Genomic DNA, 114,271 nt, shown 5'->3' with positions numbered 1-114,271 from the left:
GCCCCGGGAGCCCCGGACTGCTCCGTAGACTCACCCGCATGAGCAACGACCCCGCCGTGGAGATCCGCGGACTGGTGAAGCGGTACGGCCCCAAGACGGCGGTGGACGGTCTCGACCTCACCGTGCGCCGGGGCGAGGTCACCGCCGTACTCGGCCCCAACGGCGCGGGCAAGACCACCACGATCGAGACGTGCGAGGGCTATCTGCGGCCCGACGCCGGGACGGTCCGCGTCCTCGGCCTCGACCCGGTCGCCGAGGCCTCGGCCCTGCGCCCCCGGATCGGCGTCATGCTCCAGTCCGGCGGCGTGTACTCCGGCGCCCGCGCCGTCGAGATGCTCCGCCACATGGCCCGGCTGTACGCCGACCCGCTCGACGTCCCGGCGCTCGTGGAGCGGCTGGGCCTGGAGAGCTGCGGCCGCACCCCCTACCGCCGCCTCTCGGGCGGCCAGCAGCAGCGGCTGTCGCTGGCCATGGCCGTGGTGGGCCGCCCCGAGCTGGTCTTCCTGGACGAGCCCACCGCCGGTCTGGACCCGCAGGCCCGCCGGGCGACCTGGGAGCTCGTACGGGAACTGCGCGCCGACGGGGTCGGCGTCGTCCTCACCACCCACCACATGGACGAGGCGGAGCAGCTGGCCGACGAGGTGGCGATCGTCGACGCCGGCCGGGTGATCGCCCACGGCAGCCCCGAGCAGCTGTGCCGCGGCGGCGCGGAGAACACCCTGCGCTTCACCGGCCGCCCCGCCCTCGACCTGGCCGCGCTGCTCAAGGCGCTGCCCGACGGCACCCAGGCCGCGGAGATCCTCCCCGGTGTGTACCGCGTGACCGGTGACATCGGCCCCCAGATGCTGGCGACCGTCACCTCCTGGTGCGCCCAGCACGGGGTGATGCCCGACGGCCTCTCGGTGGAGCGGCACACCCTCGAAGACGTCTTCCTCGAACTGACCGGTAAGGAGCTGCGCGCATGAGCGCCGGTACGTTCGCCCCCCGCCCGGGGGCCGCGCCCGTGTCCCGCATGGTCCTCGCGCAGACGGCGCTGGAGACGCGGATGCTGCTGCGCAACGGGGAGCAGCTCCTGCTGACCGTGGTGATCCCGGCGATGCTGCTCGTGCTGTTCTCGGCCGTCGACATCGTCTCCGTGCCGCTCGACGCGGCCCGCGGGGAGGAGGCCGTGGACTTCCTCGCGCCCGGCGTCATCGCGCTGGCGGTGATGTCGACCGCGTTCACCGGCCAGGCCATCGCCACCGGCTTCGACCGCCGCTACGGGGTGCTCAAGCGGCTCGGGGCCTCGCCGCTGCCGCGCTGGGCGCTGATGGCCGCCAAGACGCTGTGCGTGCTGGTCACCGAGGTGCTCCAGATCGCCCTGCTGACGGCGATCGCCTTCGCGCTGGGCTGGTCCCCGCAGGGCGGGGTGCTGCCGGCGGTGCTGCTGGTGCTGCTGGGCACGGCGGCGTTCTCGGGGCTGGGACTGCTGATGGCCGGCACGCTCAGGGCGGAGGCCACGCTGGCCGCCGCGAACCTGGTCTTCCTGCTCCTCCTGGTCGGCGGCGGGGTGATCGTGCCGGTCGAGAAGTTCCCCGGAGCGGTGCAGTCCGTCCTCGGGCTGCTGCCGATCACCGCGCTGTCGGAGGGGCTGCGGGAGGTGCTGCGGTACGGCGCGCCGATGCCGTGGGGCGACGCCGCCGTCCTCGCGGCGTGGGCCGCGCTGGGCCTCGGCACCGCGGCCAGGTTCTTCCGCTGGGAGTGAATCCCCCGCCCCGTACGTTGGTCCCGGGGGACGATGGGCGCCGCAGCACAGGGGTGGCGCACCACCAGGACGCCGGGGGGGCGGAAATGGGGCAGCGGGAGGCCGCACTGCGGCTGGACGAGCAGTGGGCGGGAATCAGGTCGGGGGACCGGGAGGCGGCGTACGGCGAGGCCGAGGCGCTGCTGGGGGAGCTCATCGGGGCCCTGCGCGGGCCGGCCGGGACCGATCCGGAGTGCGCGGCGCGGCTGGGGCTGCGCCTGGGCGACCTGGCGGCGCGGCGCTTCGCCGGCGGTGACCGGGCCGGGGCGCTGGCGGCCGTGGAGGAGGGGCTGGGGTACGCACGGCAGGCCGCGGGCCACTCCCCGCAGTACGCCCGCTGGTACGCCCGGCTGCTGATCAACCAGGGCGTCTGGCTGGCGTGGCCGCTGAGCGGCCCCGACCGGCTGCCGCTGCACCCGCTCGGTGCGGCCGCCGAGGACGGGCCGGGGGCGATGGAGCGGGCGGCCGGCGAGCGCGCCCTGGACCTGACGCGCACCGCGGTCGGGGTGTGGAGCGGCCTGGACCAGGAGGATCCGGTCAACCGGCGCGGCCTCGCCCAGGCCCTGGTGTTCCTCGGCGACCGGCTCGCCGAGCTGGGCCTGGCCGAGGAGGCCGCGGCACGCGCGGTGGAGGCCGAGGGCGCCTTCCGGGCACTGCTGCTGGCCGATCCCGGCTCCGCGGGCGCGGCCGACGCGGAGGAGGCCCTCGACCACATAGGCCGGCAGCTGGAGCTGCGCCTGCGCTTCCTGTCCTTCGGCTCCCTGGTGGGTCTGCGGGCCCGCGGCCTGCTGCCGGGGCGGCTGCTGCCGCAGGCCGTGGTGGCCGCCCGGATCCAGGGGGTGCCGGAGGAGGAGATGGCGGCCCGGCTGCACCTGGGCGCCGACCAGGTCCGCACCATGCTGGAGGTCACGCCGTGGCGGGCGGTGTGGCGGTTCGAGGCCCGCGGCGCCGACGGGCTCTGGGGTGGCCGGCACAGCAGCTGGCAGGGCAGCGCCGAGGTCCGCCACCGCACGGCCGAGGAGTTCGGCGCGGAGCTGGTGCGCGGCTTCCGGATCTCCCCCCACTACCCGGGGGACGGGACGCACTGGCGGCTGCGGGTGTGGTGGCACGAGGAGGGCGATCCGGCCGGCGCCCGCTTCCGGTACGTCTCCGGCCCGGAGTCCGCGGCGCGCCGCCCGGGCGACACCCCCTCGTGAAAGTTTGCACAAGGCGCCGCGTACGATAAGCGCCGTGTTGACCCCACTCGCTTACCTCGCGCGCCGCTGGACCCCGTCACCCCGGACCGTCCGGCGCGCCGCGTTCGCCGCCCTGCTCATGAGCGTGGCCATCGTCGTCACCGGCGGAGCCGTACGCCTGACCGGATCCGGCCTCGGCTGCGACACGTGGCCCAAGTGCACCGACGACAGCCTGGTGGCGACGCCGGAGCAGGGACTGCACGGGGCGATCGAGTTCGGCAACCGGATGCTGACGTACGTGCTGTCCGCTGCCGTGGGCTGGTGCATCCTCGCGGCGCGCTCGGCCAAGCCGTGGCGCCGCTCCCTCACCCGGCTCGGCTGGCTGCAGTTCGCCATCGTCCTGGCCAACGCGGTGCTCGGCGGGATCACCGTGATGACGGGCCTGAACCCGTACAGCGTCGCCGGGCACTTCCTGCTCGCCACCACGCTGATCTCGGTCACCGTGGTGACCTGGCACCGCACCGGCGAGGGCGACGCCCCGACCCGGCCGCGGGTGCCCGCCCCGGTGCGCAAGCTGTCCTGGGCGCTGCTCGCGACGACCGCCGTGCTGATCGCCGCGGGCACGGTCGTGACCGGCTCCGGCCCGCACGCCGGCGACAGCAGCGAGATCAAGCGGATGCCGCTCGACTGGGAGGCCACGGCGCACGTCCACGCGATCGCCGCCTGGCTGGTGTGCGCGCTGGCGGTCGCGATGTGGCTGGTGCTGCGCGTGGTGGACGCCCCCGAGGACACCCGGGCCCGGGCCCGCGACCTGCTGGTGGTCCTGCTCGCGCAGGGCGCCGTCGGCTACGTCCAGTTCTTCACCGACCTGCCCGAGGTGCTGGTCGCGGCGCACATGCTCGGGTCCTGCCTGGTGTGGATCGCGGTCCTGCGCGTGGCGCTGAGCCTGCGCGAGCGGCCGCACCTCCCGGCCGGCGCCCCGGCCCCGGCCGAAGCGTCGCTCTCGGCGGCCTGATGAGGCGCCTGCCGGCCCCGGGAGCCCGGGGCCGGCAGGCGTCAACGCGAAAGCCCCGCACACCAGCCCGTTCCGGGCGGGGTGCGGGGCTTTCGCGTTGACGGCGTCCGCGGGGCGGCGTCAGGCCGCCGGCCGGCTCCCGCCGAGCTGGAGGCCCGCCATGCGGTTCCACTCGTAGGGGCCGGTCTTCACGCGTGCGGCGAAGTCGCCGTCGAACTCCTCGTGGAGGGTGAGGGCGGCCTTCTCCGCGGCCAGGGCCGCGGCGGCGTGGGTCGGCGCGACGAGGTCGCCCCAGGCGCCGTCGGTGCCGACCAGCACGATCCGGGTGCCGGCCTGGCCGATGTGCGCGAGGTGCCCCTCGGCGCCGCCGTGCTCCTTGGCGAACGCCCCGATCTGCTTGGCCAGCTTCGCGGCGGCCCGCTCCTGCTTCTTGTCCGCGGCGACCGCGGGGGTGGTGTCTGCCATGGACAGCATGCTACCCGCGGGTAATCAGCGGAGGAAGGGATCCACGGCCACGGCCACGAACAGGAGCGACACGTAGGTGATGGACCAGTGGAACAGGCGCATCTCCTTCAGCTTCGCGCCGGTCACGCCCGCCTTGGCGCGCGCGTGCAGCGCGTGCGCCTCCCACAGCCACCAGCCGCCGGCCGCCAGCGCGACCGCCGTGTAGAACCAGCCGGTGTACCCCAGGGGGGTGAGCAGCAGCGAGACGGCGACCATCACCCAGCTGTAGGCGACGATCTGCCGCGCCACGGCCCGGTTGCCGGCGACGACCGGCAGCATGGGCACGCCGACGCGCGCGTAGTCGTCGGCCACCTTCATGGACAGCGGCCAGTAGTGCGGCGGGGTCCAGAAGAAGATGACGAGGAAGAGGATGACGGCGGCCCAGGAGACCTCGTTGCGGACCGAGGACCAGCCGATGAGCACCGGCATGCATCCGGCGATGCCGCCCCAGACGATGTTCTGGGTGGTGCGCCGCTTCAGCAGCATCGTGTAGACGACGACGTAGAAGAGGAGCGCGCCGAGGGCGAGCGCGGCGGACAGCCAGTTGACGAGCAGTCCGAACCACACCGTGGAGACCACACCGAGGGTGATGCCGAAGACGAGGCACTCCCGCGGGCTGACCATGCCGGTCACGAGCGGCCGCTGCGAGGTGCGGTCCATCAGCGCGTCGATGTCGCGGTCGATGTACATGTTCAGGGCGTTGGCGCCGCCCGCGGACATGTAGCCGCCGAAGCACGTGGCCAGGACCAGCCAGAGCGAGGGCACTCCCTGCTCCGCGAGGAACATCACCGGCACTGTGGTGATCAGCAGAAGTTCGATGATCCTCGGCTTGGTCAAAGCCACAAAAGCCATGGCACGGGCCCCGAACGGCCGGTGCCCGGGGCTCGTCCCGAGCACCCCCGATGGACGGGATTCGACGGCCGTCACGCACACCCCTGACAGAGAAACCAGCAAGCTCCGGGCATAGGGGCCCGTAAAGGCTTGCGCGTACCACGCCACTGTAGACGTTGCACTTGTGTCGCCCTGCGCGGGGGTCGCCTCGTGTTGGCCCGATCGGGGGCGGCGACGTTGTGACGGACTGCGGGCACTCGAATAGCTGCACGCCGTGGCGGGGGTAGGCTCGGAATCGCGCCGGTGCACCGTACGTCACCGGGAACAGACATGTGGAGAGGAGCCCTGACCCACGGTGAGCACGAAGCCGACGACCACAGAGCTCGATTGGACCGAACTGGACCAGCGCGCGGTGGACACCGCCCGCATCCTGGCCGCGGACGCGGTCCAGAAGGTCGGAAACGGCCACCCCGGCACGGCCATGAGCCTGGCCCCCGCCGCTTACACGCTCTTCCAGAAGGTGATGCGGCACGACCCGGCCGACCCCGAGTGGGTCGGCCGCGATCGTTTCGTGCTCTCCGCCGGACACTCCTCGCTGACCCTCTACACCCAGCTGTACCTGGCCGGCTTCGGCCTGGAGCTGGACGACCTCAAGTCGTTCCGCACCTGGGGCTCGAAGACCCCGGGCCACCCGGAGTACGGCCACACGGCCGGCGTCGAGACCACCACCGGCCCGCTGGGCCAGGGCGTCGCCAACGCGGTGGGCATGGCCATGGCCGCCCGCTACGAGCGCGGCCTGTTCGACCCCGAGGCCGCCCCGGGTGCCTCCCCCTTCGACCACATGGTGTACGCCATCGCCGGCGACGGCTGCCTCCAGGAGGGCATCTCCGCCGAGGCGTCCTCGCTCGCGGGCCACCAGAAGCTCGGCAACCTCGTCCTGCTGTGGGACGACAACCACATCTCCATCGAGGGCGACACGGAGACGGCCGTCTCCGAGGACACCCTCAAGCGGTACGAGGCCTACGGCTGGCACGTCCAGCGCATCGAGCAGCAGGCCAACGGCGACATCGACCCCGCCGCCCTGTACGCGGCCCTGGCCGCCGCCAAGGCCGAGACGGAGCGCCCGTCCTTCATCGCGATGCGCTCGATCATCGCCTGGCCGGCCCCGCACGCCCAGAACACCGAGGCCGCCCACGGCTCCGCCCTCGGCGACGACGAGGTCGCGGCCACCAAGCGCGTCCTCGGCTTCGACCCGGAGCAGGCCTTCGAGGTCTCCGACGAGGTCATCGCCCACACCCGCAAGGCGCTGGACCGCGGCCGCGAGGCCAAGGCCGAGTGGGAGAAGGACTTCTCCGCCTGGCGCACCGCCAACCCGGAGCGCGCCGCCGCGTTCGACCGGATCAACGCGAACGAGCTGCCCGAGGGCTGGGAGGACGCGCTCCCCGTCTTCGAGCCCGGCTCCTCCGTCGCCACCCGCGCCGCCTCCGGCAAGGTCCTGCAGGCGCTCGGCGCCGTCATCCCGGAGCTGTGGGGCGGCTCGGCCGACCTGGCCGGCTCGAACAACACCACCATCGACAAGAACTCCTCGTTCCTGCCGAAGGGCAACCCGCTGCCGGAGGCCGACCCGTACGGCCGCACCATCCACTTCGGCATCCGCGAGCACGCCATGGCCGCGGCCATGAACGGCATCGCCCTGCACGGCCACACCCGCATCTACGGCGGCACCTTCCTGGTGTTCTCCGACTACATGCGCAACGCGGTCCGCCTGTCCGCCCTGATGCACCTGCCGGTCACCTACGTGTGGACGCACGACTCGATCGGCCTCGGCGAGGACGGCCCGACCCACCAGCCGATCGAGCACCTCGCCTCGCTGCGCGCCATCCCGGGCCTCGCGCTGGTCCGCCCGGCCGACGCCAACGAGACGGCCGTCGCCTGGCGCGAGATCCTGCGCCGCCACACCAAGGTGTTCGGCAAGGGCACCCCGCACGGCCTGGCCCTCACCCGCCAGGGCGTCCCCGTGTACGAGCCGAACGAGGACGCCGCCAAGGGCGGCTACGTCCTCTTCGAGGCCGAGGGCGGCGAGCCGCAGGTCGTGCTCATCGGCACCGGCTCCGAGGTCCAGCTCGCCGTCGCAGCCCGCGAGGCGCTCCAGGCCGAGGGCATCCCGACCCGCGTGGTGTCGATGCCGTCCGTCGAGTGGTTCGAGGAGCAGGACCAGGCCTACAAGGACGGCGTGCTGCCGCCGTCCGTCAAGGCCCGTGTCGCGGTCGAGGCGGGCATCGGCCTGACCTGGCACCGCTACGTCGGGGACGCGGGCCGGATCGTCTCGCTGGAGCACTTCGGCGCCTCCGCCGACGCGAAGGTGCTGTTCCGCGAGTTCGGCTTCACCCCGGAGGCCGTGACCGCCGCTGCCAAGGAATCCCTCGAAGCCGCCGCGCGCTGACGCCGGTACAAGAACCAGTAGGAGATGCAATTCCCATGACAGACGCACTCAAGCGCCTCTCCGACGAGGGCGTGGCGATCTGGCTGGACGACCTGTCCCGCAAGCGCATCACGTCGGGCAACCTGGCCGAGCTGATCGACGAGTCGCACGTCGTCGGCGTCACCACGAACCCGTCGATCTTCCAGAAGGCGATCAGCAGCGGCGACGGCTACGAGCAGCAGCTCGCCGACCTCGCAGCCCGCAAGGTCACCGTCGACGAGGCCATCCGCATGATCACCACGGCGGACGTCCGCGACGCCGCCGACATCCTGCGGCCGGTCTTCGACCGGACCGACGGCCAGGACGGCCGCGTCTCGATCGAGGTCGACCCGCGGCTGGCCCACAACACGGCGGCGACCATCGCCGAGGCCAAGCAGCTCGCCTGGCTGGTGGACCGCCCGAACACGCTGATCAAGATCCCCGCCACCAAGGCCGGCCTGCCGGCGATCACCGAGGTCATCGGCCGGGGCATCAGCGTCAACGTCACGCTGATCTTCTCGCTGGAGCGCTACCGCGAGGTCATGGACGCCTACGTGGCGGGCCTGGAGAAGGCCCGGTCCGCGGGCCTGGACCTCTCCGAGATCCACTCGGTCGCGTCGTTCTTCGTCTCCCGCGTGGACTCCGAGATCGACAAGCGCCTGGACGGCGTCGGCACCGACGAGGCCAAGGCCCTGAAGGGCAAGTCGGCCCTCGCCAACGCCCGCCTGGCCTACGAGGCGTACGAGGAGGTCTTCTCCTCCGACCGCTGGGCCGCCCTGGAGCGCCTGGGCGCCAACAAGCAGCGCCCGCTGTGGGCCTCGACCGGCGTCAAGGACCCGGCGTACAAGGACACCCTGTACGTGGACGACCTGGTCGCCCCGAACACGGTCAACACGATGCCGGAGGCCACCCTGGAGGCGGCCGCCGACCACGGCCAGGTGACCGGCGACACCGTCCGCGGCACCTACGACGAGTCCCGCCGGGTGCTCGCCGCGGTCGCGGAGCTCGGCATCTCGTACGACGATGTGGTTCAGCTGCTGGAGGACGAGGGCGTCGAGAAGTTCGAGGCGTCCTGGAACGACCTGCTGAAGTCCACCGAGGCGGAGCTGGAGCGCCTCGCTCCCACGGAGGCCTGAACACCTTGTCTGTAAACGGAGCGAACCCGCTTCGTGACGCACAGGACCGGCGGCTCCCGCGTATCGCGGGGCCGTCCGGCCTGGTCATTTTCGGCGTTACGGGTGACCTGTCGCGCAAGAAGCTGATGCCTGCCGTCTACGACCTGGCCAACCGCGGCCTGCTCCCGCCGGGCTTCTCCCTCATCGGCTTCGCCCGCCGTGAGTGGGAGCACGAGGACTTCGCCCAGGAGGTGTACGAGGCCGTCAAGCAGCACTCGCGCACCCCCTTCCGGGAGGAGGTCTGGCAGCAGCTGGTGCAGGGCTGCCGCTTCGTCCAGGGCGACTTCGACGACGACCAGGCGTTCGAGACGCTGAAGGCGACGATCGAGGAGCTCGACAAGCAGCAGGGGACGGGCGGGAACTTCGCCTTCTACCTGTCGGTGCCGCCGAAGTGGTTCCCCAAGGTGGTCCAGCAGCTCAAGGACCACGGGCTCGCCCAGAAGGAGGGCTCCTGGCGGCGCGCCGTCATCGAGAAGCCCTTCGGGCACGACCTGAAGAGCGCCGAGGAGCTCAACAAGGTCGTCCACGAGGTGTTCCCGCGGGACGAGGTCTTCCGCATCGACCACTACCTGGGCAAGGAGACCGTCCAGAACATCCTGGCGCTCCGCTTCGCGAACACGATGTTCGAGCCGATCTGGAACCGGTCCTACGTGGACCACGTGCAGATCACCATGGCCGAGGACATCGGCATCGGCGGCCGGGCCGGGTACTACGACGGCATCGGCGCCGCCCGCGACGTCATCCAGAACCACCTGCTCCAGCTGCTCGCGCTGACGGCGATGGAGGAGCCGGGCTCCTTCCACCCCAAGGCGCTGGTGGCGGAGAAGCTGAAGGTGCTCAGCGCCGTCCAGATCCCCGAGGACCTGGGCAAGCACACCGTGCGCGGCCAGTACACCTCGGCGTGGCAGGGCGGCGAGAAGGTCGTCGGCTACCTCGAAGAGGACGGCATCGACCCGAAGTCCAAGACGGACACGTACGCGGCGATCCGCCTGGAGATCAACAACCGCCGCTGGGCGGGCGTGCCGTTCTACCTGCGGACGGGCAAGCGCCTGGGCCGCCGGGTGACGGAGATCGCGGTGGTCTTCAAGCGGGCTCCGTACCTGCCGTTCGAGTCGGGCGCGACCGAGGAGCTGGGGCAGAACGCCCTGGTCATCCGGGTCCAGCCGGACGAGGGCGTCACGGTCCGCTTCGGCTCCAAGGTCCCGGGCACCTCGATGGAGGTCCGGGACGTCACGATGGACTTCGCGTACGGCGAGTCCTTCACGGAGTCGAGCCCCGAGGCGTACGAGCGCCTCATCCTGGACGTCCTGCTGGGCGACGCGAACCTCTTCCCGCGCCACCAGGAGGTCGAGCTGTCCTGGAACATCCTCGACCCGATCGAGGAGTACTGGGACAGGCACGGCAGGCCCGCGCAGTACGCGGCGGGGACCTGGGGGCCGATCGAGGCGGACGAGATGCTCGCACGAGACGGACGGAGCTGGCGCCGGCCATGAAGATCGACCTCACGGAGACCACCTCCAGCAAGATCAACGCCGCGCTGGTGCAGGCCCGCCGCGACATCGGCACGCCGGCCATCGGCATGGTCCTCACGCTGGTGATCGTGACCGACGAGGAGAACGCGTACGACGCGCTGAAGTCGGCGAACGACGCGTCCCACGAGCACCCCTCGCGGATCATCGTCGTGATCAAGCGGGTCAGCCGCTCGGCCCGCAGCCGCCGCGACGCCCGCCTCGACGCGGAGGTCCGGGTCGGCGCGGACGCGGGCACCGGCGAGACGGTCGTGCTCCGCCTCCACGGCGAGCTCGTCCACCACGCCGACTCGGTGGTCCTCCCCCTGCTGCTGCCGGACGCGCCGGTCGTCGTCTGGTGGCCCGAGGGCGCGCCCTCGGACCTGGCGGGCAGTGCGCTGGGCGCGCTCGGGCAGCGCCGCATCAGCGACACGTACGCCTGCGAGGACCCGATAGGGGCGCTCGCGGAGCGGGCGCAGACGTACGCGCCCGGGGACACGGACCTGTCCTGGACCCGGATCACGCCGTGGCGCTCCATGCTGGCGGCGGCCCTGGACCAGCAGGCCTTCGAGTTGGTCTCGGCGACCGTCGAGGGCGAGGACGAGAACCCGTCCTGCGAGCTGCTGGCCATGTGGCTGGCGGACCGTCTGAAGGTGCCCGTCGAGCGCACGCTGTCGTCGGGCCCCGGCCTGACGGCGGTCCGCCTGGAGACGAAGGAGGGCGAGATCCTCCTGGGCCGCGCGGACGGCTCGCTGGCCACGCTGTGCATGCCGGGCCAGCCCGACCGCAGTGTGGCGCTCAAGCGCCGCGAGACGGCCGAGCTGCTGGCGGAGGAGCTGCGCCGGCTGGACCCGGACAACACGTACGAGTCCGCGCTGAAGTTCGGCGTGGCGAAGCTGCGGGCGGCGCAGGACTCCCCTGCCCCGGCCGCGCCCGCCGCGGCCGCCCAGGCGGCGGAGGGCGACGGCGCCGGGGACGGCGGCGAAGCGGCCGCCCCCGCCGGCAAGGCCGCCGCGAAGCCCGCCTCCAAGGCGGCCGCCAGGAAGGCCTCGGCCAAGCAGTGACAGCCCGCGGCCGCCGGCCGGCTCCGCCCCTTCCGGGGCGGTCCGGTCGGCGGCCGCGCCATTTCCCGACCAAGAAGGCGGCAACAACATGGGTATGACGACTCCCCAGGTCGTCGTCCACCGGGACAAGGAGCTGATGGCCCAGGCCGCGGCCGCCCGGCTCATCACGAAGATCGTGGACGCGCAGGCGGCCCGGGGCAGCGCCTCGGTGGTCCTGACCGGCGGCCGCAACGGCAACGGGCTGCTCGCCGCGCTGGCGGCGGCCCCGGCCCGGGACGCGGTCGACTGGGCCCGGATCGACCTGTGGTGGGGCGACGAGCGCTTCGTCCCGGCGGACGACCCCGAGCGCAACCACGTCCAGGCGCGCGAGGCGCTGCTGGACGCCGTGCCCGTGGACCCGGCGCGGGTGCACGCGATGCCGGCGTCGGACGGCCCGTACGGGGACGACGCGGACGCCGCGGCCGCGGCCTACGCGGAGGAGCTGCGGCAGGCCGCCGGCCCGGAGGACCACGGCCCGGTGCCCCGCTTCGACGTGCTGATGCTGGGCGTGGGCCCGGACACGCATGTGGCGTCGCTGTTCCCGGAGCACCCGGCGGCCCGGGAGACCGAGCGGACGGTCGTCGGCGTGCACGGCGCCCCGAAGCCCCCGCCGACCCGGGTCTCGCTGACCCTGCCGGCGATCCGGGCGGCCCGCGAGGTGTGGCTGCTCGCGGCGGGCGAGGACAAGGCCGGGGCCGTCGCCATCGCGCTGGGCGGCGCAGGCGGAGTACAGGCCCCGGCGGCGGCCGCGTACGGGCGCTCGCGCACCCTGTGGCTCCTCGACCGGGCGGCCGCGGCGAAGCTCCCGGCGGGCCTCTACCCGCCGGTGTGAGCCTGACGGCCCCTCACCGTGCAGCAGGCGGCCCGCCCTCCCCTCGGGGACGGCGGGCCGCGCTGTGCGCAGGGGTCAGGAGCGGCCGCGCAGCGAGCGGTAGACCGCGACGAGGTTCCGGGTCGACGCGTCGAGCCCGGGCACGTCGGCGCCCTCGGCCAGCGCCGGCTCCACCCGCTTGGCGAGCACCTTGCCGAGCTCCACGCCCCACTGGTCGAAGGAGTCGATGTTCCACACGGCGCCCTGGACGAAGACCTTGTGCTCGTACAGCGCGATCAGCTGGCCGATCACGGACGGGGTCAGCTCGGTGGCCAGGACCGTGGTCGTGGGGTGGTTGCCGCGGAAGGTCTTGTGGGGGACGAGCTCCTCGGCGACGCCCTCGGCGCGGACCTCGTCGGCGGTCTTGCCGAACGCCAGCGCCTGCGTCTGGGCGAAGAAGTTGGCCATCAGCAGGTCGTGCTGGGCCGCGAGCCGGGGCGGCAGTTCGGCGACCGGGCGGGCGAAGCCGATGAAGTCGGCCGGGATCACCTTGGTGCCCTGGTGGATCAGCTGGTAGTAGGCGTGCTGGCCGTTGGTGCCCGGCGTGCCCCAGACCACGGGGCCCGTCTGCCAGTCGACGGGTCGGCCCTCGCGGTCCACGGACTTGCCGTTGGACTCCATGTCGAGCTGCTGGAGGTAGGCGGTGAACCGCGACAGGTAGTGGCTGTAGGGCAGGACGGCGTGCGACTGGGCGTCGTGGAAGGCGCCGTACCAGATGCCGAGGAGGCCGAGGAGCAGCGGGGCGTTCTCCTCCGGGGGCGCCGTGCGGAAGTGCTCGTCCATCAGCCGGAAGCCGGAGAGGAGTTCGCGGAAGCGGTCCGGGCCGATCGCGATCATCAGCGAGAGGCCGATCGCGGAGTCGAAGGAGTAGCGGCCGCCGACCCAGTCCCAGAACTCGAACATGTTGGCCGGATCGATGCCGAAGCCCGTCACCTTCTCCGCGTTGGTGGAGAGCGCGACGAAGTGCCGGGCGACGGCGGCCTCGTCGCCGCCGAGGCCGTCCAGCAGCCAGGCGCGGGCCGATTCGGCGTTGGTGATGGTCTCGATCGTCGTGAACGTCTTGGACGCGACGATGAACAGGGTCCGCTCCGGGTCGAGGTCGCGGACGGCCTCGTGCAGGTCGGCGCCGTCGACGTTGGAGACGAACCGCACCGTCAGGCCGCGGTCGGTGAAGGGGCGCAGCGCCTCGCAGGCCATCGCCGGTCCGAGGTCGGATCCGCCGATGCCGATGTTGACGATGTTGGTGAGGGGCTGTCCGGTGAAGCCGGTCCACTCCCCGGAGCGGACCCGCTCGCTGAAGGAGGCCATCTTGTCGAGGACGGCGTGTACGCCCGGGACGACATCCTCGCCGTCGACCTCGACGACCGTGCCGGCGGGGGCGCGCAGCGCGGTGTGCAGGACCGCGCGGCCCTCGGTGGTGTTGATCTTCTCGCCGCGGAACATGGCCTCGCGCAGTTCGGCGACGCCGGTGGCGGCGGCCAGTTCGCGCAGCAGCGTGAGCGTCTCGTCGGTGACGAGGTGCTTGGAGTAGTCGATGTGGAGGTCGCCGACGCGCAGCGTGTACGCCGTGCCGCGGTCGGGATCCTCCTCGAACAGCTGCCGCAGATGCGTCTGCCCCAGCTCTTCCCGGTGCTTGCCGAGGGCAAGCCACTCGGGGGTCCGGTTGAGCCTTGCCCGGCCTTCTGCGTTCATCTCGGACATCAACCCGTTTCTTCCGTCCTGTCGTGCCCCGCCGATCACCAACTTAAAGGATGGAGGGGGCCTGTGCGGGACAGCGCTGCGGTGTGCGCGCACGGCGAAGGGCCCGGTCCGCCGGAGGGGCCTCCTGCGGGCCGGGCCCGGTGCCGCGCCGGTGCGCGGCTCTCGTCAGATCTCGCCGCGGAGCTTGGCGAGGGCCTCGGCGAGGATGGCCTCGCCGTCGGCGTCGGTGCGGCGTTCGCGCACGTACGCCAGGTGCGTCTTGTACGGCTCGGTGCGCGGCGGCGCCGGGGGGTTGTCCCGGTCCTGGCCGGCCGGGAACCCGCAGCGCGGGCAGTCCCAGGTGTCCGGCACCTGGGCGTCGCTGGCGAAGCTGGGCTGCGTCTCGTGCCCGTTCGAGCACCAGAACGAGATGCGCAGGCGGGGCGCGGACTCGCCGCGCTCGGCCTCGCCCATCGGCCCCGCCCCGACCCGGCTGCCACGGATCGCGTTGCCACTTGCCACGGTCGTAACTCCCCTGCGTGATGGTGCCGCGAAGCGTGAGAGGTTTCCGCCGCGGGCGCCCCAGTGTACGGAAGGCCCAACGGGCGTCCAGCAAATGGAGTTACTCACTCCGAGCCGTGGACGCCGCCTTCATGATAGGCGGGACGCGCGGGGCGGGACGGCCGGATCGGCGAGAACCGGCTGCCGCTCGGAGGCGTCAGCCGTTCGACTTCATCATCAGGCCGAGGGCGACGATGCACGCGAACCACAGCAGGCCGACCACGACCGTGATGCGGTCGAGGTTGCGCTCGGCGACCGAGGAGCCGCCGACGGAGGACTGCATGCCGCCGCCGAACATGTCGGAGAGGCCGCCGCCCTTGCCCTTGTGCATCAGCACGAGCAGCATCAGCAGCGCACTGAAGACGATCAGGGCGATCGAGAACCCCATAACCACGGCTGATTCCTACTTTCTGGCTTCCGAAGGCTTTCCGGCGGTGCCGGATGGGCGCGGGGGCCAGTGGCTGGTGGTACAGCCTCCTGGCCCCCGCAAGGGTACGACGGATCCGGCCCGCGGCATACTCGCTGCCGCGGGGGTGCGGACTACTGGTCCCGGAACCGGACGATCTTGACGAACTCGTCCGCGTCGAGGGCCGCGCCGCCGATCAGGGCGCCGTCGACATCGGGCTGCGCCATGATCGCCGCGATGTTGTTCGCCTTGACGGAGCCGCCGTACTGGATGCGGACCTTGTCGGCCAGCTCCTGGGAGTAGAGCTCGGCGAGGCGGCGGCGGATGGCCCCGCAGACCTCCTGCGCGTCCTCGGGGGTGGCGACCTCGCCGGTGCCGATGGCCCACACGGGCTCGTAGGCGATGACGACGGACTCGGCCTGGTCGGCCGGGATGTCCTTCAGGCCGCCGTCGACCTGGGCGAGGGTGTGGGCGACCTGGTCGCCGGCCTTGCGGACCTCCAGGCCCTCGCCGACGCACAGGATCGGGGTGAGGCCGTGCCGGTAGGCGGCCTTGACCTTGGCGTTGCAGACCTCGTCGGTCTCGCCGTGGTACTGGCGGCGCTCGCTGTGGCCGACGGCCACGAACGTGCACTTGAGCTTGGCGAGCATGGAGCCCGAGATCTCGCCGGTGTAGGCTCCGGCGTCCTGGGCCGAGAGGTCCTGGGCGCCGTACTTGATCTTCAGCTTGTCGCCGTCGACGAGCGTCTGGACGGAGCGCAGGTCGACGAAGGGCGGCAGGACCGCGACCTCGACGGCGTCGTAGTCCTTGTCGGCGAGCGCGAAGGCGAGCTTCTGGACGTGCGCGATGGCCTCGAGGTGGTTGAGGTTCATCTTCCAGTTGCCCGCCATGAGCGGGGTGCGCGTGGTCATCGGGGTCAGACCTCCAGTGCAGCGAGACCGGGGAGCGTCTTGCCCTCGAGGTATTCGAGGGAGGCGCCGCCGCCGGTAGAGATGTGGCCGAAAGCGTTCTCGTCGAAGCCGAGCGTGCGCACGGCCGCGGCGGAGTCGCCGCCGCCGACGACGGTGAAGGCGCTGCTGTCGACGAGGGCCTGCGCGATGGCGCGGGTGCCGCCGGCGTAGTCCGGGTGCTCGAAGACGCCCACGGGGCCGTTCCAGAACACCGTCTCGGCATCGGCGATCTTCGAAGCGTACAGCTCGCGGGTCTTGGGGCCGATGTCGAGGCCCTCCTTGTCGGCGGGGATCTTGTCCGCGTCGACGGTGGTGTACTCGGCCGGGGCCTTGCCCTTGAGGTCGGGGAACTCGGAGGCGGCGAGGACGTCGACCGGCAGGACGAGCTCGACGCCGTTCGCCTCGGCGCGGGCCATGTACTCCTTGACGGTCTCCACCTGGTCCTTCTGGAGCAGGGAGATGCCGACCTCGTAGCCCTTGGCGTGGAGGAAGGTGTAGGCCATGCCGCCGCCGATGAGGAGGCGGTCGGCCTTGCCGAGCAGCTCGTCGATGACGGCGAGCTTGTCGGAGACCTTGGCGCCGCCGAGGACGACGACGTAGGGGCGCTTGACGTCCGCGGTCAGCTTCTTCAGGACGCCGACCTCGGCGGCGATGAGGGAGCCGGCGGCGTGCGGCAGGCGCGCGGGCAGGTCGTAGACCGAGGCGTGCTTGCGGTGCACGGCGCCGAAGCCGTCGCCGACGTAGACGTCGGCGAGCTCGGCGAGCTGGTCGGCGAAGGCGCCGCGCTCGGCGTCGTCCTTGGCGGTCTCGCCGGGGTTGAAGCGGAGGTTCTCCAGGACGGCGACCTGGCCGTCGGAGAGCTTCGCGACGGTCTCCTTGGCGGAGGCGCCGACGGTGTCGGCGGCGAAGGCGACCTCGGCTCCGAGGAGTTCACCGAGCCGCTTCGCGGCGGGGGCGAGGGAGAACGCCGGGTCCGGGGCGCCCTTGGGACGGCCCAGGTGCGAGGCGACGACCACGCGGGCGCCGGCCTCGGCGAGGCGGGCGATGGTCGGCTGCACGGCGCGGATCCGGCCGTCGTCGGTGATCACGTCGCCGGCGAGCGGCACGTTGAGGTCCGCGCGGACGAAGACCCTCTTGCCCGAGACGCCCTCGGCGAGGAGTTCGTCGATCGTCTTCATGTGTTTCTACTCCTTGTCCCCCGGCACGGGCCGTACCGGCGCGGGGTGGGTGGGGCGGGCAGGCAACAGGGCCCGTACGGCGCTTCATCGCGCTGCGCGGACCCTGTGCTCACATCATGGGAGTTCGGCTTGTGTGTCCGACGTGCGTCAGAGCCGGCCGCCGACGTAGACGGTCAGGTCGACGAGTCGGTTGGAGTAGCCCCACTCGTTGTCGTACCAGCCGACGACCTTGACCTGCTTGCCCTGGACCATCGTCAGCGACGAGTCGAAGGTGCAGGAGGCCGGCCAGTTCACGATGTCGGAGGAGACGATCGCGTCCTCGGTGTAGTCCAGGATGCCCTTGAGCTGGCCCTCGGACGCCTTCTGGAAGGCGGCGTTGATCTCGTCCTTGGTGACCTCGCGGTCGAGTTCGAGGACGAGGTCGGTGACCGAGCCGGTCGGGACCGGGACGCGCATGGCGATGCCGTCCAGCTTGCCCTTCAGCTGCGGGAGGACCAGTGCGGTGGCCTTGGCGGCACCGGTGGAGGTCGGGATGATGTTCTCGGCGGCGGCGCGGGCGCGGCGCAGGTCCGAGTGCGGGAAGTCCAGGATGCGCTGGTCGTTGGTGTACGCGTGGACCGTCGTCATCATGCCCTTGACGATGCCGAAGTTCTCGTCGAGGACCTTGGCCATCGGCGCCACGCAGTTGGTGGTGCAGGAGGCGTTGGAGATGACGTGGTGGTTGGCCGCGTCGTACTTGTCGTGGTTGACGCCCATCACGATGGTGATGTCCTCGTCCTTGGCCGGGGCCGAGATGAGGACCTTCTTCGCGCCGGCGGCGATGTGCTTGGCGGCGTCGGCCTTCTTCGTGAAGATGCCGGTCGACTCGATGACGATGTCGGCGCCCAGCTCGCCCCAGGGGAGGTTCGCGGGGTCGCGCTCGGCGAACGTCTTGAAGGTGTTGCCGCCGACCGTGATCGTGTCCTCGGTGTGCGTGACCTCCTGGCGGAGGCGTCCGAGGATGCTGTCGTACTTGAGGAGGTGCACCAGGGTGGCGTTGTCCGTCAGGTCGTTGACACCGACGATCTCGATGTCCGCCCCCTGCTCCAGGAGAGCTCGGAAGTAGTTGCGGCCAATTCGGCCAAAACCGTTGATTCCTACGCGGATCGTCACGAACCGATCTCCTCGTTGGTGCGCCGGTCTGTGCGCCCGGCGAGCTGTAAATGGGATGTCCCCGACCGCTTACGACCCTACCTCTCCGTGAGCTTGCGAGTGACATCGTCCGGGACCTGACACACCCCGGGCCCCGCTCCGGTGGGCCTGTGCGGGGCTTGCGGGGCCTCGGTGCCGGTCACGCGGCGTGAGCAGCGGCCGGGGCGTTGATCAGCGGTTCAGCGCGCGGAGCGCCTTACCGACGAGTAGCGCGCGGTCTGCCGGTTCGCGGACGTGCTCCAGGCCGAATCCGAGCAGGACGGTGTCACGCGTGGTGACCGAGGCGTACGAGCGGAACAGCTCGCCGGAGCGCGCCCAGTCGCCGGGAACTTCGGCGCTTCCCACAGGGGCCCCGGCCGCCGTCCAGCTCCCCAGGGAGTCCTCGAACCCCTCGGTGGTCTGGTCCACTCCCCCGACGGAGAGGCGGACGTCGTCCGCGAACACGCCGCGGCCGCCCTCGCTCGCGTCCGCGATGTACGAGAGCGACACCTCGACGGTCCGGCCCGCGTACGCGCCGAGGTCGAAGGAGGCCTGCTTCCAGCCGTCGGACGATCCGGTGAGGCTGTGCCACGCGCCGCTGCTCCCCTGCGCGGTGCAGCCGCTGCCCTCCAAGGTGAGGTAGCGCCGCAGGAAGGGGTGCGCGTTCACGAAGAAGCCGGCCCCGCAGTCCGTCGGCACCTGGCTGCGGGTCAGGCCGCCCGCCTCGGGCAGCGTGGTCCAGTCGTCGCCGCCGGCCGTGCGCGCCTCCAGGACGGCGTGGTCGTAGCCCCGCTCGGTGTGCCAGTTCAGGGCGGCCTTGAGCTGCGGCGCGTCCGCGGCGGACACCGCCGTGAGGTCGATGGTGCGGGTCAGCCGCCGCCAGTCCCCGTCGGCGTGGGTCGCCGCGGCCATGCCGGTTCCGGAGTGGGGGGCGTACGGGTTCACGACGCCGGCGTACCCGCCCGCCTGCGCGCTGCGGAACTGCGGGAACCGGTCCGCGGGCAGGCTCTCGGAGGTGACGGTGAAGGCGCCGGGCGCGTCCAGCGGGTTGCCCTCGGCGCCGCCGAGCCCGCCGCGGGCCCCGGCGAGGCCCCCCGAGCCGGCGAAGCCGGTGGCCCCGCGGACGCTGCTGCGGCTGTAGGCGCCGAGCCAGTACTGGCCGAAGTCGTCGGTGAGGGCGGGCCCGACCCGGGCGTCGCCGCCGGCCGACTCGCCGGCCTCGATCAGCTTTCCGCCCTCGTTGAGGTACGAGCGCAGCGCGAGCTGGGTGTCGCCGCCGGGGGCGACGGCGCCGGTGTAGTGGACGGCGGTGCGGAAGTGGGCGAGGACGCCGAGGCGGTGCGGGGCGCCCTGGACGGCCGTGTCCCAGACGGCGGCCGCCCGGCCGTTGGCGCGGAGCGCGTCGGCGTAGCCGCGGGCGTGCCGGGCGGGGGCGCCCTCCTCGGCGATCACGAGGGCGTCGGCGCGGGGCCGCTCGGCGACCGTGTACGTGAAGCGGTCGCTGGAGACACGGCGGCCGTCCCGGTCTCGGCCGGTGAACCAGACCTCGACGCGGTCGCCGGGGCGGGCGCCGCGGACCGCGCCCCGGTACTCGTCGAACCAGTTGTTGTCCTCGCCGCCGTAGACGGAGCCGCCCTTCCAGGGCTTCACACCGCGGTCGTGGGCGCGGCCGCCGTTGACGCGCCAGTGCAGCCGCTTGTCGCCGAGCGCCTTGCGGGCGGTGACGGCGACCGGCTGGTCGCGGCCGTCGGCCGCGTAGGAGGTGGTGAAGGGGTCGAGGGTGAAGTCGGCGGCGGTCAGGCCCACGGGGGACACCGGCCGGTCGGGGCGTGCGGCGCTCTCGCCGACGGCCAGCGCGAAGGGGACGTTCTTGGCGAACTCGGCCTGGATCAGCTTCTCGTCGTCGGGGAAGTTGAAGCCGGAGCGGCAGTCCTCGGGCTTCCACCGGTCGTTCGGGTCGGCCGCGGAGGCCGTCCGGCAGGTGGTCATCTCCGGGGTGAACATCATGATGCCGTTGACGTTCGCGGCGTGGCCGTCGGCCTCGCCGTTGGTGGTGTACAGCTCGGAGGACAGCTGCGGGCGGTAGCCGGGGACCGCCGGGTTCTCGGGGGTTCCGGCGAGCACCCGGTAGGCGGTGTCGTCGGGGGTGGGCGTGGCGACCTGCCAGCCGACGCCGTAGAGGATGAGCTCGGCGGCGGAGTGGTAGTTGACGGCGTACTCGAAGCCGATCCGCTTCTGGAACCGGTCGAGGGCGGCGGTCTCGGGCTCGGAGGCCGCGGAGGGGCCGCGGTAGGTCTCGTTCGCGGGGTTGGGCGATGATCCCTCGTCGTCGTAGCCCCACTTGTAGGCGAAGTTCCGGTTCAGGTCGACGCCGTCGCCGCTGGTGATCCTGCCGTCGCCGTTGTTGTCGCGGAGGTTCTTGCGCCAGAGCCGGTTGGCCTCGGAGGCGTGGGTGTGGTCGTAGCCGTCGGGGTTGGCGGACAGCAGGAACCACAGCTCGGTGGAGTCCACCAGCTTCGTGATCCGGGGGTCCTTGCCGTAGGCGTCCAGCGTGTGGTGCATCAGGCGCCGCGTCATCTCGGGCGTGATCCACTCGCGGGCGTGCTGGTTGGACATGTACAGCACGGAGGGCTTCGCGCCGTCGCGGGTGGTGCGGGCGTTCTTCGTGACCTTCAGCGCGAGGATGTCCCGGCCCTGGACGGTCTTGCCGATGGAGACGGCCTTGGCGAGGCGGGGGTGCTCCCGCGCGGTCCGCAGAACCTCCTCCTTCAGGCCGCCCTTGCCGCTGTACGGGCGGAAGACGCCGTCGCCGGGGGCCTGCGCGCGGGCGGAGGCCCCCACCGTGCGCTCGGCGAGGGCCACGCCGCGGGCGGCGAGCCCGCGGGCCTGGCCCTCGGTGAGGAACAGCTCCACGCGGGCGGTGCCGGTCTCCGGGGCTCGCTCGGAGAGCTCGTGCCCGTCCTGGCCTGCGGCGAGGACGAGCGGGACCTGCTCCTTGGTGATGTCGGCGTCGTAGACCCGGACCTCCTCGGCGCCGGGTGCGGCGTCCGCTGCGGGGCCGGCGTGGGCCGCGGCCGGGAGGGCGGCCGCGGTGGTTGCTAAGAGGAGTGAGCTGGCGGCGAGGATCAGTCCCGCGCGGTGCCTCATGTGCCCCCCTGGGCGTCGACTGCCACGAAAGCGTTCGGACGACAGGCTCACGAGGCCTCGTGTCCATGTCAATGGGGCGTTGCGGGAACGAGCCGCCGCGCACCGGGGGCCCGTACGCGGCGCGCTGTGCGGCGTACGGGCCCCCGGTGCATGGTGCGGTGCCGGCCGGTCAGCCGGCCAGGTTGTCGGCCAGCTCCTCGCTGAGGTTCGACTCGGTGCCCGGGATGCCGAGGTCCTGGGCCCGCTTGTCGGCCATCGCCAGCAGACGGCGGATGCGGCCGGCGACGGCGTCCTTGGTCAGCGGCGGGTCGGCGAGGGCGCCCAGCTCCTCCAGGGAGGCCTGCTTGTGCTCCATGCGCAGCCGGCCCGCGGCGGCCAGGTGCTCGGGCACCTCCTCGCCGAGGATTTCCAGGGCGCGCTGGACGCGGGCCCCGGCGGCGACGGCGGCGCGCGCCGAGCGGCGCAGGTTCGCGTCGTCGAAGTTGGCCAGCCGGTTCGCGGTGGCGCGGACCTCGCGGCGCATCCGCCGCTCCTCCCAGGCCAGCACGGACTCGTGGGCGCCGAGCCGGGTCAGCAGCGCGCCGATGGCGTCGCCGTCGCGGACGACGACGCGGTCGACGCCGCGGACCTCCCGGGCCTTCGCGGCGATGGAGAGCCGCCGGGCGGCGCCCACCAGGGCCAGGGCTGCCTCGGGGCCGGGGCAGGTGACCTCCAGCGAGGAGGACCGGCCCGGCTCGGTCAGCGAGCCGTGGGCCAGGAAGGCGCCGCGCCAGGCCGCCTCGGCGTCGCAGGTGGCCCCGGAGACCACCTGCGGGGGCAGGCCCCGGATGGGGCGGCCGCGGCCGTCGACCAGTCCGGTCTGGCGGGCCAGCTGGTCGCCTCCGGCCACGACGCGGACCACGTAGCGGCTGCCGCGGCGCAGGCCGCCCGGCGCCATGACGACGAGGTCCGAGGAGTGGCCGAAAATCTCCAGGATGTCCTTGCGGAGCCGCCGCGCGGCGATCCCGGTGTCGAGTTCCGCCTCGATGACGATCCGGCCGCTCACCAGGTGCAGGCCGCCGGCGAACCGAAGAATCGCCGAGACCTCCGCCTTCCTGCAGCAGGTCCGGGTGACGGGGAGCCGGGAGATCTCATCCTTCACCGCTGGCGTCATCGCCATGGGCCGATCCTTCCATGCATCCGAAAAATACGGTCGTACGCGGCTGCGAGCAGCTCCGGGTCGTGCTTGGGGGAGCCGTCTTCCCTGGCCACCGGCGCCAGCTCGACCGCGGCGCCGAAGCGCTGCGCGGCATCGGCGAGGGACTCGCGGTCGGGCACGGCGGCCTGGTCGGCCAGCACCACGTCCAGGGCGAGTTTAGGGGCGTGTCGGGCCAAAACCTCCAAATGACGCTGCGGAGAGAACCCCTCTGTTTCGCCGGGCTGCGGGGCCAGGTTGAGCGACAGCACGCGCCGGGCCTTGGTCTCCATGAGCGCGTCGAGGAGTTCCGGCACCAGCAGGTGCGGGATGACGGACGAGAACCAGGACCCGGGGCCGAGCACCACCCAGTCGGCGTCCAGGACCGCGGCCACGGCCTCCGGCACGGCGGGCGGGTCGGACGGCACGAGGTGCACGGACAGCACCTCGCCGGGGGTGGTGGCGACGGTGGCCTGCCCCCGGACGGTGTCCACGTCCGCCGGGCGGGCCGGGTCGTGGCCCCGTACGAGCGCCTGGAGCTCCAGCGGCACCGCCGACATCGGCAGCACCCGGCCGTGCGCGCCGAGCAGCCTGCCGACGAGGTCCAGGGCCTGGACGGGGTCGCCGAGCTGCTCCCACAGGGCCACGATCAGCAGGTTGCCCACCGCGTGCTCGTGCAGGGCGCCGGCCGACTGGAAGCGGTGCTGGATGACGCGGGCCCAGGTCTGGCCCCAGTCGTCGTCCCCGCAGAGGGCGGCCAGCGCCTTGCGCAGGTCGCCCGGGGGGAGGACGCCGAGCTCCTCGCGGAGCCGCCCGCTGGACCCGCCGTCGTCGGCGACGGTGACGACCGCGGTCAGCTCGCCGGTGATCCGGCGCAGGGCGGCCAGCGACGCCGACAGGCCCATGCCGCCGCCGAGCGCGACGACCTTGGGTGCGGCGCCCTTGGCGGCTGCGCCGCGGCGCGGCGCGGTGCGGACCGCGCCGTCCTCGCCCCGCCCCGGGGTGAGGCGGCGCAGGCGGCGCAGCCGCAGGGTGCGTCCGGTCACTCGCGCCCCATGTCCCGGTGGACCACGACGGTCTCGACTCCCTCGGAGGCGAGGCGGGCGGCGAGCTTCTCGGAGACGGCGACGCTGCGGTGCTTGCCGCCGGTGCAGCCGACGGCGATGGTGACGTACCGCTTGCCCTCGCGGCGGTAGCCGGCGGCGATGAGCTGGAGCAGCTCCGTGTAGCGGTCGAGGAACTCCTTGGCGCCGGGCTGGCTGAAGACGTAGCCCGAGACCTCCGGGTTCAGGCCGGTGAACGGCCGGAGCTCGGGCACCCAGTGCGGGTTGGGGATGAAGCGGCAGTCCACGACGAGGTCGGCGTCGACGGGGAGGCCGTACTTGTAGCCGAAGGACATGACGGTGGCGCGCAGCTCGGGCTCCTCCTCGCCCGCGAACTGGGCGTCCATCTTCGCGCGCAGCTCGTGCACGTTCAGGCTGGAGGTGTCGATGACCAGGTCGGCGTCGCCGCGCAGCTCGCGCAGCAGGTCGCGCTCGGCTGCGATGCCGTCGGTGATGCGGCCCTCGCCCTGGAGCGGGTGGGGGCGGCGGACGGACTCGAAGCGGCGCACCAGCGCGTCGTCGGAGGACTCCAGGAAGACGATGCGCCGGGTGACGCCGCGCAGCTCCAGGTCGGCGAGGGACTCGCGCAAGGCGTCGAAGAACTGGCGGCCGCGGACGTCGACGACGACGGCGATCCGCGCCACGTTGCCCTGCGAGCGGGCGCCGAGCTCCACCATGGTGGGGATCAGCGCCGGCGGGAGGTTGTCCACGACGAACCAGCCGAGGTCCTCCAGGCACTTGGCCGCCGTGCTGCGGCCGGCTCCGGACATCCCGGAGATGATCACCAGCTCGGGGATGGCGGCCTCGGCGCTCTCGCCGGGCTCCAGTGTCGTGCCCGTACTCACCTGTGCTCCGTTTTCTCGGTCGTACTCGGTCTCGTGCTGCTCGGTCATCGGTCGGTCCCCCGTTCGGACGAGGTTCCCGCGGGTGCGGGGGTCTCCTCCTCCATGATCTCCCCTGTCGCCGTGTTGACGGCAGGGGCGGCGGGGACTGCCCGGGCGAGGGCAGCGGCCACCGTCTCGGCCGTCTTGCGCCCTATGCCCGGGACCTCGCAGATCTGGTCGATTGTCGCCTGTCTCAGCTTCTTCACCGAACCGAAGTGCTTGACGAGGGCCTGCTTGCGGGTCTCGCCGAGGCCGGGCACCTCGTCGAGCGGGCCGGCCTTGAGCCGCCTGCCGCGCTTGCTGCGCTGGTACTGGATGGCGAACCGGTGCGCCTCGTCGCGGACGCGCTGGAGCAGGTAGAGGCCCTCGCTGGTGCGGGGCAGCACGACGGGGTCGTCCTCGCCGGGCAGCCACACCTCCTCCAGGCGCTTGGCCAGGCCGCACACGGCGACGTCGTCGATGCCGAGCTCGTCCAGGGCCCGCTGGGCGGCGGCGACCTGCGGCCGGCCGCCGTCGACGACGACGAGCTGCGGGGGGTAGGCGAAGCGCCTGGGCCGCCCGTCGTCCTGCGCCTGCCCGGCGCCCCCGGCCGCGTCGGCCGCGTCGGCCGCGTCGGCGCCGTCGGCTGCGCCGTCCCCGGGGGACCACTCGCCGGTCTTCAGCTTCTCCTGGAGGTAGCGGCGGAAGCGCCGGGAGACCACCTCGTGCATGGAGCGGACGTCGTCCTGCCCGGCGAAGGTCTTGATCTGGAAGCGCCGGTACTCGCCCTTGCGGGCCAGGCCGTCCTCGAAGACGACCATGGAGGCCACGACGTCGTCGCCCTGGAGGTGGGAGATGTCGAAGCACTCGATGCGCAGCGGCGCGCTGTCGAGGCCGAGGGCCTCGGCGATCTCCTCCAGGGCGCGGGAGCGGGTCGTCAGGTCGGCGGCGCGCCTGGTCTTGTGCAGGGCGAGGGCCTGCTGCGCGTTGCGGTGGACGGTCTCCATGAGGGCCTTCTTGTCACCGCGCTGCGGGATGCGCAGGCTGACCTGCGAGCCGCGCCGGCCGGCGAGCCACTGGCCGAGGGCGGGCGCGTCCTCGGGCAGGGCCGGGACCAGGACCTCCTTGGGCACGGCCTCGCCGGCCTCCTCCCCGTACAGCTGCTGCAGGGCGTGCTCGACGAGCCCGGCGGTGTCGACGGCCTCGACCTTGTCGGTGACCCAGCCGCGCTGGCCGCGGACCCGGCCGCCGCGGACGTGGAAGATCTGCACGGCCGCCTCGAGCTCGTCCTCGGCGACCGCGACGAGGTCGGCGTCGGTGGCGTCGGCGAGGACGACGGCGTTCTTCTCCATGGCGCGGCGCAGCGCCCCTATGTCGTCGCGCAGCCGGGCGGCCTTCTCGTACTCCATCTCCTCGGCGGCCTCGTGCATCTGCGCTTCGAGGCGGGAGAGGTAGGTGCCGGTGCGGCCGGCCATGAAGTCGCAGAATTCCTCGGCGAGTTCACGGTGCTCCTCGGGGGTGACGCGGCCGACGCAGGGGGCGGAGCACTTGCCGATGTAGCCGAGGAGGCAGGGCCGGCCGATCTGCGCGGAGCGCTTGAACACCCCGGCGGAGCAGGTGCGGACGGGGAAGGCGCGCAGCATCAGGTCGACGGTCTCGCGGATCGCCCAGGCGTGCGCGTAGGGGCCGAAGTAGCGGACGCCCTTCTTCTTGGGGCCGCGCATGACCTGGACGCGCGGGTACTCCTCGTTCATGGTGACGGCGAGGGAGGGGTAGCTCTTGTCGTCCCGGTACTTGACGTTGAACCGGGGGTCGTACTCCTTGATCCAGGAGTACTCCAGCTGGAGGGCCTCCACTTCGGTGGACACGACGGTCCACTCGACGGAGGCGGCCGTGGTGACCATGGTGGCCGTGCGCGGGTGGAGTCCGGCGATGTCCTGGAAGTAGTTCGCCAGGCGCTGGCGCAGGCTCTTGGCCTTCCCGACGTAGATCACCCGGCGGTGCTCGTCGCGGAAGCGGTAGACCCCCGGCGAGTCGGGGACCTGGCCCGGCTGGGGGCGGTAGCTGGAAGGGTCGGCCATGCCGCCCACCCTACTGTCGCGGACCGACATCCCGGCCCCTGCTGCCCGGCCGCCCGGCGGGGCGTGCCGCCGGGGCGGCGGAGAGCTGCTGCGCGGCGTGCCGCCGGCGGGCCGGAGCCGGCCGGCGGCCCGCCGCGCAGGGCGGTCAGCCCGTACGCCGCCTCAGGCGCCGGCGGCGTGCCGCGAGCACCCCGAGGGCGGCGGCGAGGGCCGCTGCGGCGGCCCCGGCGGCTGCCGCAGGCGTCCCGCCGGGAGGGGCGGAGGCGGCCTCGGAGTAGCCGCCGGCCCGGCCGTCCCGGGCGTACGCGGACCCGGGCAGCTTGTCCCCGTACGCGGCGGCGACGCGCGCCCGGTAGGCGGCCAGGCCGGTGCCCCGCTCCCCCACCGCGCGGACGGCGTCCTCGTCGAGCGGCAGCACCCGCCCGCCGCCGGCGACGTACCAGGCGTCGATCTGCGGCTCGCGGAAGACGGTGCCACCGGGCATCCGCTCCGCCCCGAGCCGGGCGTAGCGGAACTCGTCGTCGCCGTCGGCGATGTTGACCACCTCCCAGCCGCCTGCGGTCCGCGCGGTCCACACCGCGGCCTGCCGGCCGTCGGCGGCGACGGCCCGGCCGGCGAGGAACTCCAGGCGGGACACCGGCGCGCCGGGCCGGCCGGCGACGAAGTCGGGCGAGAGGTGGCGCACTTCGACGGGCTCACCCTCGATCCGGGGGTGCCCGGCGGCCGCGGCGGCGCCGGGGCCGCCCTCGCGGGCGAAGAACCGGGCGAGGACCGCCAGGGTGTCGGGCGCGGCGGCGGCCCGGGCGGCGGCGGCCCGGTCGTCGGCTGCGGCGGTGGGCGGCTGCGGGGCGGGGGCAGAGGCAGGGGCGGGTGCGGCCGCGGCCTGCGGCGCGAGGCCGAGGAGGGCGGTCGCGGCGAGGACCGCTGCGGCGGCGGTGCGCTTCGTCACGGCGTCACGCCCCGATCCGGTAGAGGGAGTGGGTCCAGGAGAAGCCGCTGTTGTCGACGTACCAGGCGTGGGAGGCCCAGTTGTACCGGTCGCTGGACGGCCAGGGGTCGCCCCAGTAGACCCAGCTGCCGTTCGTGTCGTAGCCGTAGACGACGTGCATGTGGCCGCCGCCCGAGGACCACTGGATGCGGGTCTCGACCGGCCGGCCCGCGTCGATCTCGGTCTGCACGGTGGAGTGGCGCAGCCACCCGGTCACGTAGGAGCCGGGATTGATGCCGCTCCAGCGGAGGGCGGTCTGGACGTGGCCGAGGGTGGCCTGGCTGTCGGGGCACTCGGTGCCCTGCCTGCGGTTGAAGGCGGCGTTGCAGAACTGGTTCTGGGTGTGGGTGCGGCCGTACCAGGCGGCGATGGTGTTGCCGCCCGCGGCCCAGCACCAGTTGGACTTCTGCTGGGCCTGCATCGTGATGTTCAGGCGCTTGTACGCCAGGGCGGCGCCGGCGGCGGGGCCCGTGGGGGCGGGACCGGCCGGCGCGGCGGACGCCTCGGCGCAGGGCAGCGCGAGGAGCAGGGCGGTGGTGGCGGCGGCTGTGGCGGACAGCCGCCGCATTCGGGTGCGCATCGCGTTCCTCCCGTGGGGACGTGGGGATGGAGGAGCGCGTCCGGACGCTTGTGAAGGAGCTTCAGGGTGTTGTCGTGATCCGGTCAACAGGCTTCAATACGCCTTGACAGTGCAGTGTGAACGGCGTGCCCGCCGTGTGAACGGCTGCCGCCCCTTCACCTGGCCACCGCGCGCCACCGCGGGCCCTTACGCCCCACCGTGTGTGAACGTTCACAGGAGGAGCCGCCATGCCGCCGACCGCGGAGCGCACCGGCGGGCCCGCCCCGGACGGGCCGGCCGGCCCCGGCGCGGCCCCCGGGGACCTGGCCCGCCTGCTGGACACCGGGCCGTTCCACCTGGCCCTGCGCGCCGCCCTGGCCGCCCGCGGCCTGCCCCTGCACCGCGTCCGGCACCGGCTCGCCGCGCGCGGCATCGCGATCGGCGTGACCAGCCTGAGCTACTGGCAGCAGGGCGCCCGCCGCCCGCGCCGCCCGGAGTCGCTGCGGGCCGTACGCGCCCTGGAGCAGATCCTCGACCTGCCGCGGGGCTCGCTGCTGCGGCTGCTCGCCGGGCCGGAGCCCGCGGCGGGCGGGACGGCCCGGCCCCCGGCCCGCTCGTACCGGGCGCTGGTCAGCGTGGGCGCGGCCGTGGAGGAGCTGCTGGCCGGGCTGGAGCTGCCGTCCGACGGGGGCCTGCACACCGTGGTCCACCAGGAGCGGGTCCGCATCGGCGCCGCCGGCGAGCTGGCCGGCCGGGACTCGCAGCACGTCGTACGGGCCCACCGGGACGGCGTGGACCGCTACCTCGCCGTCCACCACGGCGACCCCGGCTGCGACCCGGCGCGCGTGCGGGTGCAGGCGGGCGAGAACTGCCGGACGGGGCGGGTCCGCCGGCACCGCGAGGCCGAGGTGCTCGTCGCGGAGCTGCTGTTCGAGCGGCGGCTGCGCACCGGGGAGACGTACGTCTTCGGCTACGGCTTCGAGGACGGCACCGGGGCCCGGTGCACCGAGTACGTCCGCGGCTTCAGCTACACCGGCGGGCAGTACGTGCTCCAGGTCCGCTTCGACGAGGCCGCCCTGCCCGTGCGCTGCCGGCGCTTCACCCGGTCCGGGCCGGGGGCGCCGCGCAGCGGCCTGGCCGACCTCACGCCCAGCGGCCGGTACGGCGCCGTGCACATCGTGGAGCCCGCGGTGCGGCGCGGCCTCCTCGGCATCGCCTGGGACTGGGCCTGACCGGCGCGGGGAGCCGGGCCTCAGCCCGCGATCAGCTTGCCGCCCTCGGCCCGGACCGGCACCTCGGGCAGCGGGTCGGTGGCGGGGCCGCGGAGCGCCTTGCCGGTGGCGGTGTCGAAGCGGCTGCCGTGGCAGGGGCAGTTGCCCTCCCCCTGGACGATCTTGTCGAGGACGCAGCCGGCATGCGTGCACTGCGCGCTGAACGCCTTGTACTGCCCCTCCGCCGGGCAGCTCACGATCAGCTTCCGCTCGCGGTACAGCTTCGCGCCGCCCACGGGCACATCGGCCGCGTCGCCGAGCTCGACAGGCGCGGTGGGGACCGCCGGGCTGCCGTAGCCGCTGTTGGTCTCGGTGGAGCAGGCGGTCACGGCCGCTCCGGCGCCGGCGGCCCCGACGATCGCGGCCGCACCCCTGAGGACGGTACGGCGGGCGGCGGACTGCGGCGCGGACATGCGGATCTCCCGGGTGGCACGGACGGCAGGGGGCCACGGCGGCGGAGGGCCGGCCGGGCCCACCCGACGATACCCCCGGCCGATGGGATACCTTCCCCCGCGTGATCGTCGTCGGTGGAGAAGCCCTGATCGACCTGGTGCCCGCAGGGCAGCCGCCGGGTGCGCTGCTGCCGCGGCCGGGCGGGGGCCCGTACAACACCGCGGTGGCCCTGGGCCGCCTCGGCGCGCAGGCGGCGTTCTGCTCGCGGATCTCGACCGACGGGTTCGGCGAGAGCCTCCTCTCCGGGCTGCGGGCCGCGGGGGTCGACGTCTCACTGGTGCAGCGGGGGCCGGAGCCGACCACGCTGGCCGTGCCCTCGCTCGGCGCGGACGGCTCCGCCGTGTACGGCTTCCACGTGGAGGGCACCGCCGACCGGCTGTTCCGCCTGACCGGCGCCCTGCCGGCCGGCGCCCGGGCACTGGCGGTCGGCAGCTGCTCGCTGGTGCTGGAGCCGGGCGCGAGCGCCTACGAGGCGCTCCTGCGCCGCGAGGCGGCCCGCGGGCTGCTGACGCTGCTGGACCCCAACGTGCGGCCGGCGCTGATCGCGGACCCGGCGGCGTACCGGGCCAGGTTCCTGGGCCGGCTGCCGTCGGTGTCCGTGCTGAAGCTGTCCGAGGAGGACGCCGACTGGCTGGGCGGGCGCGTGGAGGACTGGCTGGCGGCGGGGCCGTCGGCGGTGATCCTGACCCGCGGCGCGAAGGGGCTGACCGTCCGCACGCGGGAGGGCGCGGAGCACTCGGTGCCGTCCCCGGCCGTGGCCGTGGCGGACACGATCGGGGCGGGCGACACCGTCAGCGCGGCGCTGCTGCACCGCCTCGCCGGCGGCGGCCCGCCGGACTGGCCGGACGTGCTGGCCCACGCCGCCCGCGCGGCGGCGCTGACCTGCACCAGGGCGGGCGCGGAGCCTCCGTACGCCGCCGAGCTCGGCGGGTAGTGCCCTCGGGCGGGCTCACAGGACGCCGGGCGCCTCCTGCGCCATCCGCTCCTCCATGTGCCCGAAGAACTCCTCGGGCGGCGTCATCCCGGCCGTCACCCGGACGAACTCGTCCCGCGCCTGCGGACTCCGCGACACCGCCGCCAGCAGCTGCTGCATCTCGGGCGGCGGCGGTTCCATCCGGGCGAACCCGGCGGTGAACTCGTACATGGAGGCGACCTGCGCGTCCCGCGCCTCCTGGGCGGCCCGCATCGCCTCCTCGAAGGGCCTGCGCCCGGCGAGGACGTCGTCGAGGGCGCCGGCGCAGCGCTCCGCGTCCCGGAAGGAGTCCTGGATGCCCTGGGCGGTGATCGGGTCCCTCAGGTATCCGGCGTCCCCGACCAGGGCCCAGCCCGGGCCGTACGGCTTGCGGAAGTAGTTCGGGACGGCCGTGCCGACGAACCGCTCGGCGCGGGCGGCCCCCGCGACCCGCTCGGCGAACGCCGGCGCACGGGCCAGGGTCGCATGGTAGTTGCCCTCGACGTCGTCGCGGTTGGCCTCGAAGTCGCGCATGGACCAGCCGCAGATGACCATCGTGAGGCCGTCGTTGGTGGGCCAGGCGGCGAACGCCCGGTCTCCGCGGTCGTAGGCCTCGAACGTGCCGTTCATCGGGAGCCCCGACCAGTACGTGTAGTAGTAGACGTTGATCTTCGGTTTCTCCGCGTAGGCCTCGGCGCCGGTGGCCCGGGCCACGGACGAGTGGAGGCCGTCCGCACCGACGACGAACCGGGCGCGGTGCCGCGCGGGGCCCTCCCGGCCGTGTCCCGCGACGCCTGTCACGGTGTCCCCGTCGAAGAGCAGACTGTCGACGGTGAACCCTTCCGCGACCTCCGCGCCGGCCTCGGCCGCGGCATCGACGAGGATCTTGTCGAGGACGGTGCGGCGGGGCGCGTACGAGGCGTCGAAGCCCTCGCCGGCCGGAGAGCCGGCGATGCTGATCGGCCCGAGGTCGAACAGGTAGGTGTGGATGGGCGGGCAACCGGTGGCGGCCACCCGGTCCAGCAGCCCCCACCGCTGCAGCGCGGCCAGTCCGGGCGGGTGGATCAGGTGGGTGGAGAGGGTGTCGCTCGGGAAGGTGGCCCGGTCGACGAGGAGGACCCGGTGCCCGCGCCGGGCGAGGAGCATCGCGGTCGGCGCGCCGGCGCAGCGCGCGCCGACGACGATCACATCGTGGGAGATCACATCGCGGGGTGGGGTGCCGGCGGAGCCGGCGTTGCCGGTCATGGCTCACCTGCCGATCCTGCGGCGGCGGCACACCGGACGGGCTGCGCGAAGTGGGGGCACGGGGACGTGCGGATGAGGTGCCCGCCTGCCCGCGGCCGCCGCGCACTGCGGGGGACTGCTTCCACGTTAGTGCTGGGGCCGGGAAGGTTCACCCTCCCGGCCACAGCACTGGACCGGCCGCCGCGCCCCGGCGCCCCTGGGCCCCGGCCGGCGAAGGGCCCGGCCGGACGGCCGGGCCCTTCGCCGATCTCCGCGGGCGGATGCCGCGGGCAGCGGCTACGCCTTGCGGGCCTTCGGGGCCGCCTTCTTCGCCGCGGCCTTCCTCGCGGGGGCGGCCGTCTTCCTGGCCGCGGTCTTCTTCGCGGCCGCCTTCCGCACCGGGGCGGCGGACGGGCCCGCGTCCGAGACCCGGTCCGCGCCGAGGATGTCCCGCAGGAACTTGCCGGTGTGGCTGGCGCCGACGGACGCCACCTGCTCGGGCGTGCCCTCGGCGACGACCATGCCGCCGCCGTGGCCGCCCTCCGGGCCCATGTCGATGACCCAGTCGGCGGTCTTGATGACGTCGAGGTTGTGCTCGATGACGATCACCGAGTTGCCCTTGTCGACCAGCCCCGACAGCACCTTGATCAGCTTCGAGATGTCCTCGAAGTGCAGACCGGTCGTCGGCTCGTCCAGGACGTACACCGTCCGGCCCGTCGACCGCTTCTGCAGTTCGGAGGCCAGCTTCACGCGCTGGGCCTCGCCGCCTGACAGGGTGGGCGCCGACTGCCCGAGGCGGACGTAGCCGAGTCCCACCTCGGTCAGCGTCTTCAGGTGCCGGGAGATCGTGGGGACGGCCTCGAAGAAGCCGAGTGCCTCCTCGATCGGCATGTTGAGGACTTCCGCGATGGACTTGCCCTTGTAGTGGACCTCCAGCGTCTCGCGGTTGTAGCGGTCTCCGTGGCAGACCTCGCACGGGACGTACACGTCCGGCAGGAAGTTCATCTCGATCTTGATGGTGCCGTCGCCGGAGCAGTTCTCGCAGCGGCCGCCCTTGACGTTGAAGGAGAAGCGGCCCGGCAGGTAGCCGCGCACCTTCGCCTCCATCGTCTCCGCGAACAGCTTGCGGATGTTGTCGAAGACGCCCGTGTAGGTGGCGGGGTTCGACCGCGGTGTGCGGCCGATGGGCGACTGGTCGACGTGCACCACCTTGTCGACGAGGTCGTCCCCCTCGACGCGGGTGTGGCGGCCCGGCACCGACCGGGCGCCGTTCAGCTCCCGCGCCAGGTGCGTGTACAGGATGTCGTTGACCAGGGTCGACTTGCCCGATCCGGACACGCCGGTGACCGCCGTGAGCACCCCGAGCGGGAAGGAGACGTCGATGTCGCGGAGGTTGTTCTCCTTCGCGCCGTGCACGGTGAGCCTGCGGTCGCCGTTCACGGGGCGGCGGATCTCCGGGACGGGGATCGACTTCTTGCCCGAGAGATACTGGCCGGTCATCGAGGAGCCGTTCTCCAGCAGCTCGGCCAGTGAGCCGCTGTGCACGACCTTGCCGCCGTGCTCGCCGGCGCCGGGACCGATGTCCACGACCCAGTCGGCCACCTTGATGGTGTCCTCGTCGTGCTCGACGACGATCAGGGTGTTGCCCATGTCGCGGAGCCGGACCAGGGTCTCGATGAGCCGGTGGTTGTCGCGCTGGTGCAGGCCGATGGACGGCTCGTCCAGCACGTACAGCACGCCGACCAGGCCGGAGCCGATCTGCGTGGCCAGGCGGATGCGCTGGGCCTCGCCGCCGGAGAGGGTGCCCGCGGCGCGGTTCAGCGAGAGGTAGTCCAGGCCGACGTCGACGAGGAAGCGGAGCCGCTCGTTGACCTCCTTCAGGACCCGCTCGGCGATCTTCTTGTCGCGGGCGTCGAGCCGGAGGCGGCCCAGGAAGTCGGCGCACTCGCTGATCGACATGGCGGCGACCTCGGCGATGGACCTCTCCATCACCGTCACCGCGAGGACGATCGGCTTCAGTCGGGTCCCGCGGCAGGTGGGGCAGGGCACCTCGCGCATGTAGCCCTCGAAGCGCTCGCGGCTCGCGTCGCTCTCGGACTCCGCGTGCCGGCGCCGCACGAAGGGCACGGCGCCCTCGAAGGCCGTCGTGTAAGCCCGCTCCCGCCCGTAACGGTTGCGGTAGCGGACCTCGATCTGCGTCTTGTGCCCGTACAGCAGGGCCTTCTTCGCGCGCTGCGGAAGCCCGGCCCACGGGATGTCGGTGCGGAAGCCCAGCTCGTCGGCGAGGGCCCCGACCAGCCGCTGGAAGTAGTCCTTGGTGTGGCCGAGCGACCACGGTGAGACGGCGCCCTCGTCGAGCGACTTCTCCTCGTCGGGGACGATCAGCTCGGGGTCGACCTCCATGCGGGTGCCGATGCCGGTGCACTCCGGGCAGGCGCCGAACGGCGAGTTGAAGGAGAAGGAGCGCGGCTCCAGCTCCTCGAACGACAGGTCGTCGTACGGGCAGTACAGGTGCTCCGAGAACATCCGCTCGCGCTCGGGGTCGTCCTCCGCGAGGTCGACGAAGTCGAGGATCACCATGCCGCCGGAGAGCCCGAGGGCGGTCTCGACGGAGTCGGTGAGGCGGCGCTTGGCGCTCTCCTTCACCGTGAGGCGGTCGACGACCACCTCGATGGTGTGCTTCTCCTGCTTCTTCAGCACCGGCGGCTCGGAGAGCTGGACGGTCGTGCCGTCGACCCGGGCGCGGCTGTAGCCCTTGGTCTGGAGGTCGGCGAAGAGGTCGACGAACTCGCCCTTGCGCTCGCGCACCAGCGGCGAGAGCACCTGGAAGCGGCTGCCCTCGGGCAGGGCGAGCACCTTGTCGACGATGGCCTGCGGCGACTGCCGGGAGATCGGCCGGCGGCACTCGGGGCAGTGCGGCTTGCCGATGCGCGCGAAGAGCAGGCGCAGGTAGTCGTAGACCTCGGTGATCGTTCCCACGGTGGAGCGCGGGTTGCGGGAGGTCGACTTCTGGTCGATCGAGACGGCCGGGGAGAGGCCCTCGATGAAGTCCACGTCGGGCTTGTCCATCTGCCCGAGGAACTGGCGGGCGTACGACGAGAGGGACTCGACGTAGCGGCGCTGCCCCTCGGCGAAGATCGTGTCGAAGGCCAGGGAGGACTTGCCGGACCCGGACAGACCGGTGAAGACGATGAGCGAGTCGCGGGGCAGGTCGAGCGAGACGTTCTTGAGATTGTGCTCGCGAGCGCCACGGACGATGAGTCGGTCGGTCACGCCGGTCCGCACCTTTCTTGAGAGAGCGGGGGCACGGGCCCCCGTCCCAGGGTATGGGGGGCGCCTCGGCAATGGAGTCGGGCTGGACTTCCGAGCGTATAGCACGCGCATTCGATTTACGGCACTCCGCCGTCTGCTTCACCCGTTCGTGTGGCCCCGGGAACGGTGCCACTAGGCTCGCCCCCATGACCGATCATGTGCACGACCTGCACTCTGTACGTGAAGCCACGGACCGGCTGCTGACCGCGGTCGCGAAACTGGACAACGCCGCTCTGGCCGGGGAGTCACACCTTCCCGGCTGGAGCCGGGGCCACGTGCTGGCCCACCTCGCCCGCAACGCCGACGCCCTCGTCAACGTCCTCGCCGGCCGCCCCATGTACGAGAGCGCCGAGGCCCGCGACGCGGACATCGCCGCCGGCTCCGGCCGCACCCTGGACGAGCAGCTCGCCGACCTGCGCGGCAGCCACGCCGCCTTCCTCGCCGAGACCGCCGCCGACCAGGACTGGTCCCGTACGGTCGAGCTGCGGGGCGGCGTCACCGACCTCGCCTCGAACGTGCCGTTCCGCCGCCTCGCCGAGGTCGAGCTGCACCACGTCGACCTGAACGTGGGCTACGGGCTGGAGGACCTCCCCGCCGACTTCACCGCCCGCGAGATCGACTTCCTCGCCGACCGCTGGAGCGGCCGCCCCGAGGTACCGCCCACGGCCCTGGCCTCCGACGACGGGCGCACCTGGCGGACCGGCTCGGCGGGCGACCCCGCCGTCACCGTCTCCGGCCCGGCCGCGGCCCTCCTGGCCTGGCTCGCCGGCCGCGGCGACAAGGGCGCCTCCCTCACCGTGTCCGGAGGGGCCCTCCCGGCCCTCCCCCCGCTCTAGGATCGGAACCATGACGTACAGCGGAGCGGTCAAGGTCGGCGGTCCCGCCGACGTGCACGAACTCGCGGACCTGATGATCTCCAAGGTCGCCGTGGGTGACATGAACAACAACGCCTACCTCCTGCGCTGCCGGTCCACCGGCGAGCAGCTGCTGGTCGACGCGGCCGCCGAGCCGGAGACGCTGCTCAGCCTGATCGGCGGCGACGGCATCGCGTCCGTGGTCACCACGCACCGGCACGGCGACCACTGGGGCGCCCTGCAGGCCGTGGTCGACGCCACCGGGGCCCGCACCTACGCGGGCGCCCTGGACGCGGAGGGCATCCCCGTGCCCACCGACGTACTCGTCGCCGACGGCGACACGATCACGGTGGGGCGGGTCTCCCTGACCGCCCGCCACCTGGTCGGGCACACCCCCGGGTCGATCGCCCTCGTCTACGACGACCCGCACGGCCACCCGCACGTCTTCACCGGGGACTGCCTCTTCCCGGGCGGCGTCGGCAACACGTGGGGCGACGCGTCCGCCTTCGCCAGCCTGATCGACGACGTCGAGGCCAAGCTCTTCGCGCAGCTGCCGGATGAGACCTGGGTCTACCCGGGCCACGGCAACGACACCACGCTCGGCGCCGAGCGGCCCCACCTCGCCGAGTGGCGCGAGCGCGGCTGGTAGACCACCCGCCGCAGCCGCCGGGTCCCGGCCACAGCCGGGCCCCGGTGCACTCGTTCAGGTCGAAGACGGCCGGACGCGTGGCCGGGCCGGACGGGCCGGGGTAACTGCTGCACCATGCAACAGGCCCCTTCCCCGACCGCGTCCGGCCGTCCCCGGACCCCCTCGATGCCGCGGCTGGCCTCGGCGGCCCTCGCCGGCACCGCCATCGAGTTCTACGACTTCTTCGTCTACGGCACGGCGGCGGCCCTCGTCCTCGGGCCGCTCTACTTCCCTTCCTTCTCCCCGCTCGCCGGGACCCTCGCCGCGTTCGGCACGTTCGCCGTGGGCTTCCTCGCCCGCCCCCTCGGCTCGGCGCTGTTCGGGCACGTCGGCGACCGGTACGGCCGCCGGCCGGTGCTGCTCGCCTCGCTGCTGCTGACGGGGGTGGCCACCGTCGCCGTCGGCTTCGTGCCCACCTACGCCTCGATCGGCCTCGCAGCCCCCGTCCTGCTGCTCGTGCTGCGGTTCCTCCAGGGCCTCGGCCTGGGCGGCGAGTGGGGCGGCGCGGTGCTGGTGACCGTCGAGCACGCGCCCCCCGAGCGGCGCGGCCTGTGGGCGAGCTTCCCGCAGATCGGGCCGTCGGTGGGTTTCCTCCTCGCCAACGGCCTGGTGCTGGCGCTGTCCGCCCTGCTGACCGAGGCCCAGTTCGCCTCCTGGGGCTGGCGGGTGCCGTTCTGGGCTGCCGGCCTGCTCGTCCTGGCCGGGCTGTGGCTGCGGCGCTCCATCACAGAGACCCCGCAGTTCAGGGAGCTCGCCGAGACGGGATCCCGCGCCGAGGCCCCGCTCGCCGAGGTGCTCCGCGGACACTGGCGGCTGCTCCTGCTGACCGGCGGGGCGCTCGCCTCCGCGTACTCCGTGTTCTACGGGGTGAGCACCTGGTCCCTGGCCTACGGCACCGAGCACCTCGGTGTGGACCGGACGACGATGCTGGCCTGCATCCTGCTCGCGGTCGCCGTCATGACCGTGTGGACGCCGGTCGCGGCGGTCCTGGGCGACCGCTGGGGACGCCGTCCCCTGTGCCTGGCGGGGTGCGCGGCCTGCGCGCTGTGGATGGTCCCGTACGCGGCCCTGCTGGGCACCGCGAGCCCGCCGGCGGTGGCCGCCGGAGCGGTCCTGGCGCTGCTGTCGATCGGGACGGTGCTGTCGGTGATCGGCGCGTACCTGCCCGAGCTGTACGCGCCCCGGATCCGCTGCACCGGGGCGGCCGTCGGCTACAACCTGGGCGGGGTGCTGGGCGGGGCGCTGACCCCGATCGTGGCGACGGCGCTGGCGGACGGCTCGGGTCCGCCGTGGGGCGTGGCGGCCTACCTGGCCGGGATCGCCGTGGTGAGCCTGGCCTGCTTCGCGCTGCTCCCGGAGACCCGCCCGACCGCTGGGCCGGGCGGGGGTGCGGGCACGAAGGCGGGGGCGGCCGAAGCGACCGCCCCCGCGTAGGTCCGTCCGGGTCCGGCCTCCCGGCCGGCGCCGGTCAGGCCTCGACGCTCTCCTTGCGGGCGGCCGCCTCGGCGGCCTCCTGCTTCCGGGCGGCGATGAGGCTCGTGATGGTGGTGATCACCAGGACACCGCAGATGACGCCCAGGGAGACCGGGATGGAGATCTCCGGGACGTGCACGCCGGACTCGTGCAGGGCGTGCAGGACGAGCTTGACGCCGATGAAGCCGAGGATGACGGACAGGCCGTAGCTGAGGTGGACCAGCTTCTTGAGCAGGCCGCCGATGAGGAAGTACAGCTGGCGCAGGCCCATCAGGGCGAAGGCGTTGGCGGTGAAGACGATGTACGGGTCCTGGGTGAGCCCGAAGATCGCGGGGATCGAGTCCAGGGCGAAGAGGATGTCGGTGGTGCCGATGGCGAGCATGACGATCATCAGCGGGGTCAGGACGCGCTTGCCGTTGCTGATGACGGAGAGCTTGGTGCCGTGGTAGCGGTCGGCGACGCCGAACTTCTTCTCGATCGTCTTCAGCAGGCGGTTCTCCTCGAACTCCTCTTCCTCCTCGTCGGCCCGCGCCTCCTGGATGAGCTTCCAGGCGGTGAAGATCAGGAAGGCGCCGAAGAGGTAGAAGACCCAGGAGAAGGAGGCGATGATCGCGGCGCCGGCGGCGATGAACACCGCGCGCAGGACCAGGGCGATCAGCACGCCCACGAGCAGCACGCGCTGCTGGAGGTGGGACGGCACCGAGAACTTCGCCATGATCAGGACGAAGACGAAGAGGTTGTCGACGCTCAGCGACTTCTCGGTGATGAAGCCGGCGAAGAACTCCTGGGAGGCCTGGGCGCTGCCGAAGAACAGCAGGCCGAGGCCGAAGAGCACCGCGAGGACGATCCAGACAACCGTCCAGATGCCGGCCTCCTTGACGGAGACGTCGTGCGGTTTGCGGCCGATGAGGAAATCGGCGCCGATGAGGAGGGACAGACCGGCAATGGTCAGTACCCAGAGGGTCGTCGAGACGTCCACGTTGCTTTGGCCTCCGGCAGATGGCTCAGGACACAGGTCAGCGACACAGGGTCGGCGTCATCGCTGCCGGAGGTCTCTTCCACCCGGAGGCCCTGGGGCCGCGGGCCGGCGCCCCGGGACCTGGTGGTCCGTACTGACGGGTACGCCGTAGCCGGAAAGCAGGAGTACTCCCCTCCGCACGGAGGACGATACCCGGCGGAAGGGGGAAAGGTAAAGGGGAGGCCAAGTGATGGTCACGGGCGGGCATGGCGGCGGGCCCGGGCGGCCCGCTCCACGGCCTGGTCCAGGACGAGGCTCCCGGCCGGCGGCAGGTCCGGCTCGAAGGTCCAGGCGTGCCCGACCCACGGGTCGGCGAGATGGTCGTCGGGGACGGGCGTGAGCCGCATCAGCCTGCGCCACAGCGGGTCCAGGAGCGGGCCGTAGGCCGCGGCCTCGTCCCGGTCGGCCACCATCAGCAGGTGCACGCCGACGGCCGGCCCCTCGTCGGCCAGGTAGCGGAGCCGGGTCACGGCGCGGTCGTCGAAGCCGTGCGGGAAGTCGTGGACGATCAGCAACTGCTCGGCCGTGTCCACGTCGGGCGGGAGCTCCTCGGGAGCTCCCGCCCGCACCGCCATCTGGACGAGGTCCACCCGGCGGGTGAGCCGCTCCAGGGTCTCGGCGACCCCGGCGGCCCCGGCGGCCGGCGGCCCCGCCAGCACCCCGGCGTGGACGAGCGGAGCGAGGGACGCGGCGCCCGCCCCGGCCGCGTCGATGACGTGCACGGAGTACCGCCCGGCCGGGTGCACGGCGAGCAGCCGCGCCGCATGCGCGACGGCCATGTCCATGGCGGCCCGGCGCAGCCGGTCGGTGTCGGCGGCCATCGCGGCCTCGGAGCCGGTGCGGCCGTTGTCGATCCACAGGCCGCGCTCCAGGGGGAGCCGGACGAGCATGGGGATCCGCAGGTCGGGGCGCTCGGGCAGGTGGAGGTCGCCCAGGCGCAGCGCCATCGGGGCCTCGTCGGGGCCGGCCGCCGGGGCGCCGTGCCAGACGGGGGACGCCCAGCGGGCGTACGCGGCGGGCAGGGCGGGTTCGACGACGGCGGCCTCGGCGGCCAGCTGGTCGAGGTCGCGGTCGAGGACGGAGCGGGCCTGGGCGGCGAGCTCGTCGCGCCGGGCGCGGGCGGCGTCCCGGGCCGGGTGGCCGGCGCCGGCCACGCGGTGGCGCGGGTCGGACAGGGCCGCGTCGAGTTCGCGGTCGAGCCGGGAGTCGGCGAACTCGCAGGCGCTCCGGTAGGCGGCGACAGCGCGGGCCAGGTCCTCGAACATGCCCCAGACCTGGTTGTAGAGCCGCTCGTCCATGGTCCAGCCGGCCGCGTCGCCGGCGACGGGCACGGGCGCCTCGCCGGGAGCCGCCGGAGCAGGGGCCTGCGGTGCGGGCTCGGGGGGCTCGGAGGTGCTGCGGCAGCGGCGCGGGTGGGTGTAGTCGACGGTGGGCGGCCCGCCGGCGCCGTCCGGCGCGGGCACCGGGCCGGGCGTGCCGGCGTACGGGGTCCCGGAGGCGGGGACGGGGCCGGGCACGGCGGCCGGCCCGTCCTGCTCCGGCGCTGCTCCCGCCGGGCCCGCTGCCGCCGGGCCCGCTGCGGTGCCGGCCGGCGGGGTCTCCTGCGGGGCGGCAAGGCCGTGCGAGCCGGCCGCCGCGGCGGGCACCGCGGTGGTCCCGGCGCCGTCCCGGCCGGCTGCGGCGGCGCCCCCGACCCGGCCCGCCGCCCCGCCCGCCGCCGCCGAGGCGAGGGCCGCGGCGGCCGGCGCGGTGAGCCCGGCGTCGGCGAGGAGTGCGGGGAGGCCGTCGGCGTATCCCTGGCCCACGGCGCGGACCTTCCAGGCGCCCTGGCGGCGGTAGACCTCCAGGGCCACGACGGCGCCCTCGGCGTCCAGGCCGGCGAGGGCGAAGCAGGCGAGGTCGGCGCCGCCCGGTTCGGCGACGGCCACCCGGGGGGCGGCGACCGAGCCGAAGCGCGCGGGACCGCCGGGCGGGAGCACGAGGACGACGCGCAGCTGGTGCACGGACGGCGCCGCGGCGTTGAGGTCGACGGCGAAGCGGTGTGCTGCGGCCGCCTCCTCCGGGGCGGCGAGCCCGGGCAGGACGGCCGGCGCCCCGGGGTGCGCGAGCGCGCCGGGGCCGGCCATCCGGCCGGTGTCGTCGCAGGCGGCGACCAGGGCAAGCACCGGCGTGTCCGCCGCGATCCTGATCTCCACCCGGGTGCGGGACAGGGGGTGGTTCTGCCCCCGGACCAGTTCGGCCGTCATCGTGCAGCCCTCCCCCGTGCCTCGTGCCGTGCTGTCGTTCGGTGCACCGCGCCCGGCAGGGCGCGGTGCGCGCGGTGTCTGCTACAGGTGCGGCAGGATCGCCGGCATCAGGTCCTGGAAGGTGCGGCCGTTGGCGGAGGCGCCGATGGCCGTCATCTGCCAGCCGGCGCCGGCCCGCGACACCTTGGCCATGATCTGCGCCGTGTACTGGCCGCCGCCGTCGAGGGTGTAGCGGGCCAGCTCCTGGCCGTTGGTCTCGTCGACGAGGCGGCAGAAGGCGTTCTGCACCTCCTGGAACGTCTGGCCGGTGAACGAGTTCACCGTGAAGACGATCGTGTCGATGTGGACCGGCACGCGCTGGAGGTCGACGAGGATCGACTCGTCGTCGCCGCCCTGGCCGGCGCCTCCGACGAGGTTGTCGCCGGTGTGCCGGACGGAGCCGTCGTCGCTCTGCAGGTGCCGGAAGAACACCACGTCCACGGGCTGCTTCTCCGCGAACAGCACCGCGGAGGCGTCGAGGTCGACCTCGCGGGTGCGCGACCCGAACAGCCCGCGCCGCTTGGCCGCCTGCCAGCCGAGGCCCATCCGGACGGAGGTCAGCATGCCCCCGTCGCCCTTCTGAAGACTGATGGCCTGTCCCTTGGACAAGTTGACCGTCACGCGCCGTCCCCTTTCATAGCCACCCCCAGGCAAGCGTGTACCTGCGGCTGTCCGCCACCCTACTGAGCCGGTCCCCTGTCAGGCGAGGCCCGCCTCCTTCATCTGCCGCAGCTCCTTCTTCAGCTCGCCGACCTCGTCCCGGATCCGGGCCGCGACCTCGAACTGGAGCTCGGCCGCCGCGGCCCGCATCCGCTCGGTCATCTGCTCGATCAGCGCGGCGAGTTCCTCGGCGGGCCGGTCCGTGGGCACCGCGGCGGCACGGCCGCCCTTGGCGGTCTTGCCCGCGCCCGCCCTGCCCGCGGCCGCCCCGGCGGCGGACAGCGCCGGCACCGGGGCCTTGGCCCCCTTGCCGTCCTTGGCCTGCCGGTAGCCCGTGCCGAGGAGCTGCTCGGTGTCCAGCTCCTCGCGGGCGATGGTCGCGACGATGTCGTTGATCTTCTTGCGCAGCGGCTGCGGGTCGATCCCGTTGGCCGTGTTGTAGGCGATCTGCTTCTCCCGGCGCCGGTTCGTCTCCTCGATGGCCTTCTCCATCGCCGGGGTCATCTTGTCCGCGTACATGTGGACCTGGCCGGAGACGTTGCGCGCGGCGCGGCCGATCGTCTGGATCAGCGAGGTGCCCGAGCGCAGGAAGCCCTCCTTGTCGGCGTCGAGGATCGCGACCAGCGACACCTCGGGCAGGTCAAGGCCCTCGCGGAGCAGGTTGATGCCGACCAGGACGTCGTACTCGCCGGCGCGCAGCTCGCGCAGCAGCTCGATGCGGCGCAGCGTGTCGACGTCGCTGTGCAGGTAGCGGACGGCGATGCCGAGCTCCAGGAAGTAGTCCGTGAGGTCCTCGGCCATCTTCTTGGTGAGGGTCGTGACCAGGACGCGCTCGTCCCGCTCGACGCGCTGCCGGATCTCGTGCACCAGGTCGTCGATCTGCCCCTCGGTGGGCTTGACGACGACCTCCGGGTCGACGAGGCCGGTGGGGCGGATGATCTGCTCGACGAAGCCGTCGCTGCGGGAGAGCTCGTACGCGCCCGGGGTGGCCGACAGGTACACCGTCTGGCCGATGCGCTCCTGGAACTCCTCCCACTTCAGCGGCCGGTTGTCGAGCGCCGACGGGAGCCGGAAGCCGTGGTCGACGAGGGTCCGCTTGCGGGAGGCGTCGCCCTCGTACATGGCGCCGATCTGCGGGACCGTGACGTGCGACTCGTCGATGACGAGGAGGAAGTCCTCCGGGAAGTAGTCGATGAGCGTGTTGGGCGCGGATCCGCGCTCGCGGCCGTCCATGTGCAGCGAGTAGTTCTCGATGCCGGAGCAGGAGCCGATCTGACGCATCATCTCCAGGTCGTAGGTGGTGCGCATGCGCAGCCGCTGCGCCTCCAGCAGCTTGCCTTGCCTCTCCAGCTCGGCCAGGCGCGCCTCCAGCTCCGCCTCGATGCCGCGGATCGCGTTCTCCATGCGCTCGGGGCCGGCGATGTAGTGGCTCGCCGGGAACACGTACAGCTCGCGGTCCTCGCTGATGACCTCGCCGGTCAGCGGGTGCAGGGTGGAGAGGGCCTCGATCTCGTCGCCGAACATCTCGATGCGGACGGCCAGTTCCTCGTACACGGGGAAGATCTCGATGGTGTCGCCGCGCACCCGGAAGGTGCCGCGGGTGAAGGCGAGGTCGTTGCGCGTGTACTGGATGTCGACGAAGCGGCGCAGCAGCCGGTCGCGGTCGATCTCCTCGCCGACCTTGAGCGGGACCATCCGGTCGACGTACTCCTGCGGGGTGCCCAGGCCGTAGATGCAGGAGACGGACGCGACCACGACGACGTCGCGCCGGGTGAGCAGCGAGTTCGTCGCGGAGTGGCGCAGCCGTTCGACCTCCTCGTTGATGGAGGAGTCCTTCTCGATGTACGTGTCCGACTGCGGAACGTAGGCCTCGGGCTGGTAGTAGTCGTAGTACGAGACGAAGTACTCGACGGCGTTGTTCGGCAGGAGCTCGCGGAACTCGTTCGCCAGCTGCGCGGCCAGCGTCTTGTTCGGCGCCATGACCAGGGTGGGCCGCTGGAGCCTCTCGATCATCCAGGCCGTGGTCGCCGACTTGCCCGTGCCGGTCGCGCCCAGCAGGACGACGTCCTTCTCGCCTGCGCGGATGCGCTTCTCCAGCTCGGCGATGGCCGCCGGCTGGTCGCCGCTGGGCTGGTAGGGGCTGACGACCTCGAAAGGCGCCACCGTGCGTTCGATCTTCGATACGGGCCGCATGACTCCACCGTACGACCCCGCGCCGACAGTCACCGGCCCCCGGCGGGCGGCGCCGCCCGCCGGCGCACGCGCCGCGCCGCGCGCCGTTCCCCCGTTCTGGTCCGTTTGTCGTAGTTCGGTGGCGGCCCGGTGATCTTCGAGCCCATGATCGCCCCAACGGACACCGCAGTGGTCACCACGGCAACGGCTGCCGTGCCGCGCCCGTCTGACGCAGCAGCAGGGTTCACGACCCGAGGGAGAACACATGTACCTCCGACCCGCCGCAGCGGCCGCCGCCGCCTTCCTGGGCCTCGCCTTCACCGCGCTCGGCGGCGCGTCCGCGGCGGCCGCCGCGGATCCGGGCGCCCCGGCCGCGGCGCCGGGCCTGCCCGGCCCCGTCGTGTACGCCCACCGGGGCGCCTCGGCGTACGCGCCCGAGAACACGCTCGCCGCGGTCGACGCGGCGATGCGGCTGGGCTTCGACTGGGTGGAGAACGACGTCCAGCGGACCAAGGACGGCGAGCTCGTGGTGATCCACGACGACACCCTGGCCCGCACGACCGACGTCGAGGAGGTCTTCCCCGGCCGGGCGCCCTGGCGGGTGCGGGACTTCACGGCGGAGGAGGTCTCCCGGCTCGACGCGGGCAGCTGGTTCGGCGCCTCGTTCGCCGGGGCCCGCGTCCCCACCCTGCGGGAGTACCTCGCCCGGGTGCAGCGCAACCGGCAGCGGCTGCTGCTGGAGATCAAGAAGCCGGAGCTCTACCCGGGCATCGAGGAGCAGACGCTGCGGGTGCTGGAGGAGGAGGGCTGGCTCGACACCGCCCACGTGCAGCGCCGGCTCGTGGTGCAGAGCTTCAGCGCCGACTGCGTACGCCTCGTGCACGGCCTGCGGCCGGACGTGGTGACGGCCTTCCTGGGCACCCCGCCCGTGGCCGACCTGCCCGCGTACGCCGAGTTCACCGACCGCATCAACCCCTGGCACACCACCATCTCCGCCGACTGGGTGGCCGCCGTGCACGGGCTGGTCGGGGCCCACGGCAGGGCGCTGGAGGTCGACACCTGGATCGTGGACGACGCCGTGACCGCGCGGAAGGTCCGGGACATGGGCGTGGACGGGATCATCTCGAACGCCCCGGACGTGGTGCACCGGGCGGTGCAGGAGGCGGTGCTCGGCTCACTCGTGCCCTGACCCCGGCCGGGCGGCCGGCCCCGGGCGGGGCCGCGCTGTCGGCGGGCGCCCGTAGGGTGGAGGGGTGGACACCGCCGAGCGGCCGGACGGGCCGTACCTGGAATGGACCGTCGTCCCCAGCGGCATCGGCCCGCTGCTGCTGGCCGCGACCCCGCAGGGCCTCGTCAAGGTCGGGTTCCACGCCGGCTCCGAGGCCCGGGTCCGCACGGCGGTCGACGCGGTGGCCGCCCGGCTCGGGGCGCGGGCCCGGCGCCCGCGGCCGGGCGCGGAGGTGCTGCTCGCCGAGCCGGTGCGCAGGATGGCCGGCTACTTCGCCGGATCGCTGCGCAGCTTCGGGCTGCCGCTGGACTGGCGGCTGTGCACCGGCTTCAACCGGGAGGTCCTGCAGGAACTGGACCGCTCCGTCCCGTACGGGTCGGTCATCGGCTACGGGGAGCTGGCGGCCCGCGTCGGCCGGCCGGGCGGCGCCCAGGCCGTGGGGCACGCGATGGCGGCGAACCCGCTGCCGCTGGTGGTCGCCTGCCACCGGGTCGTGGAGAACGACGGGGGGATCGGCGGCTTCGGCGGCGGCGTCGAGACGAAGCGGGCCCTGCTGGCCCTGGAGGGCGTCCTGCCGCAGCCGCTGTTCTGACCTGGCCGGACGCCGCCGCGCGGAAGGCCCCGGCCGGGTGGGCGGTTCCGCCACGGGGCGGCGGCTGGGAGACTGCCGGGGTGACCACTCCCGCCGCGCCAGGCCGCCCCGCCCTCCGCCCCGCCCTGCTCCCGGCCCCGCAGCCGCTGCCGCACCGCGGGTGTCCGGCATGAGCGCCGCACCCGGCGCCGGAACCGCGGGGCCGGCGGCTGCCGCCGTGGACCCGGCGGAGCTGCCCCGGCTGCGCCGCCGCACCTCGTGGGTGCTGATCGCCTCCCAGGTCCTGGGCGGCGTCGGCGTGCCGATCAGCGTCGCCCTGGCCCCGGTCCTCGCCGCCGACGTCGGGGGCAGCGAGGCCCTGTCCGGCTTCGCCTCGACCGCCTCGGTGATCGGCACGGCCGCCGTCTCGCTGCCGCTGGCCGCGCTCATGACCGCGCGGGGCCGCCGCCCCGGCCTCGTGCTCGCGTACGCGATCGGCGCCGCAGGCTCGGCCCTCGTCGTGCTGGCCGCCGTGGTCCGCAGCTTCCCGCTGCTGATGCTCGGCATGGCCGCCTTCGGGGCCGCCTCCTTCGCGGCCTTCCAGGCCCGGTTCGCCGCCGCCGACCTCGCCGCCCCGGACCACCGGGCGCGGGCCATCTCCGTGGTCGTCTGGGCGTCGACCCTCGGCGCCGTCCTCGGCCCGAACCTCTCCGCGCCCGCCAGCCGCAGCTTCGCCGGCACCTCCATACCCGCGACGGCCGGCCCCTTCGTGTGGGCCGGCGCCGTCTTCGCCCTCACCGGCCTGCTGCTCGCCGTCCTGCTGCGGCCGGACCCCCTGCTGACCGCCCGCGCGCTCGCCGGGCCCGACGGGCACGGTCCTGCGGGTCACTCGCTGCGCGCCGGGATCGCGGCCGTCCGGGCCTCGCCTCGGGCCCGGGTGGCGCTCGTCGCCGTCGCCGTCTCGCACACCGCCATGGTCTCGATCATGGTGATGACACCGGTCGACCTCGCCCACCACGGCGCCGGGCTGCAGCTGATCGGGCTGGTGATCAGCGGCCACATCGCCGGCATGTTCGCCTTCTCCCCGGTGATGGGCTGGCTCGCGGACCGCCTCGGCCGGCTCACCGTGATCGGCCTGGCCGCCGGACTGCTGGCCCTCGCCGCACTGCTGGCCGGCACCGCCGGCCCGGACCACGGACAGAACGCCCTCGGCCTGTTCCTGCTCGGCCTCGGCTGGTCCGCCGGGCTCGTCGCCGGCTCCGCGCTGCTGACCGACTCGGTGCCGACCGGTGCGCGGGCCGCCGTCCAGGGCCTCAGCGACCTGACGATGAACACCTGCGCGGCGGTGGGCGGCGCCGCCTCCGGCCTGGTGATGTCCGCGGCCGGCTACGGCTGGCTGAATGCGATCGCCGCGGCGCTGCTGCTGCCCATGGCGGCGCTCGCCCTGCTCACGGCCCGTCGGCAGGCCGCGGCGCGGAAGTGATCTGGTAGACCTTGCGGAGGGTCTCGTGGACGGTCCACACCGTCCGGTCGCCCTCCCGCAGGACGCAGGCGGAGCCCGGCCCGACCTCCAGCGTCGCGCCGCCCTCGACCTCGACCGTCGCCCGGCCGCTCACGACCACGAACAGCTCGTCGGCCTCGGTGTCGGTGACCACCCCGGGCGTGATCTGCCAGATCCCGCGGACCTGGCTGCCGTCGGGCGACTCCCACAGCACCTTGCCGGTGACGGCGGGGTTCCCGGAGAGGACCTGCGCGGGGTCGAGCTCCTCCGGTTCGAGTGCGGTGTCGGGGACGTCCGGCACGCTGACGGCGAAGGACGCAGGGGCCGCGGCGCTGTGATCGCTGGTGCTCATGGGGCGCCAGCGTAGTGCGGCGGGGGGCCGCTCCGGGGTGGCCTGAGTGTCCGGTTCCGGCGGCGGAACGAGGCACTGTGTCCAGCGCCGGTGCCGCACCGGTCCGGCCGGCGGGTGTTTGCGGGTGCTGATCCGGTGCCATGGATGGGGACATGTCACAGCACTCAGCATCTGCGCCGCGGCCCGCCGGGCCCGTCCTGTCCGAAGAGGTCCGCGAGGCGGTCGAGCAGGGACAGCCGGTCGTGGCACTGGAGTCCACGATCATCACGCACGGCCTGCCGCGGCCCCGGAACCTGGCGGTGGCCGCCGAGCTGGAGGCGGCCGTCCGCGCGGAGGGGGCCGTACCGGCGACGGTCGCGGTCATCGACGGGGTGGCGCACGCGGGCCTCGACAAGGACCAGCTGGAGCGCATCGCGGCCGGGGAGGGCGTACGCAAGCTCGGGCACCGGGACCTGCCCGCCGCCCTCGCGACGGGGGCGACCGGGGCGACGACCGTCTCGGCGACCGCGTTCCTCGCCGCGCGCGCCGGGCTGCGCGTCTTCGCGACGGGCGGGCTGGGCGGCGTCCACCGGGGGTACGCGCAGTCCCAGGACGAGTCGGCGGACCTGGGGCTGCTGGCGCGGACCCGGATCACGCTGGTGTGCGCGGGCGTGAAGTCGATCCTGGACGTGCCGGCGACGCTCCAGCGGCTGGAGACGCTCGGGGTCGCGGTCGTCGGGTACGGGACGGAACGTTTCCCCGGCTTCTACCTGGCGGACTCCGGCGAACCTGTCGACTGGACCGTGCACCGCCCCGAGGAGGTGGCACGGATGATGGCCGCCCAGGACGCCCTGGGCGGACCGGAGTCGGCCCTGGTCGTCGCCAACCCGGTGGCCGAGGCGGACCAGCTGGATCCGCAGCTGCACGACCGGGTCCTGGCCGAGGCCCTCGACGAGGCCCGCAGGCGCGGCACCACGGGCCAGGCCGTGACCCCGTTCCTCCTGGACCACCTCGTACGGGCCACCGGCGGGGCCTCCCTGGAGGCCAACCTGGCGGCGGTACGGGGCAACGTGGTGCTCGGCGCCCGGATCGCGGCGGCCTGGGCGGCCCGCCCGTGACGGCGGCCGGCCAATCCCCCGGCGGCGCGCCCCGGCCGGGTGCGCTGCTGGTCGTCGGGGACGTGGTGACAGACGTGGTCGCCGTCCACCCCGAGCCGCTGGCCCCGGCCACCGACACCGCCGCCCGCATCCGCACCCTGCCGGGCGGCGCCGGGGCGAACGCGGCCTGCTGGGCGGCCCACGCCGGCGCCCCGGAGGTGCGCCTCCTCGCCCGGGTGGGCGCGGAGTCGGCGCAGTGGCACGAGCGGGCGCTGCTGACCGCCGGGGTGCGGCCGAGCCTGCTCATAGACGCGGCCGAGCCCACCGGGACGGTGGTCGCCCTGGTCGGCCGGGACACGGAGCGGACCTTCCTGACCGACGGCGGGGCCGCGCTGCGGCTCGGCCCCGGGGACTGGTCGCCGGACCTGCTGGACGGGGTCGCGCACCTGCACCTGTCGGGCTACCTGTTCTTCGCCGACTCCGCCCGCGCCCTGGCCGCCGCGGCGCTGGCCGACGCCGTGGCGCGCGGGGTGCCGGTGAGCGTCGACCCGGCCTCGGCGGGCTTCCTCACCGCGCTCGGTCCGGACCGCTTCCTGCGCGCGGCGGCGGGGATCGGCGTCCTGCTCCCGAACGAGGACGAGGTCCGGCTGCTGGCCGGACTGCCGGCCTCGGCGGGGACCGCGCGGGCCGCGGCGGAGCTGAGCCGCCGCGTGCCGCTGGTGGTCGCCACGCGGGGGGCGGCGGGCGCGCTGGTCGCCGAGGGCGGCCGGGTCGTCGCGGAGGTCCCGGCGGAGCCGGCGCGCGCGGTGGACTCCACGGGCGCCGGGGACGCGTTCACGGGCGGGTTCCTCGCGGCCCGGCTCGCGGGCGCGGATCCGGCCGGCGCGGCCCGGGCGGGCTGCCGGTCGGCGGCCCTTGCGGTGGCCCGGCTGGGCGGCCGCCCGTGACGGCGCCCGCGGGTCAGCGGCGCAGGCCGGTCCAGGCGGGGTGGCGGGGGTCGTCGGCCCGGACGACGGCGTCGGCGAGCGCCGCGGGGCCGGTCTCGGCCTCGTAGCGGGCGAAGGCAGGCAGGGTCCAGCGCTCGGCCTCCCCGGTGCGGCGCGCCAGCGCCCCCGGGGAGAGGCGGATGTGCACGCTGAGGTCGAAGGGGAACCAGTGGCCCAGCAGCAGCGGCCCGTGCACGATGACCGCGGCGCCGGGCGGGAGTTCGGCGTAGGGGCTGCGGGTGGCGCGGTCGGTCGCCGGGTCCCACAGGTCGGGCAGGACGCGCCCGGTGCCGCCCGGGTCGGTCGGACCGAACACCTCCCGCCACAGGGCGCCGGTGTCGTACCAGCCGGAGAGGTAGGAGTCGGCGTCCCGTCGGCCGTGTTCGAACCGCAGGGACGCCGGTCGCAGGAACCCCTCGGCGGGGACGGCGAGGACGGCCCGGCCGCGGGCGCGCAGGGCGTCGGCGAGCAGCGCGGCAAGGCCGCCGGTGTCCGCGGCGGGCGCGCCGTCGATGCCGACGCGCTGCCAGGCCGGCGGGTCCGCGGCCGGCGCGTGCTCGTCCAGGTGGCCGGCGAGCCGCTCGGCCATCCGCTGCCAGGTGATCGGTTCCAGGTGCACGGGTTCCATTGTCAGTGCCCGCCCCTAGCTTCATCCCCGAAGGGATCACCGGCGGGACGGAGCCGTCGGCCCGACCTTGGGGAGGGGTCTGTCATGGCTCGCGAGACCACGTACCTGGAGCTGTCCCAGGACGGCGGCGGGGCGCACAAGTTCTACGAGGTCGTCGTGGACGGCACCACCGTGGTGGTGCGCTACGGGCGCATCGGGGCCGCCGGCCAGGTGCAGCAGTCGTCGTTCCCGACCGCCGAGAGGGCGCGCGCGGCCGCCGCGAAGAAGATCGGGGAGAAGATCCGCAAGGGGTACGCCCCCGCGGTCCAGGGGCAGCGCGCGGCCCGTCCGGTGACGCGCCGCCAGGTGGCCTCGGCGCCGTCGACGGCGCGGGCGGTCGCCCCGGTGCTGTGGCGGTTCCGGACGGGCGCCTCCGCCTTCGGGATCCACGTGGACGAGGACCGCTGCTGGGTCGGCAACCAGGCGGGCGACGTGTACACGCTGAGCCACGGCGGCGAGGTGCTGGCCCGCTACTCGCTGCCGGACGGGGTCAAGTGCCTGGTGGCGGACGAGTTCTGGATCTACGCGGGGTGTGACGACGGCGCCGTGTACGACCTCTCCTCGAAGGTCCCGTTCAAGGCGTACGACATCGCGGAGGACGTCGACATCTTCTGGCTGGACATCCGCGAGGGCGTGCTGAACGTCGCGGACGCGAACGGCGGCCTGACGGTGATCGACCACGAGGACGAGTTCCAGTGGTCGCGGAAGTCGTCGGGGGCGCAGGCGTGGATGGTCCGGGCCGACGCGGACGCCGTCTACCACGGGCACGTGGACGGTGTGACGGCCTACGCCCCGGACGGCAGCGGCGAGTTGTGGCACACGCGGACCAACGGGCAGGTGCTGTTCGGCTGGCAGGAGGACGACGCGGTCTTCGCGGGCACGGCGCGGCACTGCGTCCAGCGCCTGTCGAAGGAGACGGGCGCGCTGGAGGCGACGTTCCGGTGCGACGCGGCGGTGTACTCGTGCGCGACGTCGCCCGACGGCCGGCACGTCTTCGCGGGCGACTCGTCCTCGTCGGTGTACTGCTTCGCCGCGGACGGGCGGCGGCTGTGGAAGCTCGGCACGGGCAGCGGCTCGGCGCTGTCCATGCAGTACCTGGACGAGCGGCTGTACCTGGTGACGACGGACGGCTCGCTGGTCTGCGTGGACGCGAGCGAGGCGGCGATCTCGGCGGCCCGGGAGGGCACGGTGCCGACGGCGGTGGACGTGAAGTCCGCGGCGGCGCTGCCCGTCTACACCCCGGCGGCCTCGGCCGCGGCGGTGGCGGTCGTCCCGGCGGCGGCCGCTCCGGTGGACGGCGTGGTGGTGGAGTGCGTCCAGCAGGGCGGGCGGCTGCGGGTGCACGTGGTGTCGGGCGGCTACGAGCCGTCGTGGAACGTGCAGTTCCCCCGGGGGATCAGGGAGCCGGGCGCCCGCTACGTGGTCGACGGGCTGCATGCGGCCTCCGGCGGGTTCTACCGGGTCCGCGGCGAGATCCGCCGCCTGGTCTGAGCCCCGCCCCGCCCCGGCCCGCGGCGCGGCGCCAACGGACGGGCCGGGCAAGGTGATATCCGGTCCGGACGGCGGTATCACACCGTCATGAGCCTGGTCGTGTTCGAGTCGGCGAAGCCGGTGCACTGCGCCCGGTGCCGCCGCGGCCCGCTGCGGCACCTGGTGCGCGAGGCGGGGGTGCCGCGGTGCCTGGACTGCGCGGACCTCGGTCACCTCGTCTACCTGCCGCGCGGGGACGCGGCGCTCACCCGGCGGGCCAGGGAGGCGAGTTCCCTGTCGGCGGTCGTCGTCCGCTTCAACCGGCGCCGCCACCGCCACGAACGGCAGGGCGTCTACGTGGAGGACGCCGCGCTGGCCCGGGCGGAGCGAGCCTGTCTGGCGGACGCGGAGGCGCGGGCGCGCCGCCGCGAGCGGGACCGGCTGCGGCGGGCCGCCGAGGACGTCCGCTTCACGGCGGCGTTCGCCGGGGAGATCCTGCGGCTGTTCCCCGGCTGCCCCGCGGACCGGGCGCAGGCCATCGCCGCGCACGCCTCGGTGCGGGGCAGCGGCCGGGTGGGGCGTACCGCGGCCGGCCGGGCCCTGGACGAGCCCGCCGTGTACGTGGCGGTGCGGGCGGCCGTGCGGCACACCGACACCGAGTACGACGCGCTGCTGATGGCGGGGGTGCCGCGGTTCGCGGCCCGCGCCCGGCTGGCCGCGAAGATCGACGCGGTCCTGGACGCCTGGCGCATCCCCCCGCAGTCCGCGGCCCCCGGGGCCGGCCCCGGCGCGGCGGCGGCTCCGGCCTCCGGCGCGGTGCCGGATGCTGCGGCGGCCGCCCCGCCCTGACCGGCGGCACCTCCTACCGGAGGCGGAACCGCCGGTACAGGAGCGCGCCGCCGAGGAGGATGCCGCCCGCGGCGGGCGCGAGGTAGCCCACGCCGTCGGCGCCGGTGTGGGCGAGGGCCGGGCCCTTCGGCGGGGCGTCCTGGACCACCGGCTGCTCCTTCGGCGGCGCGACGGGCTGGACCGGCTTGGCGGGCGTGACCGGCTTGACCGGCTTCGGCGGCTCGACGGGCTGCGGCGGCTTCGGCTGCTCGCCGTTGACGGAGCTGTTGCCGACCGAGGGGTTGCCGATGCCGACGACGTTCACGGAGTTGCCGCTGACGTTGACGGGGAGCGCGACCGGCAGCTGGATGCCGTTGCCCGAGACGACGCCGGGCGACCCCGTCGCCCCGCCCTCCGCGTGGGAGCCGCCGCCGGTGCTGCTGCCCCCGGACGGCGCGGACCCGCTGCCCGAGCCGGTGTTGGCACAGCTGTTGCCCGCCGCCGGATTCAGCAGGCCCACCACGTTCACGGTGTTGCCGCACACGTTGACCGGCGTGTTCACCGGCAGCTGGATCAGGTTCCCGGACAGCAGCCCCGGCGAGCCCTCGGCCGAGCCGCTCGCGTCCGCGTCGGCGTACGCGAAGCCGCTCACACCCGCGACCGCGAGTCCGCCTCCCGCGACCACCGTCGCAATCAGGCCATTACGGCGACTGTGACGCATCAGATTCCCTGCCTTCCGGAGAAGTTCACGGGCCATGTACCCGCACCGGAACAACGCGTTAAACCCATTCGGGTTATAGCGGGGCAGGGCATTTCACCCGATCGAGTAGGGGGTATGGCCGTCCCATGACTCAGCGACCGCTGCTCTTCCTCGACGTGGACGGCCCCCTCAACCCCTTCCGCTCGTACACCGCCGGGTTCCGCGGCTACACCAGCCACCGCATGCACCCCTCGGTGTGGATGTCGTTCCGGCGCCCGCACTCCCGGTCGGCCCGCCGCGGCCAGCGCGTCCGCCTGCACCCGGGGCACGGGGCCCGGCTGCTGGCCCTGCCGTACGAACTGGCCTGGGCCACGACGTGGATGGACGAGGCCAACACGCTGGTCTCCCCGCACATCGGACTGCCCGGCGACCTCCCGTACATCGAGTGGTCGGACTTGTTCCCCCACGACCCGGACGGGCTGTCCTGGAAGACCCGCATGCTCCTCGACTGGGCGGCGGGCCGCCCCTTCGCCTGGGTCGACGACATGATCAACGCGCGGGACCGGGCGTGGGTCGCCGCCCGCCACCCCGCGCCCGCCCTGCTGCTGCGCATCCACCCCCGGCACGGGCTGCGCGACCGCGACTTCGCGGCCCTGCACACCTGGGCCGACCGGCTCGGGCCGGCAGGGTCCGACGGGGTCACCCCGCCAGCGCGCTGACCGGGTCCGGCGAGGGGCGGCCCGTCGGCCACCAGTCCTCGGCGCCCGGCCGGGACTCGTACGCGTACCAGAGCCCGTCACGCCCCAGCCGGAGCTGGCGCGTGACGCAGGTGAGCCGGTTGCGCTCCGGGCGGAAGGAGCCCTGCGCGGCGGCGAGGAGCGCCGGGCGGGCCCGGTCGAAGGGGCCGGCGGGCGGGTCCCACGGCTCCTCCAGGGCGGCGAGGCCGGCCGGGCCGCCCTGCCGCCAGGCGGCCGCGGCCCGCGCCAGGTCCGTCGTGGTCCGCCCGGTGGCGCGGGCCAGCTCCCGGTACAGGGTGCGGGCCGGCCCGGTGAGGCCGGCTGTGTGGTGGGCGGAGGCAAGCCGGACGGCGTCCTGCCACAGGCCGAGCCCGCCGAACGGGTCCTCTCCGGTGGCCAGCAGCGCCAGAGCCCGGGCGGCCGCGTCCGCGGCGAGCTGGTCCAGGGCCAGCGGGTCCGGGGCGCCCGGTATCGCGGGATCGTGCGGCCATCCGGGCGGCGCCGCGGGCGCGGCCGGGGCCGCCGCCGGGGCGGGCAGCGGCGGCAGCACCGTGCGGGCGAGGGCCGCGCGCGCCGGGATGCCCGGGAAGCCGGCCGCGGCGGCGGGCCGCTCCCGTGCGGCGTGGGCGGCGTTGCGGCGGGTCAGCTCGGCGGTCAGCTCCCGCTCGCCGCGGCCGCGCAGCAGGAGCAGGGCGAACGGGTCCTCGTCGAACAGGCGGGCCGCCCGGTGGCACAGCGCCGCCGCGTGCTTGCACGGCGGCCGGCCGGTGTCGGGGCAGGAGCAGCGCGGCAGGAGCTCGCCCGGCCCGGGCAGGACGGACTCCGCCAACACCTGCGGAACCTCCCGCTCCAGCAGGGCTGCCAGCGCCGCCGGATCGCCTGCCACGGCCTCCAGCAGACCCTCCCACTCGCCGTCGGCGAGCACCCCGAGGGCCAGCTCCGTCCGGTACGGGCGCGCCCGGCTGCCCCGTACGTAGGCCACGATCCGGCCCGGTGTGACCGTGACGGCCTCGACGTGCCCCTCCGCCGCGTACGCCCGCCCCCTCTCCATGCGTGCCGCGTCGGGCGCGGCCCGCTCCAGCGACGCCGCCCAGGCCCTGCCCCACCAGGTGGCCGGGTCCGCGCCGGCGGGGAGGGCGGCGAAGGTGCGGCGGCGGTCGTCCCGCGCGGTGATCATGCGGGCCTCCGCAGGGACACGAGGTCGGCGAGCTCCCGGTCGGTCAGCTCGGTCAGCGCGGCCTCGCCCGATCCGAGCACCGCATCGGCCAGCGCCCGCTTGGATGCGAGGAGTTCGGCGATCCGGTCCTCGACGGTCCCCTCGGCGATGAGCCGGTGGACCTGCACGGGCCGCTCCTGGCCGATCCGGTGCGCCCGGTCGGTGGCCTGCTCCTCGACGGCCGGATTCCACCACCGGTCGAAGTGCACGACGTGCCCGGCGCGCGTCAGGTTCAGGCCCGTCCCGGCGGCCTTCAGCGACAGCAGGAACACCGGCACCTCGCCCGCCTGGAAGCGGCGCACCAGTTCCTCCCGCTGCGCGACCGGGGTGCCGCCGTGCAGGAACTGGTGGGGGATGCCCCGCGCCGCCAGGTGCCGCTCGATGATCCGCCCCATCGTCACGTACTGCGTGAACACCAGGACGGCCCCCTCCTCGGCGAGGATCGTGTCGAGCAGCTCGTCGAGCAGGGCCAGTTTCCCGGAGCGGTGCGCGATCCGGGGCCGCTCCTCCTTCAGGTACTGCGCGGGGTGGTTGCATATCTGCTTCAGCGACGCCAGCAGCTTCATGACCATGCCGCGGCGTTCCATCCCCCCGCTCCCCTCGATCACGGCCATCGCCTCGTCGACGGCGGCCCGGTACAGCGAGGCCTGTTCGCGGGTGAGCGGCACGGGGTGGTCGGTTTCGGTCTTGGGCGGCAGTTCGGGCGCGATCCCCGGATCGCTCTTGCGGCGGCGCAGCAGGAACGGCCGGACGAGCGCGGCGAGCCGGGCGACCGCCGCCTCGTTCCCGCCGTCCTCCTCCGACTGGTGCTCCACCGGCCGGGCGTGGCGGGCGCGGAACGCCGCCAGCGGGCCGAGCAGCCCCGGAGTCGTCCAGTCGAGCAGCGCCCACAGCTCGGAGAGGTTGTTCTCCACCGGCGTCCCGGTGAGCGCCACCCGCGCCGGCGCCGGGATGGTCCGCAGCGCCTTCGCGGTCGCCGAGTGCGGGTTCTTCACGTGCTGCGCCTCGTCCGCCACGACCAGGCCCCACGGCTGGGCCGCCAGCCGGGCGGCGGCGGCGCGCATCGTCCCGTACGTGGTGAGGACGAACCCGCCGGCCAGGCCGTCGAGGCTGCGGTCGCCGCCGTGGAAGCGGCGCACGGGCACCCCGGGCGCGAACTTCTCGACCTCCCGCTGCCAGTTGCCGAGCAGCGAGGCCGGGCACACGACCAGCGTCGGCTCGGGGCGGTCGCGGTGCAGGTGGAGCGCGATCAGCGTGACGGTCTTGCCCAGGCCCATGTCGTCGGCGAGGCAGCCGCCGAGGCCGAGGGAGGTCATCAGGTCCAGCCAGGCCAGGCCCCGGGCCTGGTAGTCGCGCAGGGTGGCCGTCAGTCCGGGCGGCTGCGGCAGCGGTGCGAGCTCGGCGGTGAGCCGGTCCCGCAGGGCGGCGAGCGCGCCGGCGGGGACGGCCTCCACCGGCTCGCCGTCTGCCTCGGCGGTCCCGGTGAGGACGGCGGTCAGCGCGTCCACCGGATCCAGCAGGCCGAGGTCGCGTTTGCGGGCCTTGCGGACGAGCTCGGGGTCGACGCGCACCCACTGGTCGCGCAGCCGGACCACCGGGCGGTGGGCGTCGGCGAGGGCGTCCATCTCGGAGGGGGTGAGCCGGTCGCCGCCGAGGGCGATCTCCCAGGAGAACGCGAAGAGGTGCGCGGCGTCGAAGAAGGCCGTGCCGTCGATGGCGGAGCCGGGGGCCGTGGCCCGGACGGTCGCCGTCGCGGTGAGCGTACGGGCGAGCTCGCGCGGCCAGTGGACGGGCACTCCGGCGGCGGCGAGCCGCTCCGCGGCGGTGCCGAGCAGGTCCTCCAGCTCGGGATCGGACAGGGCGAGCACGTCGGGGGCGGGCTGGTCCAGCAGCCGCAGCAGCGGCGGCCAGACGCGGGCCGCCCGGCGCAGGGCCAGGACGGCGTCGATCCGGGCGCGGGGCCCGAATCCGACGGGCGCGGCACCCGCCCACAGCGCCCCGGCGTCGGCGACGAGCGTCGGGTCGGAGAGGCTGTGCACCTGGACGACGGCGGCTCCGGACCGGCGGACCTCGCCCTGCCCAGGGTCTTCGGGGTCGGGACCGGTGTCGTCGAAGAGGCGGAACGCGGACAGGTCCAGCCGCAGCGAGAGCCCGACCCCCGCGTCGGCGCCGTCGGCGATCCGGGCCGCCCAGTCGCGCAGCGCGGGCACCCGCTGCGGCTCCTGCGCGGCGAACGGCAGCCCGGCGGCGATCGGCGCGGCCGGGGTGCGCGGCAGGCAGTCGGCGACGGCGTCGAGGAAGGCCCGCACCAGCGCCTCCGGCTCGGGCAGGGAGACGGGGCGGCGGCCGGGCAGCGGCACGGCGTGGCCCTCGGCCGGGAGGGCGGCGGCGACCGCGCGCAGCGCCGCGACGTCCTCGGCGGCGAGGGGGCCGGCCCGCCAGGCGTCGGTGTCGTCGGCGGTGAGGCCGGGCAGCAGGCGGCCCCGGGCGGTGAGGGCGAGCGCCTGCGTGGCGGCGGTGGCCCAGGCCCGGGTGGCGGGGTGGGCGGCCGGGCTGCGGGCGGCGCGGACGAGCAGCGGCAGCGCCGCCGCCACGGGCAGCACCACGGCGGGGACGACGCGGGTGCGCACCCCCCGGCCGTGCGGGCGGACGACGTCGATCAGCGCGGCCTCCGCGCCGGGGATCCCCGCGGCCTCGGGCAGGGGAGCGCCCTCGGGCGACCAGAAGGCCAGGCGGCCGCGGCGCGGGACCGGATCGGGCAGGAAGACGGCGGGGTGGGGCAGCAGGGCGTGCGGCGGCGGCTCGGGGGGCGACACGCTGCCTCCTCTCCTGCTCCGGCCGGGCCCTGCCCGGGTCTTCCGCCCGGCTCCGCTTCCGGGCCGGATCTGCTCTGCCGAGTGTAGGCGCGGGCAGTGACAACGCCGCTGAACTGGCCCTTCACCGGCGGCGGGCACACCTCCGGGGCAGCGGTGGGACCATGGGAGACCGAGGGCCGGCAGGCCCGGAGCGGCCGGCCGGGCGGCGCCGGCGACGGGACGAGGCGGTGAGGCGGTGGCCCATGCGTTCCGGTAACGAGCCCGTGACCGCCCGCAGCCCGCTGCGCCTGCGGTTCTGGCTGAGCCTGTGGGGCCTGGTGTGGGCGGGGGCGGGCACGGCGCTGTTCGCACTGGCGGACCGGCCCGGCTGGGCGGCGTTCTGCGGAGTGGTCGCCCTGCTGGCGGCCGTCGACCTGGTGGTGGTGGTCCGCCGCATCCGGCAGGGCCCGCACTACCAGCCGGGCCGCGACATCCCCCCGTACGAGCCTCCGGCGGGCCCGCGCCCGTAGCCGCCGGCCGACTACTGCTCGAAGCGGGCGGCGGCGAGGTAGTCGGGCTGCGGGTCGAGGGCGGCGGCGAGCCGGAAGTGCCTGCGGGCCTGCTCGGGGCGCCCGGAGCGCTCGTGCGTGCGGGCCAGCGCGAAGTGCGCGAAGGCGTTGTCCGGCTCACGCTCCAGCACCAGCTCGAACTCCCGCTCCGCGCGCCGCAGCTGGGCGGAGGCGAAGAAGGCCCGGGCGCGCAGCAGCCGGGCCGCGGTGCTCTCGGGGTGGGCGGCCAGGACCGAGTCGAGGAGCTTCACCGCGCCGCGCGGGTCGCGGGCGGCCAGCAGCCGTTCGGCGGCCCGGTAGTCGATGACGTGCGTCGCCGGGGACCGGCCGGCCGACGCGGCGGGCGGCGGGGTATCGGACACGGTCTGCTCCTTCCCTCTTCCCCGCCCTTGAACGCGGGTCCGCGGGCGGCTATTCCGTGCCGGGCGCGGCGCCCGCGGCCGCGGCGGCCCGGGCGGTGAGCTCCTCCCACACCTTGCGGACCTGCGGTTCGAGCGCTTCGAGCGGACCGTCGTTGTCGATGACCAGGGTCGCGACGGCCAGCCGCTGCTCCCGGGTGGCCTGGGCGGCCATCCGGGCGCGGGCCTCGTCCTCGGCCATGCCGCGCAGGGCGGTCAGCCGGGCGAGCTGGGTCTGCGGTGCCGCGTCCACCACCACGACCAGGTCGTACAGCGGGGCGAGGCCGTTCTCGGTGAGGAGCGGCACGTCGTGCACGACGATCGCCCCGGGCCCGGCGGCGGCTTCGAGCTCGGCGGACCGGGCCCTGACCAGCGGGTGCACGATGCCGTTCAGCACCTTGAGCTTCTCCGGGTCGGCGAAGACGACCGCTCCGAGGCCCGGCCGGTCAAGGGTGCCGTCGGGGGCGAGGACCGAGGCGCCGAAGGCCTCCACGACGGCCGCGAGGCCGGGGGTTCCCGGTTCCACGACCTCGCGTGCGATGCGGTCGGCGTCGACGACGACCGCCCCGTACCCCGCGAGCAGCCGCGAGACCTCGCTCTTGCCGGCACCGATTCCGCCTGTCAGGCCCACCCTCAGCATGCGCAGCAGCGTAGCCGCTGCCGGCCCGGCGCAGGAGGCCCGGCCCCCGCCGCCTTCCGCCTCGCCTTACGCCTCCCCCTACGCCTCGCCTTCGCGCTCGGCCAGGAACCGCTCGAACTCGCGGCCGATCTCGTCGGCCGTGGGGATCTCCGCCGGTTCGGCGATCATGTTGCCGCGGGTTTCGGCGCCTGCCGCGGCGTCGTACTGGTGCTCCAGGCCGCGGACGAGGGAGACCAGTTCGTCGTCGCCCTCGCGGATCTGCCGGTCGATCTCCGTCTGCGTGCGGTGGGCCTCGGTGCGCAGGGCGTGCGCGACGCCGGGCAGGACCAGGCCGGTCGCCGCGGTGATCGCCTCCAGGACGGTCAGCGCTGCGTCCGGGTAGGGCGAGCGGGCGATGTAGTGCGGTACGTGCGCGGCGACGCCCAGCACGTCGTGCCCGGCCTGGGCGAGGCGGAACTCGACGAGCGATTCGGCGCTGCCGGGGACCTGGGCCTCGTCGAAGGGGCTGTTGTGGCCGGGCATGAGGTCGGTCCGGTTGCCGTGCGGGGTGATGCCGACGGGCCGGGTGTGCGGGACGCCCATGGGGATGCCGTGGAAGTTGACCGAGAGCCGGACGCCGAGGCGCTCGACGATCTGCCGGACGGCGGCGGCGAAGCGCTCCCACTCCACGTCCGGTTCGGGGCCGGAGAGCAGCAGGAAGGGCGCGCCGGTCGCGTCCTGGACGAGGCGGACCTCCAGCCGGGGCTCCTCGAAGGAGGCCCAGTGGTCGCGCCGGAAGGTCAGCAGGGGGCGCCGGGCCCGGTAGTCGACCAGGCGGTCGGCGTCGAAGCGGGCCACGACCTGGTGGGGCAGCGTGTCCAGGAGCCGCTCGACGATCTGCTCGCCGGTCTCGCCGGCGTCGATGTACCCCTCGAAGTGGTAGAGCATGACCAGTCCGGCCGAGTCCTGGGCGAGCGCCAGGTCGGCCACCGCCAGCCCCTTGGCGTCCCATTCGTACAAACCCTGTGGATCAAGCACAGTCACCGCTCCTCCTCGCCTCGTTCTCTGCGGAGAACGTCCGAGGGGGCCCCACCATTCCCCGTTCGGCCGCATTCGCGGGGCGGGAGCCCGGTCGGGCCTTGCCGCTGCCGTACGGAGGCGGTCCCGGCCGGGGCAGCAGCAAGGCCCGCCCCCTCGGAAGGGGACGGGCCTTGCGTTCAGCTCAGCTCACCGCCGGTCCGCGCCGGCGGCGCGGTGCGCTGCTGCGATCAGCTCTGGCCGCCGGCCAGCTTCTCGCGGAGCGCGGCCAGGGCCTCGTCGGAGGCCAGGGCGCCCGAGGTCTCGTCCGACTCGGAGGAGTAGGAGCCACCCGAGATGCCCGCACCGGCGTTGCCGGCGGCCGGGGCGGCAGCACCCTCGGCAGCGGCGGCCTCGTCGGCCTCGCGGCTCTTGATGACCTGCGCCTGGTGCTGCTCGAAGCGGCTCTGCGCCTCGGCGTACTGGCGCTCCCACGTCTCGCGCTGGGTCTCGTAGCCCTCGAGCCAGTCGTTGGTCTCGGGGTCGAAGCCCTCGGGGTAGATGTAGTTGCCCTGGTCGTCGTAGGACGCGGCCATGCCGTACAGGGTCGGGTCGAACTCGACCGACGCCGGGTCGGCACCGAAGGACTCGTTGGCCTGCTTCAGGGACAGCGAGATCCGGCGACGCTCGAGGTCGATGTCGATGACCTTGACGAAGATCTCGTCGTTGACCTGGACGACCTGCTCCGGGATCTCCACGTGGCGCTCGGCCAGCTCGGAGATGTGGACCAGGCCCTCGATGCCCTCGTCGACGCGGACGAACGCACCGAACGGAACCAGCTTGGTGACCTTGCCGGGGACGACCTGGCCGATCTGGTGGGTCCGGGCGAACTGCTGCCACGGGTCCTCCTGCGTCGCCTTCAGCGACAGGGAGACACGCTCGCGGTCCATGTCGACGTCGAGGACCTCGACGGTGACTTCCTGGCCGACCTCGACAACCTCGGACGGGTGGTCGATGTGCTTCCAGGACAGCTCGGAGACGTGGACGAGGCCGTCGACGCCGCCCAGGTCCACGAAGGCACCGAAGTTGACGATCGAGGACACGACGCCGGAGCGGACCTGACCCTTCTGCAGGGTGGTGAGGAACGTCTGGCGGACCTCGGACTGGGTCTGCTCGAGCCAGGCACGGCGGGACAGGACCACGTTGTTGCGGTTCTTGTCCAGCTCGATGATCTTGGCCTCGAGCTCCTTGCCCACGTAGGGCTGGAGGTCGCGGACGCGGCGCATCTCGACCAGGGAGGCCGGGAGGAAGCCGCGGAGGCCGATGTCGAGGATGAGACCACCCTTGACGACCTCGATGACGGTACCGGTGACGATGCCGTCCTCTTCCTTGATCTTCTCGATGGTGCCCCAGGCACGCTCGTACTGGGCGCGCTTCTTCGAGAGGATCAGGCGGCCTTCCTTGTCCTCCTTCTGGAGGACCAGGGCCTCGATCTCGTCGCCGACCTTGACGACCTCGTTCGGGTCGACGTCGTGCTTGATCGAGAGCTCGCGGCTCGGGATGACGCCTTCGGTCTTGTAACCGATGTCGAGCAGGACCTCGTCCCGGTCGACCTTCACGATGACGCCGTCGACGATGTCGCCGTCGTTGAAGTACTTGATCGTCTCGTCGATCGCGGCGAGGAAGGCTTCCTCGTTACCGATGTCGTTGACCGCAACCTGCGGGGTGGTGGCGGTGGTCTCGGTGCTGCTCGTCATGTGGGAAAGGGCTCCGGTACGGACATTGAAGTCGTAGGTACTGCTACGCCGGGAGCCCTTATCGGCATCTGCCGAAGAAGCCGGACAGCCAAGGAAGCCCGCAACCCGTGAAGGTGCAGGGCCTCGAGAACCGAGGGGACATCAACAGATGCAAGCGCAGCCTGCTAGGTCTGAGGAGCACAGGCTCGCAGCGCAACTTGTAGCATACGGGGGCGGCCAGGCAGGGTCAATGCGCGAACGGGCACACCCCGGGCGGATCACCGCACAGCAGGCACAATTCCTTGCCGGGCAGGCGCCGATGGCCTCCCCGCATTCCTTTCCGCAGACTACGACGACGGGCCCCATGAACCAAGAGGACTACGCCTCCGAACGCGCGTACGATATCGCGGCCGCGGAGGACGCCGAGGCCACCCGCCGCCACGCGGACGACGCCGAGAGCAGCCGGGCCAGCCGCGTGTGGTGGGACCGCAACGCGGACGAGTACCAGAGCGAGCACGGCGCGTTCCTCGGCGACGACCGCTTCGTGTGGGGCCCCGAGGGCCTGGACGAGGCGGACGCCGGGCTGCTCGGCCCGGCCGCCTCCCTCGCCGGCAAGGACGTCCTGGAGATCGGCGCCGGCGCCGCCCAGTGCTCGCGCTGGCTCGCCGCGCAGGGCGCCCGCCCGGTCGCCCTGGACCTGTCGCACCGCCAGCTCCAGCACGCCCTGCGCATCGACGGCGGCGCGGTCCCCCTCGTCGAGGCGGACGCGGGCCGGCTGCCCTTCCGCGACGGCTCCTTCGACCTGGCCTGCTCCGCGTACGGGGCGGTGCCCTTCGTCGCCGACCCGGTGAACGTGATGCGCGAGGTCCACCGCGTCCTGCGGCCCGGCGGCCGCTGGGTCTTCTCCGTCACCCACCCGATCCGCTGGGCGTTCCCCGACGAGCCGGGCCCCGAGGGCCTGTCCGTGTCCGCCTCGTACTTCGACCGGACCCCGTACGTCGAACAGGACGAGCAGGGGCGCGCGGTGTACGTGGAGCACCACCGGACCCTCGGCGACCGGGTCCGGGACGTCGTCGCCGGCGGGTTCCGGCTGGTCGACCTGGTGGAGCCGGAGTGGCCGGACTGGAACGTGCAGGAGTGGGGCGGCTGGTCGCCCCTGCGCGGGCACCTCATCCCCGGCACCGCGGTCTTCGTGTGCGAGCGGGACGACGCTGCCCGGGGCGGGGCCTGAGCCGTGCCCGTGCGCACCGCCGCCCTCGACGCCCTGCCCGTGCGCGGGGCCGTGCCCGCGCTGCTGTCCGCCCTGGACGGCCACGGCACGGCCGTGCTGTGCGCCCCGCCGGGCACCGGCAAGACCACCCTGGTCCCGCTGGTCCTGGCCGGGCTGGTCGGCGACGGGCCGCCGCGCCGGGTCGTGGTCGCCGAGCCGCGGCGGATCGCCGCCAGGGCGGCGGCGCGCCGGATGGCGTGGCTGCTGGGCGAGGAGGCCGGCGGCTCCGTCGGGTTCACGGTGCGCGGGGAGCGGGTGGCCGGCCCCGGCACGCGCGTCGAGGTCGTCACGACCGGTGTGCTGCTCCAGCGCCTGCAGCGGGACCAGGAGCTGGCCGGCGTGGACGCCGTCGTCCTCGACGAGTGCCACGAGCGGCACCTGGACGCCGACACCGCCGCCGCGTTCCTGCTGGACGTGCGGGAGGCGCTGCGGCCGGGGCTGCGGCTCGTCGCCGCGTCCGCGACGACCGACGCGGAGGGCTGGGCGCGGCTGCTCGGCTGCGCCCCGGTGGTGCGCGCGGAGGGGGTCTCGTATCCGGTGGAGACGGTGTGGGCCCCGCCGGCCCGGCCGGTGCGCCCGCCGCACGGCATGCGGGTGGACCCGGCGCAGCTGGCGCACGTCGCGGCGGTGGTGCGGCGGGCGCTCGCGGAGCGCGACGGGGACGTGCTGTGCTTCCTGCCGGGCGTCGGGGAGACCGCCCGGGTGGCCGGGCTGCTCGGCGGCGCAGGGGCGGAGGTCCTCCAGGTGCACGGGCGGGCGCCGGCGGCGGTGCAGGACGCGGTGCTGGCGCCGCGGACCGGCGGCGGCCGGCGGGTGGTCCTCGCGACGTCGGTCGCGGAGTCGAGCCTGACGGTGCCGGGGGTCCGCGTGGTCGTGGACTCCGGGCTGGCGCGCGAGCCGCGCACGGACCACGCCCGCGGGCTGGGCGCGCTGGCGACCGTACGGGCCTCCCGGGCGGCGGCCCGGCAGCGGGCCGGGCGGGCCGGCCGGGAGGCGCCGGGCACGGTGTACCGGTGCTGGTCGGAGGCGGAGCACGGGCTGCTGCCGGCGTTCCCGGCGCCGGAGATCCGGCTGGCGGACCTGGCGGGGTTCGCGCTGCACGCGGCCTGCTGGGGCGATCCCGACGCGTCCGGGCTGGCGCTGCTGGACCGGCCGCCGGCCGGGGCGATGGCCGCCGCGCGGGCGGTGCTGGCGTCGGTCGGCGCGGTGGACGGCGCGGGCCGGGCCACCCCGCGCGGGAAGCGCATGGCCCGCCTCGGCCTGCACCCGCGGCTGGCCCGCGCCCTGGTGGACGGCCCGGCGGCGGCCGGCACCGCCGGGCCGGAGGCGGTGCGGCGGGTCGCCGAGGTGGTGGCGCTGCTGAGCGAGGAGCCGCCGCGGGAGTACGGGGACGACCTGGTGGCGGCGTGGCGGAGGGCCGCCGCGGGCGGCGACGCCTACGCGGCGCGGTGGCGTGCCGAGGCGAGGCGGCTGGCCTCGCTCGCCGCAGCGGAGCCCTCCGCGGCGAGCGGGGGCCGCACGGACGGCGGCGGGCGCGGTGCGGACCGCGGTGCGGACCGCGGGCAGGGCGGGGACGACCGGCTCGCCGGACTCGTCGTCGCGCTGGCGTTCCCCGAGCGGGTGGCCCGCAGGCAGGGGCCGGGCCGGTTCCTGATGGCGTCCGGCACGCGCGCCGCCCTGCCCGAGGGCTCCCGCCTCGCCTCGGCCGGCGACTGGCTGGCCGTGGCGGTCGCCGACCGGTCCGCCGGCTCCGCGGACGCCCGCCTCCGGCTGGCCGCGCCGCTGGACGGGGACACGGCCCTGGCTGCCGCCGAGCACCTGCTGGTGTCGGCGCAGGAGGTGCACTGGGAGGAAGGGGACGTCGTCGCCCGCGCCGTCGAACGGCTCGGCGCGATCACCCTCGCCGAACGCCCCCTGACCGCGCCGGACCCGGCCCTGCTGCGCGCCGCGCTGCTCCGGGGCCTGGCGGAGGAGGGCCCGGCCGGGCTGCTGCGCTGGTCGAAGGAGGCGGCGGCGCTGCGCGAGCGCCTGTCCTTCCTGCACCGCACGCCGGGCGGGGACTGGCCGGACGTGTCGGACGCGGCCCTGACCGCGCGTGCGGAGGACTGGCTGGAGCCGGAGCTGTCGCGGGCCCGCCGCCGCGCGGACCTGGCCCGCATCGACGCCGGCCGGGCGCTGGCGCGCCTGCTGCCGTGGGCGTCCGGCGAGGCGGCCCGACTGGACGAGCTGGCGCCGGAGCGGATCGAGGTGCCGAGCGGCTCCCGGATCCGCGTGGACTACTCGGGGGAGCAGCCGGTGCTCGCGGTGAAGCTCCAGGAGCTGTTCGGGCTGGCCGAGACGCCGCGCGTCGGGGGCGTGCCCGGGGTGCCCGTCCTGGTGCACCTGCTGTCACCGGCGGGGCGGCCCGCGGCGGTCACCGCCGACCTGGCCTCCTTCTGGCGCAGCGGCTACCGGGCGGTCCGGGCCGAGCTGCGCGGCCGCTACCCCAAGCACCCCTGGCCGGAGGACCCGGCGACGGCGGAGCCGACGCGGCACACCAGCGCCCGCCTCAGGCGGTGACCCGCCGCGTCCGCGCCTCCCGCCACAGCGCCGCCGCGAAGAGCAGCAGCCCGGCGGTGGCGAGGCCCGCGGGGGCGTAGGTGCGCAGGGCGAGGACCTTCAGCCGGTTCGCGGCGACGAGGGCGACGGTGTGCCGGCTGTAGTCCTCGCGCATCCTGACGTGCCCGGCGAAGACGGTGAGCCGGCCCTCGGGGGCGCCGGAGGCGATGCCGCCGCGCATCTCCTGCTCGATGGCCTGCTCGGCGTTGACGGGCGCCCCGGTGACCGGGTCCACCCAGAACATCGCCTTGGCCCGGTACCAGAGGGAGGTCCCGGTGGTCTGCTCGAAGGTCGCCGGGTCGATGCCCTCGATCGGCATCTTCTTGGGCAGGGGGACCTTCGTCCAGGGCACGGTCTGCTCGTAGTAGTGGACGTCCAGGCCGCGGAAGGTCCGCGGGCCGAGGTAGTGGGCGGGCGAGGAGGTGCGCGTCTGCGCGTCGAAGTACAGGTGGTCGCGGGGCTGGGCGGCGAACGGCCACTTGAACTCGATGCCCTCGCGGCGCACGGGGTCCCCGTCGACGGACTCCCCCGCGGTGTGCACCGGCTCCTGGGTGTGGGCGTCGAAGACGTACCGCTCAGGGATCTGCGAGACCATGCGGCCGTCGGGGCCGGCGATGTGGGTGAGGGTGTCCCACACGACGACGTCGCGGCCCGTCTCGGCCGACGCGCGCCGGGCCGCCTCCGCGTCGCCCTTGAGGGTCTGGACGATCGTGACCTTGTCGACCTTCCTCGGCTGCATGCCGCCGGTGTAGTCGAGGAGGGTCGCGTCGCGGGCCTCCAGGACGACCGCCTGGTACTGGCCCGGGGGGATCCGGGCGAGGCGGGGGTACGCGTACCAGCGCAGCAGCGGCGCGAGGGCCGCGCAGAACACGGCGAGGGCGAGGAGGGCCAGGCCCGCGCGGCTCCGCATGCCCGGCCCTCTCACGGCTGCCCCGGCGCGGGGGGCGGGCTCGTGAGGAGGGGGTGCGGGGAGGTCCGGCCCCCGGGGGTGCCGAGGGCCGTGACGGCGAGGACGAGGGCGGCCGCGGCGGCGAGGCCGACGGCGGCGGCGAGGAGGGCGCGCATGCCGGGCCTCCGGGATCTGATGAGGTGTCAGAACGGGCACCGTAGCAACGCGGGCACGGGATGGGAACCGCCGGGCGGCCTCCTAACGGGCCGGCGCCGCGCCCGTGCTGCGGCTCGGGCCGGCCCCGGGCTTGGCGGAGGAGGTGGGCGTCGGCCTCGGGCTCGGGGCGGCGGTGGGCTTCGGAGCCGGCGTCGCACTCGGCTTCGGCGACGGCGTTGGCGTAGGGCTCGGGGTGGGGGTGGGGGTGGGGCTCGGCGTCGGCTTTGTGCTCGGCGTGGGGGTCGGCGTCGGGCTCGGCGTGGGGGTCGGCGTCGGGCTCGGCGTGGGCGACGGCTTCGGGCTCGGCGTGGGCGACGGCTTCGGGGTCGGAGTGGGCGTCGGCTCGGGTGTCGGCGTGGGCGACGGCGTCGGCGTCGGCTTCGGTCCTGCGGGGGCCGGTCCCGCGCCTGCTCCCCCGGCGTCGGGGACCTCGTACGCGCCGCCCAGGTAGTACGCGTACCAGGACCGCACCGTCCGCAGGTACGCCCCGGAGTGGTTGTACGACAGCACGGCCCGGTCGAGGTCGGCCGGCACCCGCAGGTCCCGGCTGCCCGCGCAGAGGTAGCGCCCGGCGGCGAGGGCGGCGTCGTGGATGTTGTTCGGGTTGCGGCGGCCGTCGCCGTCGGCGTCCTGGCCCCACGCCGCCCAGGTGGACGGGATGAACTGCATGGGGCCGACCGCGCGGTCGTGGACGGTGTCGCCGTCGTACGCGCCGCCGTCGGTGTCCGGGATGTCCGCGAAGCCGTTGCCGTCGAGGACGGGTCCGAGGATCGGCCGCAGCGTGGTGCCCGCGGCGTCGACGCGGCCGCCGCCGGCCTGGCCCGACTCGACCTTGCCGATCGCGGCGAGCAGCTGCCAGCGCAGTCCGCACCCGGGGTCGGTCCGCCCGACCCGCTGCTCGGCCCGCTGGTACGCGGCGAGCACCGTCGCCGGAATGCCCTGCGCCCCGGACCGCCCGCCCAGGGCGACGGGCCCGCCGCCCTGCCCGCCGCCGGCACCGGCATGCTCGTCCGCGGGCTGCCGTACGGGCGCCGCCTCCGGCGCGGGCGCCGGTACCGCGCCGGGCCGGGCAGCCGGCGGCGGCAGCTCGCGGAGGTAGGCGCCGTCCCCGCCGCCCCCCGTACCGGCCGGCGGGAACGGCGCGGCCGTGGTGGAGCCCGCACCGGCGGCCGCGATGCCGCGGACGGGCCCCTGCGAGGCGGTCAGGGCCGCGGCGACGAGCGCGCACGCGGCGACCGCGGCCGCTCCCCTGCGCAGCCCGCCTCCCGCGGTGCGCTCGCCCGCCCGCGGAGCCGCCGGAGCCGGTATCCGAGCCGCCGACCGATCCGACATGAGCCGGTCCCCCCTCGTCCTCGACATCGGCGTGACCGTACGTCAACTCCCGTCACGGCAAACGTGCCTGCGCTCGGGCTTCACCATTTCCCCACGCCGTCTGCGGGTCGCGCATACTGTCCGGACCCGATCGTGAGCATTGGCCCGAAGTAAAGAAGAAGTCACTGCGCGTGACGTGTGATGCCTCGGCCCCGCGCGCGTCGGCCCGGCCGACCCGGCCGCATCCCCACCCGGCCTGCCGGGAACCGGTCAGAACAACCAGCAAGAGGTGCCGTGCCGTTCACACTCAGCCATGCCGCAGCCGTCCTGCCCGCCGTCCGCCGCACCGGCCGGGCCCGCGGCCCGCTCGTCGCCTCGGCGCTCGTCCTCGGCTCGTTCGCGCCGGACACCTTCTACTTCGCGGACGCCGTCGTGGGAGGGGTGATGGAGTACGGGGCGTTCACGCACTCCCTGCCCGGCCTCCTCACCGCGGACGCGGTGCTGACGGCGCTGCTCGCCGCAGGCTGGCTGCTGCTGCGCGAACCGCTGGTGGCGCTGCTGCCGCGGGCGCGGCAGGGCCGGGTGTACGCCCTGCTCCGCGGGGAGGCGTGGCGCGGCGGCCGCCGGCCGGCGCTCCTCGTGCTGTGGTTCTACCTGTCGGCGGTGCTCGGCTCGCTGACACACCTGGTGTGGGACAGCTTCACGCACCTGGACCGGTGGGGGACGAACGCCCTGCCCCGGCTCGGCGAGCCGCTCGCGCTCGGCTACCCGCTCTACACCTGGCTGCAGTACGGCTCGTCGGCCGTGGCGGCGGGCGCGCTGCTGTGGTTCGCGGCGGCGGCCCTGCGGGCGGCGCCGGACCGGCCGGCGCCCGCGGCGGTCCCGGTCCTGGGACGGGCCGGGGTGCTCGGCGCCGCCGTCCTGGTCGCGGGCTGCACGGCGGCCGGGGCCACCCTGCGTGTGATCCGCTTCTTCACCTTCCACGACCGGGTCCGCTCGCCCCTCGACATCATCCCGACGCTCTGCTTCGGCGCGGGCGGCGGGCTCGCCGTCGGCCTCCTGCTGTACGCGGCGCTGGTGCGGCTGCACCGGCGGCGGAACCGGCGCCCGGCGGAGGAGGAGGCGCGGGAGCCCGTCCCCGCCGGATAGCGGGAACGGGCTCCGAAGCGGGACCGGGCGGGCGCGCCGCCCTCCCGTGTCAGTGGGCGGCGGACTCCCAGTCGGGGCCGACGCCGACGGACACGTCCAGCGGGGCCCGCAACTCGACGGCCGCGCCCATCTCGCGGCGCACCAGCTCCTCGACCTGCTCCCGCTCGCCCGGCGCGATCTCCAGCACGATCTCGTCGTGGACCTGGAGCAGCATCCGGGACCGCAGCCCGGCCCCCGTGATCGCCCGGTCGACGCGCAGCATGGCGACCTTGACGATGTCGGCGGCGGTGCCCTGGATCGGCGCGTTGAGAGCCATCCGCTCGGCGGCCTCGCGGCGCTGCCGGTTGTCGCTGTTCAGGTCGGGGAGGTAGCGGCGGCGGCCGAAGACCGTCGCCGTGTAGCCGGTGGCCCGCGCCTCGTCCACGACGCGCTGGAGGTAGTCGCGGACCCCGCCGAAGCGCTCGAAGAACGTCTCCATCAGGCCGCGCGCCTCGGCCGGCTCGATGCCGAGCTGCTGCGACAGCCCGAACGCCGACAGCCCGTACGCCAGCCCGTACGACATCGCCTTGATCTTGCGGCGCATCTCGGGGTCGACCTGGGAGCGCTCCACCCCGAACACCTGCGAGGCGACGGTGGTGTGCAGGTCCTCCCCGGACAGGAACGCCTGGATCAGGCCCTCGTCCTCGGAGAGGTGGGCCATGACGCGCAGCTCGATCTGGCTGTAGTCGGCGGTCATCAGGGACTCGTAGCCCTCGCCGACGACGAACCCGCGGCGGATGGCGCGGCCCTCGTCGGTGCGCACCGGCACGTTCTGCAGGTTCGGGTCGGTCGAGGACAGCCGGCCGGTCGCGGCGACGGTCTGGCTGAAGCTGGTGTGGACGCGGCCGTCGGCGGCGATCGTCTTGACGAGGCCCTCGACGGTGACGCGCAGCTTCGCCTGCTCCCGGTGCCGCAGCATGATCACGGGGAGTTCGTGGTCGGTCTGGGTCGCGAGCCACGCCAGCGCGTCCGCGTCGGTGGTGTAGCCGGTCTTCGTCTTCTTCGTCTTGGGCAGGTCCAGCTCGCCGAAGAACACCTCCTGGAGCTGCTTGGGGGAGCCCAGGTTGAACTCGTGGCCGACCGCCGCGTGCGCCTCCTTCACGGCCTGCTGCACGGCGCCCGCGAACTGCTGCTCCATGGCCTCCAGGTGGTCGCGGTCGGCGGCGATGCCCGCCCGCTCCATCCGGGCCAGCAGCTCGGACGTCGGCAGCTCCATGTCGTGCAGCAGGTCGGCCGCGCCGACCTCGGCCAGCCTGCCCGTGAACGCCTCGCCGAGGTCGAGGACGGCCCGGGCCTGCGCCATCAGCGCCTCGGCCTCGGCGGTCTCGTCCGCGCCGAAGGCGAGCTGTCCGTCCGCGGCGGGCGGCGCCAGCTCGCGGTGCAGGTACTCCACGGACAGCGCGTCCAGTGCGAAGGACCGCCGGCCCGGCTTGACCAGGTACGCGGCGAGTGCCGTGTCCATGGTGACGCCGGCGAGGCTCCAGCCGTGCTCGGGGAAGACCCGCATCAGCCCCTTGGCGTTGTGCACCACCTTCGGGCGGGAGGCGTCCGCCGCCCACGCCGCGAACGCCCGGTCGTCGGCCTCGTCCAGCGCGGACGGCTCGAACCAGGCGGCCGCCCCGCCGGCCGCGGCCAGCCCGATCTCCGCGATGCTGCCCTGGCCGAGCGCCCAGCTGTCCACCGTGGACACGCCGAGCGGGCCGCCCGCGTGCTCCGCGAGCCACGGCGCGAGCTCCCCGGTGCCGAGCACCGTCCCGTCGAGTTCCACGCCGGCCGCCGGAGCCGGTGCCGCCTCCTCCTGCCCGGCGCCGGGGTCGACGGCCAGGAGCCGCTCCCGCAGCGAGGGGTTGCGGATCTCCAGCACGTCCAGCACACCGGTCACGGCGGAGCGGTCGTACGGGGCGCGCTCCAGGTCCGCGGCGCCCTTGGGCAGCTCCACGTCCCGCACCATCTCGGTGAGCACCCGGTTGAGCTTCACGGCCTCCAGGTGGTCCCGGAAGTTCTGCCCCGCCTTGCCCTTGACCTCGTCGGCCCGCTCCACCAGCTCCGCGAACGACCCGAACTGGTTGATCCACTTCGCGGCGGTCTTCTCCCCGACGCCCGGGATGCCGGGCAGGTTGTCCGACGGGTCGCCGCGCAGCGCCGCGAAGTCCGGGTACTGCTGCGGGGTCAGCCCGTACTTCTCCACGACCTTCCCGGGGGTGAAGCGCGTCAGCTCCGAGACCCCCTTCGTCGGGTACAGCACCGTGGTGTGCTCGGAGACCAGCTGGAAGGAGTCCCGGTCGCCGGTGACGATCAGCACCTCGTACCCGAGCGCCTCGGCCTGGGTGGCCAGCGTCGCGATCACGTCGTCGGCCTCGAAGCCCTCCACCGCGAACCGCGGCACGTTCATCGCGTCCAGCAGCTCGCCGATCAGCTCGACCTGCCCCTTGAACTCGTCCGGCGTCTTCGAGCGGTTCGCCTTGTACTCGGGGAACTCCGTCGACCGCCACGTCTTGCGGGAGACGTCGAACGCGACCGCGAAGTGCGTGGGCGCCTCGTCGCGCAGCGTGTTCGCCAGCATCGACGCGAAGCCGTAGATCGCGTTCGTCGTCTGTCCCGAGGCCGTCGTGAAGTTCTCCGCGGGCAGCGCGAAGAACGCCCGGTACGCCAGGGAGTGCCCGTCCATGAGCATCAGGCGGGGGCGGTCCGCTGCGGTCGTCTGGTCGGTCTTCTTCGATGCGTTCTCTGCCACGCTCCCGATCCTAGGCGGCCCCGCCGACAATTCCGGCTCCGGCGACCTGGCCCGGGCGTGACAGGATCGGACGTACAGGCGAAGACGCCCGGGCCCGCCGGGCACGCACCACCCGACATGCCCGAAGGGGACCGACATGGCCGCCAAGCCGCCCGCAGGGGATCCCGTCCAGGACGCGCCGCAGGTCGCGCCCCCCAAGCACGCCGCGGCGGGCCTGCCCGCCATCGGGCACACCCTGAGGATCGCCCAGGCGCAGATGGGCCTGGCCCGCACCGCCCGCACCCTCCTCAAGGTCAACCAGAAGGACGGCTTCGACTGCCCCGGCTGCGCCTGGCCCGAGGGCGACAAGCGGCACACGGCGGAGTTCTGCGAGAACGGCGCCAAGGCCGTCGCCGAGGAGGCCACCCTGCGCCGGGTCACCCCCGGCTTCTTCGCCGCCCACTCCGTCGCCGACCTGGCCTCCCGCTCCGGCTACTGGCTGGGCCAGCAGGGCCGGCTCACCCAGCCCGTCCACCTCGCCGAGGGCGCCGACCACTACGCGCCGGTCTCCTGGGAGCGCGCCTTCGAGATCATCGCCGAGGAGCTGAACGCCCTCGACTCCCCCGACGAGGCCCTCTTCTACACCTCCGGCCGCACCAGCAACGAGGCCGCGTTCCTCTTCCAGCTGTTCGCCCGCGAGTTCGGCACGAACAACCTGCCCGACTGCTCCAACATGTGCCACGAGTCCTCGGGCTCCGCGCTCACCGAGACGATCGGCATCGGCAAGGGCAGCGTCAGCCTGGACGACCTGCACCAGGCCGACCTGATCATCGTCGCCGGGCAGAACCCCGGCACCAACCACCCCCGCATGCTCTCCGCCCTGGAGAAGGCGAAGGCCTCCGGAGCGAAGATCATCTCGGTGAACCCGCTGCCCGAGGCCGGCATGGAGCGGTTCAAGAACCCGCAGACCCCCCTGGGCATGCTCCGCGGCACCCCCCTGAACGACCTGTTCCTGCAGATCCGCATCGGCGGCGACCAGGCCCTCTTCCGGCTCCTCAACAAGCTGGTCATCGAGGCCGACGGCGCCGTCGACGAGGACTTCGTCCGCGAACACACCCACGGCTACGAGGAGTTCGCCGCCGCCGCGCGGAAGGCCGACTGGGCCGAGACCCTCACCGCGACCGGCCTCACCCGCCCCGAGATCGAACGCGCCCTCGCCATGGTCCTGGCGTCGGAGCGCACCATCGTCTGCTGGGCCATGGGCCTCACCCAGCACAAGCACGCCGTCGCCACCATCCGCGAAGTCGTCAACCTGCTGCTGCTCCGCGGCGACATCGGCCGCCCCGGCGCCGGCGTCTGCCCCGTCCGCGGCCACTCCAACGTCCAGGGCGACCGGACCATGGGCATCTTCGAACGGCCCGCCCCCGCCTTCCTCGACGCCCTCGACAGGGAGTTCGGGATCACTTCCCCCCGCCACCACGGCCACGACGTCGTCCGCGCCATCGAGGCCCTCCGCGACGGCAGGGCGAAGGTCCTCTTCGCCATGGGCGGCAACTTCGTCGCCGCCACCCCCGACACCGGCGTCACCGAGGCCGCCGTCCGCCGCGCCGCCCTCACCGTGCACGTCTCGACCAAGCTCAACCGCTCGCACGCCGTCACCGGCCGGCAGGCCCTGATCCTGCCGACCCTCGGCCGCACCGACCGGGACGTCCAGGCCACCGGCCGCCAGTTCGTCACCGTCGAGGACTCCATGGGCATGGTCCACGCCTCCCGCGGCAACCTCGCCCCGGCCTCCCCCCACCTGCTCTCCGAACCCGCCATCGTCGCCCGTACCGCGCGCGCCGTCCTCGGCGGCGCCTCCGCCACCCCGTGGGAGGAGTTCGAGCGCGACTACCGCGCCATCCGCGACCGCATCTCCCGCGTCATCCCCGGCTTCGAGGACTACAACGCGCGCGCCGCCCGCCCCGAGGGCTTCCGCCTCCCCCACGCCCCGCGCGACGAGCGCCGCTTCCCCACCGCCACCGGCAAGGCCAACTTCACCGCCGCACCCGTCGAGTACCCGCGCGTCCCCGAAGGCCGCCTGCTGCTGCAGACCCTGCGCAGCCACGACCAGTACAACACCACCATCTACGGCCTGGACGACCGCTACCGCGGCATCACGGGCGGCCGCCGCGTGGTCCTCGTCCACCCCGAGGACGCCGCGGCGCTCGGCCTCGCCGACGGCTCCTACACCGACCTCGTCAGCGAGTGGAAGGACGGCGTCGAGCGGCGCGCTCCCGGCTTCCGCGTCGTGCACTACCCGACCGCACGCGGCTGCGCGGCCGCCTACTACCCCGAGACGAACGTCCTCGTCCCCCTCGGCTCCACCGCCGACACCAGCAACACCCCCGCCAGCAAGTCCGTCGTCGTCCGCTTCGAACCGGCCCCGGAGCAAGCGCTCGCTCAGCAGCCTGATAGGAAGGGCGTTAACGAGCGTTGACACCCGCAGAACGGAGACGGCCCATGGGCGAGCAGCACGCGGTGAAGTTCCCGCAGGAGGTCCTCGACGAGTACGCCGCCCTCGGCATCGACCTGCCGGCGCTGTTCTCGGCGGGACACCTGGGCGAGCGGATGGACATCCGCGTGCTGGAGGCCTCCGCCGAGCGCGTCGTCGGCACCATGCCGGTCGAGGGGAACACCCAGCCGTACGGGCTCCTCCACGGAGGGGCCTCCGCGGTCCTCGCCGAGACGCTCGGCTCCGTCGGGGCGATGCTGCACGGCGGCATCGGGAAGATCGCCGTCGGCGTCGACCTGAACTGCACGCACCACCGCGGGGTGCGCTCCGGCCTCGTCACCGGCGTGGCCACGCCGGTGCACCGGGGCCGCTCGACGGCCACGTACGAGATCGTGATCAGCGACGAGCAGGACCGCCGGGTCTGCAGCGCCCGGCTCACCTGCCTCCTGCGCGACGCGGGCTGACCACCACGCCGGGCCGGGGGCATGCGGCGGAAGGCCGGGCGGGGCAGGGCAGCCGGAGGGGGCGGCCGCTGCGCGGAGCGGTTCCCCTCCCCACCCCTTCCCGAAACCGGGGGCGCCGGCCTCTGAGCCGCCGTCAGGGCGCGAGGCCCGGGGCGGGATTGCGTCAGGGAGGCGGCCCGGCGTTGTGTCACCGAAGGTGACGGCCTACCGTCGACGGCATGCGTCCGCTCGGCCGCTCCGCGGCCCACGCCACCACCGTCGCACTCCTCGCAGCCGCCCCGCTCGCAGCCTCCGCCGCCTGCACCCCGGCCGCCCCTCCGGCCCCGCCCAAGTCCGCCCCGGCGGCCGCGCCGCGCCCGTCCTCCCCTGCCGAGATCTGTTCTGCTCTCGTGTCGTACTGGGCGAAAGAGGCCCTCGCAGGCGGCAGGTGGGCCGGCTTGGACTGGGAGCAGAAGGGGCTGTCGAACGCCCAGTTCGCGATCCACGAGGATGCCGTCGCCGCAGGTCGGGCCGTGGAGCGAACTCACGGGCGGAACAAGGCACTTGAAGTTGTCGACCGGGTCGTCGCCGAGCGCTGCGCGGCCGAGGGCGGAGCGACCGGGAGTTCGGAGCACCGGCGGGCGCCGAGCCCGGCCGGGTGACCGGATTCCCGTGTGCGGTGTCCGGCTTCCGGGCGGCAGGGGCCCGGAGCGGGCCGGTGCAGGTCGGGGCCGGTGGGGGGCGTTCCGCACGACTCCCCCGCCCCCGCACCAGGGCCCAACCACCCGAAGTGGATCAAGAACAGTCATTACCGTCAGTAATGACCACGCCCCACAGAATCCCCTTTTACGTGCGCGGAATGCCGCTCCCGCGATTCTTTCGGACACTCCCTGCGACATTCGGCCGGTTTTGATCTATGACAGGACCATGAGGCCCTCAAGCCCCTTAGAGAACCCGCGAATTCTCACGATGCGGACAATGCCCCCGGGCGCCAAACGTCCGTTCTGTCCCTACTCCGGCCTCACATTCTTGGCCTTGGCATAACAAGACAGTCACATCCTCCTTTCCCCGCTCCCCCCACTCCCCACCGCGGCCTAGAGTCACGGCCAGTCACCGCGCCACAGGGCGCACCCCAGCACGGCCGTGGACTCCCAGTGCGGCCCGGCGACCCATCGGCACAGCCCCAACTCGGGGCAGCCGCGCCAGGGAAAGGAAGAATCGTGCGACACCGTTCTCTGCTCGTCCTTACCACCGTGATCACCACGGGAGCACTGACCCTCACCGCCTGCGGTTCGCGCGACGAAGCGAAGACCGGCGACAACGCCGGCGGCGGCAAGACCGTCGTCGTCATCGGCGTCGACGCCCCGCTCACCGGATCCCTTTCGGCCCTCGGCCAGGGAATCAAGAACTCCGTTGACCTCGCGGCCAAGACCGCGAACAAGAACAACGAAGTCCCCGGCGTCGAATTCAAGGTCGAAGCGCTCGACGACCAGGCAGTTCCTGCCTCCGGCCAGGCAAACGCCACCAAGCTCGTAGGCAACAAGGACGTTCTCGGCGTGGTCGGCCCCCTGAACTCCGGCGTCGCCCAGCAGATGCAGGGCGTCTTCGCCTCGGCGAACCTCGCCCAGGTCTCCCCGGCCAACACCAACCCGTCCCTGAGCCAGGGCGACAACTGGGGCAAGGGCGAGTTCAAGCGCCCCTTCAAGACCTACTTCCGCACCGCCGCCACCGACGTGGTCCAGGGCAAGTTCGCCGCCCAGTACCTCTTCAAGGACGCAGGCAAGAAGAAGGTCTTCGTCGTCGACGACAAGCAGACCTACGGCGCCGGCCTCGCCGGCATCTTCTCGGAGGAGTTCAAGAAGCTCGGCGGCGAGGTCGTCGGCACCGACCACGTCACCGTCAAGGAGACCGACTTCTCCTCGACCGCCGACAAGGTCAAGTCCTCCGGCGCCGACTCCGTCTACTTCGGCGGCCAGTACCCCGAGGGCGGCCTGCTCTCCGACCAGATCAAGAAGACCGGCGCCGCCATCCCGCTCTTCGGCGGCGACGGCATCTACGACCCGGCCTTCATCTCGGCCTCCGCCGAGGCCAACGACGGCGACCTCGCGACCTCCATCGGCGCCCCCGTCGAGAAGCTCGACACCGCCAAGAAGTTCATCGAGGACTACAAGGCCGGCGGCTACAAGGACCCGTACGCGGCCTACGGCGGCTACTCGTACGACGCCGGCTGGGCCATCGTCCAGGCGGTCAAGGCCGTCGTCGCCGCCAACGGCGGCAAGGTCCCGGCCGACGCCCGCGCCAAGGTCGTCGAGGCCCTCGGCAAGGTCTCCTTCGACGGTGTGACCGGCAAGGTCTCGTTCGACGAGTTCGGCGACACCACCAACAAGCAGCTCACGGTCTACAAGGTCGAGGGCGGCAAGTGGGTCGACGTCAAGAGCGACACCTTCAACCAGTAGTCGCCGCGCCTGACGGCGCCCACACCTGACCGACCCCAAGAACCAAGCCGCGCGAGGGCGCAAACAGCGCCCTCGCGCGGACTCTTATCCGACACGCACATCGGAGGCCCTGCGGTGCACGAACTGCCGCAACAGCTGGCCAACGGCCTTGCCCTCGGTGCCCTTTACGGCCTCATCGCCATCGGGTACACCATGGTCTACGGCATCGTCCAGCTCATCAACTTCGCCCACGGCGAGATCTTCATGATCGGGGGCTTCGGCGCCCTCACCACCTACACCGCACTCCCGAGCGGAACCTCGCTCCTGGTGGCGATACCCCTCATGATCCTCGGAGGCGCCCTTGCCTCCGTCGCCGTGGCCACCGCAGCCGAGCGCTTCGCCTACCGCCCGCTGCGGGGGGCACCGCGCCTGGCACCCCTCATCACCGCCATCGGCCTCTCGATCGCACTCCAGCAGCTCGTCTGGCAGTTCTACCCGAACGCCAAGAAGGCCGTCACCTTCCCGGAGTTCACCGGCAAGGCCTTCCAGATCACCGACAACCTGGCCATCCAGCGCGCCGACGCCTTCGTCCTCGCCCTGGCCCCGCTCTGCATGCTCGCCCTCGGCGTCTTCGTCTCCAAGAGCCGCAGCGGCCGCGCCATGCAGGCCACCGCCCAGGACCCCGACACCGCCAAGCTGATGGGCATCAACACCGACCGCATCATCGTCATGGCCTTCGCCATCGGTGCCGCGTTCGCCGCCGTCGCCGCCGTCGCGTACGGCGTCGACAAGGGCCAGATCAACTTCGAGATGGGCTTCATCCTCGGCCTCAAGGCGTTCACCGCGGCCGTCCTCGGCGGCATCGGCAACATCTACGGCGCCATGGTCGGCGGCGTCGTGCTCGGCCTCGCCGAGGCCCTCTCGATCGCCTACATCGAGGAGATCCCCGGCATGGAGCAGCTCGGCGGCGGCGCCTGGGCCAACGTCTGGGCCTTCGTCCTCCTCATCGTCGTCCTCCTCGTGCGGCCCCAAGGCCTGCTCGGCCAGCGCGTCACGGATCGGGCGTGAGAACCATGACCACCACCGAAACCACCCCCGCCACCGTGGCCGCGCAGCCCGCCACCGCCAACAGGACCCTGCTGTACGCGATCACCGGCGGCTCCGCCCTGACCGTCATCAGCGCCTTCCTGGCGTGGACGTACACCACCGCCTTCCCGGGCAACCTCACCCTCTACGGGTACCCCGCGCCCCTCCAGATGCTCACCCTGGTCGGCGCACTCCTCACCGGGCTCTACGCCCTCTCCGCCCTCGGCACCAAGGGGCTCGGCTGGCTCGCCCCGAACGGCCACAGCGCCACCCTCCGCTTCCTCGCCGCCGGCGCGGCCGCCACCACCGTCTTCACCGTCGGCTCGATCGCCGTCGAACTCGGCGGCCTCGTCCACCTGGAGCCCGGAGCCTGGGTCGCCGCCCTCGCCTCGCTGGTCCCGGCCGCCGCCGCCTTCAAGCTCGCGGACGACAAGCGCAAGGCCGCCCCCGCGGGCACCCTCCCCTCCTGGGCCGAGATCCTCATCATCGTCGGCGTCTACGCCCTCGGCCTCTACGTCATCACGTTCGGCATCGACACCGATGACAAGGAACCGCAGCTCTTCATCGCGTACCTGATCACCGTCGGCCTCGCCGCCACGGGCCTGATGAAGTCCGGTCTCCCCGACCGCTTCGCCGCGATCACCGGCCGGCACCGCCAGGTCGCCCTCATCGCGACCGCGGCCGCCTTCATCGGCTTCCCGTTCATCCAGCAGAGCGGCGACACCTACACCCTGATCGCCGTCAACATCCTGATCTTCGCGACCGTCGCCCTCGGCCTCAACGTCGTCGTCGGCCTCGCCGGCCTCCTCGACCTCGGCTACGTCGCCTTCCTCGGCGTCGGTGCCTACACCGCCGCCCTGGTCTCCGGAAGCACCGCCTCCGCCTTCGGTGTCCACCTGCCCTTCTGGGCCGCCGTCATCGTCGGGGCCATCGCCTCCCTCGTCTTCGGCGTCGTCATCGGTGCACCGACCCTGCGCCTGCGCGGCGACTACCTCGCCATCGTGACCCTCGGCTTCGGAGAGATCTTCCGCATCGCCATGGGCAACCTCGACGGCACCTCCGGCCCCAAGATCACCAACGGCCCCAACGGCATCCCGAACATCCCCCACCTCGAACTCTTCGGGTGGAACTTCGGCGAGGCCCACAACGTCTTCGGCATCACGCTCGGCGCCTACGCCAACTACTACCTGCTGATGCTGCTGGTCATGGCCCTGGTCATCCTGGTGTTCGCCCGCGCCGGCAACAGCCGTATCGGACGCGCCTGGGTCGCCATCCGCGAGGACGAGACCGCCGCCGAAGCCATGGGCATCAACGGCTTCCGCGTCAAGCTCATCGCCTTCGCCCTCGGCGCCACCCTCGCCGGCCTCGCCGGCACCGTCCAGGCACACGTCAACACCACGGTCGTCCCCGAGAACTACGTCTTCGCCGGGCCCGTCCCGCCGAACTCCGCGTTCCTCCTCGCCGCCGTCATCCTCGGCGGCATGGGAACCATCCGCGGACCCATCCTCGGCTCCGCACTCCTCTTCCTGATCCCCGCGAAGCTCCAGTTCCTCCAGGACTACCAGCTCCTCGGGTTCGGCATCGCCCTCATCCTGCTCATGCGCCTGCGCCCCGAAGGCCTCATCGCCGACAAGCGCGCCAAGCTCGAGTACCACGACGACACCGCTGACCAGGCCCCCACCGACCTGGCCACCGCCAAGGCGGGTGCGTGAACACCATGACGACCACCACCGACACCACCACCAAGCCCGCCGCCGCACCGGCCGGCGAGACCGTCCTCGACGCGAGCGGCGTCACCATGCGCTTCGGCGGCCTCACCGCCGTCAAGGGCGTCGACCTCCAGGTCAACTCGGGCGAGATCGTCGGACTCATCGGCCCCAACGGCGCCGGCAAGACCACCTTCTTCAACTGCCTCACCGGCCTGTACGTCCCCACCGAGGGCAAGGTCAGCTACAAGGGCACCGTCCTTCCGCCCAAGCCCCACCTGGTCACGCAGGCAGGCATCGCCCGCACCTTCCAGAACATCCGGCTCTTCTCCAACATGACGGTGCTGGAGAACGTCCTCGTCGGACGCCACACCCGCACCAAGGAGGGCCTCTGGTCGGCCCTCCTGCGCGGCCCCGGCTTCAAGAAGGCCGAAGCCGCCTCCGAGGCCCGGGCCATGGAGCTCCTGGAGTTCATCGGCCTGGAGCACAAGGCCCAGCACCTGGCGAAGAACCTCCCGTACGGCGAGCAGCGCAAGCTCGAAATCGCCCGCGCCCTCGCCAGCGACCCCGGCCTCCTGCTCCTCGACGAGCCGACCGCCGGCATGAACCCGCAGGAGACCCGCGCGGCCGAGGAGCTCATCTTCGCCATCCGGGACAAGGGCATCGCCGTCCTCGTCATCGAGCACGACATGCGCTTCATCTTCAACCTGTGCGACCGGGTCGCCTGCCTCGTCCAGGGCGAGAAGCTCATCGAGGGCACCGCCGCGGAGGTCCAGGGTGACGAGCGCGTCATCGCCGCCTACCTCGGCGAGCCCTTCGACGGCGCCCCCGGCGCCGCCGAGGCCGCCGAGGTCGAGGCCGCCGAGCAGCACGCCGCCGAAGCCGCCGGGGCCGCCGCCCCGGCGAAGGCGGACGCCCCGGCCAAGGCCGGGGACACCGAGGAGGACGCCGCCGACGCCGAAGGCCAGGACGACGACACCGCGGACGACGCCGATACCGCGGACGACGCCGACACCCCGGCCGACGCCGACACCGCAGAGGAGGCCGGAACCGACACGGAGCCGGCCGCCGACGCGGACAGCACCACCAGCAAGGACGGAGAAGCCAAGTGACCATACTGATGGAGGTCAACGACCTCAAGGTCGCCTACGGCAAGATCGAGGCCGTCAAGGGCATCTCCTTCACCGTCGAGACCGGGCAGATCGTCTGCCTCGTCGGCACCAACGGCGCCGGCAAGACGACGACCCTCCGCACCCTCTCGGGCCTCATCAAGCCCCGCGGCGGCACCATCACCTTCGACGGCCAGCCCCTCGGCACCGTCCCCGCCCACAAGATCGTCTCCCTGGGCCTCGCCCACTCCCCCGAGGGACGCCACATCTTCCCCCGGCTGACGATCGCCGAGAACCTCCAGCTCGGCGCCTTCCTCCGCAACGACAAGGAAGGCATCGAGAAGGACATCCAGCGCGCCTACGAGCTCTTCCCCATCCTGGGCGAGCGCCGCAAGCAGGCCGCCGGCACCCTCTCGGGCGGCGAGCAGCAGATGCTCGCGATGGGCCGCGCGCTCATGTCGCGCCCGAAGCTGCTCATGCTGGACGAGCCCTCCATGGGCCTCTCCCCGCTGATGATGCACAAGATCATGTCCACCATCGCGGAACTCAAGGCCCAGGGCATGACGATCCTCCTCGTCGAGCAGAACGCCCAGGCCGCGCTCTCCCTGGCCGACCAGGCGCACGTCATGGAGATCGGCAAGATCGTCCTCTCGGGCACCGGCCAGGAGCTCCTCCACAACGAGGACGTCCGCAAGGCCTACCTCGGCGAGGACTGACCGCCGCGGCACCGCCCGCACACGGGTGAGGCCCGCCACCGGATTCCGGTGGCGGGCCTCACCCGTCTGTACGCGCGTGCCGTCCGGCGGGGCGGGCCTCAGCCCTGCCTGGCCGCGTTCTTCTTCTCCTCGGCGTCCTCGATGACCGCCTCCGCGACCTGCTGCATCGACATCCGCCGGTCCATAGACGTCTTCTGGATCCACCGGAACGCCGCCGGCTCCGACAGCCCGTACTGCGTCTGCAGGATGCTCTTCGCGCGGTCCACCAGCTTCCGGGTCTCCAGCCGCTGCGCGAGGTCCGCGACCTCCTTCTCCAGCGCCCGCAGCTCCGCGAACCGCGACACCGCCATCTCGATGGCCGGCACGACGTCGCTCTTGCTGAACGGCTTCACCAGGTACGCCATGGCCCCGGCGTCCCGCGCCCGCTCCACGAGCTCGCGCTGCGAGAACGCCGTCAGCATCAGGACCGGCGCGATCGACTCCTGGGCGATCTTCTCCGCCGCCGAGATGCCGTCCAGGACGGGCATCTTCACGTCCAGGATGACCAGGTCCGGGCGGTGCTCCCGGGCCAGCTCGACGGCGGTCTGCCCGTCGCCGGCCTCGCCGACCACGGAGTAGCCCTCCTCCTCGAGCATCTCCTTGAGGTCGAGACGGATGAGCGCCTCGTCCTCGGCGATGACGACGCGGGTCGTCAGCGGCGGAACGTGCGACTGGTCGGCGTCGGGCGTGGGCGTCGACTCGTGCTCGGCGGTCACGGTGGGCTCCTCGATGCGGGGCAGACAAGCTCCCCCGAGCCTACCTAGCTGCGGTAAGGTGGACACGCAGCGGGTCGATGACAACCTTCGATTCGTTGGGCCCCGGTAGCCCAATTGGCAGCAGGCGATGGATTCAAAACCCATACAGTGTCGGTTCGAGTCCGACCCGGGGCACTTTTCCTTGAATTCCATGGTCACGCGACAGCGCGTGACCATCACCCTTTCCGGGGAACGAGACCCGTTTCGGGCGATCTACGGCGTCCTTCTGCGCAAACGTCGCGCACATGTACGACATCGCCACCCGTCGACGAGCCCTCGCTCTGGTCGAGCAAGGTCGCAGCCTGAACTCGGTGAGCGCCGAGACCGGCATCTCCCGCTCCGCCCTGCGCGCCTGGCGGATCCGAATCGAGCCGCTCCGCCGCACGGGCCGGGACACCGAATGTGTCGGCCCCGCCGACCAGGAGGCCTACGTCTATCTGCTCGGCCTCTATCTCGGCGACGGCTGCATCAGCCCCCACCCACGCGGGGGACACCACCTGCGCATCGCCTGCGGGGAGGCCTGGCCCGGCTTGATCGAACTGTGCCGGGCAGCGATAGCCGCCGTCCGCCCGACGAACCGGGTCTACGTCCTGAAGCGGTCCGGCTGGGTCGTGGTGACCAGCTTCGGACACCACTGGACCTGCCTGTTCCCCCAGCACGCCCCGGGCAAGAAGCACGACCGCCGCATCCACCTGCTCCCCTGGCAGCAGGCCATGGTCGACACCCACCCGTGGGCCCTCGTCCGCGGTCTGATCCACTCCGACGGATGCCGGATCACCAACTGGACCGTCCGCAACGGCAAGCGGTACGAGTACCCGCGCTACTTCTTCACCAACAAGTCGGCGGACATCACCGCCCTCCTGACGACCACCCTGGACCGCCTCGGGGTGAGCTGGACGCGCGCCAACCAGCACAACACCTCCATCGCCCGCAGGGAGTCCGTGGCGCTCATGGACATGCACGTCGGGCCGAAGCACTAGCTACCGGCGGGCGTAGCTGCCGATGCCGACGAGGCAGTAGACGTACTGGTTGATGGGGACGCCGTTGCGCGTGTAGCTGTGCGAGAAGGCGTACTCGGTCCTGGGGTTGGCCTGGCAGCGCTCCATCTCCGTGGTGAAGGGGAAGCGCTGGATGACCTTGTAGTGCGCGTCGGCGGCGGAGCAGGGGACTTCGTTGACGTTGTGAACGCGGGTCGCGGTGGTCGAGTCGGGGAGGGTGCCGTTGAGGCAGGTGCCTTCGTCGTACGGGCTGGGCTGGGGGGCGGCGCTGGTGGGCGTGCCGAGGTCCGGCAGGTCGAGGGTGGGGAGGGGCGCCGGGGTCCAGGGGCGGGCGGAGGAGCCGGCGGCGGGGCGCTTGTCGGCGGTGGTGTCGGTGTCGTCGTCGGCGAGGGCGGCGATGCCGGCGACGAGCGCGGCGGCGCCGAGGACGGCGAGGAGGCAGCCGAGGGGGTTGCCCTTCCGGGCCGGCGGCGGGGCGCCGGCCACCTGTATGCGGAAGAGGACCTCCTGGCCCGCTATCCGTCCGCGGACGAGGTCGCCGTGTCGGGTGGGCGGGAGTGAGAGGCGTGCGGTGGCGCCGTCGCGGAGGGGGAGGTTGAGGACGGTGCCCGCGGCGGCTTGTTCGGGCGTGAGGGTGATCGGGATCTCCTGCGGCGGCACGGGCTTCTCCATGAGGTGGGTAGAGCCGGGTGTTCCGTGGTCGTCGCGGGGATTGTGCCGGGTGCCGGGGCGGTGACGCAGTGGTTCCGGCGGAGTGGTGGCGGATCGTTGCCGGCGGGTGTGCGGGCGCCCCCGCCGGAGGTGGTGGCGGGGGCGTGCGGGGTGCCTGGGGTGTACGCGTCAGCGGACGGGGCGGCCGATGCGGTGGACGCGGACGAGGTTGGTGGAGCCGGTGACGCCGGGAGGCGAGCCGGCGGTGATGACGACGGTGTCGCCGGGGACGCAGCGGCCGATGCGGAGGAGCTCTTCCTCGACCTGGGCGACCATCGCGTCGGTGGAGTCGACGTGGGGGCCGAGGAAGGTTTCGACGCCCCAGGTGAGGCTGAGCTGGGAGCGGGTCGCGGCGTCGGGGGTGAAGGCGAGGAGGGGGATGGGAGAGCGGTAGCGGGAGAGGCGTCGGACGGTGTCGCCGCTCTGGGTGAACGCGACGAGGAACTTGGCCCCGAGGAAGTCGCCCATTTCGGCGGCCGCGCGGGCGACGGCTCCGCCCTGGGTGCGGGGCTTGCTGCGCTCGGTGAGCGGCGGGAGGCCCTTGGCGAGGATGTCCTCTTCGGCGGCTTCGACGATGCGGGACATGGTCTTGACGGTGTCGACGGGGTATTTGCCGACGCTGGTCTCGCCGGAGAGCATGACGGCGTCGGTGCCGTCGATGACGGCGTTGGCGACGTCGGAGGCCTCGGCTCGCGTGGGCCGGCTGTTTTCGATCATCGAGTCGAGCATCTGCGTGGCGACGATGACCGGCTTGGCGTTGCGCTTGGCGAGCTTGACGGCGCGCTTCTGGACGATCGGGACCTGTTCCAGGGGCATCTCGACGCCGAGGTCGCCGCGCGCGACCATGATGCCGTCGAAGGCGGCCACGATGTCGTCGATGTTCTCGACGGCCTGGGGCTTTTCGATTTTGGCGATGACGGGGAGGCGGCGGCCTTCCTCGTCCATGATGCGGTGGACGTCGTCGATGTCGCGGCCGGTGCGGACGAAGGACAGGGCGATGACGTCGGCGCCGGTGCGCAGCGCCCAGCGGAGGTCGTCGATGTCCTTGTCGGAGAGGGCGGGGACGGAGACGGCGACGCCGGGGAGGTTGAGCCCCTTGTGGTCGGAGACCATGCCGCCTTCGATGACGCGGGTGTGGACGCGGGGGCCGTCGACGGCGGTGACTTCGAGGGTCACACGGCCGTCGTCGACGAGGATGCGCTCGCCGGGGGTGACGTCGGCGGCGAGGCCCTTGTAGGTGGTGCCGCAGGTGTGGCGGTCGCCGGGGGTGTCCTCGACGGTGACGGTGAAGGTGTCGCCGCGTTCAAGGAGTACGGGTCCTTCGGTGAAGCGTCCGAGGCGGATCTTCGGGCCTTGAAGGTCGGCGAGGATGCCGACGCTGCGGCCGGTCTCGTCTGCGGCCTTGCGCACGCGCTCGTAGCGCTCCTCGTGTTCGGCGTAGGTGCCGTGGCTGAGGTTGAGGCGGGCGATGTCCATTCCGGCTTCGACCAGGGCTTTGATCTGGTCGTATGAGTCGGTGGCGGGTCCCAGGGTACATACGATTTTTGCTCGGCGCATGAGGTGAGCGTATGCCCTACCGGGCGGTAGGCGGTGGGCTTCCGGTGTCCGCCCAACAACGCCTGGGCGAAGGGTTGTTGACAATTGTTGAATGTGCGTGGGGGTGCTCTGATGAGCACCCCCGGGGTGGGTTTCCGTGCGGTTCTCCAGGCTGTTTTCCGCGGGTCCGTCAGAGGTGCGGCGGGGTCATGGTGAAGCGGGCGTTCACCTGGGCGTAGACGGTTTGGCGCTGGGGTTCCAGGTCGAGGGGCGGTGCGGTTTCCTCGGTGGCTCCGAAGGCCATGGCGCGCATGGTGCCGGCGGGGGCGGCCATGGCGATCGGGGCGGCGTTCTCGGCGCCGAGGTCGGCGAGTTCGACGAGGGCGGCGAGGCGGGCCCCGAGCGCGTCGGCGTATTCGCGGGCGCGTTGGACGGCGTCGAGGACGGCCTGGCGGCGGGCTTCGGCATGGGCGGGCGAGGTGGGGCGCAGCGCCCACCAGGGGCCGTCGACGCGGGTGAGTTCGAGGTCGGCGAGACGGGTGGCGAGTTCGCCGAGGGCGGTGAAGTCGGTGAGTTCGGCGGTGATGTGGACGCGGCCGTGGTAGGCGCGGACGCGTTCGCCGCGGCCGTGGCGGGCGGGTTCGGGGGTGATGGAGAAGGCGCCGGTTTCGAGTTTTTCGACGGCGTCTCCGTAGCTCTTGATGAGGTCGAGGGTGGCGGCGTTGCGGCGGGTGAGGTCTTCCAGTGCGGTGCGGCGGTCGGTGCCGCGGGCGGTGACGGTGATGCCGATACGGGCGATTTCGGGGTCGACTTCGAGGTGCGCCTCGCCGCGGACGGCGATGCGGGGGGTGTCGGGGGTTCCGTAGGGCTGGTGCGGGGTGTCGGTGGTCATGGGTTCAACTGTGGCACTGCGGGGGCCGGGTGGCAGGGAGTTGGGGTGCGGAGGGGGTGTTGCCGGTTGTTGCCGATGGGTCAGAATCTACGCGCGTTGTCGGTGTTGTCAGTGTGGTCAGTGCGTTTTTCAGGGAGTTCGGTATGGGGTTGGACCGCAGGGTGTTCTTGGGCTCGTCGGCCGTGACGGGTGCGGCTGTGGCATGGACGGGGGCGTCTGCGGTGCCGGCGGCCGCGGCTGCGCCGGCACCGGGGCCGCGGCCGGGGCGGACGTACGCGTTCACGGTGATGGGGACGACGGACCTGCACGGGAACGTCTTCAACTGGGACTACTTCACGGACCGCGAGTTCGACGACAAGGCGCACAACGACGTGGGCCTGGCGAAGATCTCGACGCTGGTGGAGAAGGTGCGGGCGGAGAAGGGGCGGTGCAACACGCTGCTGATCGATGCCGGTGACACGATCCAGGGGACGCAGCTGTCGTACTACTACGCCAAGGTGGACCCGATCACCGCGCGCCGCGGCCCGGTGCATCCGATGGCGCAGGCGATGAACGCGATCGGCTATGACGCGGCGGCGCTGGGGAACCACGAGTTCAACTACGGGATTCCGGTGCTGCGGAAGTTCCAGGAGCAGTGCGACTTCCCGCTGCTCGGGGCGAACGCGGTGGATGCGCGGTCGCTGCGGCCGGCGTTCCCCCCGTACAGCATGCACCGGCTGCGCACTCCGCACGGGCGGGACGTGAAGGTGGCGGTCCTGGGCCTGACGAATCCGGGCATCGCGATCTGGGACAAGGCGCACGTGCAGGGGAGGATGGCGTTCCCGGGGCTGGAGGAGCAGGCCGCGAAGTACGTGCCGCGGCTGCGGTCGATGGGCGCCGACGTGGTGATCGTGTCGGCGCATTCCGGTTCGAGCGGTACGTCGTCGTACGGGGACCAGCTGCCGTACGTGGAGAACGCTGCGGGCCTGGTGGCGGAGCAGGTGCCGGGGATCGACGCGATCCTGGTCGGGCACGCGCACACGGAGATACCGGAGTACCGGGTGCGGAACAAGGCGACCGGCAGGGACGTGGTGCTGTCGGAGCCGCTGAAGTGGGGCCAGCGGCTGACGCTGTTCGACTTCGAGCTGTCGTGGCAGCGGGGCCGCTGGTCGGTGGCCTCGGTGTCGGCGCGGGTGCTGAACGCGAACACGGTGCCGGAGGACCCGAAGATCGTGCGGCTGCTCTCGGACGAGCACCGGAAGGTCGTGGAGTACGTCAACCAGGTGATCGGTACGTCGGCGCAGGCGATGTCGTCGGCGGAGGGCCCGGTGAAGGACGTCCCGATCATCGACCTGATCAACCACGTGCAGGCGGAGACGGTGAAGGTCGCCCTCGCGGGCACGGAGTGGGCTGCGCTGCCGGTGCTGTCGCAGGCGTCCTGCTTCTCGCGGACGGCGGTGATCCCGGAGGGGAAGGTGACGCTGCGGGACGCGGCGGGCCTGTACCCGTTCGAGAACACGCTGGAGGCCCGGGTCCTGACGGGTGCGCAGGTGAAGGACTACCTGGAGTACTCGGCCCGGTACTTCGTGCGGACGGCTCCCGATGCGGTGGTGGATCCGTCGAAGCTGACGAATGCGGACGGGATACCGGACTACAACTACGACGCGGTGTACGGGCTGGTGTACGACGTGGACATCGCGCAGCCGGTCGGTTCGCGGATCACGGGGCTGTCGTTCGAGGGCAGGCCGGTGGATCCGCAGGCGCGGTTCGTGCTGGCGGTGAACAACTACCGCGCGTCGGGCGGCGGGGCGTTCCCGCACGTGGCGGGGGCGAAGCAGGTGTGGGCGGACTCGGATGAGATCCGGAACACGATCATCTCGTGGGTGAGGGCGAAGGGGAGGGTCGATCCGGCGGGCTTCGCGTCGGTGGGGTGGCGCCTGACGCGGGCGGGCGTGCCGGTGTTCTAAGGCGTGTGCCGGAAGCACGGACAGGCCGGGCGGGGTGGTGCCCCGCTCCGGCCCGTCCGGCCCTAGAGGTCGAGCTGGTGCTGGTGTGTCGTGTGCGTGGGCGTGTAGCCGAGACCGTCGTTGATCCGCCGCATGTGCGCGTTGCTGTCGGCCGTGTCGGCCAGGAGGCCGGCGAGGTCCGGATAGTCACTGTGGGCTTGTCGGATCGACTCGGCCTTCATCCATCGGCCGAGGCCGTGGCCACGGTGCTCGGGCAGTACGCCCGTGCCGTAGTGCTGGCCGTCACCTGCGCCGTTGCCGGGGATGACGAGTTCGGTGAACCCGGCGATCGAGCCGTTGGAGGCGTCGATGGCGACGACGCTGTGCAGGTGGTCGCCACGCTGCTCGACGGCCTTCGCTGCGGCCCGCACGCGGTCCACGTCCCAGGCCACGGTGCCGTACTCGGCGTCGTCCACGGGCATGTCGTCCATGGCGCGGCGTGAGGCGGCGAACGTCCGGGCGAGGTCGTCGGGGACGGTTCCCCGCCATGACGCCAGCCGGTAGCCGGGATGAGGACGCTCGACGATTCCGGCGAGGACGGTGGTGTCCACCCCGGCCATTGCCAGGCGGGTGTACCTGAAGGTGAGGACCTTCCGGAAACCGCGCGCTGCCAGGAAATGGTCGCCGGGCGATCCGGCTTCTGCCTGCGCGACGATGCGGCGCCGGGCGTTGTCGCGGGCGGTGGCCACGGCGGTGTCGAGGAGCCGGGAGCCGACGCCCTTGCGGCGCTCCGCAGGATGAACGCGGAGGTCGAGCTCGGCGAGGTGATCCTGTCCGCCGTCGAGCAGGCGCAGGAAGGCGGTCCCGGCGGGGAGGGAATCCGCGTCCGACGCCAACCAGGCAAGACGCCGGCCGTGCGGGCCGTGAGCGGGGTCGGTCAGTGGGGTGATGCGAAGGGACAAGGTGTCTCCGTCGAGAGGAGGTGGCATGGGCCGGTACGCGAGCTCAGCTCCTGGGCACTCGTGCGCATGTGCTTCACACCTCCTGGTCGACAGCGCCGGCCTGCACCGATGCGGGCGGCTGGGCGAGCCCAGCCAGCTGCCGGACCCCTGGGCAACGGATTGACGAAAAGGCGGTGCGCGTGTGTGGTCACAGCCACTCGTTGATGGCCGCGACGAGGACGGTCGCCTCGTGGCGGACGGCGAGCTTACGTATCTCGTGGCCACGGAGCGGTGCCTTTGGGGGCGATTGCTGCCACATTCGACCGCATGCCGGGCCTTGTGGTCCTCGCCGTGTCCCCGCGGCGCCGTTCGAACCGCCATGCCGCTTCGAGGCAGTACAGCTCTTCCTCGCGGTAGCCGGGCCGTGGCGGACCGAGGCGCTTCGCGGCTTCCACGCACCGCTCGTCGCGGTGGAGTGCGAGACTCTGGACGGCTTCGAGCCGGACGCGGCGCTCCGGGTGGTCAAGCAGCGCCGCCAGCGAGTCACTCAGTACGGGGTCGCCGTTCGCGATGTCGCCGGCGCTGCGGCAGGCCGCGATCCCCACATCGGTGTCCGGGTCGTTCATCAGCGTCAGGACTCCCTCGCGGGCCCTGCCGGACAGGTGCTTGCCGTCCATGGACGTGCCGAGGCCGGCGGCCACCGCTCGCCGGACGCCGGGGTCGTGGTGGCCGAGGTGCGCCAGGAGGGCGGCTTCGGCGCGCGGGCCTTGGTACGAGGAGAGGCCGTGGAGCACCGTTGCGAGGACGGCGGGGTCCGTCTCCTCGGCTGACCAGTCCGTGAGGGCGGCCACAGCGAGGACGCAGTACTGCTCTTCGTGTGCATCGGCGAAGAGTTCGAACAGCCGTGCCAGTTCGGCACCGAACAGTCGGCGCCTCGGGTCCGCGTCGGCGCGCAGGGTCTCGGCGACGGCCCATGCCTCCGGCTCACGCCGGTGGGAGAGCATGATCGCGGCTCGGCCCCACGCCGTGTGGTCCGGGTCGCGCTCCAGGGCACGGGTGACGAGGTCGTCGCAGGAGGTGCGGATGCCGAGCAGTTCCTCCAACTCCGTGAGGATCGCGCCGTGTCCGTCCCGTACGGTCACTCCTTCGAGCGTCAGCTCGCCGACCTTGTAGTACCCCTCGTCGTCCTGCACGCGGGTGTACGCGACATCGCCCGAGGAACCGGTGCGGCGCCGCAGTTCGGCTTCGGTTCCGGCCTCGTGCCAGGTGCGTGCGAGGTCCCTCAGCTCCATCAGCTCGGAGGTCGGGTGCCTGTGCCGGATGCTGCCGCCGGTGAGGGCGTCGACGAGCGCGGGAGAGCCGAAGCCGACCGCCTCGCGCAGGGACGGCAACCGGTCCGGCGCGACTTCGCCGGGTACTGCTCCGCGCCTGATCAGCAGGTCGGCGACGTCGGTGTGGAGGGCCTGGACGGCCGCGGCGAAGGCGGCGGTCGCGTCGTCGGAGCCCCCGTGGGGCCGGCCCTCGCGTTCTTCCAGGAGCTGCTTCACGCGGAGCATGTCGCCCGCCCTGGCGGCGGCGGCCAGAGGGCCCTCCGCCGCACCGCTCGCGTGTCCGTCCGTCTGCATGACTGCTGCCCCCCCGTTGTGTTTCCGCTGGTCAGTCTAGGTGCGGCCGCCTGGCGGGCCCGCATGGTTTTCGGGCCGGGGCCTGAGGGGCGGGGCTCCCGGCCGTCGGGGTGCGGCTCAGGCGTGGTCGGCGAGGGGGCGGAGTTCGACGGTGGGCTGCGGTCGGGGTTCGGGGCGGGGTTCGAGGCCGAAGGTGGTGAAGGCGGTCCGGGCGGGCTGGGGGTAGGGGTCGGTGCCGGTGAGGGTGTTGAGGATGGTGGCGCTGCGCCAGGCGGCGAGGCCGAGGTCGGGGGCGCCGACGCCGTGGGTGTGGCGTTCGCCGTTCTGTACGAAGACGGTGCCGGTGACGGCGGGGTCGAGGACCATCCGGTGGCTGCGGTCGATGCGGGGGCGGCCGGAGGAGTCCTTGCGGAGGTAGGGGTCGAGGCCGGCGAGGAGGCGGTGCAGGGGGCGTTCGCGGTAGCCGGTGGCGAGGATGACGGCGTCGGTGGTGAGGCGGGAGCGGGTGCCCTGGTCGGCGTGCTCCAGATGCAGTTCGATCTTGGTGGTGGCGATGCGGCCCGCGGTGCGGACGGTGACGCCGGGGGTGAGGACGGCGTCGGGCCAGCCGCCGTGGAGGCTGCGGCTGTAGAGCTCGTGGTGGATGGCGGCGATGGTGGCGGTGTCGATGCCCTTGTGGAGCTGCCACTGGGCGGGGAGGAGGCGGTCGCGGACGGGTTCGGGGAGGGCGTGGAAGTAGTGCGTGTAGTCGGGGGTGAAGTGTTCGAGGCCGAGCTTGCTGTACTCCATGGGTGCGAAGGAGGGGGTGCGGGCGAGCCAGGTGAGGCGTTCGCGGCCGGCGGGGCGGGCGCGGAGGAGGTCGAGGAAGACCTCGGCGCCGGACTGGCCTGAGCCGATGACGGTGATGTGGTCGGCGCCGAGGATGCGGGTGCGGTTGTCGAGGTAGTCCGCGGAGTGGATCACGGGGACAGTGGGGGCTTCGGCGAGGGGGCGCAGCGGGTCGGGGACGTGCGGGGCGGTGCCGATGCCGAGGGCGAGGTGGCGGGCGTGCGTGCGGCCGAGGGCTTCGGCTTCGCCGTGCGCGCCGAGGCGGGTGTAGTCGATCTCGAACAGGTCGTGTTCGGGGTTCCAGCGGACGGCGTCGACCTGGTGGCCGAAGTGGAGGCCGGGGAGGTTCTCGGCGACCCAGCGGCAGTAGGCGTCGTATTCGGTGCGCTGGATGTGGAACTGCTGGGCGAAGTAGAAGGGGTAGAGGCGCTCTCTGTTCCTGAGGTGGTTGAGGAAGGTCCAGGGGCTGGTGGGGTCGGCGAGGGTGACGAGGTCCGCGAGGTACGGGACTTGGAGGGTGGTGCCGTCGATGAGGAGTCCGGGGTGCCAGCGGAAGTGGGGGCGTTCGTCGTAGAAGGCGGTGGCGAGGGGGGCGGCTCCGTGGCGGGGCAGGCCGTCGGCGAGGGCGGCGAGGGACAGGTTGAAGGGACCGATGCCGATTCCGACGAGGTCGTGGGGTGCATCGAGGTGGGCGGTCATCGGGGGGTGCTGCCTTCCAGGAGGGTGAGGAGGGTGGTGAGGTCCTGTGGGGTGGTGTGGGGGTTGAGGAGCGTCGCTTTGAGCCAGAGGCGGCCGTCGGCGGTGGCCCGGCCGAGGACCGCGCGGCCGTGGTGGAGGAGGGCGCGGCGGAGGTCGGCGACGTCGGTGTCGGTGGCGTGGGTGGGCCGGAAGAGGACGGTGGTGAGGGTGGGGGCTGCGTGGAGGGTGAAGGCGGGGTGGGCGTCGATGAGTTCGGCGAGGTGGCGGGCGAGGCCGAGGGTGTGGTCGATGAGGCGGGCGACGCCGTCGCGGCCGAGTGCGCGCAGCGTGGCGGCGATCTTGAGGGCGTCGGGGCGTCGGGTGGTGCGGAGGGAGCGGCCGAGGAGATCGGGAAGGCCGGCTTCGGTGTCGTCGGCGGCGTTGAGGTAGTCGGCCTGGTGGGCGAGCGGGGCCAGATGGGCGGTGTCGGGGACGGCGAGGAGGCCGGCGGGGACGGGCTGCCAGCCGAGTTTGTGCAGGTCGAGGGAGATGGACCCGGCGCGGTGGAGGCCGGTGAGGAGGTGCCGGTGCCGCGGGCTGAGGGCGAGGGGGCCGGCGTAGGCGGCGTCGACGTGGAGTTCGGCTCCGTGGCGGGCGCAGGTGTCGGCGAGGGCGTCGAGGGGGTCGATGAGCCCGGCGTCGGTGGTGCCTGCGGTGGCGGTGACGAGGGCGGGGCCGGTGGTGCGGGCGAGGGTGTCGTGGACGTGGCGGGGGTCGAGGACGCCGGTCGGTGTGGGGAGCGAGGTGGTGGGGGGCAGTCCGAGGAGCCAGGCGGCGCGGGGGACGGAGTGGTGGGCGTTGGCTCCGTGGACGACGGTGAGGGCGGGGCCGTGGCGTTCCCGCGCGAGCAGGAGGGCGAGCTGGTTGGCTTCGGTGCCGCCGGTGGTGATCAGGGCGTCGGGCTGCGCGGTGGGGTAGAGCTCGGCGGCGAGCGTGCGGGTGAGGAGGGCTTCGAGGACGGAGGCGGCGGGGGCCTGGTCCCAGGAGTCCAGTGAGGGGTTGAGGGCGCCGGCGGCGAGGTCGGCCGCGGCGGCGACGGCGAGGGGCGGTCCGTGGAGGTGCCCTGCGCAGAGCGGGTGGGCGGGGTCGGCGGCACCGCGCGCCAGGACGTGCACGAGCGTGCGGAGGGCTTCGTGGGGCCCGGTGCCGCGCTCGGGCAGAAGCGCCCCGAGCGCGGCGGTGACGTCGGCGCCGACGGCATCCGGACCGCCGGCGGGAAGGGGTCCGGACCGTGCGCGTGCCCCGGCGGCGAGGGCGTCGAGAACGGTGTCGAGGAGGGGGCGCAGGGCGTCGGGGCCGTCGGGGCCCCCGGCGAGCGGGGGCAGTGGCGGTCCGGGCGGCGCGGTCATGGGATCCTCACGGGGGCGGGCGGTACGGGGCGGCCGGCCCTGTTGTGCGGGGCCCCTGGCATCGGGGCGCGCCCGGCAGCGGTGGCGTCCGGAGCACCCGCCGATACAACGATCCGACCGGAACGGGGTAACCACCCGTCCCCGCGCCCCCGCCACCGGAGCGGTGCCGCGGCGCGGGCAGGCCGCCCGCGGGGCTGCGCCGACCGCCCCTGGTGCGCTCGCCGGACCCGCACGCCCCCGTCCCGGTCAGGAGTTGGCGGTGCGGACGTGGAGGGCGCGGGCCAGGTCGTCCAGTTGGTCCGTGAGGCCGCGGCGGAGGCGGGGGGTGACGGCCGGGTCGGTGAGGGCGGCGCGGCCGGTGGCGAGGTGGTCGGGGTCGACGGCGTGGGCGGGGAAGGCGTGGCGGGCTGCGGCTTCGGCGATGGCGGGGCCGCGGCGGGCGGCGAGCGCGGTGGCTTCGGTGTAGTAGCGGGGGACGTACGGGCTGACGAGGTCGGCCTGTTCGGGCTGCCAGAAGCCGCGGGCGGTGGCGGTGAAGAGGTAGTTGGAGAGGTCGTCGTCGTGGAAGAGCCGGTCCCAGGCGGCGGCCTTCGCCTCGGGGTCGGGGAGGGAGGCGTGGCAGCGGGCGGCGCCTTCGCGGCCGGTGGCGCTGGGGTCGTCGGCGAGGACGGCGTCGATGTCGGCGGGGGTGGCGGCGCCGAGGACGGCGAGGCGGGCGAGGATGCGCCAGCGCAGTTCGGGGTCGAGTTCGGGGCCGCCGGGGACGGTGCCGTCGTCGAGCCAGCCGGCGAGGGTGTGGGGCTGGGTGGCGCTGTCGATGAGGAGGCGTACGGCGGACAGGCGCAGTCCGGGGTCGGAGCCGTCCTCGGTGCGGCGCAGCAGGTCACGCGCGATGCCGGTGAGGGCGGCGAGGGCTTCGGTGCGCCGGTCGGGGGTGAGGTAGCGGTCGGCGATGTGGTGGCGGGCGAAGGTGAGCGCGCCTTGGACGACGGCGAGGTCGGGTTCGTCGCAGAGGTGTGCTTCGGCGGTGGTGAGGTAGTCGCCGGGGGCGAGTTCGCCGTCGCGGACCATGTCGCGCAGGGAGTTCCAGACGACGGCGCGGGTGAGGGGGTCCGGGACGGCGGAGATGCCCCTCAGGGCGGTCTCGACGGAGGTTTCGTCGAGGCGGACCTTGGCGTAGCCGAGGTCGCCGTCGTTGAGGACGAGGAGGGCGGGGCGGGGTCCGGCGGCGGAGAGGACTTCGTCGGTGGGGAGGTCGAGGGTGAGGCGTTCGCGGAGGTGGAGGCGGTCGTCGCCGGGGTCGCGGTCGTAGAGGCCGGCGGCGATGTGGTGGGGGCGGGTGCCGTTGCGGTCGACGGTGAGGGTCCAGCCGCCGTGGCCTTCCTGGATGCGGGAGGTGAGGGTGTCGGCTCCGGTGGTGCGCAGCCAGGTCTCGGCCCAGGTGTGGACGTCGCGGTCGGTGTGGGCGGCGAGGGAGTCGATGAGGTCGGCGAGGGAGGCGTTGGCGAACTTGTGCCGGGCGAAGTGGGTGTTGATGCCGGCGAGGAAGTCCTTTTCGCCGATCCAGGCGACGAGTTGGCGCAGCGCCGAGGCGCCCTTGGCGTAGGAGATGCCGTCGAAGTTGAGGAGGGCGGAGGCGGTGTCGGGGACGGCGTCGGGGTCGGGGGCGACGGGGTGGGTGGAGGGCCGCTGGTCGGCGTCGTATCCCCAGGGCTTGCGTTCCATGGCGAATTCGGTCCAGCTGCCGGTGAAGCGGGTGGCTTCGGTGAGGGTCTGGTAGCCCATGTACTCGGCGAAGGACTCGTTCAGCCAGATGTCGTCCCACCAGCGGAGGGTGACGAGGTCGCCGAACCACATGTGGGCCATTTCGTGGGCGATGGTGTTGGCGCGGCGCTGCCGTTCGGAGTCGGTGACGGCGGAGCGGAAGACGTATTCGTCCCGGAAGGTGACGAGGCCGGGGTTTTCCATGGCGCCCGCGTTGAATTCGGGGACGAAGGCCTGGTCGTAGGAGTCGAAGGGGTACGGCTCCGTGAACTTCTCGTGGTAGCGGTCGTAGCAGGCGGTGGTGATGCCGAGGATTTCGTCGGCGTCGGCGTCGAGGTGGGGGGCGAGGGATTTGCGGCAGTGGATGCCGAAGGGGAGTCCGGCGTGTTCGGTGCGGATGCTGTGCCAGGGGCCCGCGGCGACGGCGGCGAGGTAGGTGGAGATGCGGGGGGTGGGGGCGGAGGTCCAGACGGCGGCGCCGTCGGTGTCGCGGTGGCCGGTGCGGGCGGTGGTGCCGTTGGCGAGGACGGTCCAGTGGGCGGGGGCGGTGACGGTGAACTCGAACACCGCCTTGAGGTCGGGCTGGTCGAAGGCGGGGAAGACGCGCTGGACGTCGTCGAGGAAGAGCTGGGTGTAGAGGTACGTCTCGCCGTCGGCGGGGTCGGTGAAGCGGTGCAGGCCCTCCCCGGTGCGGGAGTAGCGCATGCGGGTGTCGAGGCGGAGTTCGTGCGGGCCGGGGGTGAGGGCGGTGAGGGCGAGCCGGTTGTCGGTGAGGCCGGCCGGGTCGAGGGGGGTGCCGTCGAGTTCGGCGGAGCGCAGTTCGTCCGGTTTCAGTTCGACGAAGGTGTCGCCGGCCGCACGGGCGGTGAAGCGGATGAGGGTGGTGGTGTCGAAGGTGTCGCCGTCGCCGGTGAGGTCGAGGGTGACGGTGTAGTGGTGGACGTCGAGGAGGCGGGCGCGGGCCTCGGCTTCGCTGCGGGTGAGTGCGGACATGGGCCCATGCTGCCTGACGGGCGGGCCGCGGACGCCGCGTGCGGTGGCCGTGGGCCCTGCCCGGCAGAGGGCGCCGGGCCCGCGGCCCCTTTGGCGGCAGGACCTACTCTTCGCGGGCGGCGATCGTCTCGTGGTGGCGGATGACCTCGGCGATGATGAAGTTCAGGAGCTTCTCGGCGAAGGCGGGGTCGAGCTTGGCGTTCTCGGCGAGCTGGCGCAGGCGGGCGATCTGGCTGGCCTCGCGGGCGGGGTCGGCGGGCGGCAGGTGGTGGCGGGCCTTGAGGTGGCCGACCTGCTGGGTGCACTTGAAGCGTTCGGCGAGCATGTGGACGACGGCGGCGTCGATGTTGTCGATGCTGTCGCGGAGGCGGGCCAGCTCGGCGGTGACGTTCTCGTCGGGCGCCTCGGCGGGGCTGTTGTTCATGGTCCCCGAGAATACGTGGCGGGTGCAGGCGGGTCGCGGGGCAGCCGCTGGATGAGACAGCCCGGGGCGGCGTACGGGCCCGGGGCGCGGCGGTGTACGGGGCCCCCGGGCGCGAGGATGCCCCGCCGTCCCGGGGGCCCGAAGGGGCCGGGAGGGCGGGGCGTGCGGGGCCGTGGGTCAGAGGGAGGCCGCCGCCGTCTTGATCTGCGAGGCGAAGGTGGACACCTCGGTGTACACGCCGGGGTATCCGGCGCGGGCGCAGCCCCGGCCCCAGCTGACGATGCCGACCTGGATCCAGGCCCCGGCGGCGTCGCGGCGGAACATGGGGCCGCCGGAGTCGCCCTGGCAGGTGTCGACTCCGCCCTGGTCGTAGCCGGCGCAGATCTCCTCGCTCGGGACGAGGGAGCTGCCGTAGGCGCTCCGGCAGGCTGCGTCGGAGACGAAGGGGACGTTGGCCTTGAGCAGGTAGCGCTGCTGGCTGCCGCCTTCGCGGGCGGCGCCCCAGCCGGCGACGGTGAAGGTGCCGTTGTCGTACTGCTTGGTCTCGGCGATGTTGAGGGTGGGCAGGTTGATCGGCTTGGCGAGCTTGATCAGGGCCCAGTCCTTGCCCTGGCCGTTGTAGCCGGGGGCGCGGAGGACCTTGGTGGACCTGACCTTGATCGCGCTGGAGCTGTTGAGGTCGACGACGCCGGCGGTGGCGGTGATGGAGGTGTTGTTGCCGCTGGAGCCGACGCAGTGGGCGGCGGTGAGGACGATCTGCTGGGTGAGCAGGGAGCCGCCGCAGCCCATGGAGAGGCGGACCATCCAGGGGAACTCGCCCTGTGCGGCGCGGGTGCCGCCGACGACGGGGGCGGGGGCCGCGTGGGCTCCGGCGGGCTGGAGGCTGACGGCGGCGAGGGCGACGGCGCCGGCGGCGAGGGCGCGCTTGAGGAACGTGCCGAATGAGGACACGGTCAACACACTGCCTTTCGTGGGGGGTTGGGCTGTGCGTGCCATCGGGTTAATGACACGTACATGTCACACCCGCCGGTGTGCGGACATCAAGGACCCGTTTTCGGACATTCTGCGGAGCCGGGTGCCCGGCGGCCGGCCGCGGGGACCGGCCCCGCCCGCTCGAACACGGCTTTCCGCGCCCCGGTCCCGGCCGCGCGCCCGCTGCCTCCGCGCGGACGGCCGCCGGATGACGGGAACCGGTCGTACGGGGCTCCCCTCCCCCGCCGGGCCCGTACGCCCGCACGGCCCAACTTTGCGGGCGGCGGCGGTTCGGCGGGGGTGCGGTGTGGGTAGTGATACCCCATCGCACGAGTGCCGGACCGGTCCCGACCCCTCGCCAGGGGGCCGGGGCCGATTCGCGCCCCTCCGCCTCCGGCACCCGCGCCATACGATCCCGCACCGCCGCGCTCCGGCCACCCGGCTGCCGCCTGCGCAGGCCCTGCGGGCACGCCCTGCCCGCCGGCCCGGCCCTCGCCCGCCCCTCCGCCTCCCCCTCCGGCGGGACCTCAGCGGGCGCCGTACACGGGCTGCGGGGTGCGGGCGGCGGCCAGGAGCTTCGCGGCGGCCTCGCCCGCCTCCGCGGGCGTGCGGCGGGCGCCGGCGTCGGCGGTGGGGCCGCGCCGCCAGCCCTCCATGACCGTGATCCGGCCGCCCTCCGCCTCGAAGACCCGTCCGGTGACCCCGGCCGAAGCGCCGCTGCCCAGCCAGACCACCAGCGGCGAGACGTTCCCCGGGGCCATCGCGTCGAACTCCCCCTCCCCCGGCGCCGCCATCGCCTGCGCGAAGACCTCCTCGGTCATCCGGGTCCGGGCGGCCGGCGCGATCGCGTTGACCTGGACCCCGTACCGGCCCAGCTCCGCCGCCGCGACCAGCGTCAGCCCGAGGATCCCTGCCTTGGCGGCGCTGTAGGCGCCCTGCCCGACCGAGCCGGCCAGCCCGGCCCCCGAGGAGGTGTTGACGACGCGGGCGTCCGGGGTGCGGCCGGCGGCGGCCTCCGCCCGCCAGTGCGCGGCCGCGTGCTTCAGCGGCAGGAAGTGGCCCTTCAGGTGGACGCGGACGACCGCGTCCCAGTCGTCCTCGCCGAGGTTGACGAGCATGCGGTCGCGCAGGAAGCCCGCGTTGTTGACGAGCGTGTCCAGCCTGCCGAAGGCCGCCAGGGCGCACTCGACGAGGGAGGCGGCGCCGGCCCCGGTGGCGATGTCGCCGGCGTGCGCCACGGCCTCGCCGCCGAGCGCCCGGATCTCCTCGACGACGCGGGCGGCCGGGCTTCCGGGGGCGGGGCGCCCGTCAGGTCCGGTGCCGAGGTCGTTGACGACGACGCGGGCGCCCTCCGCGGCGAACGCCAGGGCGTGCGCCCGGCCGAGGCCCCGCCCGGCGCCGGTCACGGCGACGACCCTCCCCCGGGCCATCCCGCCGCCCGCACCCGCACCCGCACCCGCACCCGTATCCGTATCCGTACCGCTGACGCTGCTGCTGCTCATCTCAGGCCTCCTTGTGGGCGGTTGACGCGTCCAGGAACGCCGGGCGCTCGCCTCCCCCGTGCACGAGCAGGGCGGCCCCGCTGATGTATCCGGCGCGGTCGGAGGCGAGGAACACGGCCGCCGCGCCCGCGTCCGCGGGGTCGGCGAGCCGGCCGAGGGGGACCGTCGCGGCGACGGCGGCGACGCCGTCCGCGTCGCCGTAGTGCAGGTGCGCCGACTCGGTGGCGACCATGCCGAGGACCAGCGTGTTCACGCGGACCCGCGGCGCCCATTCGACGGCCATCGAGCGGGCCAGGTGCTCCAGCCCCGCCTTGGCCGCACCGTACGCGGCGGTTCCCGGCGAGGGGCGGGAGCCGCTGACGCTGCCGACCATGACCACCGACCCGCGGGCCTCCCGCAGCAGCGGGTAGGCGGCCAGGGAGGCCGTCATCGGGGCGACCAGGTTCAGGTGGACGACGCGGGCGTGCCGTTCGGCGGCGCCCTCGCCGAGCGGCCGGTACGGGGTTCCGCCGGCGTTGTTGACCAGGCAGTCGAGGCGGCCCCCCGTCCGGCCGCCGAGGTCGTCGAAGAAGCGCTGCACGCCGCCCGGGTCGCGCAGGTCGACGGGCACGTACGCGGCGGTGCGGCCGCCGGCCGCGACGGGCCGTCCGGGCGGGCGGCGGGCGCAGACGACGACGTCCGCGCCGGCGGCGAGGAACGACCGGGCGATTCCCGCGCCGACGCCGCGGGTTCCGCCGGTGACCACCACGACCCTCCCGCCGAGCTCCATGGGCTGCTACCTTCCTCGCCTAACAAACGTTTGGTGGAAAGGTAGCTGATGCGCCCATGGGTGTCTCCACCTCAAGCCCCGGCAAGGGCCTCGCACTCGTCACGGTCGACTTCCCACCCGTCAACGCCCTCCCCGTGCAGGGCTGGTACGACCTGGCGGACGCCGTCCGCGCCGCCGGCCGCGACCGGGACGTCCGGTGCGTCGTCCTCGCCGCCGAGGGCCGCGGCTTCAACGCGGGCGTCGACCTGGAGGAGTTGCAGTCCGACACCGGGCACGCCCGCCTGATCGGCGCCAACCGCGGCTGCCAGGAGGCCTTCGCCGCGGTGTACGAGTGCGAGGTGCCGGTGGTGGCCGCCGTGCACGGCTTCTGCCTCGGCGGCGGCATCGGCCTGGTCGGCAACGCGGACGCGGTCGTCGCCTCCGACGACGCCGCGTTCGGCCTGCCCGAGCTGGACCGGGGCGCCCTCGGCGCCGCCACGCACCTGGCCCGGCTCGTCCCGCAGCACCTGATGCGGACGCTGTACTACACCTCGCGGACCGTGACCGCCGCCGAGCTGCACGCCCACGGCTCCGTCTGGCAGGTCGTCCCGAGGGCCGGGCTCCGCGCCGCGGCGCTGGCGCTGGCCACGGAGATCGCCCGCAAGGACGGCAGCCTGATCCGCATGGCGAAGGCGGCCATCAACGGCATCGACCCGGTCGACGTGCGCCGCAGCTACCGCTTCGAGCAGGGCTTCACCTTCGAGGCGGCCCTCGGCGGGATCGCCGACCGGGTCCGCGACACCTTCGGGAAGGCGGGGGCGCCGTGACCGGCAAGCTGATGACGGCCGACGAGGCCGCGGGGCGGCTGCGCAGCGGCATGACCGTCGGCATCGGCGGCTGGGGTTCGCGGCGCAAGCCGATGGCGCTGGTACGGGCGCTGCTGCGCTCGCAGGTCACGGACCTGACCGTGGTCTCGTACGGCGGCCCGGACGTCGGCATGCTCGCCGCGGCCGGCCGGATCCGGCGGCTGGTGGCGCCGTTCGCCACGCTCGACTCGATCCCGCTGGAGCCGCACTTCCGGGCCGCCCGCGAGCGCGGCGCGCTCGCCTTCACCGAGTACGACGAGGCGATGTTCCTGTGGGGGCTGCGGGCCGCCGCAAACCGGCTGCCGTTCCTGCCCGTGCGCGCCGGGCTCGGCTCGGACGTCCTGCGCGTCAACCCCGGGCTGCGTACGGTCGCCTCGCCGTACGGGGACGGCGAGGAGCTCGTCGCGGTGCCCGCGCTGCGGCTGGACGCGGCCCTGGTCCACGTCAACCGCGCGGACCGGCACGGCAACGGCCAGTACCTGGGCCCGGACCCGTACTTCGACGACCTGTTCTGCGCGGCCGCCGACGCCGCCTACCTCTCCTGCGAGCAGCTCGTGGAGACCGCGGACCTCGCCGAGGCCGGGCCGCCGCAGTCGCTGCTGGTCGGCCGGCACACCGTCACCGGTGTCGTGGAGGCGCCGGGCGGCGCGCACTTCACCTCCTGCGCGCCCGACCACGGGCGGGACGAGGCCTTCCAGAAGCTGTACGCGGCCACCCCCTGGCCCGAGTTCGCCGCGCGCTTCCTGGCAGGCCGCAGCGAGGACGACTACCGCGGCGCCGTCCGCGCCTGGCACGGGGAGCGGCAGCAGTGAACGCGGGAGCGGCGGCGGGCCCGGGCGGTGCGGTGAGCCGGGCGGAGTACTGCGTGGTGGCGTGCGCCGAGGAGTGGCGGGGCGCGGGGGAGGTCCTGGCGAGCCCGATGGGGCTGATCCCCTCGCTCGGGGCGCGGCTGGCGCGGCTGACGTTCTCCCCCGACCTGCTGCTGACCGACGGCGAGGCGCTGCTCGTGGGGCCGGACGGCGAGGTGGAGGGCTGGCTGCCCTACCGGCGGCACCTGGACCTGGTCGCGGGCGGGCGGCGGCACGTGATGATGGGTGCGAGCCAGATCGACCGGTACGGCAACCAGAACATCTCCTGCATCGGCGACTGGGAGCGGCCGGACCGGCAGCTCCTCGGAGTGCGGGGCGCCCCCGCCAACACGGTCAACCACCCGGTCGGCTACTGGGTGCCGCGGCATTCGCGGCGGGTGTTCGTCGAGCGGGTCGACATGGTGTGCGGGGTCGGCCACGACCGGGCGGCGGCAGGGGGTGCGGGCCGCTTCCACCGGCTGGGCCGGGTGGTCAGCGACCTCGGCGTGTTCGACTTCGCGACGCCCGACCGGTCGATGCGGCTCGCCTCCCTGCACCCGGGCGTCGGGGTGGAGGAGGTGCGGGAGGCCACCGGGTTCGCGCTCGCCGTGCCGGAGGAGGTCCCTTACACGCGGGAGCCGACCGCCGGGGAGCTGCGGCTGCTCCGCGAGGTCCTCGACCCGGCGGGGCTGCGCGAGCGGGAAGTGCGGGGCTGAGGCGGTGGAGACGGCGCTGACCCGGCTGGTCGGGGTGCGGTATCCGATCGTGCAGACGGGCATGGGGTGGGTGGCGGGGCCGCGGCTGGTGTCGGCCGCGGCGAACGCGGGCGCGCTGGGGATCCTCGCGTCCGCGACGATGACGGCGGACGGGCTGCGGGCGGCGGTGCGGGAGGTGCGGTCGCGTACGGACGCCCCGTTCGGGGTGAACCTGCGGGCGGACGCCGGGGATGCCGCCGAGCGGGTCCGGATCCTCGTCGAGGAGGGCGTGCGGGTGGCGTCGTTCGCGCTGGCCCCGTCGCGGGAGCTGATCGCCCGGCTGAAGGACGCGGGCGTGGTGGTGATCCCGTCGGTCGGGGCGCGCCGGCATGCGGAGAAGGTCGCGGCGTGGGGGGCGGACGCGGTCCTCGTACAGGGCGGCGAGGGCGGCGGGCACACCGGGGAGGTGGCCACGACGGTGCTGCTGCCGCAGGTGGTGGACGCGGTGGACGTGCCGGTGGTGGCGGCGGGCGGCTTCCGCGACGGGCGCGGGCTGGTCGCGGCGCTGTCGTACGGGGCAGCCGGGATGGCGATGGGTACGCGGTTCCTGCTGACCTCGGACTCGACGGTGCCGGACCCGGTGAAGGCCCGCTACCTGGCGGCCGGCGTCGGGGACGTGACGGTGACCCGGGCCGTGGACGGGATGCCGCACCGGATGCTGCGCACCGACCTGGTGGCCGCGCTGGAGCGGGCGGGGCGGGCGGGGGCGCTGCTGCGGGCGGTCCGGCACGCGGCGGGGTTCCGGAGGCTGTCGGGGCTGTCGTGGCCGCGGATGGTGCGGGACGGGCTGGCGATGCGGCACGGGCGGGAGCTGTCGTGGAGCCAGGTGCTGCTGGCCGCGAACACGCCGATGCTGCTGCGGGCGTCGATGGTCGAGGGCCGCACCGACGTCGGGGTCATGGCGTCGGGGCAGGTCGCCGGGGTGATCGACGACCTTCCGTCGTGCGCGGAGCTGGTGGAGCGGATCATGGCCGAGGCGCGTGCGGTACTGGCCCGGCTGGAGGCGCTGGAGGCCTCGGGCGGCGGACCCGCGGGCTGACCCCGGCGGGCCGCCGCGGCAGCGGCAGGGCGCGCTGCTGCTCAGGCGCCGCCGCGGGCGGCGGGCTGGCGGTCGCCGCCGGAGCGCCGGCGGCCGCCGGAGGAACCGGGCGGGAGCCGCCGGAGCGGGCGCCGCCGGTGCGGGCCGCGGCCGGGGCGCCGCCCTGGGCCGTGCCGCGGCTGCGGCGGGGCCGGCCGTCGCCGGGGCCTGCGCGGTGCCCGCGCCGGCCTCGGTGCGTCCGGCGCCGCCGCGTCCGCCGCCCTGGCCGCCGTTCTGGCCGCCGCCGCCCTGGCCGCGCCCGGAGCGGCGCCGTCCGCCGCCGCCCTGGCCGGTGCGCTGCTTCGGCGGGGCCGCCGGCTGGGGCACCTCGATGACGACGGGCACGCCGGAGGGCTCCCGGGCGCCGGTGAGCCGGGACAGCTCACCGTCGGAGGACTTGACCTGCGCGGTGCGCGGGGAGATCCCGGCGTCGGCCATGAGGCGGGACATCTCGCGCTTCTGCTCGGGCAGGACGAGGGTGACGACGCTGCCGGACTCGCCGGCGCGGGCGGTGCGGCCGCCGCGGTGCAGGTAGTCCTTGTGGTCGGTGGGCGGGTCCACGTTGACGACGAGGTCGAGGTCGTCGATGTGGATGCCGCGGGCGGCGACGTTCGTCGCGATCAGCGCGGTGACCTCGCCGGTCTTGAACCAGTCGAGGGTGCGGTTGCGCTGCGGCTGGGAGCGGCCGCCGTGCAGGCCGGAGGCGCGTACGCCCTGGGCGAGGAGGCGCTTGACCATGCGGTCGACGCCGCGCTTGGTGTCGACGAACATGATGACGCGGCCGTCGCGGGCGGCGATGCGGGTGGCGACGGCCTTCTTGTCGGTCTCGTCCATCACGTACAGGACGTGGTGCTCCATGGTGGTGACCGCGCCGGCGGACGGGTCGACGGAGTGGCCGACCGGGTCGGTGAGGAACCTGCGGACGAGCTTGTCGATGTTCTTGTCGAGCGTCGCGGAGAACAGCAGGCGCTGGCCGCCGGGCTCGACCTGATCCAGGAGGGCGGTGACCTGGGGCATGAAGCCCATGTCGGTCATCTGGTCGGCCTCGTCGAGGACGGTGATGGCGACCTGGTCGAGGACGGCGTCTCCGCGGTCGATGAGGTCCTTCAGGCGGCCCGGGGTGGCGACGAGCACCTCGGCGCCGCGGCGCAGCGCGCCGGCCTGCCGGTTGATCGACATGCCGCCGACGACGGTCGTCGTGCGCAGGTTCAGCGCGGTGGCGTAGGGGGCGAGGGCGTCGGTGACCTGCTGGGCCAGTTCGCGGGTCGGTACGAGGACCAGGGCGAGCGGGGCCTTCGGCTGGGCTCGGCGGCCGGCGGTGCGGGCGAGGAGGGCCAGGCCGAAGGCGAGGGTCTTGCCGGAGCCGGTGCGGCCGCGGCCGAGGAGGTCGCGGCCGGCGAGGGAGTTCGGGAGGGTGGCGGCCTGGATGGGAAAGGGCTCGGTGACGCCCTGGGCGGCGAGGGTCTTCAGGAGGGCCTCGGGGAGGTCCATGTCCTCGAACGCGGCGGCCGGCGGGAGCGGCGGGACCACCGGGTCGGGCATGGTGAACTCCTGCGGCCGCGGGGCCTGGGCGGCGTTCTGCCGGCCGGTGCCGGGCTTCTGCCGTCCCTGGGCGGGTCCCCGTCCGCGGGCGGGTCGGCGGGCGGGGCGGGCGGTGCTGGAGCTGGTCATGCGGGACGGCCCTCCTGAAGAGGCGGTGAGGGCCCCACCCGGTGGATCCGGTGCAAAACATTAAAAAGCGCCTGCGGACGATGTCCCGTCAGGCGCACATATGTTCCTGGGTACCACAACTGCAAGGATCAACGTAGCACACCGGTGCCCGTCCGCGCGGAGCACCGGGCGCGGGCGGGGCCTGGCGGGGGTGCGGCCCGCCCGCACCCGGCAGGCGGCCGCCGCGGGGGCGGGCGGGGCCGCCGGGGCGGTTCAGAGGCGTTCGAGGATGGTGACGTTGGCCTGGCCTCCGCCTTCGCACATGGTCTGCAGGCCGTAGCGGCCGCCGGTGCGCTCCAGCTCGTGGAGCAGGGTCGTCATGAGGCGGGCGCCGGTCGCGCCGAGGGGGTGGCCGAGGGCGATCGCGCCGCCGTTGGGGTTGACGCGGTCCGGGTCGGCGCCGGTCTCCTTCAGCCAGGCGAGGACGACGGGGGCGAAGGCCTCGTTGATCTCGACGAGGTCGATGTCGTCGAGGGTCATGCCGGTCTTCTTCAGGGCGTGGGCGGTGGCGGGGATGGGTGCGGTCAGCATGCGGATGGGGTCCTCGCCGCGGGCGGAGAGGTGGTGGATGCGGGCGCGGGGCCGCAGCCCGTGGTCGGCGAGGGCCCGCTCGGAGGCGATCAGCAGGGCGGCCGCGCCGTCGGAGACCTGGGAGGAGGCGGCGGCGGTGATCGTGCCGCCGGCGACGACGGGGTTCAGGGCGGCCATCTTCTCCGGGGTGGTGTCGCGGCGCGGGCCCTCGTCGGCGGCGACGCCGGCACAGGGGGCGGTCTCGCGGTCGAAGCGGCCCTCGTCGAGCGCGCGGACGGCCCGCCGGTGGGAGCGCAGCGCGTACTCCTCCATGTCGGTGCGGCCGATGCGCCACTGGCGGGCGATGAGTTCCGCACCGTGGAACTGGTTGACGGGTGCGTCCCCGTACCGGGCGCGCCAGCCGGTGCTGCCGGCGTAGGGGCCGTCGGTGAGCCCGAGGGGTTCGGCGGCCTGACGGGAGGCGTAGGCGATGGGGACCATGGACATGTTCTGGGTGCCGCCGGCAACGACGAGGTCCTGGGTGCCGGACATGACGGCCTGGGCGGCGAAGTGGACGGCCTGCTGGGAGGAGCCGCACTGCCGGTCCACGGTCACGCCGGGCACCTCCTGGGGCAGTCCGGCCGCGAGCCAGGCGGTGCGGGCGATGTCGCCGGCCTGCGGGCCGACGGTGTCGAGGCAGCCGAAGACGACGTCGTCGACGGCGGCGGGGTCGATGCCGGTGCGGTCGACGAGGGCGGCCAGGACGTGGGCGCCGAGGTCGGCGGGGTGGACGGCGGCGAGCCCTCCCCCGCGCCTCCCGACGGGGGTGCGGACCGCGTCGACGATGTAGGCCTCGGGCATCGGGGGCTCCTCTGGTCGGGGCGCGCTGGGGTCAGTCGCGTACGGCGATCCCGTCCAGGACCATCGAGAGGTACTGGCGGGCGATCTCCTCGGGGCTGTGCCGTCCGTGGGGCCGGTACCAGGACGCGGCCACCCAGACGGTGTCGCGGACGTAGCGGTAGGTGAGGCGGATGTCGAGGTCGGCGCGGAACACCCGGTCGGCGACGCCGCGTTCGAGGGTGCCGAGCCAGGCCTTCTCGAACTTCTGCCGGGAGTCGGCGAGGTAGCCGAAGCGGGGCTGCAGGGCGAGGTGGCGGGATTCCCTCTGGTAGATGGCGACGGCGTCGCGGTGCCGGTCGATCTCCCGGAAGGACTCGGTGACGAGGGCCTCGATGGTCTCGCGGGGGCCGAGGCCGGCCGCGAGGACGGCGTCGTAGCCCTCCCACAGTTCGCCGAGGAAGGTGGAGAGGATCTCGTCGAGCATCGATTCCTTGGAATCGAAGTGGTAGTAGAGGCTGCCGGCGAGCATGCCGGCTGCGTCGGCGATCTTGCGGACGGTGGTGGCGTTGTAGCCCTGGGCCGCGAAGACCCGGGCGGCGGTGTCGAGGAGTTCGCGGCGGCGGTCGGGCGAGGCCGTCCCGGCGGGCTTCTTCGGCGGCTTGTTCTGTGGCACGCGCCCATTGTCCGTCCGATCCGGGGAAGTCCCGTCAGGGGTGCTGGCTGCTGACGGAGACGGTCTCGCCGGTCATGTACGACGAGTAGCCGCTGGCCAGGAAGACGATGACGTTGGCGACCTCCCAGGGGTGGGCGGCCCGGCCGAAGGCCTCGCGGGCGGCGAGCCCGTCCAGCAGCTCGGGAGTGGTGGTCTTCGCCAGGTGGGGGTGGGCGGCGAGGCTGGGGGCGACGGCGTTGACGCGGACGCCGAACGGGGCGGCCTCCAGGGCGGCGCACCGGGTGAGGGCCATGACTCCGGCCTTGGCGGCGGCGTAGTGGGCCTGGCCGGGCTGGGCGCGCCAGCCGAGGACGGAGGCGTTGTTGACGATGGCGCCGCCGCGGCGGGCCGGGTCGGCGGCGGCGGTGCGGAAGGAGCGGAGGGCGGCGCGGGTGCAGCGGAAGGTGCCGCCGAGGGTGGTGTCGAGGACGCGGTGCCATTGGTCGTCGGTCATGTCGGCGAGGGCGGCGGTGCCGCCGAGGCCGGCGTTGTTGACGACGGTGTCGAGGCGGCCGTGGGCGGCCTCGGCGTGGGCGAAGAGGGCCCGGACCTGGGTTTCGTCGGTGACGTCGCAGGCCAGGGAGGTGACGCGGTCGGCGCCGAACTCGGCGGCGAGGGCTTCCTCGGTCTCCTTCAGGCGGCGGGCGTGGGCGTCGCCGAGGACGACGCGGGCTCCTTCTTCGAGGAAGCGGCGGGCGGTGGCGCCGCCGATGCCGGTGCCGGCGGCGGCGGTGACGACGGCGCTGCGGCCGGCGAGGAGGCCGTGCCCGGGAACGGGCGCGGGGGCGTCCGCGGCGGCGGGGGCGGCCGGGGGGGCGGGTTCGGGGGCGTGCACGGCGACGTACCTCCTCGACTCCGGTCGGGGCCGTACGTTAACCTACCAAACACTTGTTAGGGAAGCGCGGTGCGTCCCCGGGGCGCCCACCCCCGGAAGGAGCCGGCAGCCGATGGACCTGACCCATCCGCCCGAGGTGGAGGCCTTCCGCGCCGAGGCCCGCGACTGGCTCGCGCGCAACGTCCCGGCGGCCCTGCTGCCCTCCCTGGAGACCGCCGAGGGCTTCGCCGCGCACCGGGAGTGGGAGGCCCGCCTGTACGCCGGCCGCTGGTCGGCGGTGTCCTGGCCGCGCGAGTACGGCGGCCGGGGCGCGGACCTGGAGCGGTGGCTGGTCTTCGAGGAGGAGTACTGGGCGGCCGGCGCCCCGGCCCGCGTCTCGCAGAACGGCATCGGCCTGCTGGCCCCCACCCTTTTCGACCACGGCACGCCGGAGCAGCGGGAGCGGCTGCTGCCGCCGATGGCGCGCGGGGAGCAGGTGTGGGCGCAGGCCTGGTCGGAGCCGGAGGCGGGCTCGGACCTGGCCTCGCTGCGGGCGCGGGCCGAGCGCACCGCGGACGGCTGGCTGCTGTACGGGCAGAAGACGTGGTCCTCGCGGGCGGCGTTCGCCGACCGGGCCTTCGGCCTGTTCCGCACCGGCGCGGCGGCCTCCGGACCGCACCAGGGGCTGACGTACCTGGTGTTCGACCTGCGGGCGCCGGGCGTGGAGGTGCGGCCGATCGGCCGGCTCGACGGCAAGCCTGCCTTCGCGGAGCTCTTCCTGGACGGGGTGTTCGTACCGGACCGGGACGTCATCGGCGAGCCGGGACAGGGCTGGCGGATTGCCATGTCCGCGACAGGCAGCGAGCGCGGCCTCGCCCTCCGCTCGCCGGGCCGGTTCCTCGCCGCGGCCGACCGGCTGTACGCGCTGTGGCGGACGGCGGCCGACCCGGCGGACACCGCGCTGCGCGACCGGGTCGCGGACGCGCTGGTCGGGGCGCGCGCCTACGAGCTGTTCACGTGGGCGGCGGCGGCCCGGATCGCCGAGGGCGGGCAGGCGGGCGCCGAGTCCAGCCTGAACAAGGTGTTCTGGTCGCAGTACGACCTCGCCCTGCACGAGACGGCGCTGGACCTGCTGGGCGGGGCAGAGGCCGAGCTGATCGACGGGGAGTGGGCGCAGGGGTGGCTGTTCTCGCTGGCCGGTCCGATCTACGCGGGGACGAACGAGATCCAGCGCGACATCATCGCCGAGCGGCTGCTCGGCCTTCCGAAGGGCCGCCGCTGATGCGCTTCCTGCCGACCGAGGAGCAGACGGACTTCGCGCGGGCGGTACGCGCCCTGCTGGCGGCCGCGGACGTGCCGGCGGCGGTACGGGCCTGGTCGGCGGGGGACTTCGCGCCGGGGCGGACGGTGTGGAGGCGGCTGGCCGCGGCGGGCCTGTTCGCGCCGGCCGCGCCGGAGGCGTACGGCGGGGCGGGGCCGCTGCCGGTGGAGCTGGCCGCAGCCATGGTGGAGGTGGGGCGGGCGGGAATGCCGGGGCCGGTGGTGGAGACCGCGTCGGCGGCGGTGCTGCTGTCGCGGCTGGAGGGCGGCCCCGGCGGGGCGGCGGCCCGGTTCGTGCCGCGGCTGGTGGCGGGCGGGGAGGCTGCCTCGCTGCTGCTGCCGGGCGGCGGCCCGTATGCCCTGGACGCGGACGCGGCGGAGCACTGCTTCGCGGTGGACGCCGCGGGCCGGCTGCACGCGTACGGGGGCCCGCACCCGGCCGGTGTCGCGGCCGTGCTGCGGTCGGCGGACCCGGCGCGCCGGCCGGCCCGCCTGGCACCGGGCGGCGGCGAGGTGCTGGCGGCCGGGCCGGGCGTCCTCGCGGCCGCCCGCGCCGCGGGCGACTGGGCGCGGCTGCTGACGGCGGCCCAGTGCCTGGGGGTCGGGGAGGCGCTGCTGGAGCGGACGGCGCGGTACGCGCGGCAGCGCACCCAGTTCGGGATGCCGATCGGCGCCTTCCAGGCGGTGAAGCACCGGCTGGCGGACACGCTGCTGGCGCTGGAGTTCGCCCGGCCGCTGGTGTGGGCCGCGGCGCTGTCGCTGGATGCGGCAGAGGTCGCCGCGGCGAAACTGGCCGCGGGCGGGGCCGCGTACGGGGCGGCCCTGACGGCGCTGCAGGTCCACGGGGCGATCGGCTACACCGAGGAGCTGGACCTCTCGCTGTGGCTGCGCAAGGCCCGTCCGCTGCGGGACGCCTGGGGCACACCCCGGGAGTGCCGGACGGTGGTGGCGGGGTCCTGGCCGCACGCCCGCCGGGGCACGCCCGCGACCTGAGGGGGCCGCGCCTGCCTACCCGGGGGTACTCCGGACGGGCGGCGCCGGGCCGCGTACCCTCGCCGCATGACGGGCAGTGCGATCGACCTCCGCAAGATGGAACGGACCGCTCCGGCGCTGGTGAACCTGTACAAGAGCGCAGGGGAGTCGCTCCGCGGGCACGGGCTTCAGGGCGGGCGCGCCGCGGTCTACCTGGTCCTCGACTACTCGGGCTCGATGCGCCCGTACTACCGGGACGGCACCGTGCAGGCGCTCGCCGACCGGGTGCTGGGCCTGTCGGCGCACCTGGACGACGACGGCCGCGTCCCGGTGGTGTTCTTCTCCACCGACGTCGACGCGATCGAGGAGATACCGCTCGCCGGGCACGCCGGGCGGGTCGCCGAGATCGCCTCCCGCCTCGGGCACATGGGCAAGACCTCGTACCACGCGGCGATGGACGCGGTCATCGACCACTACCTGGAGGCGGGCACGCGCCGGCCGGCGCTCGTCGTCTTCCAGACGGACGGCGGGCCGATCGACAAGCGGGCCGCGGAGGCGTACCTGTGCAAGGCGGCGAGGCTGCCGCTGTTCTGGCAGTTCGTCGGCTTCGGCGACACGCACAGCAGCCAGTTCGACTTCCTGCGCCGCCTGGACGACCTGCCCGTGCCGTCCCGCCGGGTCGTCGACAACGCCGGCTACTTCCACGCCGGTGCGGACCCGCGGGCCGTCCCGGACCGGGTGCTGTACGACCGGCTGCTCGGGGAGTTCCCGTCCTGGCTGGCGGCGGCGCGTGCGGCGGGCATCGTGCGCGCCTGACGCGGGGCGGGCGGGGGCGGGCGGTTTGATGGGCGTATGACCACGAACAATTGGGCGGCGTTCGAGGCGCGGGAGCCGGAGTTCGCGTCGACCGTCCGGGCCCGCTTCGCCCAGTACCCCCACCATGTCCTGGCCACGCTCCGCAGCGACGGCTCCCCGCGGCTGACCGGTCTGAACGTCGAGATCCGCGGCGGCGAGCTGTGGCTCGGCATGATGCAGGGCTCGCGGAAGGCGCGGGACCTGCGGCGCGATCCGCGGTTCGCGCTGCACAGCAACCCGGGCCCGGACGAGGCGATGCCGGACGGGGACGCGCGGATCTCGGGACGCGCGATCGAACTGGTGGACCCGCCGGAGCTGCACCGGTTCGCGGAGGAGACGGAGAACCCGCACCCCCTCGACCTGTTCCACGCGGACCTGGCGGAGGTGGTCCACGTCCGCGTCGAAGGCGACGAGCTGGTGATCCGCACGTGGACCCCGCAGGGCGGCCTCCACACCCTCCGCCGCGGCGACGACGACGAACCGCCGCGCGAGGACCCGGCGTAGGAAGCGCCGCCCCCGCCTGTGCGGCGCCTCGTGCCCCCGGTTGTCGGTGGCGGCGTCTAGCCTCGTACGGGTGGGGCCTGACCGGCCCGCGAATCGAAGGGGGAGCAATGAAGCGCATGGTGAGGGGCCGCAGGGCCGTTGCGGTGGCGGCGGTGGCGGGGGCACTGGCCCTGACCGTCGGAGCGGGCCAGGCCTCGGCGCAGGAGGAACTGATCGGCCACCCCGGCCCGGACGGGCTGATCTGGGTGCCGGAGCAGTGGGGGTCCGGCGGCTTCGTCTCGGGCGGCCTGTACGCCGGGCTGGACACGTACACCACGTTCGCCTGCGAGGGCGGCGGCAGCATCGAGGTGGCCTTCCGGCTCGACGGGCACCCCGACCGCAATCCGGCACCCTTCACCCTGGACTGCCCGGCCGGCAGCCCGGCCCGCGTGACGGTCCCGCTGGGGACCGGCCTGCACG

96 protein-coding genes, 1 tRNA gene and 1 pseudogene (1 of these 98 only partly in view) are annotated in these 114,271 nt (G+C 73.8%); 46 read left to right on the top strand and 52 right to left on the bottom strand.

What is annotated here, in order from left to right; translation table 11 throughout:
* Positions 1-38 precede the first annotated feature (38 nt).
* The 4 genes from MUK52_RS23950 (at position 39) to MUK52_RS23935 (ending at position 3,973) form a co-directional block, all read left to right on the top strand.
* A complete protein-coding gene (locus tag MUK52_RS23950) occupies positions 39-965 on the top strand; it encodes an ABC transporter ATP-binding protein (protein WP_114057067.1) in 927 nt (308 codons plus the stop codon).
* On the top strand, positions 962-1,744 hold the full coding sequence (locus tag MUK52_RS23945) for an ABC transporter permease (RefSeq protein ID WP_284579920.1): 783 nt from the start codon (positions 962-964) through the stop codon (positions 1,742-1,744). Before MUK52_RS23950 ends, MUK52_RS23945 begins: the two co-directional genes overlap by 4 nt.
* Positions 1,745-1,830: 86 nt before the next feature.
* On the top strand, positions 1,831-2,979 hold the full coding sequence (locus MUK52_RS23940; protein ID WP_284579918.1) for an amino acid adenylation domain-containing protein: 1,149 nt from the start codon (positions 1,831-1,833) through the stop codon (positions 2,977-2,979).
* A gap of 4 nt (positions 2,980-2,983) precedes the next feature.
* Positions 2,984-3,973: a COX15/CtaA family protein gene (locus MUK52_RS23935; protein ID WP_284579917.1), complete on the top strand. Its 990-nt coding sequence runs from the start codon at positions 2,984-2,986 to the stop codon at positions 3,971-3,973.
* Between the two features lie 120 nt (positions 3,974-4,093).
* Here MUK52_RS23935 and MUK52_RS23930 read toward each other — a convergent pair whose 3' ends face one another.
* Together MUK52_RS23930 and MUK52_RS23925 are read right to left on the bottom strand one after the other, a co-directional pair.
* The gene (locus tag MUK52_RS23930; protein WP_114058850.1) at positions 4,094-4,438 is read right to left on the bottom strand and encodes a hypothetical protein; all 345 of its coding nucleotides are present in this window, start codon (positions 4,436-4,438) and stop codon (positions 4,094-4,096) included.
* A 24-nt stretch (positions 4,439-4,462) separates the two neighbouring features.
* Positions 4,463-5,404 (bottom strand): heme o synthase, encoded by a 942-nt coding sequence (locus tag MUK52_RS23925; protein ID WP_162793278.1) that lies wholly within the window; start codon positions 5,402-5,404, stop codon positions 4,463-4,465.
* A gap of 259 nt (positions 5,405-5,663) precedes the next feature.
* Between MUK52_RS23925 and tkt the strand changes: the two genes are divergently transcribed.
* The 5 genes from tkt (at position 5,664) to pgl (ending at position 12,387) form a co-directional block, all read left to right on the top strand.
* Entirely contained in the window at positions 5,664-7,751 is a 2,088-nt protein-coding gene (tkt, locus tag MUK52_RS23920) for a transketolase (protein WP_114057070.1), read from the top strand.
* Between the two features lie 35 nt (positions 7,752-7,786).
* A complete protein-coding gene (gene tal / locus MUK52_RS23915; protein WP_284579916.1) occupies positions 7,787-8,905 on the top strand; it encodes a transaldolase in 1,119 nt (372 codons plus the stop codon).
* A gap of 5 nt (positions 8,906-8,910) precedes the next feature.
* Positions 8,911-10,437 (top strand): glucose-6-phosphate dehydrogenase, encoded by a 1,527-nt coding sequence (gene zwf / locus MUK52_RS23910; RefSeq protein WP_284579915.1) that lies wholly within the window; start codon positions 8,911-8,913, stop codon positions 10,435-10,437.
* Positions 10,434-11,516 carry a glucose-6-phosphate dehydrogenase assembly protein OpcA gene (opcA, locus tag MUK52_RS23905; protein WP_284579914.1) on the top strand — a complete coding sequence of 361 codons (1,083 nt, stop codon included), beginning with the start codon at positions 10,434-10,436 and terminating at the stop codon, positions 11,514-11,516. Before zwf ends, opcA begins: the two co-directional genes overlap by 4 nt.
* A 94-nt stretch (positions 11,517-11,610) precedes the next feature.
* The gene (gene pgl, locus MUK52_RS23900; RefSeq protein WP_114057074.1) at positions 11,611-12,387 is read left to right on the top strand and encodes a 6-phosphogluconolactonase; all 777 of its coding nucleotides are present in this window, start codon (positions 11,611-11,613) and stop codon (positions 12,385-12,387) included.
* A gap of 75 nt (positions 12,388-12,462) precedes the next feature.
* Here pgl and pgi read toward each other — a convergent pair whose 3' ends face one another.
* From pgi to MUK52_RS23835, 13 genes are all read right to left on the bottom strand, one after another.
* Positions 12,463-14,118: a glucose-6-phosphate isomerase gene (pgi, locus tag MUK52_RS23895; protein WP_114058851.1), complete on the bottom strand. Its 1,656-nt coding sequence runs from the start codon at positions 14,116-14,118 to the stop codon at positions 12,463-12,465.
* 174 nt (positions 14,119-14,292) lie between these two features.
* Positions 14,293-14,580 carry an RNA polymerase-binding protein RbpA gene (locus MUK52_RS23890; protein WP_030197743.1) on the bottom strand — a complete coding sequence of 96 codons (288 nt, stop codon included), beginning with the start codon at positions 14,578-14,580 and terminating at the stop codon, positions 14,293-14,295.
* 244 nt (positions 14,581-14,824) lie between these two features.
* Entirely contained in the window at positions 14,825-15,055 is a 231-nt protein-coding gene (secG, locus tag MUK52_RS23885) for a preprotein translocase subunit SecG (protein WP_114057075.1), read from the bottom strand.
* Positions 15,056-15,207: 152 nt separating this feature from the next.
* Positions 15,208-15,984, bottom strand: a complete 777-nt coding sequence (tpiA, locus tag MUK52_RS23880; protein WP_114057076.1) for a triose-phosphate isomerase — start codon at positions 15,982-15,984, stop codon at positions 15,208-15,210.
* Positions 15,985-15,989: 5 nt separating this feature from the next.
* The gene (locus MUK52_RS23875) at positions 15,990-17,201 is read right to left on the bottom strand and encodes a phosphoglycerate kinase (RefSeq protein ID WP_114057077.1); all 1,212 of its coding nucleotides are present in this window, start codon (positions 17,199-17,201) and stop codon (positions 15,990-15,992) included.
* Positions 17,202-17,348: 147 nt separating this feature from the next.
* Positions 17,349-18,353: a type I glyceraldehyde-3-phosphate dehydrogenase gene (gene gap / locus MUK52_RS23870; RefSeq protein ID WP_114057078.1), complete on the bottom strand. Its 1,005-nt coding sequence runs from the start codon at positions 18,351-18,353 to the stop codon at positions 17,349-17,351.
* 210 nt (positions 18,354-18,563) lie between these two features.
* Positions 18,564-21,518 (bottom strand): M14 family metallopeptidase, encoded by a 2,955-nt coding sequence (locus tag MUK52_RS23865; protein ID WP_284579906.1) that lies wholly within the window; start codon positions 21,516-21,518, stop codon positions 18,564-18,566.
* A gap of 169 nt (positions 21,519-21,687) precedes the next feature.
* Positions 21,688-22,677 carry a DNA-binding protein WhiA gene (gene whiA / locus MUK52_RS23860; RefSeq protein WP_114057080.1) on the bottom strand — a complete coding sequence of 330 codons (990 nt, stop codon included), beginning with the start codon at positions 22,675-22,677 and terminating at the stop codon, positions 21,688-21,690.
* Entirely contained in the window at positions 22,668-23,738 is a 1,071-nt protein-coding gene (locus MUK52_RS23855) for a gluconeogenesis factor YvcK family protein (RefSeq protein WP_114057081.1), read from the bottom strand. Before MUK52_RS23855 ends, whiA begins: the two co-directional genes overlap by 10 nt.
* A complete protein-coding gene (gene rapZ / locus MUK52_RS23850; RefSeq protein WP_114057082.1) occupies positions 23,735-24,688 on the bottom strand; it encodes an RNase adapter RapZ in 954 nt (317 codons plus the stop codon). The genes MUK52_RS23855 and rapZ overlap by 4 nt, the downstream gene beginning before the upstream one ends.
* On the bottom strand, positions 24,685-26,739 hold the full coding sequence (gene uvrC / locus MUK52_RS23845; RefSeq protein ID WP_284579902.1) for an excinuclease ABC subunit UvrC: 2,055 nt from the start codon (positions 26,737-26,739) through the stop codon (positions 24,685-24,687). The genes rapZ and uvrC overlap by 4 nt, the downstream gene beginning before the upstream one ends.
* Before the next feature lie 145 nt (positions 26,740-26,884).
* Positions 26,885-27,688 (bottom strand): hypothetical protein, encoded by an 804-nt coding sequence (locus MUK52_RS23840; RefSeq protein ID WP_114057083.1) that lies wholly within the window; start codon positions 27,686-27,688, stop codon positions 26,885-26,887.
* 4 nt (positions 27,689-27,692) lie between these two features.
* Positions 27,693-28,307 carry a papain-like cysteine protease family protein gene (locus tag MUK52_RS23835; protein WP_114057084.1) on the bottom strand — a complete coding sequence of 205 codons (615 nt, stop codon included), beginning with the start codon at positions 28,305-28,307 and terminating at the stop codon, positions 27,693-27,695.
* A 227-nt stretch (positions 28,308-28,534) separates the two neighbouring features.
* Here MUK52_RS23835 and MUK52_RS23830 point away from each other — a divergent pair, with 227 nt between their 5' ends.
* Positions 28,535-29,518, top strand: coding sequence for a hypothetical protein (locus MUK52_RS23830; protein WP_284579899.1), 984 nt, complete (start codon positions 28,535-28,537; stop codon positions 29,516-29,518).
* 20 nt (positions 29,519-29,538) lie between these two features.
* On the opposite strand, the gene MUK52_RS23825 is transcribed toward MUK52_RS23830, so the two are convergent.
* On the bottom strand, positions 29,539-29,970 hold the full coding sequence (locus tag MUK52_RS23825; protein WP_284579897.1) for a Rieske (2Fe-2S) protein: 432 nt from the start codon (positions 29,968-29,970) through the stop codon (positions 29,539-29,541).
* A gap of 101 nt (positions 29,971-30,071) precedes the next feature.
* On the opposite strand from MUK52_RS23825, the gene MUK52_RS23820 reads away from it, so the two are divergent.
* Entirely contained in the window at positions 30,072-30,944 is an 873-nt protein-coding gene (locus MUK52_RS23820) for a carbohydrate kinase family protein (protein ID WP_284579895.1), read from the top strand.
* Positions 30,945-30,959: 15 nt separating this feature from the next.
* Here the strand turns inward: MUK52_RS23820 and MUK52_RS23815 are convergent, their stop codons facing one another.
* Together MUK52_RS23815 and uvrA are read right to left on the bottom strand one after the other, a co-directional pair.
* Complete coding sequence (locus tag MUK52_RS23815; protein WP_284579893.1) at positions 30,960-32,207, bottom strand: NAD(P)/FAD-dependent oxidoreductase; 1,248 nt, start codon at positions 32,205-32,207, stop codon at positions 30,960-30,962.
* 276 nt (positions 32,208-32,483) lie between these two features.
* Positions 32,484-35,459, bottom strand: a complete 2,976-nt coding sequence (gene uvrA, locus MUK52_RS23810; protein ID WP_114058854.1) for an excinuclease ABC subunit UvrA — start codon at positions 35,457-35,459, stop codon at positions 32,484-32,486.
* Positions 35,460-35,644: 185 nt separating this feature from the next.
* Between uvrA and MUK52_RS23805 the strand changes: the two genes are divergently transcribed.
* The 3 genes from MUK52_RS23805 to MUK52_RS23795 all read left to right on the top strand — a co-directional run bounded on the left by MUK52_RS23805 (position 35,645) and on the right by MUK52_RS23795 (position 38,474).
* Entirely contained in the window at positions 35,645-36,334 is a 690-nt protein-coding gene (locus MUK52_RS23805; RefSeq protein WP_284579890.1) for a maleylpyruvate isomerase family mycothiol-dependent enzyme, read from the top strand.
* A 10-nt stretch (positions 36,335-36,344) separates the two neighbouring features.
* Positions 36,345-37,001, top strand: a complete 657-nt coding sequence (locus MUK52_RS23800; protein WP_114057089.1) for an MBL fold metallo-hydrolase — start codon at positions 36,345-36,347, stop codon at positions 36,999-37,001.
* Positions 37,002-37,166: 165 nt separating this feature from the next.
* Positions 37,167-38,474: an MFS transporter gene (locus tag MUK52_RS23795; protein WP_114057090.1), complete on the top strand. Its 1,308-nt coding sequence runs from the start codon at positions 37,167-37,169 to the stop codon at positions 38,472-38,474.
* Positions 38,475-38,508: 34 nt separating this feature from the next.
* On the opposite strand, the gene MUK52_RS23790 is transcribed toward MUK52_RS23795, so the two are convergent.
* The 4 genes from MUK52_RS23790 to uvrB form a co-directional block, all read right to left on the bottom strand.
* Positions 38,509-39,492 (bottom strand): TerC/Alx family metal homeostasis membrane protein, encoded by a 984-nt coding sequence (locus MUK52_RS23790; protein ID WP_114057091.1) that lies wholly within the window; start codon positions 39,490-39,492, stop codon positions 38,509-38,511.
* A gap of 233 nt (positions 39,493-39,725) precedes the next feature.
* Positions 39,726-41,777, bottom strand: a complete 2,052-nt coding sequence (locus MUK52_RS23785) for a TerD family protein (RefSeq protein WP_284579885.1) — start codon at positions 41,775-41,777, stop codon at positions 39,726-39,728.
* Positions 41,778-41,858: 81 nt separating this feature from the next.
* Positions 41,859-42,437, bottom strand: a complete 579-nt coding sequence (locus tag MUK52_RS23780; RefSeq protein ID WP_284579883.1) for a TerD family protein — start codon at positions 42,435-42,437, stop codon at positions 41,859-41,861.
* A gap of 78 nt (positions 42,438-42,515) precedes the next feature.
* Positions 42,516-44,669, bottom strand: a complete 2,154-nt coding sequence (gene uvrB / locus MUK52_RS23775) for an excinuclease ABC subunit UvrB (RefSeq protein WP_284579881.1) — start codon at positions 44,667-44,669, stop codon at positions 42,516-42,518.
* 244 nt (positions 44,670-44,913) lie between these two features.
* Here uvrB and MUK52_RS23770 point away from each other — a divergent pair, with 244 nt between their 5' ends.
* From MUK52_RS23770 to MUK52_RS23760, 3 genes are all read left to right on the top strand, one after another.
* Positions 44,914-45,837: a glycerophosphodiester phosphodiesterase gene (locus MUK52_RS23770; RefSeq protein WP_114057095.1), complete on the top strand. Its 924-nt coding sequence runs from the start codon at positions 44,914-44,916 to the stop codon at positions 45,835-45,837.
* A 64-nt stretch (positions 45,838-45,901) separates the two neighbouring features.
* A complete protein-coding gene (locus MUK52_RS23765) occupies positions 45,902-46,468 on the top strand; it encodes a methylated-DNA--[protein]-cysteine S-methyltransferase (RefSeq protein ID WP_114057096.1) in 567 nt (188 codons plus the stop codon).
* Positions 46,469-46,637: 169 nt separating this feature from the next.
* The gene (locus MUK52_RS23760; RefSeq protein WP_114057097.1) at positions 46,638-47,930 is read left to right on the top strand and encodes an MFS transporter; all 1,293 of its coding nucleotides are present in this window, start codon (positions 46,638-46,640) and stop codon (positions 47,928-47,930) included.
* Here the strand turns inward: MUK52_RS23760 and MUK52_RS23755 are convergent.
* Positions 47,896-48,300, bottom strand: coding sequence for a cupin domain-containing protein (locus tag MUK52_RS23755; RefSeq protein ID WP_114057098.1), 405 nt, complete (start codon positions 48,298-48,300; stop codon positions 47,896-47,898). The genes MUK52_RS23760 and MUK52_RS23755 overlap by 35 nt on opposite strands.
* 152 nt (positions 48,301-48,452) lie before the next feature.
* On the opposite strand from MUK52_RS23755, the gene MUK52_RS23750 reads away from it, so the two are divergent.
* Both MUK52_RS23750 and MUK52_RS23745 read left to right on the top strand, forming a co-directional pair.
* Complete coding sequence (locus tag MUK52_RS23750; RefSeq protein ID WP_114057099.1) at positions 48,453-49,397, top strand: pseudouridine-5'-phosphate glycosidase; 945 nt, start codon at positions 48,453-48,455, stop codon at positions 49,395-49,397.
* Positions 49,394-50,323: a carbohydrate kinase family protein gene (locus MUK52_RS23745; RefSeq protein WP_174250443.1), complete on the top strand. Its 930-nt coding sequence runs from the start codon at positions 49,394-49,396 to the stop codon at positions 50,321-50,323. Before MUK52_RS23750 ends, MUK52_RS23745 begins: the two co-directional genes overlap by 4 nt.
* A 13-nt stretch (positions 50,324-50,336) precedes the next feature.
* Here MUK52_RS23745 and MUK52_RS23740 read toward each other — a convergent pair whose 3' ends face one another.
* Positions 50,337-50,981, bottom strand: a complete 645-nt coding sequence (locus tag MUK52_RS23740) for a nucleoside/nucleotide kinase family protein (protein ID WP_114058856.1) — start codon at positions 50,979-50,981, stop codon at positions 50,337-50,339.
* 93 nt (positions 50,982-51,074) lie between these two features.
* Between MUK52_RS23740 and MUK52_RS23735 the strand changes: the two genes are divergently transcribed.
* Positions 51,075-52,520 (top strand): WGR domain-containing protein, encoded by a 1,446-nt coding sequence (locus MUK52_RS23735; protein ID WP_284579871.1) that lies wholly within the window; start codon positions 51,075-51,077, stop codon positions 52,518-52,520.
* 87 nt (positions 52,521-52,607) lie between these two features.
* Entirely contained in the window at positions 52,608-53,348 is a 741-nt protein-coding gene (locus MUK52_RS23730) for a DUF2293 domain-containing protein (protein ID WP_284579869.1), read from the top strand.
* A 13-nt stretch (positions 53,349-53,361) separates the two neighbouring features.
* On the opposite strand, the gene MUK52_RS23725 is transcribed toward MUK52_RS23730, so the two are convergent.
* Positions 53,362-54,048, bottom strand: a complete 687-nt coding sequence (locus tag MUK52_RS23725; protein WP_284579864.1) for a chaplin — start codon at positions 54,046-54,048, stop codon at positions 53,362-53,364.
* 125 nt (positions 54,049-54,173) lie between these two features.
* Here MUK52_RS23725 and MUK52_RS23720 point away from each other — a divergent pair, with 125 nt between their 5' ends.
* The gene (locus tag MUK52_RS23720; RefSeq protein ID WP_284579858.1) at positions 54,174-54,746 is read left to right on the top strand and encodes an HAD domain-containing protein; all 573 of its coding nucleotides are present in this window, start codon (positions 54,174-54,176) and stop codon (positions 54,744-54,746) included.
* Here the strand turns inward: MUK52_RS23720 and MUK52_RS23715 are convergent.
* Both MUK52_RS23715 and MUK52_RS23710 read right to left on the bottom strand, forming a co-directional pair.
* Entirely contained in the window at positions 54,727-55,941 is a 1,215-nt protein-coding gene (locus MUK52_RS23715; protein ID WP_114057103.1) for an SWIM zinc finger family protein, read from the bottom strand. The genes MUK52_RS23720 and MUK52_RS23715 overlap by 20 nt on opposite strands.
* Entirely contained in the window at positions 55,938-58,796 is a 2,859-nt protein-coding gene (locus tag MUK52_RS23710) for an SCO1167/SCO6262 family helicase (RefSeq protein ID WP_284579852.1), read from the bottom strand. Before MUK52_RS23710 ends, MUK52_RS23715 begins: the two co-directional genes overlap by 4 nt.
* Positions 58,797-59,038: 242 nt before the next feature.
* On the opposite strand from MUK52_RS23710, the gene MUK52_RS23705 reads away from it, so the two are divergent.
* Positions 59,039-59,305 carry a DUF6343 family protein gene (locus tag MUK52_RS23705; RefSeq protein ID WP_114057105.1) on the top strand — a complete coding sequence of 89 codons (267 nt, stop codon included), beginning with the start codon at positions 59,039-59,041 and terminating at the stop codon, positions 59,303-59,305.
* Positions 59,306-59,316: 11 nt separating this feature from the next.
* On the opposite strand, the gene MUK52_RS23700 is transcribed toward MUK52_RS23705, so the two are convergent.
* The 4 genes from MUK52_RS23700 to rpsA all read right to left on the bottom strand — a co-directional run bounded on the left by MUK52_RS23700 (position 59,317) and on the right by rpsA (position 63,135).
* Positions 59,317-59,706: a tetratricopeptide repeat protein gene (locus MUK52_RS23700; protein WP_114057106.1), complete on the bottom strand. Its 390-nt coding sequence runs from the start codon at positions 59,704-59,706 to the stop codon at positions 59,317-59,319.
* Between the two features lie 49 nt (positions 59,707-59,755).
* A complete protein-coding gene (gene coaE / locus MUK52_RS23695) occupies positions 59,756-60,382 on the bottom strand; it encodes a dephospho-CoA kinase (RefSeq protein ID WP_284579848.1) in 627 nt (208 codons plus the stop codon).
* A 78-nt stretch (positions 60,383-60,460) separates the two neighbouring features.
* Positions 60,461-61,399: a PAC2 family protein gene (locus MUK52_RS23690; RefSeq protein ID WP_114057108.1), complete on the bottom strand. Its 939-nt coding sequence runs from the start codon at positions 61,397-61,399 to the stop codon at positions 60,461-60,463.
* Positions 61,400-61,629: 230 nt separating this feature from the next.
* Positions 61,630-63,135 (bottom strand): 30S ribosomal protein S1, encoded by a 1,506-nt coding sequence (gene rpsA, locus MUK52_RS23685; protein ID WP_114057109.1) that lies wholly within the window; start codon positions 63,133-63,135, stop codon positions 61,630-61,632.
* Between the two features lie 343 nt (positions 63,136-63,478).
* On the opposite strand from rpsA, the gene MUK52_RS23680 reads away from it, so the two are divergent.
* Both MUK52_RS23680 and hrpB read left to right on the top strand, forming a co-directional pair.
* Entirely contained in the window at positions 63,479-64,345 is an 867-nt protein-coding gene (locus MUK52_RS23680) for a class I SAM-dependent methyltransferase (protein ID WP_114057110.1), read from the top strand.
* 3 nt (positions 64,346-64,348) lie between these two features.
* Positions 64,349-66,943, top strand: a complete 2,595-nt coding sequence (hrpB, locus tag MUK52_RS23675; protein ID WP_284579844.1) for an ATP-dependent helicase HrpB — start codon at positions 64,349-64,351, stop codon at positions 66,941-66,943.
* Here the strand turns inward: hrpB and pgfA are convergent.
* The 3 genes from pgfA to MUK52_RS23660 form a co-directional block, all read right to left on the bottom strand.
* Positions 66,933-67,892: a cell envelope lipid trafficking protein PgfA gene (gene pgfA, locus MUK52_RS23670; RefSeq protein ID WP_284579841.1), complete on the bottom strand. Its 960-nt coding sequence runs from the start codon at positions 67,890-67,892 to the stop codon at positions 66,933-66,935. The genes hrpB and pgfA overlap by 11 nt on opposite strands.
* An 11-nt stretch (positions 67,893-67,903) precedes the next feature.
* Entirely contained in the window at positions 67,904-68,047 is a 144-nt protein-coding gene (locus MUK52_RS23665) for an SPW_0924 family protein (protein ID WP_114057113.1), read from the bottom strand.
* A gap of 82 nt (positions 68,048-68,129) precedes the next feature.
* Positions 68,130-69,446 carry a lytic transglycosylase domain-containing protein gene (locus tag MUK52_RS23660; protein WP_284579839.1) on the bottom strand — a complete coding sequence of 439 codons (1,317 nt, stop codon included), beginning with the start codon at positions 69,444-69,446 and terminating at the stop codon, positions 68,130-68,132.
* 246 nt (positions 69,447-69,692) lie between these two features.
* Between MUK52_RS23660 and MUK52_RS23655 the strand changes: the two genes are divergently transcribed.
* Positions 69,693-70,547 (top strand): DUF4184 family protein, encoded by an 855-nt coding sequence (locus MUK52_RS23655; RefSeq protein ID WP_284579836.1) that lies wholly within the window; start codon positions 69,693-69,695, stop codon positions 70,545-70,547.
* 49 nt (positions 70,548-70,596) lie between these two features.
* Here the strand turns inward: MUK52_RS23655 and polA are convergent, their stop codons facing one another.
* On the bottom strand, positions 70,597-73,320 hold the full coding sequence (polA, locus tag MUK52_RS23650) for a DNA polymerase I (protein ID WP_114057116.1): 2,724 nt from the start codon (positions 73,318-73,320) through the stop codon (positions 70,597-70,599).
* A gap of 136 nt (positions 73,321-73,456) precedes the next feature.
* Here polA and MUK52_RS23645 point away from each other — a divergent pair, with 136 nt between their 5' ends.
* The 8 genes from MUK52_RS23645 to MUK52_RS23610 all read left to right on the top strand — a co-directional run bounded on the left by MUK52_RS23645 (position 73,457) and on the right by MUK52_RS23610 (position 83,288).
* Positions 73,457-75,778, top strand: coding sequence for an FdhF/YdeP family oxidoreductase (locus tag MUK52_RS23645; RefSeq protein WP_284579833.1), 2,322 nt, complete (start codon positions 73,457-73,459; stop codon positions 75,776-75,778).
* A 23-nt stretch (positions 75,779-75,801) separates the two neighbouring features.
* Positions 75,802-76,257, top strand: coding sequence for a PaaI family thioesterase (locus MUK52_RS23640; protein ID WP_114057118.1), 456 nt, complete (start codon positions 75,802-75,804; stop codon positions 76,255-76,257).
* A 218-nt stretch (positions 76,258-76,475) separates the two neighbouring features.
* Complete coding sequence (locus tag MUK52_RS23635) at positions 76,476-76,898, top strand: hypothetical protein (RefSeq protein WP_284579830.1); 423 nt, start codon at positions 76,476-76,478, stop codon at positions 76,896-76,898.
* 558 nt (positions 76,899-77,456) lie between these two features.
* Complete coding sequence (locus tag MUK52_RS23630; RefSeq protein ID WP_114057120.1) at positions 77,457-78,692, top strand: branched-chain amino acid ABC transporter substrate-binding protein; 1,236 nt, start codon at positions 77,457-77,459, stop codon at positions 78,690-78,692.
* Positions 78,693-78,806: 114 nt separating this feature from the next.
* Positions 78,807-79,739, top strand: coding sequence for a branched-chain amino acid ABC transporter permease (locus MUK52_RS23625; RefSeq protein ID WP_114057121.1), 933 nt, complete (start codon positions 78,807-78,809; stop codon positions 79,737-79,739).
* A 5-nt stretch (positions 79,740-79,744) separates the two neighbouring features.
* Positions 79,745-81,469 (top strand): branched-chain amino acid ABC transporter permease, encoded by a 1,725-nt coding sequence (locus MUK52_RS23620; protein ID WP_114057122.1) that lies wholly within the window; start codon positions 79,745-79,747, stop codon positions 81,467-81,469.
* 5 nt (positions 81,470-81,474) lie between these two features.
* A complete protein-coding gene (locus MUK52_RS23615) occupies positions 81,475-82,575 on the top strand; it encodes an ABC transporter ATP-binding protein (RefSeq protein WP_284581759.1) in 1,101 nt (366 codons plus the stop codon).
* Entirely contained in the window at positions 82,572-83,288 is a 717-nt protein-coding gene (locus MUK52_RS23610; protein WP_284579825.1) for an ABC transporter ATP-binding protein, read from the top strand. Before MUK52_RS23615 ends, MUK52_RS23610 begins: the two co-directional genes overlap by 4 nt.
* A gap of 98 nt (positions 83,289-83,386) precedes the next feature.
* Here the strand turns inward: MUK52_RS23610 and MUK52_RS23605 are convergent, their stop codons facing one another.
* Positions 83,387-84,043 (bottom strand): ANTAR domain-containing response regulator, encoded by a 657-nt coding sequence (locus MUK52_RS23605; protein ID WP_114057124.1) that lies wholly within the window; start codon positions 84,041-84,043, stop codon positions 83,387-83,389.
* Between the two features lie 99 nt (positions 84,044-84,142).
* Between MUK52_RS23605 and MUK52_RS23600 the strand changes: the two genes are divergently transcribed.
* Together MUK52_RS23600 and MUK52_RS23595 are read left to right on the top strand one after the other, a co-directional pair.
* Positions 84,143-84,217: transfer RNA gene (locus tag MUK52_RS23600), tRNA-Leu, on the top strand.
* A 110-nt stretch (positions 84,218-84,327) separates the two neighbouring features.
* Positions 84,328-85,062: a transcriptional regulator gene (locus MUK52_RS23595; RefSeq protein ID WP_284579821.1), complete on the top strand. Its 735-nt coding sequence runs from the start codon at positions 84,328-84,330 to the stop codon at positions 85,060-85,062.
* Here MUK52_RS23595 and MUK52_RS23590 read toward each other — a convergent pair whose 3' ends face one another.
* The 3 genes from MUK52_RS23590 to MUK52_RS23580 form a co-directional block, all read right to left on the bottom strand.
* Positions 85,063-85,752: an LppU/SCO3897 family protein gene (locus MUK52_RS23590; protein ID WP_284579819.1), complete on the bottom strand. Its 690-nt coding sequence runs from the start codon at positions 85,750-85,752 to the stop codon at positions 85,063-85,065.
* Positions 85,753-85,920: 168 nt separating this feature from the next.
* Complete coding sequence (gene pyk / locus MUK52_RS23585; RefSeq protein WP_114057126.1) at positions 85,921-87,348, bottom strand: pyruvate kinase; 1,428 nt, start codon at positions 87,346-87,348, stop codon at positions 85,921-85,923.
* A gap of 169 nt (positions 87,349-87,517) precedes the next feature.
* Positions 87,518-88,219 carry an SIMPL domain-containing protein gene (locus MUK52_RS23580; RefSeq protein WP_114057127.1) on the bottom strand — a complete coding sequence of 234 codons (702 nt, stop codon included), beginning with the start codon at positions 88,217-88,219 and terminating at the stop codon, positions 87,518-87,520.
* Positions 88,220-88,362: 143 nt separating this feature from the next.
* Here MUK52_RS23580 and MUK52_RS23575 point away from each other — a divergent pair, with 143 nt between their 5' ends.
* Positions 88,363-90,165, top strand: a complete 1,803-nt coding sequence (locus tag MUK52_RS23575) for a bifunctional metallophosphatase/5'-nucleotidase (protein WP_284579816.1) — start codon at positions 88,363-88,365, stop codon at positions 90,163-90,165.
* A gap of 62 nt (positions 90,166-90,227) precedes the next feature.
* Here the strand turns inward: MUK52_RS23575 and MUK52_RS23570 are convergent, their stop codons facing one another.
* The 9 genes from MUK52_RS23570 to MUK52_RS23530 all read right to left on the bottom strand — a co-directional run bounded on the left by MUK52_RS23570 (position 90,228) and on the right by MUK52_RS23530 (position 102,049).
* On the bottom strand, positions 90,228-91,106 hold the full coding sequence (locus MUK52_RS23570; protein ID WP_284579814.1) for a GNAT family N-acetyltransferase: 879 nt from the start codon (positions 91,104-91,106) through the stop codon (positions 90,228-90,230).
* Positions 91,107-91,351: 245 nt separating this feature from the next.
* Positions 91,352-92,710 carry a HEAT repeat domain-containing protein gene (locus tag MUK52_RS23565; RefSeq protein ID WP_284579812.1) on the bottom strand — a complete coding sequence of 453 codons (1,359 nt, stop codon included), beginning with the start codon at positions 92,708-92,710 and terminating at the stop codon, positions 91,352-91,354.
* A gap of 117 nt (positions 92,711-92,827) precedes the next feature.
* A complete protein-coding gene (locus MUK52_RS23560; protein ID WP_114057131.1) occupies positions 92,828-94,237 on the bottom strand; it encodes a lysine N(6)-hydroxylase/L-ornithine N(5)-oxygenase family protein in 1,410 nt (469 codons plus the stop codon).
* Positions 94,234-95,625 (bottom strand): pyridoxal phosphate-dependent decarboxylase family protein, encoded by a 1,392-nt coding sequence (locus MUK52_RS23555; protein ID WP_284579810.1) that lies wholly within the window; start codon positions 95,623-95,625, stop codon positions 94,234-94,236. Before MUK52_RS23555 ends, MUK52_RS23560 begins: the two co-directional genes overlap by 4 nt.
* A 246-nt stretch (positions 95,626-95,871) precedes the next feature.
* Positions 95,872-98,382, bottom strand: a complete 2,511-nt coding sequence (gene pepN, locus MUK52_RS23550) for an aminopeptidase N (protein WP_114057133.1) — start codon at positions 98,380-98,382, stop codon at positions 95,872-95,874.
* Positions 98,383-98,485: 103 nt separating this feature from the next.
* Positions 98,486-98,806, bottom strand: a complete 321-nt coding sequence (locus MUK52_RS23545) for a chorismate mutase (RefSeq protein WP_114057134.1) — start codon at positions 98,804-98,806, stop codon at positions 98,486-98,488.
* A gap of 177 nt (positions 98,807-98,983) precedes the next feature.
* Complete coding sequence (locus MUK52_RS23540) at positions 98,984-99,802, bottom strand: serine protease (protein WP_472914395.1); 819 nt, start codon at positions 99,800-99,802, stop codon at positions 98,984-98,986.
* Between the two features lie 503 nt (positions 99,803-100,305).
* Entirely contained in the window at positions 100,306-101,208 is a 903-nt protein-coding gene (locus tag MUK52_RS23535; protein ID WP_246042865.1) for an SDR family oxidoreductase, read from the bottom strand.
* Between the two features lie 73 nt (positions 101,209-101,281).
* Positions 101,282-102,049, bottom strand: a complete 768-nt coding sequence (locus tag MUK52_RS23530; protein WP_114057137.1) for an SDR family oxidoreductase — start codon at positions 102,047-102,049, stop codon at positions 101,282-101,284.
* Between the two features lie 56 nt (positions 102,050-102,105).
* Between MUK52_RS23530 and MUK52_RS23525 the strand changes: the two genes are divergently transcribed.
* The 4 genes from MUK52_RS23525 to MUK52_RS23510 are packed head-to-tail and all read left to right on the top strand — an operon-like array spanning position 102,106 to position 105,536.
* Positions 102,106-102,855, top strand: a complete 750-nt coding sequence (locus tag MUK52_RS23525) for an enoyl-CoA hydratase family protein (protein WP_284579800.1) — start codon at positions 102,106-102,108, stop codon at positions 102,853-102,855.
* Positions 102,852-103,706 (top strand): CoA transferase subunit A, encoded by an 855-nt coding sequence (locus MUK52_RS23520; protein ID WP_114057139.1) that lies wholly within the window; start codon positions 102,852-102,854, stop codon positions 103,704-103,706. Before MUK52_RS23525 ends, MUK52_RS23520 begins: the two co-directional genes overlap by 4 nt.
* The gene (locus MUK52_RS23515) at positions 103,703-104,458 is read left to right on the top strand and encodes a CoA-transferase subunit beta (protein ID WP_174250445.1); all 756 of its coding nucleotides are present in this window, start codon (positions 103,703-103,705) and stop codon (positions 104,456-104,458) included. Before MUK52_RS23520 ends, MUK52_RS23515 begins: the two co-directional genes overlap by 4 nt.
* A 4-nt stretch (positions 104,459-104,462) precedes the next feature.
* Positions 104,463-105,536: an NAD(P)H-dependent flavin oxidoreductase gene (locus MUK52_RS23510; RefSeq protein WP_114057140.1), complete on the top strand. Its 1,074-nt coding sequence runs from the start codon at positions 104,463-104,465 to the stop codon at positions 105,534-105,536.
* Positions 105,537-105,692: 156 nt separating this feature from the next.
* On the opposite strand, the pseudogene MUK52_RS23505 reads toward MUK52_RS23510, so the two are convergent.
* The 4 genes and pseudogenes from MUK52_RS23505 to MUK52_RS23490 all read right to left on the bottom strand — a co-directional run.
* Positions 105,693-107,246 (bottom strand): annotated as a pseudogene (locus tag MUK52_RS23505) (DEAD/DEAH box helicase); the annotation flags it as partial.
* 252 nt (positions 107,247-107,498) lie between these two features.
* Complete coding sequence (locus MUK52_RS23500) at positions 107,499-108,656, bottom strand: acetyl-CoA C-acetyltransferase (RefSeq protein ID WP_114057142.1); 1,158 nt, start codon at positions 108,654-108,656, stop codon at positions 107,499-107,501.
* 31 nt (positions 108,657-108,687) lie between these two features.
* The gene (locus tag MUK52_RS23495) at positions 108,688-109,308 is read right to left on the bottom strand and encodes a TetR/AcrR family transcriptional regulator (protein WP_114057143.1); all 621 of its coding nucleotides are present in this window, start codon (positions 109,306-109,308) and stop codon (positions 108,688-108,690) included.
* Positions 109,309-109,342: 34 nt separating this feature from the next.
* Positions 109,343-110,182 (bottom strand): SDR family oxidoreductase, encoded by an 840-nt coding sequence (locus MUK52_RS23490; RefSeq protein WP_114057144.1) that lies wholly within the window; start codon positions 110,180-110,182, stop codon positions 109,343-109,345.
* A gap of 112 nt (positions 110,183-110,294) precedes the next feature.
* Between MUK52_RS23490 and MUK52_RS23485 the strand changes: the two genes are divergently transcribed.
* The 5 genes from MUK52_RS23485 to MUK52_RS23465 all read left to right on the top strand — a co-directional run.
* Positions 110,295-111,443 (top strand): acyl-CoA dehydrogenase family protein, encoded by a 1,149-nt coding sequence (locus tag MUK52_RS23485; RefSeq protein WP_114057145.1) that lies wholly within the window; start codon positions 110,295-110,297, stop codon positions 111,441-111,443.
* Positions 111,443-112,474: an acyl-CoA dehydrogenase family protein gene (locus MUK52_RS23480; protein WP_284579793.1), complete on the top strand. Its 1,032-nt coding sequence runs from the start codon at positions 111,443-111,445 to the stop codon at positions 112,472-112,474. The genes MUK52_RS23485 and MUK52_RS23480 overlap by 1 nt, the downstream gene beginning before the upstream one ends.
* A 66-nt stretch (positions 112,475-112,540) precedes the next feature.
* Positions 112,541-113,269, top strand: coding sequence for a VWA domain-containing protein (locus tag MUK52_RS23475; protein ID WP_284579786.1), 729 nt, complete (start codon positions 112,541-112,543; stop codon positions 113,267-113,269).
* A gap of 36 nt (positions 113,270-113,305) precedes the next feature.
* Positions 113,306-113,812, top strand: coding sequence for a pyridoxamine 5'-phosphate oxidase family protein (locus tag MUK52_RS23470; RefSeq protein ID WP_284579785.1), 507 nt, complete (start codon positions 113,306-113,308; stop codon positions 113,810-113,812).
* A gap of 107 nt (positions 113,813-113,919) precedes the next feature.
* Positions 113,920-114,271 carry the 5' portion of a hypothetical protein gene (locus MUK52_RS23465; protein WP_284579784.1) on the top strand. The gene runs 74 nt beyond the window's last position, so the window shows 352 of its 426 coding nt (coding positions 1-352); it begins with the start codon at positions 113,920-113,922; its stop codon lies off the right edge, out of view.

Source organism: Streptomyces sp. 2P-4 (assembly GCF_030167965.1).
Classification (GTDB): domain Bacteria; phylum Actinomycetota; class Actinomycetes; order Streptomycetales; family Streptomycetaceae; genus Streptomyces; species Streptomyces globosus_A.
Note: the sequence above shows the minus strand (reverse complement) of the source record. Positions and strands in the feature narration are given on the sequence as shown.

Bases quoted from the DNA above. Each gene is read 5' to 3' on its own strand.
- MUK52_RS23525 (WP_284579800.1), top strand. From the start codon at position 102,106: ATGGGTGTCTCCACCTCAAGCCCCGGCAAGGGCCTCGCACTCGTCACG.
- MUK52_RS23480 (WP_284579793.1), top strand. From the start codon at position 111,443: ATGCGCTTCCTGCCGACCGAGGAGCAGACGGACTTCGCGCGGGCGGTA.
- MUK52_RS23595 (WP_284579821.1), top strand. From the start codon at position 84,328: ATGTACGACATCGCCACCCGTCGACGAGCCCTCGCTCTGGTCGAGCAA.
- coaE (WP_284579848.1), bottom strand. From the start codon at position 60,382: ATGCTGAGGGTGGGCCTGACAGGCGGAATCGGTGCCGGCAAGAGCGAG.
- MUK52_RS23705 (WP_114057105.1), top strand. From the start codon at position 59,039: ATGCGTTCCGGTAACGAGCCCGTGACCGCCCGCAGCCCGCTGCGCCTG.
- pgfA (WP_284579841.1), bottom strand. From the start codon at position 67,892: ATGCGGAGCCGCGCGGGCCTGGCCCTCCTCGCCCTCGCCGTGTTCTGC.
- MUK52_RS23560 (WP_114057131.1), bottom strand. From the start codon at position 94,237: ATGACCGCCCACCTCGATGCACCCCACGACCTCGTCGGAATCGGCATC.
- MUK52_RS23770 (WP_114057095.1), top strand. From the start codon at position 44,914: ATGTACCTCCGACCCGCCGCAGCGGCCGCCGCCGCCTTCCTGGGCCTC.
- MUK52_RS23485 (WP_114057145.1), top strand. From the start codon at position 110,295: ATGGACCTGACCCATCCGCCCGAGGTGGAGGCCTTCCGCGCCGAGGCC.
- pgl (WP_114057074.1), top strand. From the start codon at position 11,611: ATGACGACTCCCCAGGTCGTCGTCCACCGGGACAAGGAGCTGATGGCC.
- MUK52_RS23890 (WP_030197743.1), bottom strand. From the start codon at position 14,580: ATGGGCGAGGCCGAGCGCGGCGAGTCCGCGCCCCGCCTGCGCATCTCG.
- MUK52_RS23795 (WP_114057090.1), top strand. From the start codon at position 37,167: ATGCCGCGGCTGGCCTCGGCGGCCCTCGCCGGCACCGCCATCGAGTTC.
- MUK52_RS23785 (WP_284579885.1), bottom strand. From the start codon at position 41,777: ATGACGGCCGAACTGGTCCGGGGGCAGAACCACCCCCTGTCCCGCACC.
- MUK52_RS23620 (WP_114057122.1), top strand. From the start codon at position 79,745: ATGACCACCACCGAAACCACCCCCGCCACCGTGGCCGCGCAGCCCGCC.
- MUK52_RS23865 (WP_284579906.1), bottom strand. From the start codon at position 21,518: ATGAGGCACCGCGCGGGACTGATCCTCGCCGCCAGCTCACTCCTCTTA.
- MUK52_RS23530 (WP_114057137.1), bottom strand. From the start codon at position 102,049: ATGGAGCTCGGCGGGAGGGTCGTGGTGGTCACCGGCGGAACCCGCGGC.
- pepN (WP_114057133.1), bottom strand. From the start codon at position 98,382: ATGTCCGCACTCACCCGCAGCGAAGCCGAGGCCCGCGCCCGCCTCCTC.
- MUK52_RS23750 (WP_114057099.1), top strand. From the start codon at position 48,453: ATGTCACAGCACTCAGCATCTGCGCCGCGGCCCGCCGGGCCCGTCCTG.
- MUK52_RS23660 (WP_284579839.1), bottom strand. From the start codon at position 69,446: ATGTCGAGGACGAGGGGGGACCGGCTCATGTCGGATCGGTCGGCGGCT.
- MUK52_RS23805 (WP_284579890.1), top strand. From the start codon at position 35,645: ATGACCGATCATGTGCACGACCTGCACTCTGTACGTGAAGCCACGGAC.
- MUK52_RS23680 (WP_114057110.1), top strand. From the start codon at position 63,479: ATGAACCAAGAGGACTACGCCTCCGAACGCGCGTACGATATCGCGGCC.
- MUK52_RS23930 (WP_114058850.1), bottom strand. From the start codon at position 4,438: ATGGCAGACACCACCCCCGCGGTCGCCGCGGACAAGAAGCAGGAGCGG.
- MUK52_RS23540 (WP_472914395.1), bottom strand. From the start codon at position 99,802: ATGGCACGCACAGCCCAACCCCCCACGAAAGGCAGTGTGTTGACCGTG.
- MUK52_RS23555 (WP_284579810.1), bottom strand. From the start codon at position 95,625: ATGACCGCGCCGCCCGGACCGCCACTGCCCCCGCTCGCCGGGGGCCCC.
- MUK52_RS23945 (WP_284579920.1), top strand. From the start codon at position 962: ATGAGCGCCGGTACGTTCGCCCCCCGCCCGGGGGCCGCGCCCGTGTCC.
- tal (WP_284579916.1), top strand. From the start codon at position 7,787: ATGACAGACGCACTCAAGCGCCTCTCCGACGAGGGCGTGGCGATCTGG.
- MUK52_RS23535 (WP_246042865.1), bottom strand. From the start codon at position 101,208: ATGGCCCGGGGGAGGGTCGTCGCCGTGACCGGCGCCGGGCGGGGCCTC.
- opcA (WP_284579914.1), top strand. From the start codon at position 10,434: ATGAAGATCGACCTCACGGAGACCACCTCCAGCAAGATCAACGCCGCG.
- MUK52_RS23475 (WP_284579786.1), top strand. From the start codon at position 112,541: ATGACGGGCAGTGCGATCGACCTCCGCAAGATGGAACGGACCGCTCCG.
- MUK52_RS23565 (WP_284579812.1), bottom strand. From the start codon at position 92,710: ATGCAGACGGACGGACACGCGAGCGGTGCGGCGGAGGGCCCTCTGGCC.
- MUK52_RS23835 (WP_114057084.1), bottom strand. From the start codon at position 28,307: ATGCGCACCCGAATGCGGCGGCTGTCCGCCACAGCCGCCGCCACCACC.
- MUK52_RS23665 (WP_114057113.1), bottom strand. From the start codon at position 68,047: ATGCGCGCCCTCCTCGCCGCCGCCGTCGGCCTCGCCGCCGCGGCCGCC.
- MUK52_RS23950 (WP_114057067.1), top strand. From the start codon at position 39: ATGAGCAACGACCCCGCCGTGGAGATCCGCGGACTGGTGAAGCGGTAC.
- MUK52_RS23715 (WP_114057103.1), bottom strand. From the start codon at position 55,941: ATGATCACCGCGCGGGACGACCGCCGCCGCACCTTCGCCGCCCTCCCC.
- rapZ (WP_114057082.1), bottom strand. From the start codon at position 24,688: ATGACCGAGCAGCACGAGACCGAGTACGACCGAGAAAACGGAGCACAG.
- MUK52_RS23575 (WP_284579816.1), top strand. From the start codon at position 88,363: ATGGGGTTGGACCGCAGGGTGTTCTTGGGCTCGTCGGCCGTGACGGGT.
- MUK52_RS23875 (WP_114057077.1), bottom strand. From the start codon at position 17,201: ATGAAGACGATCGACGAACTCCTCGCCGAGGGCGTCTCGGGCAAGAGG.
- MUK52_RS23500 (WP_114057142.1), bottom strand. From the start codon at position 108,656: ATGCCCGAGGCCTACATCGTCGACGCGGTCCGCACCCCCGTCGGGAGG.
- pyk (WP_114057126.1), bottom strand. From the start codon at position 87,348: ATGCGCCGAGCAAAAATCGTATGTACCCTGGGACCCGCCACCGACTCA.
- secG (WP_114057075.1), bottom strand. From the start codon at position 15,055: ATGGGGTTCTCGATCGCCCTGATCGTCTTCAGTGCGCTGCTGATGCTG.
- MUK52_RS23755 (WP_114057098.1), bottom strand. From the start codon at position 48,300: ATGAGCACCAGCGATCACAGCGCCGCGGCCCCTGCGTCCTTCGCCGTC.
- pgi (WP_114058851.1), bottom strand. From the start codon at position 14,118: ATGAACGCAGAAGGCCGGGCAAGGCTCAACCGGACCCCCGAGTGGCTT.
- MUK52_RS23635 (WP_284579830.1), top strand. From the start codon at position 76,476: ATGCGTCCGCTCGGCCGCTCCGCGGCCCACGCCACCACCGTCGCACTC.
- MUK52_RS23940 (WP_284579918.1), top strand. From the start codon at position 1,831: ATGGGGCAGCGGGAGGCCGCACTGCGGCTGGACGAGCAGTGGGCGGGA.
- MUK52_RS23580 (WP_114057127.1), bottom strand. From the start codon at position 88,219: ATGACCACCGACACCCCGCACCAGCCCTACGGAACCCCCGACACCCCC.
- MUK52_RS23725 (WP_284579864.1), bottom strand. From the start codon at position 54,048: ATGCGTCACAGTCGCCGTAATGGCCTGATTGCGACGGTGGTCGCGGGA.
- MUK52_RS23830 (WP_284579899.1), top strand. From the start codon at position 28,535: ATGCCGCCGACCGCGGAGCGCACCGGCGGGCCCGCCCCGGACGGGCCG.
- MUK52_RS23470 (WP_284579785.1), top strand. From the start codon at position 113,306: ATGACCACGAACAATTGGGCGGCGTTCGAGGCGCGGGAGCCGGAGTTC.
- MUK52_RS23815 (WP_284579893.1), bottom strand. From the start codon at position 32,207: ATGACCGGCAACGCCGGCTCCGCCGGCACCCCACCCCGCGATGTGATC.
- MUK52_RS23720 (WP_284579858.1), top strand. From the start codon at position 54,174: ATGACTCAGCGACCGCTGCTCTTCCTCGACGTGGACGGCCCCCTCAAC.
- MUK52_RS23735 (WP_284579871.1), top strand. From the start codon at position 51,075: ATGGCTCGCGAGACCACGTACCTGGAGCTGTCCCAGGACGGCGGCGGG.
- MUK52_RS23825 (WP_284579897.1), bottom strand. From the start codon at position 29,970: ATGTCCGCGCCGCAGTCCGCCGCCCGCCGTACCGTCCTCAGGGGTGCG.
- MUK52_RS23760 (WP_114057097.1), top strand. From the start codon at position 46,638: ATGAGCGCCGCACCCGGCGCCGGAACCGCGGGGCCGGCGGCTGCCGCC.
- MUK52_RS23730 (WP_284579869.1), top strand. From the start codon at position 52,608: ATGAGCCTGGTCGTGTTCGAGTCGGCGAAGCCGGTGCACTGCGCCCGG.
- whiA (WP_114057080.1), bottom strand. From the start codon at position 22,677: ATGGCGATGACGCCAGCGGTGAAGGATGAGATCTCCCGGCTCCCCGTC.
- tpiA (WP_114057076.1), bottom strand. From the start codon at position 15,984: ATGACCACGCGCACCCCGCTCATGGCGGGCAACTGGAAGATGAACCTC.
- MUK52_RS23640 (WP_114057118.1), top strand. From the start codon at position 75,802: ATGGGCGAGCAGCACGCGGTGAAGTTCCCGCAGGAGGTCCTCGACGAG.
- uvrC (WP_284579902.1), bottom strand. From the start codon at position 26,739: ATGGCCGACCCTTCCAGCTACCGCCCCCAGCCGGGCCAGGTCCCCGAC.
- MUK52_RS23615 (WP_284581759.1), top strand. From the start codon at position 81,475: ATGACGACCACCACCGACACCACCACCAAGCCCGCCGCCGCACCGGCC.
- rpsA (WP_114057109.1), bottom strand. From the start codon at position 63,135: ATGACGAGCAGCACCGAGACCACCGCCACCACCCCGCAGGTTGCGGTC.
- MUK52_RS23645 (WP_284579833.1), top strand. From the start codon at position 73,457: ATGGCCGCCAAGCCGCCCGCAGGGGATCCCGTCCAGGACGCGCCGCAG.
- MUK52_RS23590 (WP_284579819.1), bottom strand. From the start codon at position 85,752: ATGGAGAAGCCCGTGCCGCCGCAGGAGATCCCGATCACCCTCACGCCC.
- MUK52_RS23545 (WP_114057134.1), bottom strand. From the start codon at position 98,806: ATGAACAACAGCCCCGCCGAGGCGCCCGACGAGAACGTCACCGCCGAG.
- uvrB (WP_284579881.1), bottom strand. From the start codon at position 44,669: ATGCGGCCCGTATCGAAGATCGAACGCACGGTGGCGCCTTTCGAGGTC.
- MUK52_RS23800 (WP_114057089.1), top strand. From the start codon at position 36,345: ATGACGTACAGCGGAGCGGTCAAGGTCGGCGGTCCCGCCGACGTGCAC.